Below are 115343 nucleotides of genomic sequence, written 5' to 3' on the forward strand. Positions count from 1 at the left end.
GTGATATTCTCAATATTCTGGGTATATATACTATGTCAGTGCCAATACCGTATATCATTTTGCGCTAAAACGATTTATTGCTTCTTCAACTTGTATTTCCTCTACCTCGCCAGTTGCTCTATTTTTTACTTCAACTATATTTGAAGTTACTGCTTTCTTTCCAATAATTATTTGCCACGGCAAGCCTATCAGATCCATTCTGGCAAATTTCACTCCTACACTTTCGTCCGTATCATCATAAAGCACTTCATCGCTTTTCAAAGCTTTGTATATTTTATCTGCAGCCTCCGTTACTTTTGTTTGTAAATTGATCAAACCAACCTTAAAAGGAGCTACTGCCTCTGGCCAGATAATTCCTTTATCATCATGGAAAGCTTCTATTATTGCGCCAACAAGCCTTGAAACTCCAATACCATACGAACCCATATGCATGTTAACATTTTTTCCATCTTGAGAAGTAACACTTGCCTTCATAGGCTTTGAATATTTGTCGCCAAAATAAAAAATATGCCCTATTTCAATACCTTTACTAACATTTAACTGTTCTTGCGGTATAGGACAAATTTTAGGATCATGCATATCGTCTGCAACTGCATATATGCTCTTCAGGCTTTCAATATCTTCGCTTTCTAGTAATTCAAAAAGTTTATTGTCATAATATAGAGTGCTCTCACCGGTGTTTGCCAATATATGAAATTCATGACTTAAATTTCCTCCAATTGGTCCTGTATCTGCCCTCACTCCAATTGGAGTAAGCCCCATTCGTTTGAAGATTTTTATGTAAGTTTTATACATCAAATTATATGAATTCAGTGCACCTTCGTAATCTACATCAAAACTGTATGCATCCTTCATCAGAAATTCCCTGCCTCTCATAACGCCATAACGAGGTCTTACTTCGTCACGAAACTTCCACTGAATTTGATATAAACAAAGTGGTAAATCTTTGTAACTTTTTACCGTATTTCTAATCAAATCAGTTACCACCTCCTCATGTGTTGGACCAAAAAGCATATCGCTTTCATGCCTATCTTTAATACGTAGCATTTCTTTGCCGTAATCATCGTAACGTCCTGACTCTCGCCAAAGACTTGCTGGCTGCACACAAGGCATTAACACTTCAATCGCACCAATTTCATCTCTGATAATATTTTCAATATTTTTAAGTACCAAAAGACCAAGCGGCAGCCAAGAATAAATTCCAGATGCTGTCTGCTTGATTAAGCCCGCACGTAACAAATATTGATGAGAAATAATTTCAGCACCAGCAGGGGTTTCTTTTAAAGTTGGCAGGTAATATTGAGATAAACGCATTTGATAAATCTGATTGTACTAAGTAATCTTAGTACAATCAGACCTGTAGGTAAACTTATTTAAAGTGTGTTGTGCCTACTTTGAGCTCATAGCCTTTGTTTTCTGCATAAAACTTTGAAATCAGCCACTTCACACTTTTGCAGCAAATATTTCCCTGCGCTCGTTCAAAGGAAGAGTAGATGGGTCTTGCACCTCATTACTCACTTGGTCTGCACCACTTCCTTTTGTTGTAGAAGGAGAAGCACCTTTCTCCTTTTTCTCCTGTCTCATCTCTTGTCTTGTCTTATCAAGGTTGATGCAAGGTATAGAATGTGGTTGTGTTTCCCAATCTTCATCATCAGGTACATTACCACTATTGCTCAATAAATTATTACTAGGGCTATTTAGTAATGAATTTGTACTGAACATTATATTCTGGAATACTCTTGATTCGTTTAGCCCTTGTACGGGGTTCTTTAGCTCTTTATTGGACGTGTTATTTGGTTCTATAAGTGATCCTTCCAAACTATAAAGAGAATCATCTCGTTTCTCTAAGGAATCTAGCTGTTCATATTGACAATACATTTCCTTTCTTCGTCCTAGAACTGTTCTTTTCAAATTATCATTCATATAATCTCCTTGTTGCATACTCTCGCTATTGCTTGGCTCTTTGTCAGTTTTTTGACTTTCAACTTTCCTTATTGGACCTGTAGTAGTATCACTATTGCTATGTTCAAGCTTTTTTGCCTCCTGTGAATCACTATTTTGTGATTGATTTTGATTTAGCGGTTGTACGCCGTTCTCTTGCTTCCCAGGAGTACTTTCCTCCTCTTGTTTTTGAGGTATTTTCAAATCATCCTTAGGAAGATAATTTTTCTCTTCATCTGGAACTTTTTTCAAAGTACGAGTTTGTCTAATCGCTGCAAGTAGATCGCTTCGAGCATCCACTGAGGTATTAGATTGTTTTTGCTGCACATTTTTTTGGTTAGCATCACTAGGGCTACTTTTTCTTGTTACCCTTGGTGCTGTAGACAGATCTTTTGATTTCACAGGTGGCAGAGGAGGTGGTGGCGGTGTACTGGGTGTTCCAGACATTTTTGGAGATGATATAGTAGTATTGCTGTGTTCCAAGCTTTCTGTTTCTTTCTGCAATTCACTATATTGTGATTGTTTTCTACCAGGATCAACTCCTTTCTCGCTGTTTATTGCAGAAATGTGTGAATTGATAAGATATACAGCTGAGCTCAACATAACCAATGCAGAAACAGAAGCAATAACTGCAAAAAGCACTGGTACTGCAACACCACTTGATACAGCCGAAATCATAAAATACGTGCATACTCCAGCTACAGCACCTGATGTAAATAATAACAAAATAGCAATTGAATATTTTAAGCCAGTTGCCTTTTTTTGTTCTGCTACAGATGACTTTTGATTTTCACTATCAGACTGTACACCATTATGTTGTCCAGTCATAGGTTTTTTCGGCACAACCTGTTTAGTATTGCTTCTGTCATTTTTAGTTTTGTCACTCGCATTATCTTCTTCTTTTGACTGAGCGCTATTTCTGGTTTCTGGATTCTTAACATGAATACTATTCTTGCTTCCTTTATCTGCAGTTTTGTCACTCGCATTATTTGCTTCCTTTAATTTTGAATTATTTTTCAACTCTTCGAGAAAATTTGGATTAGAAACCTCAGATAGACCTCTTTTTAATTGAGTGCCACTGCTGCTTTTTTCTGCAGTAACACTAGGAGATTTTCCATCTTTATCGTTATGCTTATCAGTGTTCTTCCAACCCGGAGGTGGGGGTGGTGGCGGAGCTGATGATGGTGTGTTATTATTATTAGTAAGCATTTTTCTTCCTCATTATTAATATAATATTAATGATAATTAAATTATTAGTACTTGTCAATAATTTATGAGTAAGTTAATATTAAGATAATAAAATAAAAAGGAAAGAGAGAGGAGCAGTCTTCTAAGAAGAAATAGAAGCTATCTTAAACCTCAAGTCATCACTTTGTTATCACAGCACATCATCGATGTTTTGGTATAGAGTAATCAGAATCATAAAAATAGCTTAGTGTTAGATATTTTTATGATAACCTCTCTTAAACAATTGATATTTTACAGTGTTTTTGGTAAAATAATAGCTTAAGGCTTAGAATAAAAGTTTATGAGTGAAGCACAAGGTCCAAATATTGCAGAATGGCAGGCACAGCAGCAACACCAGGAAGCCGCTAGTGAGAAAAGTGGTTTCGGTCTTGGTCATAGTGACTCTGTTGCAACAATTGTGGATGGAATGAAGTGGATGTTCAACTTTCATGAAGGAGCAATTGCTGCTTATAATAATGTGTTTGAAGGTTTGGTCAGTGGTAGCAGTCTAGTAACGTTATTTGGGAAATCAGGTAATATGTTTGGCATAAAATTTCTTGAAAGTCTTGCTGAATATTTTTCAGGTGGAGGTGGAGAAGATATGCCATCAGAAGGAATGGGTATGGACTACGGTGATGAGGGGCATCATCCGGATGATTATCCCCACTCTAACAATGAAATAGCTCAAAGTGCCGATGGTTTGCATGATATGCATGATGCAGGTGATCATCATGGCCAATCTTTTTCACCTGGTCCTTCACCATCTGTTGGTGATGATCATGAGCTTGGTTACTAAATAACTAAGAAGATTTTATTGTAATTAGTGAAAAAAGTTTCAGTTTTAGGATCAACAGGAAGCATTGGAAAAAAGACTGTAGATTTGCTCTTAAAGAGAAAGGAAGAATATCAGGTGGAAGCACTAAGTGCCAATTCTAACTTTGCTCTGCTAGCACAACAGGCAAATCTACTTAATGCAAAATATGCTGCCATTTCTGATGAAAGGTTCTACAAAGATTTAAAAGAAGATCTACTTGGTACAAACGTCAAAGTAGAAGTTGGTGCTCCAGGTCTAGCAAATGTTGCTTCTCTACCTGTTGATCTCTCAGTTATTGTAATAGTTGGCATCGCAGGCCTTGAGCCAGTTATAAAGGTTATAGAAAGTGGTACTAAAGTTATTGCCCTAGCAAATAAAGAAAGCATTGTTTGTGGTGGCAAGTTACTGCTTGAAAAAGCTAAAGAAAGGAGCGTACAAATAATTCCCATCGACTCTGAACACAACGCAATTTTTCAAGTTTTGCAAAATGATGATAAATGTGTAGAAAAGATTATACTCACTGCCTCTGGTGGACCATTTTTAAATTATAGCCTTGAACAATTAAAAAATATTACAGTAAATCAGGCACTAAGTCACCCTACTTGGAAAATGGGAAAGAAAATCTCAGTTGATAGTGCAACAATGATGAATAAAGCACTAGAAATAATAGAAGCACATCATTTGTTTAAAATTAGCCCAAATAGAATTGAAGCAGTAGTGCATCCTGAATCGATAGTACATGGAGTTGTAGTTTACCAGGATGGGTTTAGCTTTGCTGTGCTTGCAGAAACTGATATGGAAATTCCCATTGCATATGCTTTGTCTTGGCCAGAAAGATCAACTTTGAACTACAAGTTAGACTTAACAAAACAAAAAAAATTGACCTTTCAAGAACCAGACCACAAATGTTTTTCTTCACTAAAGCTAAGCATGGAAGTGTTAAATTCTTCTTCTCCACATACAAATAGTATTGTTTTGAACGCTGCAAATGAGATAGCTGTTAACGAATTTTTGAAGTCACGAATCGGCTTTTTAGAAGTAGTAGAGGTAGTAAAATCAACAATAGAAAACTTTGACAAGTACTCTGATATTAACTCACTATCCGACATAATAAGTGTCGATTTTGAAAGCCGTATTCTTGCCAATGAAATCATAAAAAGTAAAGGTATCTGTTCAGCAGAGTGATAAAATAAGGTAGACGAGAAAAGACAACTAAATGGTCAAGTAGCCCCATTTCATACTCCTGTCATTCTAGTAGCTGACACTGGGATGGCTTTGTTGCACCACTCAAGGAAAGAACAGGCAGTTACTGATGGAATTTGTTATAAAATAGATATTTAGCCGACAAAGGAAAAATACGCCAATAAGAATGAAAGTCAGTAACTGCAATGAATATAACAAATTTCTTCAAGAAAGGGGAAATGTTTTTCATTATATCAACGATGCCATTGAAAATTGGTACGAAAATAGTCCAAAAGTAGCAGGTGGCAACAATGTCTACAGCGACAAAGTAGTGATTCTAATTCACATAATAACCTATCTATTCAGGATTGGTCTTAGGCAAACAGTGGGATTTATAGAGAAATATCTTGAGCAAATAGGGAAAATTTTGCAAATTATCAGCTATTCGCAGGCTTCAAGAAGGTTTAAAAAGCTTAATATCAAAATCAACGACTGCAGAGTTGATAAGAACGATATGGAAGATATTGAAATTGCTATAGATAGTACAGGTATCAGCATCTACAATAATATTCCAGGCCATAGTAAGGCAAATGGTACAGATAGAAAGTATCGCCGCTATGAGCAAACAAGAAAGCTACATGTAATGCTAGAGATAGGTAGTAAAAAAGTTATAGCTGCAAAATACAGTAGTGGAGTTTATTCCGACCACTATGGAGCCTGTGATCTTATTGAAAGAGTGGATACCAAGTATAACATAAGCACGATATATGCAGATAGGGCATATAATCGAAAGAAGTTATACAAACTGTGCGATGAGCTTGACATAAAGACAAGGATTCCTCCGCAAAATAATGCAGTAGAGCATCCAAAGTTGGATTATATGAATGAGAGAAATTCTACAATCAAGCTCATAAAGTCATATGATGAAGATGGTATGAAGAGGTGGAAAAAAGAGATAAATTATTGGAAGAGATCTTATATAGAAAGTTTTTTCTCGCGACTGAAGCAAATATTTGGATTTAGTTTTAGGAATAAATCTGAGATTAATCGTGAGAAGGAACTGCTACTCAAGTGTTATTTGCTTAACAAATTTACTGAAATAGGCATGGCTAAGTTTGATATAGCTTCATGAATTTATTATACATTACCCACTATCCGAAGAGCTGTGCAACAAAGCCATTCCAGCGTCAAGTGCTGGAATGACACCTTACCTGAACAGATAAATCACTAGCACGTTCGTTCACAATAACTTGAGAGAAGCTTACATCATTAATAACTGTATTTGCTCTATACAGAAAACCACATCCTATTGCAAAAAAAAGCAACGAAGTTGCAGCAAGTGGAACTGGGTTGTCAACTACGAAACATAGACCAACAGCAAATACTCCAGATAACAAAAAAGCACAAGCATAATTAGTTTGTTTCCTTTTTTGAGCGACTGCTTCTATCTTTAGGAATTCTGGTTCTATTGCTTTCTTGACATGTCCTGCAATACAATTTCTTGGACTTTTGTTTTCATAGTTTTTAATATTAGGTTTGATATTTGGATGTGTAAGTAATATTTCTATCATGTTTACATTTCCCAACTTGCAAGCAATGTGTAGAGCTGTATTTTTTTCCTTCTTGCCGGTCTTAATTTCCTCCTCTGCACGAGCATAATTTTGAGGTATAAATCCTTCATTAACAGGTTGTGAATTGTCAAGGTATATGCAGCGAAGATATGGACTCCTATCTACTACTTCTCTCTCCTCAAATTCGTAAACTGGATAACCATCATGTTCCTTTGGTCTTCTCTCCATAACAGCTTGCTTGCTTTTAATATTTAAATCGATTTTTTTATGTTCTACAAGCAACTTAGCCATAAGCTCTAAATATTGATGTTCATCGTTATTACTAGTAACAAAAGCTGAAATAATGCACATCAAAGGTGTCATCCCATCCTCAAAAGCGTTAACATTCGCTCCTTCTTTCAATGCTTGTTGAAAATGATTCCAAGCTTCCTCAGGTGTTATTCTTTCACCACTAGCATTTTGAAATTCAATAGCTTTAAACAACTTTTTTGTTGCTTCACTTGTACTAAACATTTTAACCCCCTATCACAACAAACTTGATAAAATTATACATAGAAAAAATTAAAATATCAACTATTAAGCTAATGATCCAGAATATACTCCTTCGTTAAAGGAGACTGAGCATTTTCAAAGATTTCTTGAGTACTTCCGAATTCAACAATCTTGCCATTGCAAAAGAAAACTATGCTGTCAGATAATTTTTTAGCTTGCTTCATCGAATGAGTTACCATAATTATGGTGAACCTCAATTTTAACTCTTGTATAAGGTTTTCGATTGCGTTGGTTGCCATTGGATCAAGGGCAGAGCATGGTTCATCCATTAATAAAATAGTTGGCTTTACTGCAATTGCACGAGCAATGCATAATCTTTGTTGCTGGCCACCAGATAAATTTAGTGCACTATCTTGCAATCTATCTTTCAACTCTTCCCATAAACCAACCTTAGTTAAACTACTCTCTACTATTTCATCTAATTTTTGCTTATTTTTCACCATTCCATGCAACTTAGACCCATAAGCAACATTATCATATATTGACTTTGGAAAAGGATTGGGTTTTTGAAATACCATACCAACTTTTGCTCTGAGCAATACAACATCCATATCACGTGAATATATATTACCCAGCCCATCGATTACCAGTTCACCAGTCGCTCTACATCCAGGTACGTAATCATTCATACGATTGAAACAACGCAAAAATGTCGATTTACCGCACCCAGAAGGTCCGATAAAAGTTGTGACTTTCTTTTTGCAAATATTCAAATTTATATCGAATAAAACTTGTTTAGAGCCATACCAAAGATTTAAATTTTTAACGAAAGCGTATTTATCGTTCATACTAAATCCTGCATTGAATAAAGTCCTGGAGTTTTATTCTCGCACAACCATATTGCTGCCTGAACCGCCCCTCTAGCAAACGTTGTACGATCAATTGCCTTGTGATTTAATTCTACTCGTTCATCGGAATTGACAAACATGACACTGTGATCTCCTATTACTCCACCTCCACGAGATACTGCAAAGCCTATTCCTCCTTTCCCTATTATATTTGAATTATTATGTGAATATTGATTGAGCTCAAAATCCACTTTTGCAGCGTTAGCAACTGCTTTACCAAACTCTATAGCTGTTCCAGATGGTGAATCCTTTTTTAAATTGTGATGCATTTCCCAAATTTCAACGTCATACTCATTACCTAAAAGCTTGGCAGCTTCTTTTACCAATTTCAGCAACACATTAACTCCAACACTCATATTTGCTGACCATAATATTGGAACTTTAGCAGCATATTCTTTAAAATTTAGACCTTCTATTCCAGTTGTGCCACTAACTAGCGGTTTTTTAAATTTCACGGCCGCCTTAAGGCATTCTAGCATACATTCTTTAGTTGTAAAATCTATTACAACATCGGACGATTCAAATACCTCACTAATAGAACTTGTAATTTTGATTCCTAAATTGCAATTATTGCCTACAATAGGCCCAATATCTAAGCCTATATACTCACTGCCCAAGCGAGCAACAGCACCTGCTATTTCCACTTTGGTATTCGTAATTAATTCATTGAGTATTTTCTTACCCATTCTGCCTAAGCAGCCTATTACTCCAACTTTGATTTTCATAAAGCTTTTTCCACTATGTTAGGCTTTTTTTGAAGCTTTGTCATCTTTATAAGCTTAGCATATTTAGCCTTACACTGATAAAACTATAGCTATACATCGATGAATCTATTGAAAATTGATACGAAAAATTGTAATTAGTCAATTTTCTCCTATGGAGAAAACTTATAAAGAAAAAAAGAGCACCAAAGGAGGTGCTCTTTTTAACAGTTTGCTATAGTGAATGTGCATTAAGAGATTGACTAGTATCAGTAGCATGTTGTTTTACTTTTGGATCATTAATTTTTGAACTTAATAAAAGCTTTTTCATTTTTTCTGGTTTATTATCACCATAAACTTCTTTGCCATCTAGAGTCCCAACTGAATTTATAGATAGACATATCTTGCCATTTTCTATCATCATTTCCGAGTCGTAACGACCTGTAATATATAAATTTCTACCATCATGTGAATCGAAACGAAACTCACCATCAATTACATTACCATGTCCATCTTTATTGTTTGGAAGTGTTACACCTTGCGGTATAACCAACCCTATTTTACCGTCGCTCAATTCTACAAAAGATAACGCCACTATCCTTTCCTTAGGGTCACTTACTAGGTTTGCCTTATTACTAGACCACAAGTTTTTAATGCTGTTCCAGACTGATGCAATTCTTCCTGCAATCGACTGAAAAAAGTTTTTTATTTTTTTTAACATATTTTACTCCTTGAATTAATAATAATTTAATTATTGCATAAAAAATATAACATATCAACTATTTTATAAAATAGTATAAAATATTAGTACTTATTCGCAATTTTCAACAATTTAATAGCACTGGTGTTTACAACTTCCCCGCCAACACGCTTAGTGACAAAAAATCTAACATAAGGTTTGTTTGTATAAGGGTCTCTAAGTATTCTCATTCCTCTGTTATCTACGATCTTATAAGCTTGTTTGAAATCCGCTACTGCAATCATTGTAGGTGGCATATCAGCAGATTGATATACTGGTATTCCCATCAAAGTATCTGGAGTTTCAAGCGATAAACTCGGCTGCCAGAGATACTGACCTGTTTCAGATTTTAGTAGCCTCACGTCCTTTAACGTACTCCTGTTCATTAAAAATGATGCATTTTTAGAGTAATGTTCATTTAGAGAGTAGTACAATATCATTATGGCGTCGCTGTCTAGCTTATCAGCTTTGATTTGCTCTATTTTATCTTCGTAAGCTAAAATTCCTTTAGGCTGAAAAGTGCCATCACCTTTAATAAAGGCTTCATTCTCTTTCTTACTGAAAGTTTCGGCAACCTTTTCTACAAGCCAACTTTCAACATTGACAAATGCATCATCGAGCAATTTTTGTGATATTTGCGGCTGAGCATAGAGCTCATAAGTTGTGATGGAAATCTTTTGAATTTTAGGTGTACTTGTGTCTTGTGTAAAATCATACTTAGATTTATAGCCACCATCTTCGTCCTCTACGACTTCACCACTCCAACCTGCACCAGCACGGTCACAATCTTCTATAATATAATCCAATGTTTCAGTAGAGATTCTTTGACTAGAACATATTTGCCGCATTGGAGATGAATCAGCTATACGCTTGTTTATCCGTTTTACAATGTGAGGAGTAACTAAATACCCTCCAATATCATTGTCATCTCCACTTAGGGTTTTGTGTGATAACCTACTTTCCATTCCTTTGCGAATATAATCAGAAAAATATTTATCACCTGTATTAAAATCTGTGCTAATCTCTGGGCGTTGAGCTGAAGTTTCAATAAAATCTAAGCGCTCTTTGCAATTATCAATATTACTATTTATCTTGCATAGCTGCTCAGGTCCTTTGCTTTCGATTTCTTTTAGTTTGCGATCATTTATTAATTTAAATTGCTCCCATGATGAAGCGAGTTCATTAACACGGTGAGCGATATCGGTAAGTGACATAATAGCCTCCTTTAAAAATAAAATTAGAATAGTATTGTAGTTTGAAGGTAATCTTTATCAGTAATCTCAGTACCTTTTTGTTGTCATGCAAACTGCATTCAGAAAAAAGACCGGTGAATGGCAGCTTAGTATAACTCAAACGCTTGTTTACAATATGGATCCCAGTGCTGGGATGGCGCCCTCATGGTAAACAACGTTCATACAACTGTATACGTATAATGCTCGTGCCTGCCATTCACCGGTCTTTTTTCTGGATGCCAGCAGGCTTTGTTGCACCACTCAAGGAAAGAACAGGCAGTTACTGATGGAATTTGTTATAAAATAGATATTTAGCCGACAAAGGAAAAATATGCCAATAAGAATGAAAGTCAGTAACTGCAATGAATATAACAAATTTCTTCAAGAAAGGGGAAATGTTTTTCATTATATCAACGATGCCATTGAAAATTGGTACGAAAATAGTCCAAAAGTAGCAGGTGGCAACAATGTCTACAGCGACAAAGTAGTGATTCTAATTCACATAATAACCTATCTATTCAGGATTGGTCTTAGGCAAACAGTGGGATTTATAGAGAAATATCTTGAGCAAATAGGGAAAATTTTGCAAATTATCAGCTATTCGCAGGCTTCAAGAAGGTTTAAAAAGCTTAATATCAAAATCAACGACTGCAGAGTTGATAAGAACGATATGGAAGATATTGAAATTGCTATAGATAGTACAGGTATCAGCATCTACAATAATATTCCAGGCCATAGTAAGGCAAATGGTACAGATAGAAAGTATCGCCGCTATGAGCAAACAAGAAAGCTACATGTAATGCTAGAGATAGGTAGTAAAAAAGTTATAGCTGCAAAATACAGTAGTGGAGTTTATTCCGACCACTATGGAGCCTGTGATCTTATTGAAAGAGTGGATACCAAGTATAACATAAGCACGATATATGCAGATAGGGCATATAATCGAAAGAAGTTATACAAACTGTGCGATGAGCTTGACATAAAGACAAGGATTCCTCCGCAAAATAATGCAGTAGAGCATCCAAAGTTGGATTATATGAATGAGAGAAATTCTACAATCAAGCTCATAAAGTCATATGATGAAGATGGTATGAAGAGGTGGAAAAAAGAGATAAATTATTGGAAGAGATCTTATATAGAAAGTTTTTTCTCGCGACTGAAGCAAATATTTGGATTTAGTTTTAGGAATAAATCTGAGATTAATCGTGAGAAGGAACTGCTACTCAAGTGTTATTTGCTTAACAAATTTACTGAAATAGGCATGGCTAAGTTTGATATAGCTTCATGAATTTATTATACATTACCCACTATCCGAAGAGCTGTGCAACAAAGCCATTCCAGCATTGGCTTCATGGTAGATACAAATAAACGTAAGCTACTTGGTAACGAGAGAAAAATGATACTGATTACTTGTTGAAGTAAAAAAAGCAGTGTAGTATTACACCACCCTAAATATTATACTTAATTGTCAGTACTATACAGCATCCATTTTTTTGTGTCAAGCATTTTTTTTCGCTGCGTATCTGTTCAGAAGAATGTGCAAATAAAGTACGTAGCTGTACAAATTTGCCAAAACAATAAATGGTATCCTGTGCTGGGATCCATTTTTCTATCATCACCAGAAACGTTGATTACTTTTATACCTGTAAATTTAACTGGATCCCAGTGGGCTTTGTTGCACAGCTCTTCGGATAGTGGGTAATGTATAATAAATTCATGAAGCTATATCAAACTTAGCCATGCCTATTTCAGTAAATTTGTTAAGCAAATAACACTTGAGTAGCAGTTCCTTCTCACGATTAATCTCAGATTTATTCCTAAAACTAAATCCAAATATTTGCTTCAGTCGCGAGAAAAAACTTTCTATATAAGATCTCTTCCAATAATTTATCTCTTTTTTCCACCTCTTCATACCATCTTCATCATATGACTTTATGAGCTTGATTGTAGAATTTCTCTCATTCATATAATCCAACTTTGGATGCTCTACTGCATTATTTTGCGGAGGAATCCTTGTCTTTATGTCAAGCTCATCGCACAGTTTGTATAACTTCTTTCGATTATATGCCCTATCTGCATATATCGTGCTTATGTTATACTTGGTATCCACTCTTTCAATAAGATCACAGGCTCCATAGTGGTCGGAATAAACTCCACTACTGTATTTTGCAGCTATAACTTTTTTACTACCTATCTCTAGCATTACATGTAGCTTTCTTGTTTGCTCATAGCGGCGATACTTTCTATCTGTACCATTTGCCTTACTATGGCCTGGAATATTATTGTAGATGCTGATACCTGTACTATCTATAGCAATTTCAATATCTTCCATATCGTTCTTATCAACTCTGCAGTCGTTGATTTTGATATTAAGCTTTTTAAACCTTCTTGAAGCCTGCGAATAGCTGATAATTTGCAAAATTTTCCCTATTTGCTCAAGATATTTCTCTATAAATCCCACTGTTTGCCTAAGACCAATCCTGAATAGATAGGTTATTATGTGAATTAGAATCACTACTTTGTCGCTGTAGACATTGTTGCCACCTGCTACTTTTGGACTATTTTCGTACCAATTTTCAATGGCATCGTTGATATAATGAAAAACATTTCCCCTTTCTTGAAGAAATTTGTTATATTCATTGCAGTTACTGACTTTCATTCTTATTGGCGTATTTTTCCTTTGTCGGCTAAATATCTATTTTATAACAAATTCCATCAGTAACTGCCTGTTCTTTCCTTGAGTGGTGCAACAAAGCCCGCTGGAATCCAGAAAAAAAAGAAAAATGGTCAAGCACTAGGATGACACCCATTTAGTTATCTTTTCTCGTCTACCTTGTTTTGCCACCCTGCTGAACGGATACATACCGTTTGTTGCTTTTATTCTATGGTACCTTATCTACCTTGCCGCTCTCCTGCTTCAATCAGTAAGGGATTTCAATATTAATTCTGCACTACTTGCGGGATTGCCGCTTTTTGTAATTGGTCTGCCAATTACGATATAATCAGCTCCTGAATTTATTGCTTCTTTTGGTGTTGCTGTCCTTTTTTGATCATCATGACCTCGATTCATACGGATTCCTGGAGTAATAATTTTAAAGTCTTTACCACATCCTTGGCGCACTTCTTGAGCTTCTAGTGCAGAGCAAACTATTCCATGCAGTCCAATCTTTTTTGCAAGCTTTGCCAGCAAAATTACCTGTGATTTTGTTTCTCTTGCCACTCCGAGTTCACTAAGATCTTCATTGCCCATACTAGTTAGTACTGTTACTCCAATTAGCTTTATTTTCTTTCCTTGCACTATACTTAGTGCTTCTTTAAGCATTTTTGTTCCACCACTGATATGCAATGTTAGCATTTCAACATCTAGAGCTTTTATTGCTTCAACTGTTCTAGCTACAGTGTTTGGAATATCATACAATTTTAGATCTAAAAAAATTGGTACATTGCATTTTGCAACTTCTCTCACTCCAGAAGGACCATGTGCAGCAAAAAATTCTAACCCAAGTTTTACCATGCCAACCTTATCACGCAGAGCATTAGCTAAAGATATAGCTTCATTCAAATCTTGTGTATCCAGTGCGCATATTATTGGGTTCATTATCTTGTATAATTTTTTTTATAATAAGAGTAATTGTTGCATTTTACAATCCATATTCAGGGATTGGTCCACTTGCAATGCTTTGTACAGACACTGAACACGATAATCTGGTCGGAGTGGGTGAACGACTGGCATATCCAAGATCTTCCTGTAAAGAATCAGACGTTTCCTCCGATGTTTTGGAACCTTTCATTGGCTTGAATTGCACAAGCTGCCCTAATATAAATTTTATTTTCTGAGTCTCCCCTAATATTATTTTTTTGCTATAACCTTTAATTGTTTCATTTTCTCTTATCGATTCTTCTATCTTATCTATCACATATTGAAGTTGTTTTATTTGACTGTCTCGCTCTAAAAGTGAATTTCTTAAATTTTTCACTTCGTTATTACAATCTTGTCTTATTCTGTCTAACTCAAAAGATTGATTTTTAATTAAACCGTCTGCTTTATCTAGCTCTTCAAATTTCCTTTTTAACTCTTGAGATAAGTTTTTATTTTTCTGATCAATTTCTTTAAATTTACATTGTAATTCATCTAATTTCACACAAAGTTCTTCTTTTCTTTTATGTAATTCTTCTTTTTTCATATATAGTATATGTTTCTCTTTACGTAATTTATCTATTTCCTTAGATAACTCCTCTTTTTCTTTGAATAATTTCTCTACTTCCTTATATAATTCCTCATATTTATCATTGTCTATTTTTCTTTTCAATTCGATTATAAGTTTTTTCCTCTCAGTTAGATTAGCTTCTTTTTCCTGTAACTGTTTACACAAATATGAGATTTTATGGAGTAGTTCTTTTTCTTGTGCAGCAAGCTCATCTTTCTCCTTCGTTACTTTTTCTAATTCGTCTGTTATTCCAATTATATGGATCATTTTTGCTTCTAATTTCTCCTCCAAAGATTTTTTTTCTTTAAGAAAAGATTTCCTCTCAGCTTCTATTTTTTGACCAAATTTTCTTCCTTCCTCGTATAAATTGTGCTTTTCTTGAGTCAACTCACGCTCTTTGTGAGCAAATTCCTTTCCCACTTTCCTAGTGTCAATAATTATTTTATACAAAATCATAAAAGCCAAAACAGATAATACAGCTAAAGCGAGAATTAAAGAACTAGGTACATTAATAAGCGCTAAAGATGTAAGTAATGTAAGAGTAGCCAGAGAACTAGCTATAAAATAAAATGTATTATATTTATTAAGTAAATTGCTCATCACCCATATACAAAACTTCAGCAGTCTTGTATATATTGATTAAAATTATCTTACCTGTAGAGGAGAACACTTATCACAATTGTACCAGTGATAAACTTTAGTTGATATGCTAACTAAACTCAAAATACAAGGTGGCATCAGACGGGAGTAGAACATCTAGGAGTAGAACATCTACTAGAATATCCAAAATCTTCTGAATATGAAGCTTCATCCAGCTCTTTATTTGGTAGTGCTGATAAATCTCCATTACTTATATCTGAAGGAGCAGGGCTATCATTAGTTTGTACAGATATTTCTTCAATTACTCCTTTTATTTCTTGATCACTGACTCCAACATTCTTGATTAATTCCTCCAATCTATTCAAAATCTCTAATACAGTTTCCTGCGATATAATCACTTTATCTCCTTCTCTTACATTCTCTTTGAACAAATATATCATGTTTTTTGCCAAATCTTGTGCTAAGCTCACACGATTCTGATGAACTAATGAAGATTGATCATTCAAATCTGAAATTTCTTCTTTTATAGAATGCTTCTCAAATAGTAACTCTTTGTACTTTTCATGTTGAATTTGACTTTCTTCCTCCAGATTGATGCTATAATTTTCCAACTCTTCACTGTTTTTTCTTTCTTTATTAAGAATTTTTTCTAACTCTTTAATCCTACTGAAATATTTAGTTTCTTTCTCTTCCGATTGCTTACTTAGTTCTTCTAAATCTACAGTTAGTTTAATCACTTCTTGAGTTTTTTCATTTAACTTTTCTTGTAATCGTCTTTTTTCTTCTTCTAAATCCGATGATTTAAGTATTAAATCATAAGTTTCAGAACTTTCTTTTTGCAACTGCGCTTCTAACTCTGCTATTTTTTTCTCTTTCTTTTCTAAACATGTCATCAATTCTGTTACTTTTTTAGATTCTAATTCATGTGATTGACTTTCTAATCTCTGGATTTGATTATATTTATCATCTAATTCTTTTTTAGTATCATTCAATTCTTGTTCTAACCTTCTATTTTTATTCACTAATTCATCCAGTTTAAGATATGATCGCTTTCTTTGATCAGTTAGTTTTTCTATTTTGACAACTAGAACTTTAGCATATTCTTCCAAGCGTTGCTTTTCTTGCACTAATTCAGCTTTTTCTTTACTTAACTTTTGTATCTCTCTTTGTGCTTTCCTTAACTTCTATTCTAACTCTTCCTTCTCTACTCTTCTCTTTTCAAATTCACTCTCTACCGAATCACTTAGCTGCTTGAGTTTTTGTGTTACTTCAGCCAAAACTTCATCTTTTTCCCTTACCTTTCCATTTAATTCCTCTACCTCTCTCATTTTTTGCTGTAATTGTTCTAATATAGTTTGATTATTTCCAGTTAATCTTGTATTTTCTTTTTCCAATTTATTAATTCTTTCGTTTAAGCTTTCATCTACAACTTGTGCAATTTTGTCTTGCATTTTAGTACTACCTATTTGAGCTTCTTTGATGCCACGCTCAATTTCTTGAGTTGTTTGAATGTTAATATTTCTATTACTATTTTCTATCACAATCTCAGATGATTTATGATTGCCTTTCTCCTTATTTCTAAATTTTATTTGATACAAGAATAAGTTACCTATTTTTACATTTTTATTTGCTTTCAATTGATCATCAGTAACACGATTACGCTCGATAAGTTCTATACCATTAGCATCAATATTAATTATAATAGTGCACTTTTTTCCGTCCTCATCACACCAATTCAGAGTCATTTCGTATGCACTATCAGTTACAACATAGTGCCTTATTCCTTCTTCAGAAACAAAACCGTGCATTCCATTTTTTCCATTGCTATGCAGAGTTGAAAACCCTGAAATTCCATTATCTTGACAGAAATTACTATTCAAAAACTCACTGACTTTGAATTTGTTTTTATTAGCTCCCAATTTAACTTCTGCACAACTACCATATATTGACACTGTTTCAACACCACTTTCAATATACCCATTCAATACTTTTTTAGCCTTATCTTGAAGCTCTAGTCTCGCCTCCTTTACATTATTGAAATCTTGGATAACGGCTTTATACACTTCATCTTCATTAAAATTGGCATTGTATTTTATTAAAAAAGATAATATGTGAAGACTAGCTACAGCAGTGTGAATTGATTTATTCTTTTCTTTTATCTTACCGAGCAAAAACAAAAACCTTTGAATGAAGTCATGATAATCATCTTTTTGCTCTTCAATTTTATTATTATATGAATTACCAATCATTATTACCTCACAACTAAATAATTAGTATAGTAATACGAATGCTAAGTTACATCAATCAATAAACTTACAGTAAATTTTCCATTCTCAGTTATAAGCTCTGCTTCTGTACCCTCAACCCATTCTATCACTTCAGCATTGCAAACTGACTGCAAATCATGCTGAGCAGAATAATTTAACTCATCCTCTTTTACACTCGCTTTTATCATCAACTTTTGTATAAGATGCTTAACTGATACGTTATTATCTGCTTTTATTTTTCTCACAAGGTTTAATATCTGCACGAAATTATCTCCCATTTCCTCAGAATACTTATCATAGGTAAGTTCTTCCTTGTTAGGCCAATTACTTTTATTGTGAACGGAGTTATAACTATGCAACTGATGATATATTTCCTCTGTAATGTATGGCAAAAATGGTGCAAATAACCGCAAAATAATATTGAGTACATATGCCAAACTCTGTTTCGCACTCATGTTTGCCTCGCTGTCCAATGCATCTCCATATGCACGTTTTTTAACTAACTCTAAGTAATTATCACAAAAATCTTTCCAAAAAAATTCTTCTATTGCGCTCAAAGCTTCGCAGTATTCAAACTGTAATAGGTTGTTCGTCGTTTTTTCTATCATTTTATATAATTTTGACAATATCCACTTATCCATCGTCTCACTGATGGAATTTATGCTCAATGCTTGATGTTTTTCCATAAACATGGAAACAAATTTGCTAGCATTCCAAAGTTTCGTAACAAGTCGTTTGCCAATTTTGAAGATATTTTCAGAGTAGACTGTGTCAACTCCAAGTCTTGAGTTTGCTGCCCAATAGCGTACTACGTCAGCTCCATAGGTTTCAAGCATTACATGAGGAGTGATGATATTACCTTTTGATTTACTCATCTTTTTTTTATCATCAGCCAAACACCAACCACTAATCATGATATTTTTCCACGGCAGTGAATCTGCATGATAATGTGCCTTCAAAATCGTATAAAAAGCCCAAGTTCTTATTATCTCATGGCTTTGGCTGCGCAGATCTGCAGGAAATATCTTATCATACCGATGGCTTGGTAAACCGAGCTCACTGTTTACTGCCAGTGCACTTAATTGAGGAGTGATCGCACTTGTTGCCCAAGTATCCATCACATCTTGATCTGGAGTAACTTCTTCTTTAATATACCCTTTCGGCAAATCTTTGAGTGGATCTACAGGTAAATCCTTTACTTCAGCTAGAATGATTTTGCCTTCTTCTCCCTTACGTTTTGAATACCAAACTGGAAATGGTACACCAAAATAACGCTGTCTTGAGATGCACCAATCCCAACTTAGCCCTTCTATCCACACCTCTATACGTTTACGCATAGATTCTGGATGCCAATTACATTTACTCACTTTATCTAATACTTGAGTTTTTTGCTCTAAAGTCTTGACAAACCATTGATAAGTAGGTAATATTTCAAGCGGCGCACCAGATCTTTCAGCACATTTAACAGAATGAGAAATGCTAGTGCTTTCTATTAAAAGGCCCTTTTCAGTTAGGATTTCAATAATTCTCTTTCTTGCTTCTTTAACTCTTAGGCCATTTACTTCATCGTAGATTCCAGCGTCACGCGCTGGAGCGTGTGTCTCCTCTAATGGCTGGATTCCAGTGTCAAGCACTGGAATGTCACTCCCCTTTGTCATCCCAGTGCCTTGACACTGGGATCTATTATTACCATACACTGAATCTAGACTTATCCTACCATCCTGATCGATAATAATTTTCATCGGCAGACCATGCTTTTGCTGCCAATATATGTCGAGCTCATCACCAAACGTACAGCACATAACAAGCCCAGTACCTTTATCTATTTTAACTTTATCATCAGCTATTATTGGAACTTTTGCTCCTGTTATTGGCACTACGGCTATTTTTCCAATCAGCTGAGTGTAGCGTGCATCTTCTGGATGGCAAAAAACTGCAACACATGCTGGAAGCAACTCAGGCCGTGTAGTTGCAATCTTAATCTGCTCATTTTCTTCAGTGGAAAAAACTATCGTGTTCAAAAATGACTCAAAGACTTTATCCTCTATTTCTGCTTGTGCAATTGCAGTTTTATCGACTGGGTCCCAAAGAATAGGTTGCATTTTTTTGTATGCATACTCTTTATTATATAGATCAATGAATGACATTTGAGAAAGTGCCACAGCTTCTTTACTAATTGTGTGATACTCTAAATTCCAGTCATAACTAATACCGACTGATTTAAACAATTCCTTGAATTCCTGCTTTGACTTCTCAATAACTTCATGGCACATCTCTATAAATTCTTCTCTGCCAACTTCTTTTGCACGGGTTTTATAGGTCTGCTCAACTAACCTTTCAGTGGGAAGCCCATTATCATCAAACCCAATTGGATAAAATACATCTTTCCCCAGCATACGTTGAAACCTTGCAATAAAGTCCGTATGGCAATAGCTAAATATATGACCAATATGCAACTTTCCAGATATCGTTGGTGGAGGCGTATCTATAGTGAAAGTATTATCCTTTTCACCATTCCATTTATAAACTTTACTCCCTTCCCATAATATGTTGTATTTGTCTTCAATTTCCCTAAAGCTATACTTTTCTTCTAACATAAATATTTCTCAGTTTTAAGCTTTAAGTTATCACAATTGAGCAAATACAGCAATTTTAATGTCTGCCATTTAATTTAGCCTTGTTATGATACAAATTTTTCTTGATCTTATAATTTTTAATGTATTACATAATAAATTTTTAGTATTGAGGTTTATTATGCTTAACTTTCATAACTTAAAAGAGCTTATAGATATTCTAAGTAATCCATACTATGTGCCTCACCCAGCAAAAGTAGACTTAGTAGAATTGCTTGAAGACGTGCTGGAATTAAAAGATAAAAAAAGCCCAGAAGAGGCAATAACTACATTGAAAGATAAAATAAGAAATGAACTCAAAAGTGAAATGTCGAATGAACTGAAACAAAAAATAAATACTCAAATCCAGCAGTTACAGCAAGAAAAGAAAATATTAGAAACCAAAAATGAAGCAAATAAACAACTAAAAGAAAAAGCAACATATATCGCTACTGCTAGTACTGGTCTTGCTGTTGGGTTAGTAGTGTATATTACACTTGAACATACAAATAAATTGGACATGTGGTTAATCGTTGTTATAGCAACAGTATCTGCATTCTTAGCTGGTGATTTAATAATGAAACCTAGCTCTCAAGTAAATGGAACACAAGAACCACAAGGAGTAGCAAATAAGAATTCAGTGTAGCTTGATATAGTTTTTTTCATTTCACTGCCTTTCCAAATTTGAAGCAGGTTGTTTGAGCCATAGTACAAAGTAAATATAGTAATTTTACACTAAAATTTTTAGTTTTGTTTCTGTGGGTTAGTTGGTACGAGCCTTGCCTTTAAGAAGATGTAAAATCACAATTATTACGAATAACATTCCACCAATAACTGATATAGCTCCACCCGTAATAAAACAAGCACGTGCCAACATTGATGAAATACTTGGCAGATCTGCAACTTTTCTTAAGGCACCATATCCACCAAGCCAAACAAGTCCAGTAATGTGGAGAAAATGTCCCAAGCTATATGCATAAATCTGTAATCTTACTATGGAGCTTTTTATTTCTTTACAGCCCAATTTTGGTAACAGCCAGTAGACAAAATTCATAAAAGCTATAGTAATACCAACTACAGAACCATGATAATGCGCAGGAATAGTGACATTTCCTTCAATAGTTAGCACTCCAAGCACACCTCCATAAATGAACAATACAAACGAGTGAAGAAGATAATTGCCCTTATCATTGAGCAGAGTTTTTATGTTGCAATACACTAATATTGTTAAAAAGCACGGCAGAACTGCTCCAGCAATTCTCATATGCCAGGTAAAAAACTGTATCAATTCAGCACTATCCGCCGAATAAATAAAGTATATAAACGGCGCACCTACGGTCAAAACTGTGTTTATAAATAGTGGTAAAATGGTAATTTTATTTAGACTAATATAGCGAGCATTCAGTATGATCAAATAAACTAAAAACATTGCTTGAGCAAAGGCAAACTGCAGTAAATGTCCGCCTCCCCAAAAGAGATATTCATAAAATAAATTCTTGTCTGAGTGATATAGACCTGGAGGCATATTTTTATGTGCTAAAACAACACAAAGAAATGATGACACAAGTATAATGACCAGGCCAATTTGTCCGATTGAAAGATATGAGTCTTGTTTATTTGATATGTAGGCTAGAGCTGTATTTATCAATATGCTGGTAATGAAAAGACTGAGTCCAAGTAAAAATAATTTGTTTTGTAATACAGGTATATAGTTACTTTTGATAACTTCAGTATTTGGAACAAATGCAGATATAAACATTAGCAGCATGGAAAGGATTGAGAGAATCCATGAGAAGTTAAACCAATGATTGGTGTTTTTTAAGTTTATGATGAAGAGCAGAGATATTATAGAGCACATCCATACCAAAATTGACAAATTTACGTGTATCACCAGTGCATTATCAAAGATATATTGTGCAGAAGGAATGAGAGAAGAAATAAAAGGCAATCGTAGAAAAATAACAATTATTGACAGCAGTCCAGAACAAGCAAGAGCAAGTACTGCCAAGAATATCCATTGCCTGCAAAGTGAAGCGTTATTTTGTATGTTGAGCATTTATTTTTAGGTACTATAGCATAAGATAGTATACATTTTTCAAATTGATATGAGTAGTTCAAATGAATGACATCACAACAATATCTTTCATCCTGAAAATGCTGCCTGTTTCATATTGGAGTAGTATTACTGACAGCATTAGTTTGAGCTATAGATATTTCTTTTAGTCCATACTTGATAAAAGTTATTACAGTAAGAGAATCTTTACATAATGGTATGACATTACGTTAATGCTTTTGATCCACAATTAAGAACATTTTCGTTGTGATTTACGTTTCTAGTATGTATATTAATGAATCTTGTTTTCACTAAATAATGAAAATAATAATTGTCATGATAATGTTATTGTATAGTAACTATACAATGGCAAGCGAACGAATAAGTTTAGTAGATAAAAAATTATCTCAAGGATATGTAGCTCCAATACTTACAGAAAATAGCGTTATTTTACCAGACAAGCACGGTACCTTATATTCCTTTGATATCGATAACCCAAGAGTTATAAATTGGAAATTATACCTCTCAAGTAGGAAAAAAATTGGTAATATGAGTTTATCGAGCTACAAAGAAAATGTTTTCTTTGTAGTGGATAACATTCTACACACAATAGATGCGAAAACAGGGGAGATTCAATGGGAAAAAGAATTAAGAGCTCCGGCAAGAGGGAAAGCAATAGTAATAAACAATAAGTTGGTAGCATTGACTATTGATAACTATCTAAATGTATTTGATATAAAAGATGGCAGCCCCATTTGGGCTTATCAAAATGGTATAAATGAGGTTCGAGGTTTATATTCCATCTCACCAGCAGTCTCTAATGATAAAATAATGGCACCATTTTCAAATGGAGAGTTAATAGCTTTTAATGAAGAAGGTAAAAAACTATGGAGCCAAAAATTAGCTACAAATCTTTTAGACACACAGCTTACAGATGTAACTACTACACCTAGAGTACACGATAATATCTTAATAGCTACGAGCAACTCTTATATTTATAGCATTGACGTAAACTCAGGAAATATTTTATGGTCAAGGCCACTACAAGTAAAAAGTATATCAAACATTGAGTCATATTATAGCCCTCTTATTCCTGCAGAGAAACAAAAAGAAGGCGGAAGAATTTTCATGGTGACTAAAGATAATAAGGTAATTGGCATCGACATACAAAGTGGAAAAACAGTTTGGACATCTGATTTTATAGAGAATGTGCAATTGTTTGTTCCAATTATGTATGCCCATACGCTTTGGGTAACAAGTAATAAAGGTTCAATATTTGTTTTTCCTGGATCTGAAAGTACAGGAAGGGTAATTAAAATACCTGGTAATGTGTTTCATGCTCCAGTATTTACCCATGGTAAGATGTATATAACGACTGAAGGAAATGGTGTTTATTCTTTAGAAAATAGGTTTGTTTTTTATGACTGATTATGATTTGATTATTATAGGTGGTGGTCCAGGTGGTTACAAATGCGCTATTGCTGCTGCAAAACTTGGACTCAAAGTTGCTTGTATAGACAAAAATAGCATTTTTGGTGGCACGTGTTTGCGAGTTGGGTGTATACCATCAAAAGCATTACTCCATTCCTCTTATCAGTATGCTAGCGCGAAAAATAATCTATCAAAACTTGGCATAAAAGTTAAGGATGTAAGTCTCGATTTGAAAGAAATGCTAGGCTATAAAGACGCTAGAGTTCAGGAACTTGGAAAAGGCATAGAATATCTGTTTAACCTTTACAAAATTACTAACATCAATGGACTTGGAAAAATTACTTCTTTTGATCAAGGCAATCTTGAAGTTTCAGTTGAAGGTAAGGTACTGAAGGCAAAAAATATAGTAATTGCAACTGGTTCTGATGTTAGTTCTCTACCAGGAATTGATATTGATGAGAAAAATATCATTTCATCAACTGGTGCATTGTCTTTAACTGAAGTACCAAAAAAACTTGTTGTAATTGGAGCTGGGGCAATAGGACTTGAAATGTCTTCTGTGTGGAATAGGCTGGGCTCTGAAGTTACTGTAGTAGAGTTTTTTGATAGAATCGCTGCAGCAATGGATGGCGAACTAAGTAAGTCTTTACTTTCTAGTCTACAAAAGCAGGGAATAAAATTTTTACTCAGCACCAAAGTTGAAGAGATAAAACAAAGTAATAACTCTTTGAGTGTGAAAGTTTGCTCTGTAAAAGATAATCAAACAAACTCTATAGAGGCGGATAAGGTATTGGTGGCAGCAGGACGCAAACCATGCTCTGAGGGTCTTGAAAAAATAGAAAAAGACAGTCGTGGCTTTATTAAAGTCAACAATAGTTATGAAACCAACGTAAAAGGAATATTTGCTATTGGTGATGTGATTGGTGGAGCAATGCTTGCTCACAAAGCTGAGGAAGAAGGGGTGGCAGTTGCAGAGATACTAGCAAGGCAATTGCCTCACGTTGATTATGAAATCATACCGTCAGTCATTTACACCCACCCTGCAGTTTCTTCAATCGGTAAAACTGAAGAAGAACTAAAAAGTGCTGGTCGAAAGTATAAAGTTGGTAAATGTCAATTTGCTGCAAACGGTAGAGCAAAAGTCACTGACGATGCTGAGGGATTCGTGAAAGTTCTGACTTGTAGCAAAGCAGATACAATACTCGGTGTACATATCATAGGAGCATACGCTGATACGCTAATCAATGAAGCAGCGGTTGCAATGGCATATGGTGCAGCAGCAGAGGATATATACAGAATTTGTCACTCTCATCCTGATATAAATGAAGCCTTTAGGGATGCGTGCATCGATGCTTTCTTTAAAAAGTAACTGTGGACCTCGGTTCAATCATTGAAAAATGGTATGATTGGCTAAAGTACAACAGGTCTTACTCACCAAACACTTTGGAGTCATACATGAGGGACCTCAAAGATCTTATAAGTTTCCTAAATACTCACATTGGTGAAGAAGTAAATGTTGGCTCTTTAGAAAAATTAAGCATACCTGAACTGAGAAGTTGGTTTACCTCTCGTTATGCAAGAGGTGTAAATGCGAGATCTAACACTCGCGCATTGTCAGTAATCAGAAATTTTTTCAAATATATAAAAAACAATTATGAAATAAATAATGAAGCGGTATTTTCTTTATCAAGGCCAATTCAGAGAAGAACTCTACCTAAAGCACTTTCAATATCTAACATAGAAACTCTATTGAAAGAAATGAAATTGCCTGATCTAGGCGAGCCTTGGGTGGTAAAAAGAGAAATTGCAATTGTCGTTCTGCTATATGGTACGGGCTTAAGAATCACTGAAGCACTGAATCTTAAGGTTAGTGATATTAGCAATGAAAGTTTAATAGTAACAGGTAAGGGAGATAAACAAAGGCAGGTATTTATTCTTCCAGTAGTAAAAAAGTGTATACAAAAATATATAAAAGCTTGTCCCCACTTTGACGAAGCGGGACATCTTTTTGTCGGGGTAAGAGGAAAAAAATTGGGAAGAACTTATGTTGCTAATCGTTTGCAAAAAATAAGAAGATTTTTAAACTTACCAGAAATTTTATCTCCACATGCATTTCGCCATAGTTTTGCTACTCATTTGCTTCAGGAAGATATTGACATAAGATCAATACAACAGCTGCTTGGCCACTCAAGCCTTGAAACTACTCAAGTTTACACTCACCTAAATTATCAAGATGTCTTCAATATGTATAAAAACTTTCAGAAGAGTTTGAATAAAAAATCGAAATCTTAACTTCGTCTTAAATCGATAATATTGCCGAACTGAGTGCTTGCAACATCATTCAGTACTATACTTGCTTTATATAAGCAATAGTGACCAGCAGAGAAGAAAGCAAAAACGTTTTGCAAAAGGTTATGAATGAAAGAGAATAGACAGCAGAATTTAAATTAGAAGCTATGTAAAGAAACAAGTCAAGCAAATAGCAAAAGAGCTAGGCTCTGTGTACAAAATGTTAGCAGGTCAAATTAATTGAGGACGGGGATTTGCGACTAAAGTTCATGCACTTGTTGACGTACTGGGAAACCCATTCAAATTTATTTTGACCTCAGGCTAGAGGAACAAAATTACTCAGTTGACTAAAAATGTCTCTAGCTACACTATATGGCTTCTTTAAAATTTTGTTTACAGAGCCTAGAAAGAAAGCTGAGGAAAAGTAGAGGTTACCTTTACATATGAACTACATCTCAACCTGATATTGTCGTTCCTAATATGTTGGATTTCTTGCATAACTCGAATTCAAAAGTTGATGTCATTCCAGCGCGTGACACTGGAATGGCTTTGTTGCACAGCTCTTCGGATAGTGGGTAATGTATAATAAATTCATGAAGCTATATCAAACTTAGCCATGCCTATTTCAGTAAATTTGTTAAGCAAATAACACTTGAGTAGCAGTTCCTTCTCACGATTAATCTCAGATTTATTCCTAAAACTAAATCCAAATATTTGCTTCAGTCGCGAGAAAAAACTTTCTATATAAGATCTCTTCCAATAATTTATCTCTTTTTTCCACCTCTTCATACCATCTTCATCATATGACTTTATGAGCTTGATTGTAGAATTTCTCTCATTCATATAATCCAACTTTGGATGCTCTACTGCATTATTTTGCGGAGGAATCCTTGTCTTTATGTCAAGCTCATCGCACAGTTTGTATAACTTCTTTCGATTATATGCCCTATCTGCATATATCGTGCTTATGTTATACTTGGTATCCACTCTTTCAATAAGATCACAGGCTCCATAGTGGTCGGAATAAACTCCACTACTGTATTTTGCAGCTATAACTTTTTTACTACCTATCTCTAGCATTACATGTAGCTTTCTTGTTTGCTCATAGCGGCGATACTTTCTATCTGTACCATTTGCCTTACTATGGCCTGGAATATTATTGTAGATGCTGATACCTGTACTATCTATAGCAATTTCAATATCTTCCATATCGTTCTTATCAACTCTGCAGTCGTTGATTTTGATATTAAGCTTTTTAAACCTTCTTGAAGCCTGCGAATAGCTGATAATTTGCAAAATTTTCCCTATTTGCTCAAGATATTTCTCTATAAATCCCACTGTTTGCCTAAGACCAATCCTGAATAGATAGGTTATTATGTGAATTAGAATCACTACTTTGTCGCTGTAGACATTGTTGCCACCTGCTACTTTTGGACTATTTTCGTACCAATTTTCAATGGCATCGTTGATATAATGAAAAACATTTCCCCTTTCTTGAAGAAATTTGTTATATTCATTGCAGTTACTGACTTTCATTCTTATTGGCATATTTTTCCTTTGTCGGCTAAATATCTATTTTATAACAAATTCCATCAGTAACTGCCTGTTCTTTCCTTGAGTGGTGCAACAAAGCCCACTGGAATCCAGATATTGGGTTCCAGCTGGGATGACACCTGTTTATGCAAGAAATCTATTGAAAATTGAGTTAAACTAAAAATTCAGTTTGACACACTTTTGTTAAACATTTTTGGGACGTTAAAATAAACAGATAAATAATTTTCTCTTAAGCTACTTCAACACTTTCATCATGGGTTAAAAGCAACTCCACAAGCTCTTGATTATCAGTTACATAATCCAATGCTGTCTTTCCCTCATTATTTTTAGCGTTAACGTCAGCACCTTGTTCTACAAAATATCTTACCACATCAACTTTTTCCCTGATAGCAGCCCAATGCAATGGAGTATCACCATATCCGTTTTTGATATTAATATCAATTCCTTTATCAATCAGGTACTTTATTGCATCTAGTTTTGCAAACCTGATAGCCTCATGTAACATAGTTTTGCCATTGCTGTACTTAGCACTAACATCAATACCCATACCTTTTTCTTTTATAAGGTATTCTGCTATATCAAAACTTTCACTTTCAACAGCCCAGTACAACACAGTCCAGCCATAATTATCTTTAATACCAACACTAGCACCCTTATTTACAAGATATTTTACCATGTCTAACTCTCCACTCTTAGCAGCCCAGTACAATGGCGTTTGGTAAAAACAGTCCCTAGCGTCAATATTAGCACCTTCATTGATCAGGTGTTTTGCTATGTCCAATTCCCCATTCCCAGCAGCTAAATGCAATGGAGCAATATCACAACCATTTTTAGCATTAACGATACCACTAAGCTTATTTTGATGTTTTCTCTTTATATATGCTAATAAGTTTTTAATAGCTTTATAATCACCATTTTCAACAAGCAAATGTAAATTAGTATCTTTGTAAAAATCATCAATCAACTTACCATGTTTACTCGCATATCCCCAAATAAATGCAACATGAATTTTATTATCTTTTGCTACATCACCAATGTTCACCAAATTTAGAGCTTTCCTAAGAACTTCTTCCTCTCTACCTTTCTCTTGCAATTTTAATCTTGTTACTTTCTGTACTGGACTATGGATATTTACTATCCCTTCCCTTAACTTAATCATTGAATATCGATTAAGTAGTTCAACAGCATTCCACAGCTTTTCTTTATCATCCGCTATTGACTTTGAAAAAATTTCTTTTATACGAATATCATCAGGAGCAAGATAGGCCATTATTTCAAAAATGTTTAATGCTTCAAAGCCATATTCCTTGCATATATATGTCATCGTGACATTCCAAGTTGTCAAAACTGTTTTAGTATAACGATCTTCATTTTCATAAATTCCTTTCTTAAGCAATTCTCCTGCATTTTGTTGATACTCTTTTAAGTAATCACTTATTTTAAACCTCTTATCACCTCTTAATCTCGATTCCTCATTTCGATCTTGGATATATACAACTGCTTGTCCTAAAGCTAATGGAAAATATTGTAATTCTCTTGTTCGCTCTTCTATTTCCCTATCCTGTAAATTATTCTCTATGTTCAAAGCTTTTCTAACAAATTCTAAAGCTTCTACTTCACCAAACTTATCTAATTGTATTACTTTTATATCACTTTCTCCTCTCACATTCCACTTACAGTCACGAGAAGTAATTAAAATGTAAGGTTTTTTATGTCTAGGGTGTAAAGATGAAGGTAAAAATCTTTTAATGTTTTCATATCCCTCAGCATTATCAAAAATGAATAGGCTTTTTCCTTTCCTTCTTGCAAAGAAAGCATATATTTCTCTAACAATATTTTCTATCGTCTTGTCCCTTTCGTACCTATCTTTGGTAGAAATGCCTAATCTATCATCCTTAACTAACCCCAAGAAAGAATTTTTCATAGTTTCAACGCTTTCAGCATTTATCCAGATAACGTTAGCATAATAATCCTTTCCATATGTGTAAGCATATTGCCTAGCGAATTCACTCTTACCTATCCCCCCAAGACCACTAATAGTAGCAACCTGAGATATAATTGCTGGCCTGACCGTACTCCTTTGTAGTGCATCATGTAAGGCTTTTAATTCACTATTTCTTCCAGTAAAAAATGCAACTGGCTCTATTATTTTAAACCAAATAGGCTCCTCTACCCGCTTGTTATCCTGTGTCGTTACAGCCACATATATTTTATGTAGTGTTTTACTATCCTTGTGTTGTTGTTCTATTACTTTATCAATTCTTTCATTATTTTCTTTTACTCCTTGTTCTATCTTACCTAAAGTACTAGCCCATAGCTCCACTTCTCGAAAAAGCTCTTCTCCTATGATTGTTGTCAACTATAAATTTCATATTTTGTAAAATCTTTGAAAACCCAGTTGTTTTTAAGAGTATAGAAAATGGTTGTTAGAAACTTCCTAGCAGTTGCAGTAATAGCCTTAGCAGCACCACGCTTTTTTTTCACATGTTCATAAAAGCTTCTCAAATAAGGGCTATAACGTATAGCAATCCAAGTACACTGTACTAAAGAAGTACGACCTATTTTCGGTCCACGTTTGGTAATCTTTCCAATTGTACATTGTTGATTAGATTGAGAAACTCGTGGTACAATTCCAAAATAAGCTGTCAGTTTTTCTGGATTACTAAAATTATTAATATCACCAATTGTTGCAACAAAGACAGCTGCAGAAATTGCACCAATGCCTTTAATACTGATGAGATTATTAAATCCAGGGAGCTGTTTGGCAAAAGCTATCATTTCCTTTTCAAGTTTTTTGAGACTTTCTCGAATAACTTCCAGGTTACTGCTAATTACTTCAATCTCAACCTTTTCCAAGTAACTCCAATCACGTTTACCTAGAGAGCGTTCAAATCCCGTTTTGGTTGTCAGTACTTCCTTTTTAATCTTTATTCCGTGGTAATTGAAAAGTCCATGCATTTTATTGATTAAAGATACCCGTGATTTTACTAACTGATCTCTTGTTTTAAGAAGAGAAGCTAACTGTTGGCATTGTTTGCTCTTGCATTTTGCTTCAGGCAACATATCTTTGCTGAGAAAAAAAGCAATAGCTCTTGCATCATGTTTATCTGTTTTATTTACAGAACGACGAATAACTTCAAATTGCAAGGGAGCAACCACAACAACACGCTTAACGCAGGGTGACACTTCATCATAAAAGAAACAGCTATTCCCTGTTGCTTCAAAAGCTACTTCATCTGTTTCTCGAAGATCTTTAATAAATTTATCTAAATCCTGTAAGCGAAATGTTTTAATATGCTCTGGTTTTTCCTGTTCTAAATAACAAACAGTAAAACTATTAGTATGTAAATCAACACCTATATAACGCATAAATTTTCCCTCTTATTGAATACTCCAATATATCAGAGTAGAATATTACCGGTTGGTCCATTCTCCTATACGCGGTTACTAAATTTTATAGGCCGCATGATGGTTTTCGGTGGCAGGGGCGATTAATCTCCCTCACGAGGTCTTTTTCCTGTATACTGCAAAAAGCAGAAAGGGCCTCACAAAAACTTTCAACCTGCCACCTATCCACTCTGAGAAGTTATTATACCTTCTCATGCTTCCAACCAAGCAATAACAATTCATATCATCTCCCTCTTTGTGCGAAAAAGGACGCGCTTTTATATCTTTTACCCAGTCTGATATTTTTTTTAGAAGATTATTACAAAAGATTTGATTGTCACCAATATAGTCGAACTTTTTGTTCAACCTACTACTCAACTTACCTAGCAATAATTTTCTTAGCTGAGCTTCATGGGGTAAGTTAACGACGAACACCAGTTCATTTAAAAAGTCCTCTATCTCTTTATTGCTGACTTCCTTGCCTATCTCACGCTTTATAAAATCCATATTTTGTTTCAAGTATTGAGCAACACTACCATCTGAATCACTAATTCTATATTTTGCACTATCACCTATATCCAGAAACTCATCTTTTGTGTCTATTCTTACAAATGAAAGTTCTTTTCCTTTATTTTCTCCACTTAACATTGCTCTTAGATTTCTTACTTCGTGTTGTATTGAATATGGTGAATCAAGATCCATATTCGTAGCAAAAAGAAAATGCTTTGTTCCACCACTAAACTTTGCATTATTTTTGATCTTTAAATAAGCAATAAAGTATTTCAACAAATTAAACTCACCACTCTTTGTTAATAAGCTACCTACACTGATTTTTTCAGTTCCATCTTGTTTGTGTTTGACTTGCACAAACCTATGTATTGTTGTTTTATTTTGCTTACATTGGAGAACAACATCATCAAAGCCTGCAGCTGACTTCAATTCTGTAACTAGGCGGAAAGGACATTTTTTATCCATCACACGCATGAGAAATAATATGAGCCACAACTCTTGATAGTCAATACCATGGCGAGAGCATTTTGACCCCCAAACAGGATGATCTTCAAGCATCCTCAACCTCACATAATTTTAAAAATAGTACCAACAAATGGTAAAAAAGTTATATGTTATGATATACAGATATCGTAGCGTAAATCTGAGAATATCTACGAGATGTGCTGTTATGTAAATAAAAAAATGTGACTAATTACTTAATTTTTCATTTAAAATTGAATTCACGACATCAGGGCTGGCTTTTCCCTTGGTGAGTTTCATAATTTCGCCAACAAAGAATCCGTATAATCTTGTTTTACCGCTTTTGTATTCTTGAACTTTATCTTGGTTGCTATTGATGATTGTGTCGATAACTTCTGCTATTTGACCTCTATCGGTTATTTGTTTTAGGTCCTGCTCTTCTATGATGAGAGATGCCGGTTTGCCAGTTTCAAACATAATATCAAAAACTTGCTTGCCGAGCTTAGCAGAGATCGTTCCATCAACGATAAAGTCAAGGAGCTCGGATAAAGCATCTGCTTTAATTGGAGAGCTAACAATATCAATATTTGTTTTATTTAAACGACCGAAAAGCTCGACGGTTAACCAGGTAACTGCAATCTTTGAATCATGCTTTTTTGCTAATTTTTCAAAATAATCGGCAATTTCTTTATCAGAAGTGATAACGTCTGCATCATATTCATTGATACCTAATTCCTCTATGTATCGAAGTTTTTTTTGATCTGGCAACTCGGGTAAAGATGATTTAATAGAATCAATTTTGTCTTGGCTTATTTCAACAGGTAGCAAATCAGGTTCAGGGAAATATCTATAGTCACTTGAATCTTCTTTGCTTCTCATCACTTTTGTTTTTCCTAAAGTGACATCAAACAATAAGGTATCTTGACTTATTTCTCCTCCGCTTTCCAAAATTTTGATCTGCCTTTGTGCTTCATAATCTATAGCTTGTACAATATAACGTATTGAATTTAAGTTTTTTATTTCACAACGAGTGCCAAATGTGCTACTACCCTTTGGGCGAACAGAAACATTTGCATCACAGCGAAGTGACCCCTTTTCCATATCACCATCACATGAACCGATGTAACGCAAAATCTGCCTCAATTTTTTCATGAATTCTGCAGCTTCTGCAGATGAACGAAGATCTGGCTCTGAAACAATTTCCATTAAAGCAACACCTGCACGATTTAAATCTATGTAAGTTTTGCTTTCTTCATGAATACTCTTTCCTGCATCTTGCTCTAAGTGAATTCTTGCGATTCTTATTTCTTTTTCATTATTATTGATAAAAACTTTGCCATTTTTAACTATTGGCTCAAAGAACTGGGTTATTTGATAACCTTGTGGTAAATCGGGATAAAAATAATTTTTCCGGTCAAAGTAAGAGCATTTATTAATTTCTGCAGAAATTGCAAGTCCGGTGCATATTGCTTGCTCTATGCAGCTATAATTTAATACTGGTAGTGTACCTGGCATTGCTGCATCAACTAGAGAAACTTGAGTATTGTGCTCAGTGCCAAATTCCGTTAGTGAACTAGAAAATAGCTTTGTCTTAGAAGAAACCTGAGCGTGTACCTCAAGTCCAATTACTGTCTCCCAGTTTTCTTTTGTCATGTATTTTATTCAATTAATAACTTTATATTCTGCAAACTAGCACAAAAAGTCAAATAAAACTCATTTAACCTATGATCCAAGAGCGGTGTATATCAATAATATAAGAGTTACTACAGTTTCTATTGACTAGGCTGTTATATAATAAAGTTAAGTGCTGCCAAAAAATATCTATAGTAGGCCAAAACATAATTTTGATGGCAACTGATTAGCTAACAAATTTATAAACATCAGTATATAGTTTATCAATGCCTGGCTCTTTACTATTTTTAGCAAAATCTTCTGACTTTTTTACTAAATCTCGTATTTCCTTATCAATAGCTTTGCATTCTTCATCAGAAGCGATTTTATTGTCTGTTATATACTGCTTTAAGGTGCTTATAGGATCATGATTTTGCTTCATATCTTCAACTTCTTCTTTTGAGCGATAAGTAGCAGGATCTGACATTGAATGTCCACGATATCGATATGTCTTCATTTCAAGCAAGATAGGTCCTTTTCCCCCACGTACGTGCTCAGCTATTTCACTTGTTAACTCATAGACAGAGAAAAAATCCATTCCATCAACTTGTTTTCCAGGAATACCAAAACTCTCTCCTCTTTTATATAGTTCAGTTACTAAAGTTGATCTTTGTACAGAAGTTCCCATTGCGTATTCGTTATTTTCTATGATATAAACCACAGGTAACTTCCACAAAGATGCCATATTAAATGATTCATATACTTGTCCTTGATTTGCAGCACCGTCACCAAAATATGTGAATACAACGTTATCTTTTTTCTTGTATTTATTAGCAAATGCTATTCCTGTGCCAATTGGGACTTGTGCACCTACTATTCCATGTCCACCAAAGAAATTTTTTTCAACATCAAATATGTGCATGGAGCCACCTTTGCCTTTTGAACACCCTGTTTCTTTGCCGGTTAGTTCTGCCATCACAACATTCGGATCAGAATTACATGCAAGCATTAAGCCATGGTCTCTATAGCTTGTGATAAAAGCATCACCAGGTTTTGATGCAGCTTGAGTCCCAACTGCAATTGCTTCTTGCCCTATTGATAAGTGACAGAATCCGCCTATTAATCCCATTCCGTATAATTGTCCTGCTTTTTCCTCAAATCTGCGTATGAGAAGCATTTTTCTGTAGAATCCAATCACCTGTTCTTTAGTGAAATTTTCTGCTTTCATATTGACTTTCTTTTATTAAATTGAGATCATACCAGAAATTTTTAACATTTTATAATACTATCTATATGGGCTACTATCACTGGCTTGAAGCTTTTCACGTTATCTCTGTAATTATGTGGGTGGCAGGTATGCTCTATTTGCCAAGGCTTTATGTTTATCATGCATCTGTAAAACCAGGGTCAGAAAATGACAGCTTACTTCAAATAATGGAGAAGAGACTCCTTAGATATATCATAAACCCTGCAATGCTTTTCTCCCTTAGTTTTGGAATTATGCTAATGATTATTAGGGAAGCATATCGCGAAGGGTGGTTTCATGTAAAAGCGCTAGCATTATTCTTAATGTTTGCTATTCATGTCCTACTTGCAAAGCATAGGAAAAATTTTGCAGTGGGCTTGAATAAGAAAACTCACGTTTATTTTCGTGTTTTAAACGAAGCAGTAACAGTGTTAATAATAATTATAGTTATTATGGTTATTGTAAAACCTTTTTGATTTTCTAGCCTAATGATGAACCATTGAATGGAGTATAAGAATTGTTACTAAATAGTTTATTCTGATGTTCCGTAGTCTAAGTAAAGTACTTAAGGTATAGATTCTTTGTTTTTGTGTGTTATCCTGGTTAACAAGAATTCGCAGTAGTATTATAATGAGTAAGTTAAAAAAGCTTAGTGCTGGACTTTCTTTGACAGGCCTAATTGGTAGTGATGATATAGATATGCAAAGGGCAGGAAATAGAAAGAAGAAATATCAATTTTTGGATAAGACGTTCGCATGGATTGATGCGATGATAAATTTTATTTTTAAACGTGAGAGTAATAACGTAAATGAAGTCCTAAAAGTCACATGGGGACCACTATTTTTTGGTTTAGTGGTGATATTCATCTTTTTTGGAATAGGTGGTATTTGGTCAGCTATAGCTCCAATTGACGGAGCAGTGCATGCAAGTGGAGAAGTTATTGTCTCTTCAAATAGAAAAATAGTGCAACACTTGGGTGGGGGAATAATAAGCAAAATTTTAGTAAAAGAAGGTCAAGCAGTTAAAAAAGATGAGCCTTTAGTTTTATTAAGTGATGTTAACGAAAAGGCAAATTTGAGTATAATTAAAGAAAAACTCTTATCACTTTTGGCAACTGAAGCAAGACTTATTGCAATCAGGGGAGACTTAGATACGCTAGAATTTTCTGATGAGGTTAAAAGATTATCTAACGATGAACTTGTAAATAAAGCGATAAAGAATCAGGTAAAGTTGTTCAACTCTCAGAGAAAGAGTATATTAGGAAAAACTGACATACTGCAACAACGTATAAAGCAGTTAAATGATGAATTAGCAGGGCTAAATTTTCAACTAAATGCAGCCCATAAGCAATATGACTTGATAACTGAGGAGTTAGAAACAAAAAGACAATTACTTGATAGTGGCCATATAAGCAAACCACACATTTTAGCTTTAGAAAAACAGTTTGCTGAAATTGAGGGTAGAGTTGGACATTACCGTTCTGCAATATCTCAAGTACAGCAAAAGATTGGAGAAAATGAGTTAGAGATTATAAATGTGAAGAATGATGCTCAAGAAAGAGCAAATGCTGAGCTTAAGGAAGTTAATACATCTATTGCAGACTTAAAAGAGAGGCTGATGGTTGCTGAAGATTCGTTAGCACGTACAATAATTAAATCACCTCAAGATGGTATAGTTACAGATATAAGATACCACACTGAAGGTGGTGTTATACAATCTGGAGTCCCAATCCTGAGTATAGTACCATCAGATGATGATCTAATAATAGATGCTAAAGTTCTAACCAGAAACATAGAAGAGATACTGTCAGCAAAAAAGAAAGATAGCAATATAGTCTCTATCGACGGACTAGAAGGGCTGAAAGTTAAAGTAAGGCTGAGCGCTTATAGTGCACGTCGCTTAAGTTTAATTAACGGTATAGTAAACCATATTTCCCCTGATGCTCTTGATGATCCAAGGATGGGGCGTTATTATTCAGTGCGAGTGGTGATACCAAAATCAGAACTTGCTCAATTTAAAAACGTATACCTATATCCTGGTATGCCAGTAGAAGTATATATAGTTACTCAATCTCGCACTCTTTTATCGTTCTTGTTTACACCTATAATTGCAACATTCGATAGATCTTTCATAGAGAGATAATTTATTTGGCTTTTCTAGAAAATTTGTTTACAGAGTTTGATATGCAAAAAAATTTACACACAAGTAGTGTATTATTTTATAATTATTTTCTATAATATGTAAATCTTTGATTTAAGATGCAAATGCTAACGTAAACATTAAAGGTTAATTAGTAAACTCAGCTGTATAATAGAATTAAAGGAATTAGTAAGATTTTTACCTCAATGAATTATAAATAGGCAAACTTACTTAAAGTTTAATAGTGTCTGTTACTGCTTTTAGGTGTGAGGCTAGAGGGTTATTAGCAATAACAGACACTATTAAACTTATTATAGAACTTCCTTAAAGTAAATACTTAACTTAAAATATTATAATATTTTAAGTTAAAATAGATTCATGTAAATGCTTTTTCCTCAAGTTAGTATCGTATTATTATATTTATTAAATGCTAAAAAAACATTAATCATCATTTACTTTTGATTCAATATTTAGCAAAACACTTGTGTAAATTCTATAATCTCTGTTTGCATAGTAAGTGTATATATATTATTATACAGTTAGTTTTACAGCAAAAAATATGGTGAAGTTATTTGCATTATTGATAATGTTTTACTCAAATATATCAATTGCTTCTGCTCCTACTTCTTGGCAATTTGGATTTCCTGCGCCTGCAACTGAGATAATGGAGGTTGTAGTTAAGTTACATTCGTTTGTGATGAGTGTAATGATTGCAATTATGCTTTTTGTATGGGCCCTGCTTGCTTATGTAGTATTTCGCTTTCGTAAGGGCAAAGTGAAAAATGTCAGTAAAATAACTCATAATATCTTTGTAGAAATTATCTGGTTTGTTATACCAACGATTATTGTTGGGGTATTGGCTTTTAAAAATGCTGAATTAATTAAACTACAGGAGAAAGTGCCAAAAGCTGACATAACACTAAAAGTTATTGGTCATCAATGGTATTGGAGTTACAAGTACCCAGAATATCAAGGTATTTCATTTGACAGCTATATAAAAGGAAAAGAAGACTTTACCGAAAGAGATTTAAAACTATTCTCTGTTGATAATAACGTTATTTTACCTATCAATACTAATATTCGTTTACAAGTGACAGCAGGAGATGTAATACATAGCTGGGGAATACCGGCTTTTGGTATAAAAATTGATGCAATACCAGGTAGGCTGAATGAAGCATGGTTTAACGTTACAAAGCCCGGTATTTATTATGGGCAATGTTATGAACTATGTGGTCAAGGTCATGGATTTATGCCAATTGTTGTTGAAGCAGTGAGTAAAGAAGATTTTAATAAGTGGATTGAAGATAAAAAATTAGTAAGTTAAGTTTGGAGTATAGATATGAGTGATGTACCAAAAGGTATAAGACGTTGGCTGTTTTCTACTAATCACAAAGATATAGGGACACTATACATTATTTTTTCCATATTAGCTGGAATTATTGGTGGATTATTATCGGTAATTATTCGTACTCAGCTAATGCACATTAATATACTTAACAATAATTACCAGCTATATAACGTAATGATTACAGGGCATGCGGTAATAATGGTGTTTTTTATGATAATGCCAGCCTTAATGGGAGGATTTGGTAATTGGTTCGTACCTCTCATGATTGGTGCACCAGATATGGCATTTCCTCGTATGAATAATTTAAGTTTTTGGTTGTTAGTTTCATCTTTTATTTTGCTTATCCTCTCGGTATTTGCTGGCGAAGGTCCTGGAACAGGATGGACTTTATACCCACCTTTGTCGCAAATTATGTCCCACCCAAGTGCAGGAGTTGATCTTGCTATACTTGCACTTCATGTTGCTGGTATGTCATCAATTGTTGGGGCGATCAACTTTATAGTCACTATATTCAATATGCGTGCAAAAGGTATGTCACTCACTAAAATGCCACTATTTGTTTGGTCTGTTTTACTAACGTCATTTATGTTAATTGTTGCCTTACCGGTACTTGCTGGTGCTATAACTATGCTGCTAACTGATCGCAATATTGGTACTTCCTTTTTTGATCCTGCTGGTGGCGGTGATCCTGTGTTATTTCAACACCTGTTTTGGTTTTTTGGTCATCCAGAAGTTTACATAATTATTTTTCCTGCATTTGGCATCATAAGTCAAGTTGTATCAACTTTTTCCCATAGGCCAGTATTTGGCTATAAAGGGATGGTTTATGTTATGATAGGTATAGCAGCATTTGGCTTTATGGTTTGGGCTCATCATATGTTTACTGTTGGGCTTAGCGAAGATGCTGCTGTGTTTTTTAGCACTACAACAATTTTTATTGGTGTTATAACTGGTGTAAAAGTCTTTAGCTGGATTGCAACTATGTGGGGTGGGGCAATTGAATTTAAAACCCCTATGCTATTTGCGCTAGGTTTTATTTTTATGTTTGTTGGTGGGGGTATAACCGGAATAATTCTTTCTCACGGTGGAATAGATAAACTTTTACACGATACCTATTATGTCGTTGCTCACTTTCACTATGTCATGTCGCTTGCTGCATTATTTGGAGCCTTCGCTGGTTTTTATTATTGGATAGGCAAAATGTCAGGTAAGCAATATAACGAGTGTTTAGGAAAGGTACACTTTTGGCTCACTTTTATTAGCACCAATGTTACTTTCTTACCTCAGCATTTCCTGGGATTAGCCGGCATGCCAAGGCGTATACCTGATTATCCCGACGCGTTTATCCCTTGGAATTATATATCCTCAGTTGGCTCATATATGTCCTTTGTTTCAGTTATGTTTTTTGTGTTTATAGTTATACATCTCTTCAAATGGGGCAAGAAAGCTGGAGATAATCCTTGGGAAGGTGACACTTTAGAATGGACGGTATCTTCACCACCGCCTTTTCATACTTTTGAAAAACCACCAGTGATAAAATAGAATGTACACAAGTGTTTTGCTAAATGTTGAATCAACAATACTGGATTTTTGGCATTTGCTAAAGCCAAGGATAATGTACCTTGTAGTGTTTACTGCAATTGCTGGAATAGTTGCTGCACCAGGTAGCATTCATCCTTTCCTTGCACTAATATCTCTTATGTGCATTGCTCTTGGTTCAGGATCTGCAGGTGCAATAAATATGTGGTATGACAGAGATATAGACTTGCTTATGGAGAGAACAAAAAACCGCCCTATACCTTCAGGTAGAGTTTCTGCAGAAAGCGCGCTTGAATTTGGCATAACTCTTGGAATATTGTCAGTATTTATCATGGCAATAGCAGTGAACTATGTTTCTGCTGCTTTGCTTGCAATTAGCATATTATTTTATGTTTTTGTGTATACAATTTGGCTCAAAAGGCGTACTCCGCAGAATATTGTTATTGGTGGTGCAGCAGGTGCTTTTCCTCCAATGATTGGCTGGGCGGTTGTAACTGACTCTGTAAGCTGGGAAAGTTGTATTCTATTTTTAATAATTTTTATGTGGACTCCACCACATTTTTGGGCTCTATCCTTAAATAGATCTGAAGATTATACAAAAGCATCGATTCCAATGTTCAATATCGTTTATGGTCCAGAAAAAACGAGGAAATATATATTAATCTATAGCGTGTTACTCGTATTAACTAGCTTACTCCCAGCACTATTTTTGAAAAAGGCTCTATTTTACCTCAGTATGGCAATTATTGAAGGGTGTGTTTTTATTTGGTTTGCTGCATCCGTTATAAGGCTTAAGAGTCATAGCTCGCAGAAAAAAATGTTTTCTTATTCGATTTCTTATCTATTTTCTCTGTTTGCCAGCGTTATTTACTGCTCTATTGATTTGTTTTAACCATGAAAGAACATAAAAACTATCTTTTACTTTCTCTTCTAATAATGCTCGTTGTAGCACTTTTTTTTATTTCCATAATAAAATTTAAAGGTGCGGCTTAAATTGCCTCTATATCTATAAAAATTGTGATTTTATAGAAGCAACGATATACTTTATTAATTCACTACAGTTAAAGATGAAGAAAAAGGAAGTGACAATATACACAGATGGAGCATGCTCTGGTAACCCAGGGACAGGAGGGTGGGCAGCAATCATATTATTTCAAAATCATAGAAAGAACATCTGTGGTAGAGAAGAAAATACTACAAATAATAAAATGGAGTTAACAGCAGTGATCAATGGACTGAAGGTATTAAAATTTCCTTGTAATATCAGTTTGTATACGGATAGCCTCTATATTAAATACGGTATAACAGAATGGATAAATAAGTGGAAAATGAACGGCTGGAAGACAAGTAATAAGAAGTCAGTAAAAAATATAGAATTATGGAAAGAATTAGATAATGCTGCTTTGCAACACGAAATTAATTGGAATTGGGTGAAAGCGCATAATGGTGACAAATACAATGAGGAAGCTGATATTCTAGCAAGAAAAGCAATAATCAATGCTTAAAAAAATTACTATATCATTTTCTATAATTTTATTATTTATATCCTGCTTCTTTATCTTTTTTAAAGGTGAGGGACCTCTAGAAATCAATATTAGTTATATTAATTTTTATATAAAGAAAAAAATATTAAAGATATTTACCAATTCGGATGTCAGCATGGAGAGTACTTCGGTTATTTGGCATCAAGATGGCAAGCTAGTCATTACAGATTTAAAAATAACAAATCCTGATTTTACAATAGAAGTTCCTGAGCTTTTCGTACACTTTAAGTTAAGTTCCAAAAAGTTCTCTCAGGTTTTAGCTGATAATGTACACATATATATCAAGAGGGAGGAGAGCAAAGAGATAACATCTGTAATGACAGAGAAGATGAGTAGTACAAAAAATCTGCTAAAGACAATAAGAAAATTTTTTTTCTACTTCAATGCAGACTCAAGGATTAAAATTACTAACATTGCTATCAATAAAAGCATGGAAGGTGAATTTTTTATTGATAAAGTATATGTAGGGAAGGGGGAAGATTTCAATGTTTTGGATATTCGTGTCCATACAAAAGAAGGTAAAGGGTTTCTAGATGATTTATCCATTACGATAAAAAACCGTAATAATTTACTAAATTTCTATGGAACATTCTATAACCTAAAGTTGGGGCTATTTAACGAATTTTCCACACTAGTTAAAAGTTACAATTTGGACAAAGAAATAGGATTCAAAGGAAACTTTTCAATTAGAATTAATGGAAAGGATGAAGTTGTGGACGGAAACATATACGTGTTAAATACAGAGAGTCACTCAGGTAAAAACTTAGCCTTGACTAATGTAAATGTAAATTTGACATATAGTGATGAAATCATTAGCATAAAAAACTTTCATTTTAAGTTAAATGATACTTACCTTTCTTTGATTGGTAAAATGAACTTTGGCACAAATCATGCTTTGCTTAGAGTTAATATTAGTAAACTTGTTGCAAAAGATTTATGTACTTATGTACCAGATGGTCTAGTGAACAATGAATTTAGAAAGTGGTATTGTAATAATATTGATGGGAATATTATAAATACAATTATAAGTTTTAACGGTAAAATCGATAGTTTAATAAATGATGATCTGTCAGGTATTGTAATTGTTGCTGATATAGAAAATGGCAGCGTTCAATTTGATGAGGATTTTGAACGAGTAGAGAACTTGAACGGTGAGTTAACCCTCAAGGATAACAATCTCAAAATTATTGTAAATAGCGCTAAGTTCCAGAATTTCAATATTGATGGTGGCGAAATTGAGATGCAATCTCTTAATAAAGAGGATTCTGTTCTCACAATTAATGGTCAGGCTGTAAGTGATGCTTATGGGTTATATGAACCTATAAAATTTAAGCTGGATGATATGATGAAGATTACAAGGGACAGTATAGGTGGAATAGCAAAATCTGTATTCAGTTTTCACATTTTTAATTTAAATGCTGATGATAAAAAAGTAGATTTTTTAGCCAAATTTCATTCTGAAATTGATAATTTTGTCGCGTATAATGGCAGTCTTGGTAAATATGAGATTAAGCTTGATTTCGGCGGAGATTTTATTGATTTAAATGGCAGTGGTATGGTAAATAATACACAGCTGCTATTTGACCTCAAAAGTAGCAATAAAAATGAAAATTTTGCCTGGAGTTTGACTGGAGATTTGCCTGCTCAAATACTTAATTTCGGTGATGGCTATATCAATGCAAATATAGAGTCAGTAATGTATCAAGACAAAACAGGGTATGTTAATGGTAATATAGATTTATCAGAGCTCGAGTTGCGTTCAAGCTACTTAGGGTGGAAAAACCATTGTGAAGATCACAATGAAGTTTTATTTTCTACAAGGCTAAAAGGAGTAGGTAAGTTACTAATAGATAAACTAGATGTTGTAGGAAATGATCTAGACATAAAATTTAGCGGAAGAGTAGAAAATGGAAATCTATATTTAAATTCTAGCAACTTTAAATTACCTGATAATAATTTTAGTATAGAAATTGAATCAGGTAAGGAGAAAAATGCCATAACTATTCACGGTGAGAAAATCAACTTAAGTGATGTGTTAGGTTTACTTGGCAAAGATAGTAATCGATTAAATAACAAAATAGAAGTTACTATGAATGTTGATAATATAATTATGAAAGAAGGAATTATCATAAAAGATGCTAAGCTAAATGTAACTTGTGCTAAAGGTGATTGTAGTGGAAGTCAATTCACAGGACAGTTTTTAGAAGATAACAGTAATATACTAGTAGAACATAGTGAAATAGGGCTTGAAATATATTCGGATAATTCAGGTATGCTTTTGCGTTCTTTAGGTATTGGTAAATCAGTTAAAAATGGCAAATTATCTCTTTATCTATCTTCTAAGAGAGAAAATGGAGAACATTATGGTATGTTATCTATCAGCAATTTCTATATCAAAGATGCTCCACTGCTTACCACTTTATTATCAATGTCTTCACTGCCTGGTATTGTAAATGCTATAAAGAACGAAGGTGTACATTTTTATAAGTGTAATGCACCTTTTTCATATAAAGATGGCACTGTTGAAATTGAAGAATCTTGGCTTGAAGGAGCGGAACTAGGCATTAGCACTAGTGGTACGCTCGATATTAAGGGTTATAAATTCCAGGTTGAAGGACAAGTAATACCGGCATACTCAATTAACAAATCTTTGTTGAAAATCCCTATAATCGGAAAACTTCTGACTGGTGGAAAGAGTAGGGGGATTATTTCAATAGACTACAAAGCAAATGGTGATGATAAAAACAACAACGTATCTGTTAATCCTATCTCTTCGCTAACCCCAAGCTTACTTAAGAGGTTATTAGGAGTATTTGATCGTATTATGACAAAAAGTAATAAAAGCATTTTAAAAGGTAGTTTGAAGAAGAAATTTAGCTCAATATGACCAGAAGAAAAGTTGTTTATTGATGTTTAGTTAGATGGTAAACGTTAGATACAACAAACAGAGGAAGTTAGATAAAATAATTAAGGGAACAAGAATATAAAGGTTTAACTTGAAGTAACCGGATAAAATCTGAGTCACACTTCCAAGTGCTGGTACCCACGAAAGCAATGCAACTGCACAAATCAGTAGGTGCCTTACAATTTTTGGTGTTTTGTCTTCATTCTCTAATTTGTGATGTGATCTTCTGATAAAAATTGTTATTCTACCTAAATACCAGTTAGCTATTCCACCAAGACTGGATCCTAATACTCCAAAAAGTAATATAAGTAGTTGATCGTAGTTTGACCTAAAGCATAACATAGTGTAAAGTACAAAACCTTGATGTATGGGTAAGATAAGCGATGATACTAGGCTATCTATAAACAATAGGAGATAATTTTCCATACCAAGTTGTTGTACCATCTTCGTTGTCAGAAATTGTAACCCCCATTTGTTTCAATTGCTCTCTTATTTTGTCTGCAGTATCATAATCTTTATTTTGTTTTGCTACTTTTCTTAAGTCTATCAACCTTTCTATTTCTTGATGACTCACACCACTTGCAAACCACTCTTGATAACTTGACTCAAGAATACCAATGAACCTTGCGCTTTTAACAAACTTCTTAGTTAATTTGAGCTTCTCATATTCATTACTTGTCTTATTGATTTCTGTAGCCATTTCATGCAATATGGCTACAGCTTCAGGAATGTTTAAATCGTTTTTCAAAGCCTCTATAAAATCTTTAGAGACTTCTGTATCACTTTCCTCAATACATGTACTACGTAATAACCGATAAAACTTGTTTAAAGTTTCTTGCGACTCAGAGATAACATTTTCTGTCCAATCAAGTGGTTTTCTGTAGTGAGTTTTAAGCAGCGCATAACGTATTACTTCACCCTTTATTCCACTATCTAACAAATCCCTTACTTTGACTATATTAAATAAGGATTTGCTCATTTTCTCTTCATTTACCGTAAGAAACCCGTTGTGTACCCAATATTTTGCAAACGTTGACTCAGCAAATGCAGATTTACTCTGTGCAATTTCATTCTCATGATGAGGAAATTGCAAGTCTATACCCCCACCGTGAATGTCAAAATCTTTGCCAAGGTAAGCATATGACATTGCTGAACATTCTATATGCCACCCTGGTCTTCCCTCTCCCCATGGACTATTCCAGTGACTTGAAAGTTTATAGTCAGTTTCGTTTGCAGGTTTCCAAAGTACGAAGTCTCCTGGGTGTTTTTTATTTTCACCAACTTCAACTCTACTACCGTAGTTTAATTCATCAATTTTTTTTCCTGATAAAACGCCGTATTCAGGGTAAGATTCTACACTAAAATATACATGTTTATTGGATTCATAAGCATGACCAGCTTGCAGCAAAGACTCAATTAACTTGATAATGTTATCTATGTTTTCCGTTGCTTTTGGTTCATATGTTGGTTCTGCACAATTTATGCTTTCCATGTCTTCATGAAAAGTTTTAGTGTAATATTTGCTAATGCTTTCTATATTACTATTTTTCTCATTTGCTGCATTGATTATCTTGTCATCGATGTCGGTTATATTACGCACATAAGTAACTTTTCCATAACAAAATTTAAGCAGTCGAAATAATACATCGTAAACAACAATAGAACGTGCATTACCTATATGTGCTGTATCATATACTGTTGGCCCACAAACGTACATTTTTATATGATCTTTATCGATCGGTGTAAAGGGCTCTTTTTTTTTTGTTAAAGTGTTGTAAAGCTTAACCATATACAAAGCTTTTTAGAAAAGAAAATGCTCCAAATATAAGCTGTGGTCCTTTAACTATTACGACAAGAGTAAGTAATAACCCACACAATGATACTAATACTCCCATTATAGAGAGAAATCCATCTTTGCTCATGATACCCAGTGAAATGAGAGTTGTACCAATTGCAGGAATGAAGTTAGTTAAAGGAAGTGGGATTGCTATCGATAATGCACAAAGCAGCATTATAAATGCTAAAATATTTTCACCAGGACCACGAAAAATGAAAGACATTCTTGGTTTCATGAACTTTTCTATTTTTTTTAATGTAGGTGAAGTTTTCTCTACCACGAGAGCTAGTGTTGAACGTTGAAAAGATTTCCTTTCTAGCCAATTAGGCATCCAAGGAGAATCAAACCCAAATAGAAGCTGCAGTGAAAATAAGATTAAAGGTATAGAAAGAATGGTTGTATAGCCAGGTGGAACAGGTATAGGTACTGATAGCGGTAAAGAGAAGATGATTATTAAAATACCAAAACCACGCTCATGTAAAGCTGTTTTAATATCAAATAATGTTACTTTATCATTATCGTTATTATTAGTATCTGCAACCTCTTTTAGAATATCAGAGGCCAATTTTTTATCTTCAGTCAATTTCACACTTTTTTCCACAGTTACCCTTTAATAACAATATAACTTCTAACTAACATAGTTATTGCTATATTTCAATATCGATTATTCATTTCATGCTGTACTTCATTCTTTTATTAAAGTGTTGTAAAGCTTTTAAGTTATAAGGCTTTTAAGAAGAGAAAGTGTTCCGGCTATAAGTTTTGGTCCTTTAACTATTACAATAAGGGTAACCAATAACGCACAGAATGAAACTAACACTCCTAACGTAGATAAAAATCCATCTTTACCCATAATGCCGAGTGAAATAAGAGTTATACCAATTGCAGGAAGGAAGTGAGTAAAAGGTAATGGAAGAGCTATTATTATTGCACAAAGCAACATCATAAAAGCTAGAATCTTTTCACCCGGACCAAGAAAAATAAAAGACATTCTTGGTTTCATGAACTTTTCTATTTTTTTTAATATAGGTGAAGTTTTCTCTACCACGAGAGCTAGTGTTGAACGTTGAAAAGATTTCCTTTCTAGCCAATTAGGCATCCAAGGAGAATCAAACCCAAATAGAAGCTGCAGTGAAAATAAGATTAAAGGTATAGAAAGAATGGTTGTATAGCCAGGTGGAACAGGTATAGGTACTGATAGCGGTAAAGAGAAGATGATTATTAAAATACCAAAACCGCGCTCATGTAAAGCTGTTTTGATGTCGAACAATGTTACTTTATCACTATCGTTGTTATTGGTATCTGCAACCTCTTTTAGAATATCAGAGGCCAATTTTTTATCTTCAGTCAATTTCTCACTTTCTTCCACGATTAACCTTTAATAACATTCTAACTAACATAATTATTACTGTACTTCAATCATACCTCTTCAATTCTTTAGCCTTGTTTAAACAAATGACACGCACTTTAGTGCGTGTCACGAAACATAAGGAAGCTAACGATCTGGTTCATTAGATGATAGTTTCTCTGAATCCTTAAGTTCTTGTTTAAGGTTTTTAATGCCTTTGCCTAAATCACCCATAACTTGTGGTAACCTACCTGCACCAAACAGAACTAAGATTATTATTAAGACTAGAAACAGCTGCCATGGACCTAAACTCATTTGTACCTCCGTTGAAAATATTAACTTTTAGGTATTAAAACTTGACTGAAGCCAAGTGATACATAAATTATATCACTTTTATTAAATTATAAATCAAGAGTTTTTAATTATCTTATAATAGTTTTAGCCTAACATTAAGTTTAGTTTAGCTGTAGAGTAAAAGGAAGCTCACTAAAAAATTTTGCTAACGTATCATCTTTAGGTCTGTGGTATATGTAGCTAGGAACTCCTGATTGAATAATTTTACCATTTTTCATCACGTAAATAAAATCTGCAACTTTCAACGCTTCTTGCGGATCATGAGTTACCATGAGTACAGGAATATTTTTGCTTCTAAAAAGTGACAATATATGGTGCCTTATTCGATATTTGAGCAGTATATCTAAATTAGAAAATGGTTCATCGAGCAAAACAACATCAGGATTTTGCGCCATTACTCTTGCTATTGCAACTAATTGTTGCTGTCCTCCTGATAAAGCATGAGGGTACATGTTTTCATATTTTTCTATATTAAATAGCTTTAAGATTTCCAATGCAGTAAGGTATTTTTCTTTCTTAGAAGTACTGCAAATAGCAAAAGTTATATTTTCTATTACTGTTTTATGAGGAAATAATGCAGAATGCTGAAAAATCAATCCGATATTTCTACGCTCTATAGCAATTGACACTTTGTTACTTGCAACTAATTTATCATTTATAACAATGGTTCCAGATTTTGGATTTTCTATTCCTGCGATTAATTTTAGAATTGTTGACTTGCCACAGCCAGAATGACCTAGTAAACAGGCAACACTTCCTTTCTTCACTTGAATGTTGATGTTGCTTAAAGCAAAGCCATCTTGATTACTATAAAAGTAACTAATATTGTTAACTAGCATTAATCTTTCAATTGGAATCGTATTATTAAATATAACAGTATTACATTCAAGAAATACAGAAATATTTTTTATTATTGTGAATTAATTGTACAGGGTGCCTAGAAAAATGCGAGACTTTTTGCTATAATTTTGCATAAATAGCAGAAGACATGGGACTATAGCTCAGTAGGATAGAGCGTTGGATTCCTAATCCGAAGGCCGTGCGTTCGAATCGCACTAGTCCCACTTAATCTTAATAAAGTAGAAGAAACTAACACAGGTTTACAACACCGTTCTAGGAGTTAGAGTCCCAGTTTCTCAACTTACAGCGTTTGCATGCTTGGGTTTATATGCTCAACCTTATTTTCTTCCATTGCTCTATAACTTGGCAGTGTAGAATTTTTTACATGTAATCCAGTTACTATTACAACTAAAATAGCTAGGACACTGCAAACTAATGCACCAGCTAAAGATGGAACCATCACAGCAGCAGCAACAAACAATCCTGCAATAACAACTCCAACAACATCACTCCTTAATGAGGCGTAAAAACTCTCCTTACTTTTTTTGTATTTAGTTTCTTTTTCATGTGGTGGAGAAAATTGAGCCTCTACAAAGCCGTTAGCTTTCTTATCATTATTTGGTGTGACAGTTGGGTCAGCCCTTGTTGATACAGGCGTTTCATTTTTGTTATTATTACCGTTAGTACTAACTGGAGGCGCTGTTGCTACAGATCTATTACCAATATTTCCATTACTGCTGCAAGGTTTTGCTCTATTTTCTTTTACATTGGGTGTTTCTGGTGTAATAAAGTTTAAAAGTACCTGAGTAATTTCTTCTTGTGTATTATTTTGTGTATTATTCACAGCACACTCTAAAGCTGCTTGTCTGCTTTCAGCATTTACATAACCTAAAAATGCTTTAACTTCTTGAACATTACCTTGGATAATAGCAAGACGCAGAGCGTTAAATTTTTCTTCTTCATTAAATTTACCACTATCCAAGAGTATCTTTATAACATCAGCTTGTTTATTTATTGCAGCTGTACCCAACACAGTTTTGGAAGCAGTATCTTTAAAATCGATTCCGATGTTTAAATTTGTGAGTAACTCAACAATCTTTAGGAATATAATGCGATCGTCGATAATACCAGGTCCTTCTGAACGGACAGCATAATAAAGCAAAGTCCAACCATCTTGGTTTGTTATTTTTATATCTATTTTCTCTTTTTCAAGCTCATTACAAAACTCCTCAGCAGTTATATTAGGGTTGCTAGCTACAATTTTCTTTATCTTGTTGTATGAAGTAGAAAATTGATCATCTTCATTTTTGTTGCTAAGTTCTGCTCTACTCTCCTCCACATCAGGTATGTTTTGCTCCTCTTCTTCCTTCTCATTTACCGCTTCAGCTATTTGTTCTTGCTCAGGAAGCTTGAATCCGTTTTTAAGGAAAAATTCTTTAATACGTAGGTTGTCATTTTCATCTGCAAGTTTTAGAAGTAAATCTCCTAATGAATGGCCTCCTTCACATTTATCTTGAAAATTAATTTCTTTCCAACTTCCTTCCTTTGTTAGATCTTCAAGACTAGCAATCCCTTTATTATCAAATTTTAAAATTGCAGCTATTTTGCGATAAAACTTCTTAACATCACCATCACTATATGCCATAATTAAACCCACTACTATAATGCTTATGTTATACTAACTTTCCCACAATCAGTCAAGGAATCTTGCAGTCTCAAATGGCATGATATATATTGATTTATAATTCTCGAGTAAATGATGGAAGATTTAGCCTATAAGTTAGTGAAAGTGACCGAAGCTGCAGCACTTGCTGCATATAAATTGGCAGGCCTTGGTAATGAAAAAAAGGCCGATCAGGTTGCAGTTGATGCAATGCGTACGGTGCTAAACTCAATGGAAATAAATGGTACAATTGTGATTGGGGAAGGGGAGAGGGACGAAGCACCGATGCTATATATCGGAGAAAAAGTTGGCACAGGAAGTGGCCCTGAGATTGACATCGCTGTTGATCCACTTGAGGGCACTACGATTTGCGCTCATTATAAACAAGGGGCAATGTCTGTTCTTGCTGCAACAAAAAAAGGTAATTTTTTACATGCACCTGATGTTTATATGGAAAAGATAGCAGTGGGAAAAAATCTCCCAGAGGGTGTAGTCTCACTAAAAAATAGGATTGAGAAGAATCTGGACAATTTAGCCAAGGCAAAAGGATGTAAAGCAAGTGATCTTATAGTAACTGTACTTAAACGTGAAAGACATGATGAATTAATAGCAAAAATTAGGAAGCTAGGAGCAAAAGTGAAATTAATAGATGATGGTGATGTTGCAGCCATAGTTTCGCTAATAAATGGCAATCACGATATGTATATCGGTACAGGAGGAGCTCCAGAAGGAGTGCTTGCAGCAGCAGCGCTAAGCTCAATCGGTGGGCAGATAGAAGGAAGATTAATATTTGACACGGATCAATTAAAAGAAAGAGCAAAAAATTTGAATATCACTGACCCAGAAAAAATCTACACCGTGAAAGACATGGCAAGAAGTGAATCAGTGTTCATTGCAACTGGAGTAACAAATGGAGAGTTTGTGGATGGAGTAAAGTGTGGCCAAGATATTTGTCTGACTAATTCATTAATAATATTGCCTGGTAAAGTAATAAAAATACAAACAAAATCAATATCTTAAACATTTGTTATATACTAATTATATAATTTTGTAGAAGCTACCTGTAGCTGTCTTGTAAAAAAATGAGTTTACATATTAATTTTAGCTTTACAACATTTGGCATTAAGTTATAATTAAGCTTATTTCCGTATAAGAGGTGTGAAATGATTGGTATCATTTTTAAATTTTTTAATATTTTCAGTAGTAAAAACTCACCGCCTGAAAAAAATAATAATTCTTCTTTAAAAAGCAAAGAAAGTTTAGCTATTCAAAGAGATTCTCAATGTGTTTTACCTGATAATCAAAGTGGAAAGAATACAACTAAACCATTTCTTCAAACAAATCTTCAATTTAGTGAGGATGATGTAAAAAGCGTGCTCCAAGACTTCGAAAAATTGGATTTTAAGAACAGTAATGAGTGTTTTAACGAAATAGCAGAAGATTATGAAAGGAGGAAAAAAAGTGACCTTTTTAACTACGTAATATTGAATAAGCGAAAATATATAACAGATATATTAGATCAGAGGCTTGCCCACAAAGATCAAGAAAATTTTAGGAAGAAATTTAGTGAATATCTTCTTAAAATAAATGAGAAAATGAATTATGGGAAAGAATTTCAAAATAAACTTCAATTTTTTGAAGATAGGGTAGAAGAAGTATTATCAGATTTTAGAAAATTGAATTTTGGCCTTAAGGATAATTTGTGTAAAGATGATAAGGATAACGTAAATTATAATAAAGGCTGGCCTGCAGATCCATTTGACAAAATAGCGAATTATTATCGATGGAATAAGAACATTTTCCTTTTTAATTATGTAGTATTAAGTAAGCAAAAAGAAATAATAAGTATATTGAATGAAAAGTCTATTCCTGAAGACAAGCGAAAGAATTTTAAAAAGAGGTTGGGTAGATATCTTCTTCGAGTCGAAGAAGGGATGAGTAACGGACAGGAATTTCTCAAAACTGATAGTGCAGTTGCCTTTTTTGATGGATGTTATGTGCCATGCGCATATGCAAAACGTTCTCTTAATCATTATGATCATCTTAGTATTAATATTTCTAAGCCTGGGTGTAGCTTAGAAATCAGCCGTCTTTTCACTGACAAAATTGAAGGGATGGAAAGAAATAAAATGAGGTAAAGATAGTAGAAATATACAGTAACGATAAAAGAATAGCAACGGTTGAGAAGAATGATAATGGAAAAAGAAATTACCGCTTTGCAAAAGATGCAACATGCGATATGAAAATTAGTTGGAGTGCAGAAAATGAGAAAGGTAATTCTGTTAACTGCTTTATTAGTTTAAATGTAAATCCTAGTGAAATTGAGATTGGTCAGGCAACTATTAATGGTAAAGATGTTGAACTAGACGAAATTTTGAAATTAGCTGAGCAAAGCGAAGATGTGCTTATAGAAGGTAAAGCTTTACATGAATTTTTAGAAGAATGTCTGGAGAACGTATTATGTGAGGAAGAGAAGAATATACAACCACAGGGAAAAGAAGTTGTTACAATACCTAGCTCCATTCTCCATGATGTGGAACTAGATGAGGTCAGCGAAGAGAAAGATATAATAAACAGAGGCCGTATTCCCTGGTTTTTTGGTAGTTAGATGTATACTACACATTAAACCTAAAGTGCATTATATCACCATCTTGCACTATATAGTCTCTGCCTTCGAAGCGAACTTTCCCTGCATCTTTGCAAGCTAATTCGCTTCCATATTTTATATAGTCTGCAAAGCTTATGGTTTCTGCTTTTATAAATCCCTTTTCAAAATCAGTGTGAATTACACCTGCTGCTTTGTCAGCTGTTGATCCTATCTTTATTGGCCATGCACGTGCTTCTTTGGGGCCCACAGTAAAAAAAGTTATCATACTTAGCACTTCATACATAATACGTGCTACTCCATCAAGTCCTGATTCTTGTAAGCCAAATTCTGATAAAAAATTCTGTTTTTCCTCTTCACTATCAAGATTTGCAATATCTGCTTCAAGTTTCGCTGAAATACAATAAAATTTGCTTTTGTTTTCCTCTGCCATTTTTTCCACCCTTTTAGATAGTTCATTACCAGTTATGATATTCGTATCTTCAACATTGCATACATACATAACAGGCTTTGTTGTTAGCAATTGAAGCAACTTCATCTCATCTTCATCGATATTCTCCAAGCTTCTTGCCGGTTTACCTAATTTTAAAGTAGCTAATACCTCTTGCATTAATTCAAGTTGTCTCTTTAGCTCTTTATCACCTTGCTTTGCTTTCTTTTCCAATTGAGGAAGCCTTTTTTCTATGCTATCAATATCAGCTAGAATTAACTCCATTTCCACTATTTCAGCATCTGATATTGGATCTATTTTACTGTTTACATGGCTGATATCGTCATCCGTAAAGCACCTGAGCAGATGAACAATGGCATCAACTTCTCTGATATGACTCAAAAATTTATTTCCTAGTCCTTCACCCTTGCTCGCACCCTTAACCAAGCCGGCAATATCGACAACTTCCAGTTGATTGTAGATTATTTTCCCCGAGTGAGCAATCGAGGCAATTTGTTTCAAACGCTGATCTCGTATTGGCACTTTGCCAACATTTGGCTCGATTGTGCAAAAAGGATAATTTGCAGCTTCAGCTGCACTTGACTCTGTAAGTGCATTAAATAAAGTTGATTTTCCTATATTTGGTAACCCAACTATACCACAGTTAAAGCTCATATTTGCTATTTAAAGCCTTAATTATTGCATAATTAAAAAATTTTTGCTATACCTAATTAGTTACTTATTAATAAGTTAGTTAATATAATAACATATAGCTTGAATTAAGGTAGAAATTATGGTTGGGCTTAGAAAACGGAAATTACCAAATGGTTTTGACAGTATTGAAAATGTTAAAGGACGCAAGACTTCAGAGAGTAATGTAGAAAAAGAACCTTCTAATAACCAAGTAGTTAAATATGATACTGCAGGTGATGGCAATTGCTTTTTTCATGCAGTGTTTGGTGATAACAGTTCTGGTACATATAAAGCTGAAAGAGCGCAAGATATGAGAATGGAATGGCACAAATTTTTAAGTCGATTTACGTCTTTAGATGATCCAAGTATGCCAGCTCCTTTAAAGGATCAGCTAGAAAAGGTTTTTAATATGTTTTTTAATAAGCCAGGGGATTTAACTGGCAAGTCTGATAAAATAAAGGGTCTGGTTAAGCAAACAAATAGGAAAATTGAAAATGCTGAAGGTAATGTGAAGAGGTTAGTAAGTAGAGCTGTTAGCAAATTTAATATATCGCATAATCAAGCTGTGCTTAATCTAAGTGAATATGCAGAGGCTCTTGATAGCATTGGTGAGAGTGACTATAATGCCGAATATAACAGTGATTTTATTACACGCTCATTTCTTGACAAACCTGAACTCTATCAATCCTATCTAGAAGCAATAGAAAGTAAAAGTTATTTTCCTTTTATTGAAGAAATTCAATTATTAGCTTCTTTAGCCAACATTGAAATTAATGTCCATTGTAAAGTTAGCGGCAGAGAGAAACAACAAAAGTTTGAACCAAATCCTGAAATGATAAACAATGATCAACTAAATCAGATGTTTAATCGTGAGAGTTATAAATTAAATGACGAGTTATGGGGTAGTAAAGAGAGAGAAACAATATATCTTGAAGGAAATCATTACTCTAGGGCTAAAATTGTAACTCAAGAGTTAATAAAACAGCAGCAGGAGCAAGAAGACTTTCTATTAGCAAAACAACTTCAGATAGATGAAATTTTGGAATATTGTGATCTTTCAAAGGATATCTCTGAGAAAGTAGAGATTGAGAGGGAGTTTGATGAGTTATTGGCAAAAAATGCTGATGGAAAAATTGGTGATGTTATAGGGCAGTGCATTAATGATGTACAGCAACGTATAAAATGCCTTGAGGAGCCAGTCTTATCAAGAAGGTGCAGTGTGGAAGAAGCACGTGTAGAAAAAACATTTTATCAACAACAAGTACCACAACCTGTAAGATAAGTCTTCATAGTCTATATACTTCTATAGGGGGGCATTCTATAATAAAAGCCATGCTCATTTTTAACCACTGCTTAATAAGAATAAAGTCTTAGCAAAACAAACACAAGAACAATAGGATTTCTTGCTTGCAAAGCAACTCCAAGATCGGGAGGAAAAAGACTTTTTCCTTGCAAGGCAACTTCAAGAGCAACCCTCACGCACAATCCCTTAACCCAAATGGAGGAAGTAAAAATAGAAGATCAGCAGCAACAAATACTTATAAAATAATAACTCTATGGTTAATGTGCGAGATTTAATTAAAAAATGTTGTCATTCGAGTAGCTGACACTGGGCTCCAATGTCAATTACTCGGATAACAAAAAAACACAGGCTTCACATGCATCTGCAGTACTGTATTAGTCTACTATCTTCATTCCCACAACATTATACCCTGAATCAACATGTAAAATTTCTCCAGTTGTACCACTACTCAGGTCGCTTAATAAGTATAGTGCTGCCTTGCCAACATCTTCTATTGTAACATTGCGTCTAAGTGGAGAATTAATTCTATTCCATTCCGATATGGAGTGAAAGTCACTTATTCCAGAAGATGCCAAAGTTCTGATTGGACCAGCAGAAATTGCATTTACTCTGATGTTCTTTGGCCCAAGATCACATGCTATATATTTTACACTTGCTTCAAGTGCTGCTTTACATAAACCCATCACATTATAATTTGGCATAACTTTTTCAGCACCATAGTAAGATAAAGTAAGTAAACTACCACCATTTAACATCATTTTTTCGGCGCTTTTTGCTAAAGCAGTAAAAGAATAGCACGATATATGCATTGCATTGAGAAAGTTGTTTAGTGAAGTATCGACGTATTTACCATTGAGCTCATTTTTATCAGAATATGCTATTGCATGTACCAAAAAATCAATAGCACCCCACTTTTCCTCTATTTCTTTAAAAGCACTATGTATGATTTCCTCATTTGAAACATCACAATGTAGTGTTAGCTCCACATTTAATTCATTCGCTATTGGTAATAATTTCTCTTTTATTACTTCATTTTGATAAGTGATTGCAAGCTCAGCTCCGTGCTCTGAGAGAGTCTTTGCTATACCATATGCTATTGACCTCTTATTTATTATTCCGGTTATTAACCCTTTTTTACCCTGCAATATCATAGAAATTATTTGCCTTTTTTATAATTTGAAATATTAACTAGGCAAAGTCAATTATGTTTTAACTGTAGCTAACGTATAAAAATTACTTCCGCATATTTCCAACCTCATTATAATTACAATTAGAGATATTTTAAGAGCTCAAAATCTATCTTTAGTCTGCAGACTTTTTAATCAAATTTATTAAAAAATATATTCTTCAGTGTATATCTGTCGTATATGCACTGCATTTTTTTCTAACTTTTTTTACACAGGAGGATTTTATGTCCAGAATTCCAGATACTTGACCTTTACTTTAAAACCAACTGGCGCCTATGGTTTTTATAAAAAGATTACAGGAAATAAAAATACTCTAGAGAACATGAAATAAGGATACTGAAATATAAGCTGCCTATATTTGCAAGCAGCTCATAAAGTCTTCTTATTTACTTACTCCTTGAGCAGAAGAAAGTTGTTTTGATATAGTCACACTTTCCATACTTGTTGAAGGATTCTGTGAAACTTTTACTATTTCAGAACCTTCTTTACGTAAGTAGGATAGTGCATCATACAAGGACTTCGCTTCGTATTGTTTTCCTACTTTTACTTCTTTATGTGCAGCTATTTGCTCCCAAGTGATATCATTGCTTTCAATAAGCTTGATAGAACCGTCATCACTAATATTAATTTTCATTTTACATTCTTTTTCTTCATCGTACCAATTCAAAGTCATGTTATATGAGCCATTAGCTACTTCATAAATTCTTACTCCATGCTCATCAACTCGTCCACGCATTCCTCTTTTTTCATCTCCAGGTAGCAACAATGTAACCGCCGTTATCCTATTGCTTTCAAAAAAATCATTAGTTAAAATATTACTAATGTTTATTTTTCCTTTATTATCATTCAGCACAGTTCTTGCAGTCAACATAGTTCTAATTGGACTTCTCACTCTAAGCTGTACAGATTCTACATCACTGTTTTCTATGTGTTGAGCAATTTCTTGCTTAGTTTCATCAATAATCTTGCCTTTTAGATATTTACCGTGATTTTCATTTTCTGAATTATAAGGAGAGCTATCAGCAAGAATTCGCCTTTTTGACTCTTCATCATCACAATCTAAATATTCAATTTTGCGGTCATGCTTGGTACCTAAAAATGGATGATCATCTGCTCTCACCCTATTATTCGGAGGAAAATTGAAAGTCCTATTCGGTTTATCACTCGATACTGATTCAGATATACCTTGAACAGCTTCAAAACTTTTTTTAAAAGAATTAGTTAACATTATATACCCCCTTATTCTATAAATAGTCTTATCTTAGAATGTTTTTAACATATGTCAATTCAACCACTATGGATTAAAATCCAAAGATTGAGAGAGAGCATAGAATGCTAACTTTCGACTTGAAAGTCACCAAATTTATCTTCTTTTTTAGAGTGATTTTCAATATAATTTTTTATCATTTCGTCAGTTACATTTCCGCTAGTCCTGACAAAGTAGCCTACTGCCCACAACCCAATATCTCTTTTTTAGCTCTGGAAAGTTTTGCTGGATTTTTCTGGAACTTTTTCCTTTTATTAACTGCACTAACTTACTAATACTTAAGTATGGGGGTACAGAAACGTATACGTGTACATGACTTGACGCAACTCTACCTCTGATAATTTCTACTTGATTATTTGCACATACTTCTTGTACAACTTCTTTAGCTTTCTGTCCAATATCTCCAACTAGTACTGGATATCGATATTTTGTTATCCACACTATGTGATATATATACAGAGTGACTGCTTTTTCTATAATATTCCACATTCTTTCAGATTTTTCACCTTAAAATTATATTCTTAAAAGGATGGACTTCAAGTCCAGGGTTTTTCTCCCAAATTTGGGACAATAAAAATTTGATATATTTGACATAAAAGCGTTTTAAATAATAAGAGCAAAATGGACAAATCTATTTCGTGAGTAACCAAAAACCGTTTTGTATTCATTCAGATAAGGAAAAATAGCAGATAGTGTCATGCAAGTAGCTGACACCCTTTTGGTGGACCACACACACAACTTTACAAACATTGCAATATGGCACATAGTAAATGATGTTATTCTATAACGCAAGACCTATACTCACCCAACCTAATGCATTACTTGCAATTTGGATCCCAGTGGGCTTTGTTGCACCACTCAAGGAAAGAACAGGCAGTTACTGATGGAATTTGTTATAAAATAGATATTTAGCCGACAAAGGAAAAATATGCCAATAAGAATGAAAGTCAGTAACTGCAATGAATATAACAAATTTCTTCAAGAAAGGGGAAATGTTTTTCATTATATCAACGATGCCATTGAAAATTGGTACGAAAATAGTCCAAAAGTAGCAGGTGGCAACAATGTCTACAGCGACAAAGTAGTGATTCTAATTCACATAATAACCTATCTATTCAGGATTGGTCTTAGGCAAACAGTGGGATTTATAGAGAAATATCTTGAGCAAATAGGGAAAATTTTGCAAATTATCAGCTATTCGCAGGCTTCAAGAAGGTTTAAAAAGCTTAATATCAAAATCAACGACTGCAGAGTTGATAAGAACGATATGGAAGATATTGAAATTGCTATAGATAGTACAGGTATCAGCATCTACAATAATATTCCAGGCCATAGTAAGGCAAATGGTACAGATAGAAAGTATCGCCGCTATGAGCAAACAAGAAAGCTACATGTAATGCTAGAGATAGGTAGTAAAAAAGTTATAGCTGCAAAATACAGTAGTGGAGTTTATTCCGACCACTATGGAGCCTGTGATCTTATTGAAAGAGTGGATACCAAGTATAACATAAGCACGATATATGCAGATAGGGCATATAATCGAAAGAAGTTATACAAACTGTGCGATGAGCTTGACATAAAGACAAGGATTCCTCCGCAAAATAATGCAGTAGAGCATCCAAAGTTGGATTATATGAATGAGAGAAATTCTACAATCAAGCTCATAAAGTCATATGATGAAGATGGTATGAAGAGGTGGAAAAAAGAGATAAATTATTGGAAGAGATCTTATATAGAAAGTTTTTTCTCGCGACTGAAGCAAATATTTGGATTTAGTTTTAGGAATAAATCTGAGATTAATCGTGAGAAGGAACTGCTACTCAAGTGTTATTTGCTTAACAAATTTACTGAAATAGGCATGGCTAAGTTTGATATAGCTTCATGAATTTATTATACATTACCCACTATCCGAAGAGCTGTGCAACAAGGAGAGTAGACCGGCGGAGCTTCCCCACCAGTCTCTCGCAGAACTGCACGGAAACCTCTCGGCTTATACAGCTCCCATTATTTAGCCTTTTGATCCTAACCCAAGTGTCCAATGATAGAAAATACTTGGAGACCTCTTTCTCACTTTTCCTAGAAATTGCTTTGCTAGTCTTCCGTGATCACGAAGTTTCTTATATTTTGTCCTGACCCATCTTATGAGGTATCTCTCTATATTTCTAAGAGATGGATACATCTCTGATTTATAAAACCTGCCATAGTACTGAAACCAGCCTCTGACTATTGGATCTATCTTCTTCGATATTTCCTCTAGTGTGGTCCATGTAATCCGATGTATTCTCCATGACTTTATGGTTTTCTTGATCTTCTTCTTGGCTTTGTTACTAATTGCAGGTAGAAATGAGATGAAATAATTCCTCATCTTATTCTTTGCTACTCTAGGTCTAAAAGTATAACCTAGAAAATCAAAGCTTTGTTTAGGAAATTGTTCTTTTCTATCATCATCCTTACTGTACACAATCTGTGTCTTTTCAGGATGTAACTTCAATTTACACTTAGCCAATCTTTCTTCAATCATTACTTTCATAAATCCTGCCTGTCTTTTAGTTCTGCAGTGCACTATCGCATCATCTACATATCTTTCAAATGGTACTGTTGGATAATTTTGTTTCATCCACATATCAAACGCATGGTGCATAAATATGCTTGAAATGATTGGGCTTATTGAACCTCCTTGCGGAACTCCTTTATCCCTTGTTACCCTACTGCCATCTGCTTGCTGAATGGGGGCTTTCATCCACCTCTCAACATACAGTATGACCCATTTGCAGTCTGTGTGTTTCTTGATAGCCTGCAGTGCTAAATCGTGGTCCAGATTGTCGAAAAATCCAGATATATCAAGATCTACCGTCCAATCATTTTTCCAACATCTCTTCTGTGCTGTGTATACCGCATCCAGCGCAGACTTATTTGGTCTATAACCATATGAATCTTCGTGAAATTTCGGTTCTACTAACGGCTCAAGATACATTGTAGCTGCTGTTTGCGCTATTCTGTCGAATACTGAAGGCACACATAAAATTCTTTGCCCTCCTGTATCTTTTGGTATCGCAACAGCTTTTACCGGCTCTGGAAAATAACTTCCGGATGACATCCGATTCCATAATTTGTATAGATTATCCTTTAGATTTTCTTCAAACTTTGTTATCGAGACCTCATCTACACCTGCTGCACCTTTATTTTTCGATACTTGTTTATAAGCTCTCCAAATAAGTTGCTTCGGTATATCAAAAGACTTTGTTTTATTCATTAACTCCTCCCTTTCGGTTGATAAATAATTAAAACTAAATAACTTAGCCCCTTCACTCCATTTCCATTACAGAAACTTCTTCGCTACTACGAGCTAATCCGCCCCTGTTTTTCGCATCGGTACTCTCATCCTCAGAGATCAGCTCTTTGGACTTCTCCCTTTTCATCGAAACGACAGGTTCCCGTAGTTCCATGCAATAGCCTAAAATAGATTCACGCCACTTTTATGCCGGACGCCACCTACCCAGTAAACAAGCTCCCAGTAGATTCATCCCAGGTTAACGACTACCCCCTGGTTTTGACGTCGTCTCTACGCTTTCGACACTTCATCAGTGGTTCACTTGCGTTCGTCTCTCTATTTCATACATGACACATAATTGTGCCTTTTCCATAACGCTCACTACCTTAGCTCTTTACCAAAGCAGCTTATGGCTGTTTGAAGCCTGCTCTTGCAAACCGGCTCCGAGGGGCCCTCCCTCATCTACTGCACAGCTTCAACACTTTCCGTGTTTCTACGGCGCACAGCCATCCCAGTGTCAGCTACTTGGATAACACCAAATGGGCTACTCGCATTTTTTAGGCCTAAATCACAATGCTCGTACAGTAAGCACTGACCATTTTTCGTATAAGTTACCTTTATAAACAAATGTTTGTACAGCTGTAACACCCACCTTAAAAACTTCAGAAAAACTTACTTGTCTTTTTTTAATCTGTTTAAATTTCCAAAACCAATCTATTTGGATCTTCTATGTAATTTTTGATTTTAACAAGGAAAGTAACTGCTCCTTTGCCATCAACTATTCTGTGGTCGTAAGAGAGGGAAATGTACATCATAGGTCTGATTTCAATTGAGCTACTCACAGCAACTGGCCTATTTTGTATTGAGTGCATGCCAAGTATTCCAGATTGCGGAGGGTTTATTATCGGAGTAGAAAGAAGTGAACCATATACACCACCGTTTGAGATAGTAAATGTTGCACCTTCCATTTCCGATACTTGCAGCTTACCTTCTCGTGCTTTTTTGCCAAGAGCAACTAAAGTTAGTTCAATTTCAGCAAATGACATTTGATCAGCATCACGAATAACTGGTACAACAAGACCTTTATCAGTGCCAACAGCAACACCTATGTCATAGTAATTTTTATATACAATTTCATCACCTGAAATCTCAGCGTTAATCTCACGAATTTCTTTTAGTGCTTGCACTGCTGCCTTTATAAAAAACGACATGAAACCCAGTTTTATTCCATATTTCTTTTCAAAAGTTTCTTTATACTTTGCCCTCAGATCCATGACGTTTTTCATGTCAATTTCATTGAACGTGGTCAGTATTGCAGCAGTATTTTGCGATGCTTTCAAACGAGCAGCTATTACTTGCCTTATTTTGCTCATTTTCACTCGCTCTTCTCTTCTCTCTCCACTTACTACACTTTTTGGCGATTCATATTGTTTTACCGAAGGTTGTTCAGCTTTACTCATATGGTCTATCACATCCGCTTTAGTTATTCTACCTCCCATGCCAGTTCCTTTTACATTTTCTGCACTAATTGCATTTTCTTCCATAATTTTACGAGCTGAAGGGGCATCTTTTTTATCAGGGCCTTCGCCTTTATCTTCTTTTTTCACTTCTTCTTCTACTTCTCCTGCAGCAAGTTTTGCCAGTAATTGATCAGGGCTAATTATATCATCTTCTTTCACAAAAAATTCAGTTATTTGTCCTGAAGCTTCTGCAGTTAGTTCTAGCGCCGTTTTATCAGTTTCAATTTCAAAGATCAAGTCATCTACTTTTACTGCTTCGCCGATATTTTTCTTTATTTTTACTATACCTTCCGTAACTGATTCACCACCAAGAGTTTTTGGCGCTCTGATTTCTATAATTTTGCTCATAAAATAACTTCTATATAAAACTTTCTATAAATTTATACATGAAAAGAAACATAAATAAACTAATAAATTCATTAGGCCTTATGCTTGATTCTTTCCTCCTAATACATGCAAAATTAAAATACTAAGTAAATTGAAATAAGATTATGGATTTTGATAAGGCAGGCAATGCAGAAGACTTATATAACGAAAAACTTCAACTGATATGTAAGACTTATAACAGAGAATTACTATCAAATCAAAGAGTTGTTGATGGCATCAATTCAATGGATTACAGTAAGCTTAAAATCTTATGCAAGTATCATAATAAGTTTAGTCACAAAGGTATTGAAGAATTACTATTAGATGAGAGCATTGTTAATCACATCAACGATTATGATGATGAAATGTTTAGGTCCATGCTAAATAATGCACCTGCGGAGCACAATATTCTAGAAATACTAAAAGGTGGAAAGATTTGCAATATCAACAATGAATTCGAAAGTAGTGATAGTGAGGAGAATGGAGAAGATTATGGATATTATGATTACGAGGAAGATGAAAAAAATGATCCGAATAACTTCGCTAAAGAAGCACTAGGAAATAAAGGAATTAATGAAAAACATGTTGATGATGTTCAGTTTTGCAACGATGCAGATGTGGGAATACCACCAAAAAATCAAAATGATATTAGGAATATCCGTCTTATTCAATGGATGATAGTTGAGAGTGATGGTAAGCTTAGTGAGCAAAATGTTACAGAATTACTAAAAGATCAGAGTTCTATTGATCGAATTAACTCTATTGGTGATAAAAAGCTTCAACTTATACTCAAGAGTAATAAGTTTAGTGGTGAAAATATTATGGAGTTATTAGGAAATCAAAAAGTTGTTGAATACCTCTGTTTTATTGATTATGAAAAATTTGAACTCATTCATAATAGCGATAAGTTTAATAGTAGCAATTATACTAGTAGCAGTTACAAGATTATAAGGTTGCTAGAAAATCAACAAGTTGTTGAGCACATCAATTTTATTGATTATGAAAAACTTAAATTCATACTTTGTAATGATAAGTTTCTCTTTAGCGATATTGTAAGACTACTAAAAAATCAGGAGGTTGTTGAGAATATCATTTCTTTTAACATTAAAAAATTTCGACTCATATTTTATCGTGATAATCTTAACTACGTAGATACAATAGAATTACTAGGAAATCAGAAAGTTGTTAATGGAATCGGTTTTACTCCTTTTGAAGAGTTAAAATCCATGTGTAGTCATTCTAGTCTTAGCGATATTATAAAACTACTAGAAGATAAAAATGGGCCTAGTAATGTCTTAAGTGGGACACGGAAAGAAAAAATGCAAGTCAGTTACATATCATGACATAGCTTAAAAAGTGTTTATATCCAAGGTTTTGCTTTATAAATTTAAGAGGGTGTTAAATAAACCATACGCATCAAATTAAGAAAACACGCTCAATTTAGACCATTTTTGCCATATTTCTTAGTAAAATCACTGGCAGCTGACACCGAGGTTGAGAAAATTTTTGTAATATAGACTATCAATGATTTTTCAGTAATAATATAGTTTTAGGTGGATATAGTGAACGTTTCATACAGAGATATAGACATTAAGCTAATTAGAACAGGTTGAATTCAAATGTTGAATCTAGAATCTCTGCCAAAACATCTAGCAATTATTATGGATGGTAATGGTAGGTGGGCAAACAATCAAGGAAGGGTAAAAATTGATGGCTATAGAAAAGGCAGTGAGGTTGCATTTGATATTGCTAAGCATTGCACAGTCCTGGCCATACCTTACTTAACTTTGTATGCATTTTCCATGGAAAATTGGCTCAGATCTGAAAACGAAACAGACTACCTATTTAATTTATTTTACTACACTTTAACTAATGAAGATAAAATGAAATTCATTTACAATTGTAACATTAAGTTAAATTTTATTGGCAATTTAAGTCTATTGCCCAGTAAAATATTCGATCAAATCAAAAAAGCAGAAGAAGTGACACATAAGAACGATGGTCTATTACTCACTGTTGCAGTTAGTTATGGAGCAAAGCAGGAAATTATACATGCTATCAACAACGTCATAAAAGGAAATATTGATTGCGTATTGGAAGAGGAATTTGAAAAATTTCTGTATACTAAAGATTTGCCAAAATTGGATTTATTAATTCGCACTGGTGGCGAAAAAAGGTTAAGCAATTTTTTATTATGGCAAGCAGCTTATGCTGAATTGTATTTTTGTGATACTTTGTGGCCCGATTTTTCTTGTCAAGATTTGACCAAAGCACTAGAAGATTATACGAAAAGAGAAAAAAAATATGGTAGATAATAACTTTATGGTTAGAATATTGTCCTCAATAGTAATATTACTCATATTTTCTTTTGCTACATATTTCAGTGATTTATCATTTTATCTACTAATTTTTTCAATTGCAGTTTTATCTTCTTTTGAATGGTATAATCTAACTCAGGGCAATAGAATCTTATACATTTTCGCATTACTATTAATCGCACTACCAAATGCCTCGCTAATATGCCTATATAATCTACCACAGGGAAAATATGCATTAGTATGGCTTATCTTAACTATTTGGAGCATCGATATTGCTGCCTATTTTTTCGGCAAAAATTTTGGTAAAACTAGAATTTGTCCAATCATTAGCCCTGGGAAAACTTGGTTAGGACTTTTTGGTGCAGTCTTAGCTGGAATAGTGTGTACAATTTTTGGCTCAATATTTTTGAGTTTATTTCCAATTTTTTATTCTCCAATAATTGGTTTGATAGTTGCTATTCTAGCCCAACTTGGAGATTTCACTGAGTCACTCATCAAAAGAGTTTACAATGTTAAAGATAGTGGAGGTATTATACCAGGCCATGGAGGAGTACTCGACCGTATGGATAGTTTCATTTTTACTGCCCCTCTCATTGCTATTTACATAAGCTAAAAAAATGAAGTACTATTAACCTTTGGTTCTTTCCTTCTTGCTTATTACTTTCACCTCAACAGATTGAAATTCTTCGGCACTCACTATTTCATCCATTGACTTATTACAATAAGGACAATACATTTCTCCTTCTTTGTGTAAGTATACTATTGGATGACCAGAACCATCATCATTTTCATCACCACGGCAGCAAACTATTACATTATTATCCCTCACTTTTAACATGTCTCTCCTTTAGCTTACAATATTTTACACATCTAACATACTCGTTTGGAAATAAAAAAGACAACAAATACTTATTCTCCATTTTCTACCCTATTTAGATTAATCAATTCACTTTGGACACTTTTTGACACAAAGTTGCTAACATCTCCTCCTAATCTCGCTATTTCCTTTACAAAACTTGATGAGATAAATTGAGTATCCTCAGATGCAGGAAGAAATATAGTTTCGATTTCAGGAAAGAGCTTATAATTTACCCAACTCATTTGAAACTCGTAATCAAAATCCGATACTGCTCTCAGTCCTCTAATAATAACAGAAGCATTTTGCTCTTTGGCAAACTTCACTAGCAACCCATTAAAGGATATAATATCTGCATCAATTCCTGCTCCTTTCACTTCATTTTTAGCCATGCTTGTGCGCAGTCTTATGTCAAAATTAGTATGTTTATTAACATTCTCTGCAACACCAATTATCAACTTATCGACTAGCTTACATGCTCTTTTTATTATGTCAAGGTGCCCAAAAGTTATGGGGTCAAATGTACCAGGATAAATTCCTATTTTGTTACTAATGTTCATTCTTTGTTTCTATACTTCAAAAACTTTTGATGGACATGATAACGTTTTTTATCTAAAAATGAAAGTACGTAGTTGGCCTGATAGCTCAGTTGGTAGAGCAAAGGACTGAAAATCCTTGTGTCGCTGGTTCGATTCCTGCTCAGGCCACATTCTTTTTCTTAATGTTCTATAATATATTATAATATTAATATAATTATTTAGGAAATAATGTATAAATGTTACAATAGAATATTTAATATACTATTAATTACATTTCTACTATTAAGTAATATCGCTTATAGTGAAAAAGTAAACAAAGAATTACCTGCTTTGACAGTGGAAAATGCAGTAAATTATAATATAATTGTTGGTTTATTGCAAACAGATGAATCTCAAAATATCTATGAGATATTCAATAATTTTGGGGTTAAAACTATATTCATTGACTACGACAAAATAATTAATCTAAAAGAAATCCAAGAAGAGTTCGCAAAACAAGATGAAATATTGGCAAAAAAGCTGATACTAGATCGAATAAAAGTTGAAGTTGCAAAATTTATCAAAGAGCAAAAGATAAACAGAATATTTATTTCAGATAACTTTCATTCAGCTCTTAACCCTTACCGCCAGCTTGTGAATGAAGCAATTGTAAAAATAGTAGATGACAATCCTACAATTCATTTGCTTGCCATATGCGGTGGTTTACAAGACATTATGCATGCAAAAGAAATTGAAATAACAAATGTTGTTAATGATGAGAAGAATCATTTAAAATCAGCATCCTATCCACAAAAAGAGAATATACCTCTTCAGCAGATAAAAATTGTTCCAGGTAGTAGTTTGGAAAAAGTGGTAGCTAGATTTTTACTACCTAATCAAAATGGCTGGTTTTCAACTTATTTTCCGAATGCTCATTCAGGTACAGTAAGTAATACTACAGAGAATAGAAGAAGGCTAGAGCTACTTGGATATAAAATTGCAGCGTTTGCCAATGACGGATTAATAGAAGCTATCGAAGATAAGCATAGTAATATTTACTTTCAAAGTCATCTAGAAGCCCTTGTTGTCAAATCAGATAAAAACTCTCGTTTGTCAAGCCAAAAGGTACGTCAGGTTTCAACACTAGTTGCTATAGCGATTATAAATGATTTTCTTCATCGCGTTTAATGCTAAAATAAGGAGAATCATTTAATGTAATGCCAGTACTCTTTCTTCTTGTCATCCCAGTGCTTGACACTGGGATGGCTTTGTTGCACAGCTCTTCGGATAGTGGGTAATGTATAATAAATTCATGAAGCTATATCAAACTTAGCCATGCCTATTTCAGTAAATTTGTTAAGCAAATAACACTTGAGTAGCAGTTCCTTCTCACGATTAATCTCAGATTTATTCCTAAAACTAAATCCAAATATTTGCTTCAGTCGCGAGAAAAAACTTTCTATATAAGATCTCTTCCAATAATTTATCTCTTTTTTCCACCTCTTCATACCATCTTCATCATATGACTTTATGAGCTTGATTGTAGAATTTCTCTCATTCATATAATCCAACTTTGGATGCTCTACTGCATTATTTTGCGGAGGAATCCTTGTCTTTATGTCAAGCTCATCGCACAGTTTGTATAACTTCTTTCGATTATATGCCCTATCTGCATATATCGTGCTTATGTTATACTTGGTATCCACTCTTTCAATAAGATCACAGGCTCCATAGTGGTCGGAATAAACTCCACTACTGTATTTTGCAGCTATAACTTTTTTACTACCTATCTCTAGCATTACATGTAGCTTTCTTGTTTGCTCATAGCGGCGATACTTTCTATCTGTACCATTTGCCTTACTATGGCCTGGAATATTATTGTAGATGCTGATACCTGTACTATCTATAGCAATTTCAATATCTTCCATATCGTTCTTATCAACTCTGCAGTCGTTGATTTTGATATTAAGCTTTTTAAACCTTCTTGAAGCCTGCGAATAGCTGATAATTTGCAAAATTTTCCCTATTTGCTCAAGATATTTCTCTATAAATCCCACTGTTTGCCTAAGACCAATCCTGAATAGATAGGTTATTATGTGAATTAGAATCACTACTTTGTCGCTGTAGACATTGTTGCCACCTGCTACTTTTGGACTATTTTCGTACCAATTTTCAATGGCATCGTTGATATAATGAAAAACATTTCCCCTTTCTTGAAGAAATTTGTTATATTCATTGCAGTTACTGACTTTCATTCTTATTGGCATATTTTTCCTTTGTCGGCTAAATATCTATTTTATAACAAATTCCATCAGTAACTGCCTGTTCTTTCCTTGAGTGGTGCAACAAAGCCTGCTGGAATCCAGTTTTTCGTTTCATCAAATTTAGCATAACTCAAGTTTGCTTATAAATTTTTCTGGATGCCAGTGTCTGGGCACTGGCATGACATTATGGAATTTGAGCTCCAGTGTCAACTACTCTAATGATACCTGATTATGATGAAAGAAATCTAATGATTTATATAAACCCCATAGCATGTCGAACGAAGCTTTTTTTAAGAAAATCTGAATTTTCAACTACCATTAAACCAAGATTTCTCAGAACTTGAGCGCAAAGTATTCTGTTGGAAAATATTCTATTTAGTCCATCAGTTGCAAGTGCCATAGTAAAATTATCAAAGTATCTGTCATATGAAATTTTCTTCAATAGATAATTACTGCCAACATCAATGCCAGAGGATTTTGCAGCAGTTATTTGTCTAATAACACTCTCTACATCTCTCATTCCAAGGTTAAGTCCTTGACCTGCAACCGGGTGGATTGAATGTGCTGCATCGCCAATCAGCAAAATTCTGCTTTTATGCAGCTTTCTTGCAAAAGAAAAACTCAAAGGATAGAATCTTCTTTCACCCTCTAATTCAATTTCTCCCAAATAAGAACCAAATCTTTTTTTGAGTTCTATGACAAATTCCTCTTCGGATAAGCTCATCAGCATTTTTGAAATTTCGCATTTTTCTGTCCAAACTATTGAAGAAGTATAGCCACCTTTCATTGGCAAAATTGCAAATGGACCACCAGGAAAAAACCGCTCTACAGCTAAGTTTTGGTGATGTAATTCATGTTTTACATTAAATACCATGCTATTTTGTTTATAATCAAATTTTATCGTTGGTATAGAAAACAACTCTGGCAACCTAGAGTTTTTACCTTCAGCACAGATAAATAGTGATGATATCAATTTTTGATCATTATCAAGAGTAACTTCCATGTATCCTTCGTCACAAGAGATTGTTTTATAGGAACGTGGAGAATATATATTGAGTTTATGCAAAAAATTTTTATTGATTGCATTCCATATAATAGCGCTCTTGATTACATAGCCCATTGGCTCTTCACCAACCATTTTATGGTCATAATGCACAGTAAATGGACTATCTCCATCTAATATGCATATATCAAGTATTGGTTCAGTTTCGCCTTCTAAGAGCCGCCAAATCCCTAATTTTTCTAGTATTTTTTTTGATCCTTGAGAAATGGCAAATGCTCGATTATCATCAACTGCACGTGGTAAACTATTTTTCTCAATTACGGCTACAGATACAGAGTCATTACTCAGGCCAATAGCAGTAATAAGACCAATTAGCCCACTACCTGAAATGATTACATCGTAATTCATTTTATTAACCTAAAATTATATTATACCCATTTTGAAAATAGTTTAAACGAACTTTGTAGACACTGAACTTCTCATTACTATCTTAGTTATAACCAAAATAGTAATAAAATATTAATTATTTTACACTAAATTAGGTCTAATTTTATTAAAGGAGCTAGATTATGACTACAGATTGCAAAAAAGAATTACTAAATTGCATTAGCAAGTACAGAGAAGAACTTGCAGAAAATAAAGCAGCAATTAGACAAACTTTAACTAGCGATAAAATTAATATAAGCGATTACTTTTATAAGGGTGATAAAATCTGTAACAAAGAGCTGTTTAACATAGGAAGTGAGTGTCAAGATAAAAAATATGGTAGTCGACAAGAATATACGTATGATGAGTGGAAGGAAAAAATTGAAAAACCTCATGCTAAAGATTTGCTAAAGATGTTACAAAATGAAATCAAAGGTAAAATATTAAAAAGTTTTGAAGATTATGAAAAATATCATAAAAATTCTACTGAAGCTATAAAAAGAGAATTAGACATAGATTCAAAATTAAAGGCAATACTCAAAGAAAAGCAACAACCAGAAACTGATGAAACTCGAGCATATTATGACGTTATACGAGGTTTATATGAAAATGGAGACATGCGCTCTCAACTAAAGTGCAATGATCTTGATTGTTTTAATAGAACAATAGAAGATAATCTATCTCAAAAACAATCCGAGCTAGCTGCTATAAAGGATGACTTTTTGGATAATACGCAAAATATTTTTCAACATATTCAAGTTGAAGATAGTATTTTTTAGAGAAATAAGATTATGCTATTTTTTTAATGAAATTTCTTAAGTGGTAGATTATTTTTTACAGCTACATCTGAGGTAGCTGTCACTACCTGAAATGTAACAAATAAAATACCAATCTTAAATATTGCTATATTTCACGATAGTTTCTCAATTTAACGCACATGCTTTTGGAACATTCTCATTTGTCAAATAGTTTCTGTCATGCTACACAATCTGTAATGCAGGTTTTAACTTACTTTTACGCAATATTGATCATTCTTGAAAAGCAATCTAACATTTTCTATTCCTTGATTACGAAGCTTTGATGCAGCTGATTTAGCTACCTGAGCGTTTACAAAAAATGCTACATATCCCTTACTTTCTGCATTGTTTTGTTTTGGGTGACGTTTCTGCATTTCTTTTTCATATTGCCTTTTGTAATGAGGAGTATTTTGTATCAATTGTTCTGACCTCTTTCTTAAGTACTCGACTTTTACCTTCGCAAGCCCAGACTTATGAAGTCCTAAAACTTGTGCTGCTTTTTCTGACAAGTCTATTATTCTACCTTCAACAAATGGCCCTCTATCATTAACTCTTATAACAAGCTTTCTTCCATTTTCTAAATTAGTAACACGAACAAAGCAGGGTAGGGGCAAGGTCTTATGTGCTGCAGAAATCAAGTGACGATTAAACACTTCACCGTTAGCTGTAATTGTGCCATGATCTTCTATTCCATACCACGATGCTATTCCTACTTCCTCATAACAGCTACAGTATTTTGGGTGGTAGGTGATACCATTTATTGTATAGCTATTGCCAATTTTATAATGACCTGCGGTGTGATTACACCTATTGCTAAAACTACAACTACTCATCAAAACGAATATTAGACATAGAAAGGCTAGTTTTTTTATCATTGTACTTAGTGAAATGGTTCGATACCATGAGGATTTTAAATTATACTATAATAAATTTAGTAATAAGTAAACGTCTACTGCCAAATATGCACAGCACTAAAAAAGAAGTAATACATATAATCGGTATAGGTGGAATTGGAATGAGCGCAATTGCTGAAATTCTTCATAATTCCAGTTATAAAGTTCAAGGCAGTGATACGCGATCAAACGACAATATAGATAGGTTACAAAAATTAGGTATAGAGGTCTATATTGGTCACGATGCAAGTAGTATTAGACAAGCTCAAATAGTTGTACATTCTTCCGCAATAAAACCTGATAATGTGGAGCTAGTTGCAGCAAGAAATAACAATAAAACCGTTTTGCATAGGTCAGACATGCTGGTTAAAATTATGAAAGGTAAATATGTGATAGCAGTTTCAGGTTCAAGTGGCAAGACGACGACGACAGCTATGATTGCTTCCATTTTTGATCATTCTGGTGCTGACGCCACTGTAATTGTTGGAGGAATATTAAATTCCTATCAGAGTAATGCAAAACTTGGCAAAAGTGACATTTTCTTAATTGAGGCTGATGAGTCTGATGGAACTATGTTAAAAATTCCTGCAGATATTGCTGTTGTAACAAGTATTAATGACGACCATATAGACCATTACGGTACATTTAACGACATCAAAAATGCGTTTTCTAGATTTGTAAACAACGCGAATTTTGCTATTTTGCCTGATTCTTCAGACATCAATCATGATGCGAGTAATTCTATAAAGTTTTGGTTTGGAAATGGTAAAATTAGAGCTAGCAACATCAAACAACACAATAATAGCATAGAATTTGACGTGCTGATTAGTATAAACGAAAGTAATCGTATTCCATTGTCCACTACTCGAGTAGTTGAGAGTGGTGGAATAAAAGCAGCTCTTGATTCGTCACTTCAATGCTTGAAACTGGATTCTCGTTTCAATGTTAAACAAGATACTATAGAATTTAAGAGGACAATCCCTAGAAAATCTCTACATTCAAAAAAAGTAAATCGTACTAATGCTATTTGAACAAGCTAGCGTAAAAGTAAGCTAAATTTTTTAAGGTACAAAAATAGCAAGAAACAGTTGTTTGAAAAAAATTGGAATTTGATTGGATTGCTGAAAATTGGCTCTCAAACTTTAGACGCATGAGCAAGATAATACTCTTTAACTAATATAGATTAGGTGATTTGGAAGAGATACATCTAGAGCAGCCAGCAAAGTTACAATACATATTACCGCAATAACTAGAAATGAGAAGGATCTATATGGTGATTATAGATTTTTCCAGACCTTGAAAACAATAAATAGACAGTAAATTAGAACTACTGCAAAAAAAACAAGAATAGCTACACTGGTTGCTTGACCATCGTAAACGTAGCTTGTTAAGCCGATAAAAATAGCCATGATAGAAGCTCTAATAAATGAAATTGCAGAAGAAGTTGTGCCTTTCATTTCAGGGAAAATATTTAATGATGCATTGAAAATGACTGCTTGACAAATTCCACAGCCAATACAAAAAATAACCATAGACAGCGTTACTAAGTAGTAAGCACTGGGCATGATTATACTGAATATTAAAAGTGATAGGGATCCAATAGCAATTACGCCTGTACCGGAAATTACACACCAAATTGCTCCAAGTTTCTTTAAGATCTTACTGGAAAACAGGCTAATTAGTGAGAAAGACCCAACCATTGCACCTTGATGTAGCGCATAAATAGTGCTGGATAAACCAAAAGTTTCCATATACAAAAAAGGGCCACAAGTAATGAATGACATATAAGCCGCAGAAAAAAGGCTCTGTGCCAAAGACAACACCATAAATTTTGAACTTGATAATAATTTTTTATAGTCTTTCATCATTTTTTTAGACTAAAAATATCACGGTCCTTTTTTGTTTCTGGTAACAGAAAAAGCAGCAAAACCCAAGAGATGAAACAAAGTATTGCAACACTTGCATAGTTACCACGCCACCCAACAATTTTGTTGATGAAACTGCCTAATACTGGTGCAATTGCTATGAGAACTGTGATAATAGAATTCATGATTCCAATAAATTTTACTGCTTCGTTGCCTTTATAGCTGTCTGCAATAATTGCAAACACAACTACAGATGTGCTAACACCAATGCCTTGAATAAAGCGAGAGATTAAAAGCCAAGAAACTGACAGCGCAAAAACACAGCCAACAGCACCGATGAGTAGCAAAGTGTTGCCTATGATCATCATCCTTCTTCTGCCATAGCATTCAGACAATGGACCAAAAAATAACCCTCCTATGCAAACGCCTAAAAAATTATAAGCAATAGTTAATTGAATTGTGCCTTCCGGTACGTTAAAATAGCGTACTATATCAGGAAAACTAGGTACAGAAATATCAATTTCAATGAACTTAGCAATTAGAGATAGAATTAATAAAAACGGTAGTAACACTTAAAATCTTTAATTAATGAATAAAAATATCACATTTAAAGCGTTGAAAGAAGAACATTTTTCACTATTATTAAAATGGGTAGAAATGCCCCATATAAGAAGTGGTGGGATACGGATATAAATTGGACACCAGAGTTAATTGAGAAAAAATATAGCAACTACGTTAAAGGATTCAAACGTTTGAAATTTAAGACACAAATTATTGAAAAACCAATGCACGCATTCATTATTAATTGTGATGGAGTTGATATTGGTTATATTCAATATTACAACAAACATGATTTCCCACCTAAACAGATCTATAACACTTTAGAACTTCCAGAAAGTTGTGCTGCTATAGACTGGTATATCGGAGAGCTGAACTATGTAGGTAAAGGAGTTGGTTCACAAGCTTTGAATATATTTTTAAACAAATTTGTCTTTAAAGTTTATGAGAATGCCTTTGTCGACCCAGGTATAGCAAATGTTTGTGCAATCCGTGTTTACGAAAAAGTTGGCTTTAAAAAAATTATGGAAAGTAATAGTGCGATTTTAATGATTAAGGCAAGAATTCCTGAGAACCATTCAAGATGAGTGTTTTTTCAACAATCTACCTAAATTACTAAAAGTGGCTTATAAAAATATACAAGGAGCTTTATACAAACTTAACATAATTTAGTCATAAAAATATCATTATTAAGTCCTATATAAGAACAAATTTTGGCACTCAGTGAATCTTTTTTAACTAACTATGAACTTGATTAATTGGAAAATAAATTTTACTTGCTTTTACAATACCTTAAAATCTAATATCACTTTATCAGCAAAGATATCACAATAGGCTAGTATGTTCTTCACTCTTTTCCTCAAAATATTACCTATTTACATTACAATACTTATTGGTTACTTAGCAGGAAGATATCTTAAAATTGATAGAAATACTATATCTCAAATACTCTTTTATATAGCTAATCCAATAGTGATTTTATACGGAGTATCTCATACAGAAGTTAATTTAAAAGTAATTTCTCTGCCGATTTTGATATGGTTTATAGGTAGTACTATGTCCTTATCAGTGTATTATCTTTCTTCTTTTTTATTTAAGGACAACACGAGAAACATATTAGCGTTTAGCTCGGGCAGCACAAGCATGGGTTATTTTGGTCTACCGATTGCCATGGCTTTATTTGATGAAGATTCAGTGTCTGTGTATGTTGTCTGTTACATAGGAATGGCACTATTTGAAAATAGCTTGGGATTTTATATAGCTGCAAATGGTATCTATACTGCAAAAGAATGCATATTAAAGTTACTCAAACTTCCTTCATTATATGCGATGATTCTAGGCTTCTTTTTAAGTATATATGATATACAAATACCCACTTTTTTGACGGATGTTATGATAAATATCAGAAGTACATTTATCACATTAGGAATGGTGCTGCTTGGAATAAGTATTGCACAAATTACAAATTTTAAAGTAGATTGGAAGCTTGCTTTGACCACTATTGTAGCAAAGTACATATTCTGGCCGTTATTTGTTTTGGGAATTGTCTTACTAGACAAGCATGTTACAGGTATATATGATGAAAGCATCTATAAAGCACTGATGTTACTGGCTATTATTCCAATTTCTGGATCCAGTATAATACTTGCTAATATTTTAAATTACCAACCAGATAAAGCTACTTTATTGCTCCTAATTAGTACTGCAGTGGGACTATTTTATGTTCCACTTATAATATCATTATTTTTTACTAAACTTGTCCCTTTTTAATCAAAAATTTAAGCGCTAGGCCTATTCACAAAACTTGAATTTAGACTAGACTTCTTGGATAATCATAAAAGAAACTAATCCTTTTTTTCCTCTCCTTTCTTATTTTTTTACACAGAATAGGAAGTTATCAATTGATGGAATTTTCGCAATAATGTCAATAGCAGTAAGATTTCCTACACCTTTTAGCAGGTCTATAGTTGAATTTGGATGTTCTATGAGCAGCAACAAATAAATGTAACTTGCCTTTTTCTATATGATGCTATTAACCGAATAGGTATTCGTTTGACATTTCCATATCTTTGTTATCATTAGTAATACTAAAGGGAAAACTAAACTTAATAAGATTTGGAAGCATATTGTTGTTCTATGATTCACGTAATGCTGCTATGCCTTCGTTGCAGACGTTGTCATAAAGTAAATTAAATTCTTTAATATTTGAAAAACTACTACCCCTTAGCGCACTCATTAATATTATTCCACTTTCAACATCAATATCATTAGAAATTAAATCAAGTTTAATAAGATTTGGAAAGTTACCATTCTTTAACAATTTAGTGATTGCTATTGAGCCTTCTGCGCCAATAATGCTAGAAGTTAATTTACACTCAGTAATATTTGGAAGATTAATATTCTCTAATGCTTCATTTAAAACTTCTCCGCACTGAGCATCAATATAACAATTAGATAAAGTCAAGCTTGTAATATTTTGCTTTTTCTGTAAAAAGTTTACTAGCTTTTCCATATATACATATAGATTATTTAACTCTAAGGTGTTACTATTAACATATTGATTAAAGTCAACTTCCATGGTTTCTGTAAGTTATAGAGCTGCTAATTATAGCATAAATTTAAATAATTGTCAACCTTATGAACAACTAACTTTACTTCTTTTTAACCTGATACCTATGCTTTGTTTCAAATTTCCATCAAAAAGTAACATTACCCCCTCCAGTCAACCTTTCTGCTTCATTTCGTGAAATCAATGCCTCAATAAATTCATCTAGTTCACCTTCTTTTATAATCTGTTCTAGTCGATGTGAAGTGAGATTAATTCTATGATCTGTTATTCTTGATTGTGGAAAGTTATAAGTTCTTATACGTTCAGAGCGATCTCCAGAACCAATTTGGCTTTTCCTCATTGTTGACCTTTCCATTTCTTTTTTTTGTCTTTCAATTTCGTATAGCCTTGCTCTCAACACTTTGAGCGCTTTAGCCTTATTTTTGTGCTGCGATTTTTCATCTTGCTGTATTACAACTATCCCTGTTGGCAAGTGGGTGACCCTTACTGCGCTGTCAGTTGTATTCACTGATTGCCCTCCAGGACCACTGGATCTATAAACATCTATGCGTAAATCTTTTTCTTCTATTTCAAAGTCAACCTCTTCTACTTCAGGTAATATTGCAACAGTAGCTGCGGAAGTGTGCAATCTTCCTGAGGATTCAGTTTCTGGCACTCTTTGTACTCTGTGCACCCCTGACTCAAATTTCAGTCTTGCAAAAACTTCTGTTCCATTAATGAGTGCAGAAGCTTCCTTATAGCCACCTATACCTGTATTAGAAATACTTATTGGCTCAAACTTCCAATTTCTTCTTTCTGCATATTTTTGATACATACGAAATAACATCGCTGCAAATAATGCTGCTTCTTCTCCGCCTGTGCCTGCTCTAATTTCTAATATTGCATTTCTTGAGTCATCTTCATCTTTGGGTAATAATGCCAACTTTAGTTTTGCTTTTACTTTCGGTAATACTATCTTTTGCTTCTCAAGAAGTTCTTCTTTTGCTAACTCTTTTATATCACCATCGCTGTTCTCATCTTTCATGATTTCTTCTAAATCTGAAATTTCCTCTTTTAATATATTATATTCATCGATTATCTCGATAATTGGTCTGAGTTCAGAGTATTCCTTTGAAAAACTAACGAATTCTTTTTGACTCAAATTGGTAGGGTTTTCCAGATTTCTCTCTACATCAGAAAACTTTTTTTTTAAGTCTTGTAAATTATTCTCTATATCCATATAGTACAGGTCTAGTTTTCAGCTGTTTAAGTAAGTAATATATACTGAAATAAAAAATTTCTTATATCAAGCAATAACACTATAATTGTCTCGAATATTTCTACCTAAGTATAATGGCAAAACAGATAACATCAATCTGCAGCTTCATATTTGGAGCTTCAGACAAAAAATCATTACCAGATGAGTCGGCTCCAGAGATTGCATTTGCTGGTAGATCAAACGTAGGAAAATCAAGTTTAATCAACTTGCTGATAAACAGCAAAAAAGCTGCAAGAGTTTCTTCTAAACCTGGATGCACTAGACAAATAAATTTTTACTCTATGTACAATGATAAGTTTAGGATTGTCGACCTACCGGGTTATGGCTATTCTTGTGCAAGCAAGGAAGAAGCAGTACAATACTTAAACCTAATTGAGTACTATCTAATTCACAGGAGAAATCTAAAAAGAGTGTTTGTGCTTATAGATAGCAAGGTAGGATTAAAAGAAATAGACAAAGACTTTGTTTATTGGTTAATATGTAATAATATTAACTTTAATATTGTGCTAACAAAAATAGATAAAGTGAATCAGGAAAGTCTAAATGCTATTCTAGAAAATACTCAAAAGTGGGTTAATAATGAACATGTATCAATTCATCAAATAAGCATTCGTGTTAAGCATAAAATCACCAAGGTAAGAGATGAGTTTTTCAAATTTACAAGATAAAAAAATGAAAAGTGATGAATCTTTAAATGGTAAGATGCCATTGAAGGAAAAAACAGAAATATTATTTGAAGTTCTGTCTAACATACCTAAATTTGTAGGCGAAACTTTTATCATCAAATGCAGCAGTGTAATAATCTCAGATGAAACGCTGCTTAGTGCTTTTGCGCATAATGTTGTTCTGTTGAAACAGCTTGGTATAAATCCGGTAGTAGTTCATGACGGAGAATATGAAATTAACTTAGTGTTAAAAATGCTAGATATGAATGATAAGTTTATAAATGGTGTCAGACTTACAGACAAAAGCACTATGAAAATCATTGAAATGGCACTGTGTGGTTCAATTAATAAAAAAATTGTTCAGCATATAAATTCTGCTGGTGGTTCAGCTATTGGACTATGTGGAAAAGATGGCAACCTCATAAAAGCTGAAAAGATAAGCACTACGCTTAGGGAAAATAGATTAAATAATATTGAAAAAATACTAGACATGGGATTTATCGGTAGACCAACTGAAATCAATCCTGATATATTATTCTTTATTGAAGAATCAGATTCTATACCAGTTATTGCACCTATCGGTTATGGAAAAAATGGAGAAACATATCATATTGATACTGATAGCACTGCAAGTGCAATTGCACTTGCAGTTTACGCATCTAAAATGATAATCTTGAGTGATACAGATGAAGAAATAAACAAAGTTGGCAATGGAAGAGTCTTGATTAAAAATTTAAAAGAATCGATTGATTGTGGAAAAATTAAAGGAGAAAAATTTGTTGAAAGGCTTATGTCATATACTAAAATGGTAGAAGAATGTGCAGGGGTTGTTCACATAGTTGACGGTAGAGTACCTAACATTATACTTGATTTATTTACTGAGAATAATTCAGGTATATCAATAATGGATGATTAATAGCTGTACTGCTTATAACCATATGAACATTGAAAATTTGGGAATAGCTTATGTCAAATTCCTATTCTCTTTTCCAGTTTTTTAGGTTTTTTTTTCTTGCAAGCATAATAGTTTCGTATACATAATGAAACCAAATGGTATTTTTAGCTTGATAACAGAGGAAAATAAAGAGGGCTTGGGTGTAACACTCAAATAATGATTTACCTTATGGATACCGCTAGAAAAGTTGACTAAGGTATACAATTCTCTCTGCGTCAAGTTACTCAAGATATCGAATCTACAAACGCTTTCGATTGAGTGTGTTTGATCAATTTGAGTGCTTTAAATGAAAGGCGAAAATTGAGCATACTACGCCTCTGTACACAGTATCTTTAATGCAAATGCCCATGTGATTCCATAGATAATCTCTGTTTTTTTATTTTATCTGTCCATTTATCATTTTCTATATCTTGTTTGTTGGTTGCTCTTTTTTCTTGCTCAACAATTGCCTTATCTATCTTCTGATGAATTGCATCAATTGCATTTTTTTCTTTGTATACTTCGCTTTTTCCTTCAACAATTAAATTGGTAAAAATATTTACAACAAACTGCACTTGATTATGATTAACCTGACCTTTTATCGAAGAAGGTAAAGAGTTTAATTCCATCAATACTTCTGATGCTGTTTTATCTTGAGTGGAAAGCCCTAAATTATCTGCTACTTCACTTATTAATAACTCTCTGTTTTCTTTATTATCTTCTAATTTAGTATAATCACGCAGTAGATCCATAACTGCAGATACTCTGACTTCAATAATATCATCAACGTCTTCACCTCCTAGAGCAACTCCTGATTCCAATAACTTCTCTCTGAGGTTTTTGCTTAAAAGATTAATAAATTCTTCATTTGCATCTGATCCTATGGTTGATATCGTACCATCTAAATAGTTATTTACTTTGATTTGAGTACCTAAGTCATGCTCTATTTGTATTTTTGTCTCATATTTAAATCCTAGTTCTGCACAGAATTTCTGAAAATATTCTTTAATAATGTCAAACAAGCTCTTGCCATTATCTTTATAGTTTTTTAGCTCTTCAGGAATAGTAAGTGATAACTTACCTTCTTTATATATTATACCATTTTTGCTATCTTGAGATTCAAGTGTGAATTCTAATGAGCTGGATAGGTCACATATTTTCTCTTTCGGATTGTTAAGCGTGGTTATAGGCATTGCCATATCAGACTTCACTTTTATGTGGTTGTGATCAGTGCAGTAAATGTTTAGCGCTTTTTTAGGACTATGTGGAATCAAGCTACAACTACTGAGTGCTGCATGAGATTCATTAAATATACCAGCTTCATACCCTGCTTGATTACAATTGGTGACTAGCTCTTCTAAAATAGCATTACTTGGAACTTCTGCCCCAGCGTACCTGAACATTTCCTTGAAAATTTCCTTTGCTAATGCACGGTAATCTTTTTTGGAGAATAGATGATAAGAGCTTCTCCCTGCGTTATAAAATCTCTCAAATTCCTTTCTATATTCATCAATTTTTTTTTCATCAGCAACTGTAGGGCTATTACAATGATTTTCCCAAACTTCAGATAGTCTATCTTGATCAAGCTCCTTAAGTACTGGTTCCATAAAAGCTTTACCTTCTTCAGAGAGGTTATCAAAATTATCACGGTTAAAAATCTCATTTTTATAATCTTTAGCTCCTTCCTTAAATGCAATAATAAAATTTTTATCTATTTCTTTTTCATTAATAATAAAATTCATTCTTTGAAAATCTAAGAACATTGTTTCACCGGAATTCGCTAATTTATTATCTTGATCTGCTCTTAATTTACTAAAATTGAATTCTTTAGCTGTGGCCTTTAATCTAACTACCGGACTCTTCTTTGCCTCTTTCATAATTAACACCTTACTATAAATATGCTGTAAGTTGTACCATATAATGATGAATAATTTTATAATATATAAAAAAGTCGATAGTCTATTTCTTTATTTTAGGGATATAGGAAAGGCGTAGATTTCTCTTTTCATTTGTAGCATGCTGCATTAATATTTACGTATTAATCTAGAAAATAGTGATGAATAATATTGTAATTGTTGGTCTGCAATGGGGTGACGAAGGCAAGGGTAAAATAGTAGATTATCTTTCTGAGAATGCAGATGTAGTTGTGAGATTTCAGGGAGGAAATAATGCAGGGCACACTATAGTAATAGATGATGAGGTTTATAAATTAAATTTACTGCCCTCTGCTGTTTTGAGAGCGGACAAAATATCTATTATAGGAAACGGTGTTGCTCTTGATTCACATGCTCTAGTCTCAGAAATAGAGTCATTGAAAGTTAAAGGAGTGGACGTAAACTATAACAACTTGATGGTATCCGAGAGCTGTCCATTAATACTTAGCGTACATAAGGACAAGGAAAAGCTATTTGAAGATTTAAACGGAAATCACAAAATTGGTACAACAAACAAAGGGATAGGGCCATGTTATGAAGATAAAGTTGGCAGGAGAGCTATACGCCTTTGTGACTTAGAAAACACAGATGAGCTCAATCAAAGAGTGGATGCTCTCCTGAGTTACCATAATGCTATCAGAAAAGGACTTAACTACCAGGTAGTTAAAAAAGAAGAAATATTAAAGGAAATTCAAGAGATTTCAGAAAAAATTCTTTTATATAAAAAACCTGTGTGGAAGATACTAAATGATTTTATGAAAGAAGGTAAGAAAATAATATTTGAAGGCGCTCAAGGCGCATTTTTAGATATCGACCACGGAACTTACCCTTTTGTTACTTCAAGTAATACCGTAGCATCGCAAGCGATAACAGGCTCAGGATTATCCTACAATGCTCAAATTATTGGTGTAGCAAAAGCGTATACAACAAGAGTGGGTAATGGTCCATTTCCTACTGAACAAAATAACGAGATTGGAGACAGCTTATTTTCTATAGGTAAGGAACTTGGAACAGTAAGCAATAGAAGAAGGCGCTGCGGATGGTTTGACGCAGTTTTAGTGCGCCAGGCCGTACAACTCTCTGGAGTTTCAAGCATTGTATTAACCAAATTAGATATTCTTGATTCTTTTGATACTATTAAAATAGGCACTGGTTATAAGTATGGCGGAAAAATGTATGATTATTTACCCGCATCACATTCAATACAAAAAGAATTAGAGCCAATATATGAAGAATTTCCTGGTTGGAAAGAGAAAACTCAAGGCAAAAGGTCAGTTAAGGAATTACCTGCAAATTTGATGAAATATGTGAGAAAAATAGAAGAATTAATAGGTGTACCAATTCATCTAATTTCAACTAGTCCCAATAGAGAGGATGTTATTAAGCTTAAAAATCTATGAAAACGTCTTGTTAACTTTTATCTAATAAAAAACGATACTTGTGTGACTTCAAGCAATCTATTATGCAAAGTAGCAGCGTAAACGTACAGTGAGCAGTGTGATTTTTCTTAAATACATGTTGATTGTTATAATATAAACATAGTTAAAGGAGGCGTATTATGATTGCAGGTTTGACTAAGGGAGACAAAGCAGTAAGAGCGGAAAAAACAAGTGATCAGCCGAGAGAATTGTCAGTTGCAGAATATGTAGTTAAGTCAATACATGACTTGCAAAAATTGCATAATAGATTATGTTCATCACAGGGCAACAATTGTGTTAATGATAGAGAGAAGTTTGTCCAAGATAGTGATGGGCTTGGTATATTTCAATTTCTCAAAAGCTATATTAATGATGCAGAAAAAAATGAGCCTTTCATTAAGAACCTTACTATAATGAAATTTCTTCGCTCAATTATAGAAGATAGGGAACTGTATAAAAAGTTATGCAGTTTCGATGATTTTCTCGATTGTGAGTTAGAAAATTTGAGAGATAAGATAAGCTTATTAGCGCTTTTGAGAGAAAAGATGGACTTTACTGATATACAAAAAGCTTATGGTAATTGGCGTTTTAGTAATCTAATAGGTGATAATGATTTTAAGCGAATGTATGTGGATGAAGCAGTAAAAGAAAGAGAAAAGCCTGTTAATGAGGACTTTGAGAAAAATATAGGTAAATACATAGAGTTAGTAAAGGAAGGAAAAGAAGTTGCAAGTAGGTATTTTGGAAAATGGAAAGAGGACTTTCAAGTTTACTGTGAAGAAATTGACAATAATAATAAAGTTTTGAATATTAACCTTACTCATTACGACAATAGTGAGCCAACAAAGATTAGTGACGTTTTACAGCAAGAGAAAGATATTAAAGAACTGAATATCTATTGCAATAAAAAACATGAAATACACGCTCATAAAAAAGATAAGAAAAGATATTATGAATTTAAAGAAGGTGCATATTATGAAATGACAAGCACTTGGGCTGCAAAAGATGGATCAGGAATGTGTACCATGATTATGAATGTGAGTAGTGATGGCATAACTGAAGTACTAAAATTTGATGGTGAAGATTTTGTGTCATCGAAGGAGATTCTAGAATTAATAAAGCAAAACGATGAATTATATATTCAAGGTCTCTCCTTATATGATGCTGTAATGGAATCACTAGAAGAGGATAGGGCTACTCCTATTAATTTTTACAATGAATCTATGGTGGCTTATCAAGGTAAGGAACCAGAGGGGAAGTTAGATCATAAAGTTGATGCTGATAATAGCCTTCCTTCTTCTCCTTCTATTAATAGCAATGCATTGGAAGTCAATTTACAGCACACTGAAACTCAACCAGAAGTTGCTTCACAACAAATAACTGATTTACAAAACAGTTTTGGAAAAGAAGAGCGAAAAAACACAGAATTGCAAACTGAACTGGCACAAAAAAATGAAAAGTTAGCAAGTGTGTTAGCAGAGTTACAAGAGAAAGCACAAGAACTTAAAAATGTATGTGAAGCAAAAGGAAAGCTAGAGGGTAAGCTAAAAGATGTTAATACAGAAAAGAAGGAGTTAGAAGACAAATTAAAAGAAGCAGCACACATAATGAAGGAAAAGGAGCAGTATATAAGCAATTTAAAACTTCAAGTGCAAGAGTTGAAAGATGAGCATAAAGCACAACTGGAATCTTATGAACAAGGGATACACAAACTAGCATGGGAAGTTGAAGAGTTAAGAAGCAAACTAGAGTGTGAGAATGAATGGGATGATAAAGTTGTAGAAATAGCTGATGGACTGGGAGAAAAAATTCATGCTGATGAACAAAGAAGCCTAAATAATCAATTTTATACTCCAACAAGAAATATTTTTAATGAGACTAATAATGAGTCTTGTGTTCCACTGGAAGAAAAGATGACGTTACTCGGATCTTCAAGCTCTGATGGCGGATATGGTAGTGATAATGGTTTATCTTCTAACATGAGTTCTATTGAACAAAGAAGCTTCAATCATCAATTTTATACTCTAGCAGGAAACGTTTTTAGTGAGCCTGATAGTGCCTCACAAAAGAAGACAGAGTTATCCAGATCTTCAAGTTTTGATAGTGGACTTGATAGCGATGAGGAAAGTTGTGATAATGATTTATCTTCTAACATAAGTTCTATAAGTTCTGTTGAGAAGGTGGCAGAGAGTAGAAAAGTAGGTAACTTGCTTTCCTCTCGTATTATATAGAGATAAGTTGCAAGAGGAATACTCACAAAAATCTCTTGTATTGATAATAATTTAAAATCTATAGTAGACTGAAAAAGATTATTAAATTATAATACGACAATGATAAAAGAAGACAAATCAAAAACAATTTTTGAAGTGGAAGGGGCAGTAACTGCTTTACTACCTGCAGCAGAATTTAGAGTGAAGCTGGACAATGAACATGAGATTATCTGTCATGTATCAGGAAGAGTGAGAAGAAGTAAAATACGTATTATTATAGGCGATAGAGTGTTAGTTGAGATGAGTATTTATGATAGGAATGCAAGAAAGGGTAGGATAATAAAAAGGCTAAAGTGATAGAACAATCTCTAGATAATCTTATTCTTGCTTCATCATCAGAAAGGCGAGTAGCCTTACTCAAACAAATAAATATTAAGCCAGGTTTGGTTTTGCCAGCAGATATAGATGAATCGCCTTTGAAGAAAGAACTGCCAAAAGATTACTCAATCCGTATGGCAAAAAGTAAAGCCGAGAAAATACAAAGTGCAAATCCAAATTACTTTGTGCTTGGTGTGGATACAGTTGTTGCTTGTGGTAGAAGGATATTGCTCAAAGCTGAAAACGTTGAACAAGCAGAAAAATGCGTTCGCTTGTTATCAGGAAGAAGGCATAGAGTATACACCAGTGTGTGTTTATTAATTCCTGATCAATCTAAACAGCATATTAGGACTGTAGTTACAATAGTGAAATTTAAGCGTCTCAGCGAACAAGAAATTAAATATTATTTAGCATCAGAAGAGTGGAAAAACAGGGCAGGGGGATGCAACATACAAGGCCTTGCGGGAATGTTTGTATTATTTTTACGTGGTTCTTACTCTTCTGTAATAGGGTTACCATTACATGAAACCAATTGCTTGCTAAGTAATTACTTTAACCTATACTAATACCACTGTCCTTTTTTTGTTTTTCTTCAGCAATAAGTTTAGCCCAGATTCTATTTCTATTTGCTAATGCAATTCTATTGCGATCAGGACTATCATTGCATTCTGTTAAAGTATCTTTTCTTTCCTCTTCTACTATTCCAGCTTTCAGTTGTGCTGCATCTTTTTCTAGCAATTTATATAGTTCGCTATTTTTGTCTATAGTCAGATTAGTATTATCATTTTCTTGTTCTGCTACTTTTCTTTCTAATAACTTACGTACAGGGTCATATTTTTTACCTTCTTTTACTTCTTTCAACATACTTTCTGAGAATAAATCTTTAGTAGCCTGGTCTCTCAATCCTTTATTCAATTTTTCCAATGTATCTTTTGGTTCAATGGTTTCTAATTTCCTCTCTAATTGTTCAGGATTTACCTGAAAATTATCGTGGCTAGTGTAAGTTGGAGATGAGTAACCTGAGTCGTTTATTTCTTCCTCCGCTGCATTGTCTTTTAGCAATCCAGCTGCTAATAAATGTTCTTTTGTTTGTTCACTCATTTTCTTTTGATTTACTGGTTTTAGCGGGAATTTCTGAGTTTCTTTATCCAACCTACTGGTAAATTCCGTAAGTAGGGTATAATCTCTTTGTTCAACATTCATTAGGCTCGCTTTTAACTGTCCAGAATTTACTCGAGATTGTTCATGATTAGAGTGAGTTGGAGATGAATAGCCCGAATCGTTTGTTTTTATATCTGTTGAGCTGTATTCTAGCGATTCATTTTCTTGTTCGGTTTCTTTTTGTTCATCGTTTCCTCTTTCTTCGTTTTCCTTAGTGCTAAGATAATCTTTTTCTTGTTTATAATCTGATTGAGGTTTTGAAAGCGTTATATACTCATCTTCGTTATCGCTCCAACCATCTTCGAAGTCAGAAAATTCTTCACCATACTTACTTTCACTACGTAATAACTCATTTTTTGCTTTCCATGCAAGAATCGAAGCTACATCATTTAGTGATTGCTTATTTCCAGTATTGCTTGATTCTTTAGCGTTTTCATACTTAAATGCACCTTTAACTTTTTTGAATGCAACGTCTTGTGCTGCTGCAGTGCTTTCATTAGTTGTAGGATCAAAAATTGCACCTTTTTGCCGATTATTAGATATTTGCTCACTTTCATCTGATCTTCGGCTTCCAGATGCAGTATATCCAAACGTAGTAAATGTAGACTGCCTATCGTTTTGATTTTGGCTTACAGATTTGGTGAAAGCAGTACTGTTTGAATGATCAGAATATGGAGAATTGTAGTTATTTCCACTATTAATCCGTATTGGCTGATACTCACCTTTTTGCTGATTATTAGGTAATGAACTAGTTCTAGTTGGCAGTGACGGTGGAATCTTTTTAGCAGATGCGTTATTAGAATGTGTAGTGCTAGTCGTTGCATGCTTAAACTTAACTTCTTGATCTTGAGTAGCTTGAACGCCAACACCTTTACTAATATCATTTTCTATGAAAGTTTCAGATGATTGTTGATTCTCTTGTTCTTGTCCTTTCTCCTTGAATTGTATTTGATATAGGAATAAGCCACCTATTTTTACATCTGTGTTTGCTTTTAATTGTTCCTCAGTAACACCATTACGTTCAGTGAGATCTACACCATCTTTATCAATCTTGATTTTGATAGTACATTTTTTGCCATTTTTGTCATGCCAATTCAAAGTCATTTCATATGAACCATCGGTTACAACATAATGCCTTATTCTTTTCTCTCCTTCTTCGGCAACAAAACCGTGCATTCCGCTCTTTCCATCACTATGCAGCGTTGAAAATCCCGAAATTCCTTTCTTCTGACAAAAGTCACTATTTAAAAACTCGCTGATTTTAAACTCTTTTTTGTCATCTCCCAGTGTAATACTTGCGTGATCGCCATATATTGAAACTCCTGCGATATCATCAACATACTCTTTTAACCTTGCTTTAACTTCACTTTCAAGCTTTTGTTCGGCTTTCTTTATCTTGTTCTGCTCTGGAAGAATAACTTCATAAGCTTTATTTTTGTCTTCATCTGTCTCCAAATTCCAGACGGAGTGCTTTATTAGAAACTTTACTGCATTAAAACCAACTCTGGAATTATAAATTGGGTCGTCTTCCTTTTTTATTTCATCGAATAAAGTAAAAAATCCTCGAATGAATTCATGATATTGTTGTGTGCTTTGAGTATTCATATTTTCCCTCACTAATAACCCTCTGCCTTTTAGCCTTAGCTAGTACAATTATTACGGGAATTGATTTAGTTTTTATTAAAGAAGTTGTATTGCTAACGTGATGACATGAGCTATTTTATGTTCACATCAAGCAATTTAAGTTGTCATTCCAGTCTGGAATCTAGATTTTTCTAGACTTGATCCTATAGTCAAATTCATAACTACAAACGTTATAATATAAGAGTAATTTTCACCAAAAAGTATGTCATTCTAGTAGCTGACACTGGGATGGCTTTGTTGCACCACTCAAGGAAAGAACAGGCAGTTACTGATGGAATTTGTTATAAAATAGATATTTAGCCGACAAAGGAAAAATATGCCAATAAGAATGAAAGTCAGTAACTGCAATGAATATAACAAATTTCTTCAAGAAAGGGGAAATGTTTTTCATTATATCAACGATGCCATTGAAAATTGGTACGAAAATAGTCCAAAAGTAGCAGGTGGCAACAATGTCTACAGCGACAAAGTAGTGATTCTAATTCACATAATAACCTATCTATTCAGGATTGGTCTTAGGCAAACAGTGGGATTTATAGAGAAATATCTTGAGCAAATAGGGAAAATTTTGCAAATTATCAGCTATTCGCAGGCTTCAAGAAGGTTTAAAAAGCTTAATATCAAAATCAACGACTGCAGAGTTGATAAGAACGATATGGAAGATATTGAAATTGCTATAGATAGTACAGGTATCAGCATCTACAATAATATTCCAGGCCATAGTAAGGCAAATGGTACAGATAGAAAGTATCGCCGCTATGAGCAAACAAGAAAGCTACATGTAATGCTAGAGATAGGTAGTAAAAAAGTTATAGCTGCAAAATACAGTAGTGGAGTTTATTCCGACCACTATGGAGCCTGTGATCTTATTGAAAGAGTGGATACCAAGTATAACATAAGCACGATATATGCAGATAGGGCATATAATCGAAAGAAGTTATACAAACTGTGCGATGAGCTTGACATAAAGACAAGGATTCCTCCGCAAAATAATGCAGTAGAGCATCCAAAGTTGGATTATATGAATGAGAGAAATTCTACAATCAAGCTCATAAAGTCATATGATGAAGATGGTATGAAGAGGTGGAAAAAAGAGATAAATTATTGGAAGAGATCTTATATAGAAAGTTTTTTCTCGCGACTGAAGCAAATATTTGGATTTAGTTTTAGGAATAAATCTGAGATTAATCGTGAGAAGGAACTGCTACTCAAGTGTTATTTGCTTAACAAATTTACTGAAATAGGCATGGCTAAGTTTGATATAGCTTCATGAATTTATTATACATTACCCACTATCCGAAGAGCTGTGCAACAAAGCCCACTGGGATCCAGTCGCACTCAGTTAGTGAGCATAAAAGTATTATGTTAAAACATAAAATTTTTGATGAAGTTCATGAAAGGCTGGATTCCAGACTGGGATGACAACTTAAAATATTGCTTTAGCTCTGTTTTTGCAACTTCAGGTATTTGCTACTCATAGTAAATACTTCTGGATCTTGAGAAGTGAGCTTGAGTATAGCAAGTATGTTTATGAGTAGCAAAGCAGCAATTGAAATATCAGCGATATCCCAGAGTAACTTAACTCCACCGATTGCACCAAATGGAATGATTAAGGTAAAAACTACAGTCCAGATTTTAGTGTATTTATTATCCATAGATACATAGCGTATTGTTTGTTTTGAACAAAAAAACCAAGTAAAGATAGTAGTAAAGGCAAAACAAAACATTATAGCCATAATTAAATAGTCAGTATAGGGCCAATTCATAGCTTTTCTAAAAGCAAAAATGCACATGTTAGTGCTCTCTAAATCAGTAATCCAAGAATCTGTGACAAGCAGTACCATTGCTGTAATGAACACTATGAGTGCAACTATAAAAGGAGATATTATTGTGATTAGACTCTGTTCAATGATAAATTTATTGTTATTTTTTTTAGGAGTAATCGAGGAGTGTACAATTCCTTCGAGGCCAAGTCCTATATCTGTTGCAAAAATACCTCGCAGAGTTCCTACTTGAATAATAGTCAACATTTCTAAAATTAAACCTAAAGATAAGCCAGAGTTAAAGCTACTAGTTGTAAAAAAATTGCTTGTTATTAGTTTTAGAGAAGGAAGAATATTTTCACTAAACTTAAATAATATGATACCGCAAAGTGTGAGGTAACTTACCGTCATTATCGGTATCATAGCCGATATAAAAATTTTAATTTTTTTTAAGCTGAGAGCTGCAACAACAAAAAATATTATGGCCATTACAATGCCGCCAATGACTACAGGTATATCTACCATGCTGAGTGGTATTGATAGAGAATTTACCTGAACAAGGTTACCAACTGTTATTGAAACCATCATCATAATAACTAGAAACACAACTGTAGCTTTTCTAGAATTAAATGCATCAGTCATGTAGGCTACAGGTCCACCTATAAACCGTCCATTTTTTTCTTTTCTGGTTTTTATACTTAGGTAACAAGTAACATATTTTATCACAGAAGTAACAACAATAATTATTGCCATCCATAAAATGGATCCTGGTCCTCCGGTTTTTAGAGCAACAGCAGTGCCTGAAACGTTTCCTACTCCTAAATTTCCTCCTAAGATTGTAAACAGGGCGGCTATAGAAGAAAATTTATTTTCTCCTCTTTTAGCTCCAATAAGTGAAACGGCATACGGTAGTCTAAACACCTGTAACCATTTTAGTTTAACCGATAGGTAAACACCAGCAACTAGTATGAGTAGTATTGTTGGCAGTAAGAAAACAAACTTTACTGTATCCATCTGTAAAAGAGAGATTTTTACTTGAGTATATAGCAAAAGTTGAAAATACCCAACCTATTTTCTATGTATGACTTCGGTTTCATTATTCTAGCACCTCTTAATCTTGTCATACCAATCACAACTGATTGTAATATGGTACAATGTTCATACAATGTCATTCCAGTGCTTAACACTGGAATATTGTGTTTTTACATAAGGTTAGCTGCTTTTATACTTATCAACTTAGTGTCTAATCTGGATGCCAGAGGGCTTTGTTGCATAGCAGGAGAAAAACTAGCGATTACTGACAAAATTCATTATAAAATAGCCATTTAACCGCTTAGTGACTATCGATTCTGAAGAGAAGAACGAAGAAGTTAGTATTGATGATGATGAAAAGTGGTTTAAACACTTTTCTACTGTACTTTCCAATGAAGAAGGACAGGAAAAGTATAGATATGAGGTTAATGGCAGGTATGAATATAAACATGCCAATAAGTACGATAGCAAAAATGTCGTAGGTGCAATTGCTCAGAAAATTGCAAAAGATGTAAAGGAAAGTATAAAAGATAATACTTTAGAATATATAGGAATTAAAGAAAGTAGAAAGAAAGGTAAGATTAAGCCTGCACTCAGAATTATGCTTGGCGATCCTACAAAATCAATAAATGTGGTTGATGTTTTAAATAGTGATATATGCAGAAAATATGGTGTAGATGGAATTACATTATTGCTGCCTAGTAAAAGCAAATGTGAAACAAGGGGAATACGCTGCAGAGTTGATGAGAATGGAACAAGAATTTATGAAGTAGCTAACGGCTCATATTATATGACTTTAAATTGGTATGCTGAAGGAGAAGAGTGTGAAATGAAAATTATCATTAGTGATAATGGTGCTGTAGAGTTTATTGAAAGCAATGGTGTCACTTGGGAGCAATTAGCTGCAAATAAAGAAGTAAAAGTAGGAAGACAATATGAAGCGAAGCCTTTATATGAAGCATTGTCATATTTAAAGCGAGAAGGCTCTGAAGTAATAAAAGGATTTTATCCTTCAACAAGTGTGGAAAGCATACAAATCACTACAGGAGTTAATAAGCAAGCAGCTCTTTCAAAGTTATAATTTTCGTTATTGATTGAAATGAAGCCTTTTGGGGACCAAAAGGCTTCATGATCGAAATTTTTGGAAAGATCTTTATTGGAAAATTCAGGGACAGGAATAACATTTTTAAGCTATCGTATAACTATCACTTGCTCGCTGGGAGCTCTATTTTTCATACCACTCATTTATGAGTTTATTGATATCGGAATCCATAAAATCCTTTAGTGGTTGACTGGTTTTTATCTCGGCATTTTCAGGGATACACCTATCTTTACATATTGCGTACTTTATATGAAAGTTAATATCAACGTATTCCTGATTTGGAATGATATTAGTTTTAAAGGGAAATAACACCATATCTTCATATATGTTACTAACAAATGTAACTTCCCCAACTTTATCTTCATGTTCCTTGGGAGTAGACCAATGAATATCTATATTTGATATGTTACCCTGACAGTCAAAGGAAGTAGGAAGGCCGAAATCTCCAGGGTCTTTGTAATATATATGCCAACCTGGTTTTATTGTAACCTTTATTGCGCCTTCAATGGTAAGGTTTGCTTTATTTACCTTACCAATGAGCAGATCAAATTTTGCAACTTCTTCTTCAGCGCACAATTGAGTGCAAGAAAAAAGTAAAAGTAGGATTGAGTATATACGTATTTTCATAAATACTCTATTTATGAAGAAAATAATTTAAGTTCTATCTATTATAATAAAAATATTATATAAATCATTTATTAATATAATATTATACTAATAGTAATATACTAGCAATTATAACTTTCATATATTATTTTTTTATTTTTAAGCAGTTATAATATTAAAGAGACGTAACAAATATAAATAGTAGTGGCTTTGCATAGAAAATCACAAATTTATTTCCTTTATAAATGTAAGACTTTTTAGAACTAGAAAGATACCTTGGAGCAAGTTGCTCCAAGGCTCTTGTTTACTTAGAATCCACCCATTCCGCCCATTGCTCCTGCACCCATAGGTGATGAAGCATTTTCTTCTTTGTTTGGTAGATCAACTATCATAGATTCAGTAGTAATAAGTGCGCTTGCTACAGACACTGCCGTTTCAAAAGCAATACGAACTACTTTTGCCGGATCAATTACACCAGCTGTTGATGCATTAGCGTAGTTCATAGCCTCAACGTTGTATATAAGCTCTTTATCATTCTGCTTAATCAAATAGTCAATTATAACAGCAGATTCAAGACCAGCATTTTTAACCAATCTTTTGATTGGAGCACTGAGAACTTTTTTGACAATGTTGATACCTATTTGCTCTTCATCGCTTGAAGCTTTTAGCTTATCAAGAGCAGATGCAGCGTAAAGAAGTGCAACTCCTCCACCTGGAACTATCCCTTCTTCAATTGCAGCTCTTGTTGCATGAAGTGCATCTTCTACTCTATCTCTACGTTCTTTTACCTCTACTTCAGTTGCTCCACCAACTTTGAGTACAGCAACGCCGCCTGATAATTTTGCTAAACGCTCTCTTAGCTTTTCTTTGTCATAATCAGAGGTTGAAGTTTCAATCTGAGATTTAATCTGGTTAATTCTAGCATTTACTCTGTTTTGTTTGTCACAGTCGCTGTCTTCACTAACAATTGTGGTATTGTCTTTAGTGATTTTAACATTTTTAGCAGTACCAAGATCTTCAAGAGTCAAATCTTCCATCTTGATTCCAAGCTCATCTTTTATGACATACTTAGCACCTGTTAAAGCTGCTATATCTTCGAGCATCTCCTTTCTCCTATCACCAAAACCTGGAGCTTTTACTGCAGCAACTTTTAGACCACGTAATTTGTTGATCACTAAAGTGCTTAATGCTTCACCTTCAACATCTTCTGCAATGATAAACAAAGGTTTACCAGACTTAAAAATAGCCTCAAGAATAGGAAGTAAAGGTTGAATAATATTAAGTTTTTTTTCTGTAATCAGCAAATATGGATCATCAAGCTCCACGCTCATCTTTTCATTATTTGTAACAAAGTATGGAGAGAGATAACCACGGTCAAACTGCATACCAGTTGTAAGTTCAACTTCTAATTCTTTTGAACCCTTACTCTCTTCAACAGTGATGACGCCTTCTTTTCCAACCTTTTTAACAGCATCAGCAATGCTATTACCAATATCTTTATCACCATTTGCAGAAATTATTGCAACTTGTGCAACTTCATCCATTTTCTCTAAAGAAATTGTGCGAGACATTGATGTAATTTCCTTTAATATCACATCTTTTGCCTTCTGTATTCCATTTTTGATACAAATACGATCATTTCCAGCTGCAATTGACTTTGAAGCTTCCATTATCATATTGCTAGTCAGTATTGAGCATGTTGTGGTACCATCACCAACTTTGTCATTACACTGAGAAGCACTTTGAGCAATGGTGCTTACTATCGCAGAGTGTAATGGTTTTTCAGGCTTTATACCTTTCATTACCTTATAGCCATCCTTTGTGACCTCTGGTCCACCATATGGCTTGCTAATTCCTATTGTATTTCCCCTAGGCCCTGCAGTTGCTCCCACCGTTGAGTCAACCATTGCTGCAACTTCACGAAAGGCTTCTTGCAACTGTTCGCCTGATACTACTATGTTAGCCATTTTTATCACTCCTTAAATTAATAAAAAATTTAGAATATTAAAATACATAATGCACTATATAGCGCATTAGTTTAGTAAAATAGGGATACCTACTTGATAACAGCAAGTAGGTCTGACTCCTTCATCACGACATACTTTTCATTATCATGTTCTACTTCTGTTCCAGCCCACTGCCTGTAGAAAACCTTATCACCAGTTTTTACAGTTAAAGCTATGCGCTCTCCGCTTGAGTTGCGTGAACCACTACCAATTGCTATAACTTCACCTTTAGTAGGCTTCTTTTCAGCACTTGATGGTAGTACAATTCCACCTTGTTTTTCTTCAGTAATAGGCTTTATTAGCACATTATCATCTAATACATTCAAATTTACACTTGACATTTATGTTTCCTCATTAATAGATTAACCTACAATTCTATGTAGTCATCTAAAGGTTACATTTCAAGGGCTGGAGTTAGTAAAAGTGTATAATTTAAGGTTTGAACAGAAGTTTTATGGGTTACATACCGCTAGCAAACCGTAGTGTAATATCTTTATACGGACCAGATACGAGAGATTTTCTTCAGGGTATTATAACAAATGACATTAATAAACTAAGTAGCCAGCAGGCAATTTACTCTTTATTACTCAACCCTCAGGGAAAATATCTGTACGATTTTTTTCTCATTGAATATGGTGGATATATTTTCTTAGAGTGCGAAAATGTGCACTTACAGCAAATTATCGAGAAACTAGATTTACTTAAAACTTATTTGAGAGTGAAAATTAAAGACATTAGTGCACTATATAAGGTTGGAGTTTTGTTTGATGCTAAGTTGGCGAAGTGTAGTAGTAAGTCACAAGTTATTTTTCAAGATCCAAGGCACAAGCTGCTAGGAATGAGGATCATACATGAAGATGAAATAAAAGAACCGGTTGGAGATTTTATTCAGTATGAAAAAGTTAGAATTAAAAACCTTGTCCCAGATGGAGCAAAAGATATGGTGCAAAATTCATCATTTCCGCTGCAATATTTAATCGATAAGATAAATGGTATAAGCTTTAATAAAGGGTGCTATATAGGTCAGGAAGTTGTAAATCGAATGAGCAGACAAGAAAAATTCAGAAGGAAACTTTACCTTGTTGAGGGAAAAAATGCACTTCCAAATATTGGCACTAAAGTAATCAGTGAACATAATGAAGAAGTAGGAGAACTACGCTCTAGTGTCGACAATATTGGACTTGCATTGCTTAATACTGGAAAAAGCCACGCAAATTTATATGTCGGTGGAGTTAGCATTAAGACGTTATAAAATATCTATTCGGGTAAAAGCCCCTTTTTCTTGTTTAAGTTATTCACAGAATTGTTAATAACTAAGTTGATAACCTAGTAGAGTATATAATTTTACATTTCTGAGTACTTTGGAGATTTATAATAAATATGATCTCCAAATACTAATATATATATAATTGAAAGCAAAAGAACTGTGGATAACTCTAAAAAGTTATATTTATTTTAATATTTTTAAAAAAAAAGAAACAACCATTAAGGGAGCTAAGCTAATACAATCATATAAAAGATTACATATTTGGTTATAGTTTTAATATTTTTCTAACAAAAGCCAATAAGGGGGTAGTCTTGGAAAATTTTTCCTAAAAGATAAAATTTTTAAGTGCTTTTGAAGTGATACTTTAGGTATTTTTAAAGTAATACTTTTAAAGTATCAATTGAACATTTTTGAGCATTAATCTGGAGGTTCAACAGGCACTTTTTTATGCTGTTTGAGAAGAGCAAAAATTGCATTTTCTCTTGCTGAAAGCTTGTGTTTCTTATATTTTCCATAATACACATTATGTAATTTTTAATACTAACAAAAACATTTCCCAAATTTTTACACAGCAACCTATCTGGTTCTGTTGCATCTATAAACCATAGAAAAGAAGATCATTAAAGCTGGGATTATAGGAGTTATAGAGCCATTAACATAGCAAAATTCTCAAAAGTAGAAACATTGTCATTAGCTCCGATAATTTGTTTTTTCTGAATCATGCGAATATTTTCTATACCTGTAATAGTAATCTTTGCGGAATGAAAATTTTTAAAACTAAGCATAGGCTTTATTCGCTTCTTGATAAACCTCTCAACAATATTATTTAGATATTTTATTTGAAGAACTGTGATTCTATAATCTTCAGAAATTTCTGCATTCAAATCATCAAGAGCAGCAGTATTACTGCCGCTTTTATCAATGACAATTTTCTCAGGAAGATAGTTACTCCTGAAGGCTTTACGAAAGAATGCAAGTGCTGCAGACTTGTCTCTACTAACACACAAGAGGAAGTCTACAGTATTACCAATAGTGCTCTATATAAATAAACCCATTTACCGTTTAATTTAATGTAGGTCTCTCCAACTACTACCAACCTGCTTCTTTCTTTTCCTTACTGCCTAATCTATCAGTGGTGATAACCCACTTTGTAACGTAGCATGGTCAATTTTTGCTCCCCTTATACTCATAATTTCTTCCAAATCTCGATAGCTCAAAGAGAATCGACATTTCATGTATACAGATAACATCGCTGAAAAGCTAAATCCTTTGAAGGATGGCAATAATTTTTGATTGATACGAAACATCTTTGCTTTATTTTTAGACAATTATATCATTCTTTTTTCTACTTCCCTACAAATGCGACAGAACCGAAGTTACTGCTATTCACTTTTTGTATCGTTTTTAGCAAAAGCTTCCTCCCAAGTGCCTTGAGTTGCTGCACGGCTATACTCTGTTACTCTATTTTCAAAGAAATTTGTATGTTCCACGCCATTTAGTATTTCATCAAGCCACGGAATAGGGTTATCTTTAACATTATATATAGATTTAAGACCTAATTGCGTTAACCTTCTGTTTGCTATGTAACGTATATAATTGCGCACTTCCTCTGCAGATAGCCCTTCAACATCTCCTAAATCAAAAGCAAGACTTATAAATTCATCTTCAAGTTCAACAATAGTGTGACATGCAGAATATAATTCTTCTTTGAACTCGTCATTCCAAATTTCATTATTCTCTTTAATAAACGTATTGAACAAATTGATAATTGAATTGGTGTGCAAGGTTTCGTCACGTGCTGACCAAGCAATTATTTGCCCCATACCTTTCATTTTTCCAAACCGTTGAAAATTGAGCAAAATTGCAAATGATGCAAATAACTGCAATCCTTCAGTGAAGGCACCAAATACTGCTAAAGTTTTAGCAACATGTTTTTTATCTTGCTTTTTACTTTCCTCAAATTCTAACATATATTCATACTTCTTTCTCATAGCATCATATTTTAAGAATGCTTGATATTCACTTTCTGGCATGCCAATCGTATCTAGAAGGTATGAATAGGCTGCAATGTGTATAGTCTCCATATTGGAAAAGCTTGCAAGCATCATACATATTTCTGTTGGCTTAAATATATTTGAATAATGCCTCATATAGCAGTTATTTACTTCAATATCTGCTTGAGTAAAAAACCTAAAAATCTGGGTCAATAAATTTTTCTCTACATTCGAAAGTTTAGTTTTCCAATCTTTCACATCATCAGCAAGCGGAACTTCTTCAGGTATCCAGTGTATCCTTTGTTGCTGCAACCATGCATCATATGCCCAAGGATAATTAAAAGGCTTGTATATTGGATCTGCTTCTAGCAATGACATAAGGTACCTAATTATTTTGAAGTAAATATTATATTAAATGATATTGAGAATCAGTCAATTTAACTTTTTTGAAATTTGACGACAGATAGTTTATCAGTGTATTATGATTTCAAATAATTAATTGACGAAATGCGAGTATTAATATCTTTTATTTTATTATTTACAGTGAGCTGCACTCACACTATTCACAATCACGGAGTTCCTGGCATTAATATTGAACTGTGGAGCAAAATACAAGTAGGTGATGATAGAGAAAAAGTGGTTCATACTTTAGGATCGCCAACACTAGTATCAAAGTTCGACGAAAATGTTTGGTACTATGTCTCATATAAAATTAAACAAGCTAACTTCTTGGGAAAAAGGAAGTACAGTAGTAAGTCTCTGCAAATTTCGTTTAATCAGAATGACGAAGTTACAGATATAAGAGAAATCAACGTTGCAGAAAGGTCTTTAGCTGTTGTTGATTGAAAATTTGCTGATCTATTTTTCATCACAAGTATCAGCACTTTGAGCTATTTCATTGTTAGAGTGGGGATAATCATCCGGATGATGCCCCTCATCACCGTAGTCCATACCCATTCCTTCTGATGGCATATCTTCTCCACCTCCACCTGAAAAATATTCAGCAAGACTTTCAAGAAATTTTATGCCAAACATATTACCTGATTTCCCAAATAACGTTACTAGACTGCTACCACTGACCAAACCTTCAAACACATTATTATAAGCAGCAATTGCTCCTTCATGAAAGTTGAACATCCACTTCATTCCATCCACAATTGTTGCAACAGAGTCACTATGACCAAGACCGAAACCACTTTTCTCACTAGCGGCTTCCTGGTGTTGCTGCTGTGCCTGCCATTCTGCAATATTTGGACCTTGTGCTTCACTCATAAACTTTTATTCTAAGCCTTAAGCTATTATTTTACCAAAAACACTGTAAAATATCAATTGTTTAAGAGAGGTTATCATAAAAATATCTAACACTAAGCTATTTTTATGATTCTGATTACTCTATACCAAAACATCGATGATGTGGTGCGACCTGAAAGTCTTCGGTCATATTGTTTAAAAGGAGAGGAATTCATTCAGAAAGAAACTGAAAGGATTCTAAAACTTATTAAACCAGATGTTTTGCCGTCTGAGTCTACGCATCAGTGCGAATCGGGCAACCGGTTGGTGCCAAGCGATGCGGACAATGAACCTCCTCTTGAAAAAGAAGATGCTCAATCGTGAGAGGGGCATAAACTGCAAGCATCATGTGGTTGGAGGGCTAGGCTAGTGGTATGGTGAACGTAAGTGAAGCTTTATAAGTACCGATACGATGAAAGAGCTAAAGATGCTGATAAGCTCTGACCAAAAGGTAATGTGGATAAGTTACATTTTTTCATTTCTAGATGTACGCAAATAATAACTCCACCGGTATAGAGAAGCCACCTAACCCACTATTGTATGACTGGAGAAACAGGGTAAGCCTGTATTTTCGCCTACATGGCAAGCAAACCGCAAGGAATGCTGATGGAAGTGCAGGTAAAGGAGAATGGAGAAAGCGAATGCCATTTTGTAACGAAATGGATAGAATTTGTAACATTAATTCGCGTGAAAACGAGCAGACTTCCGTTTGGTCCCTCGTGACAAGAAACTTTGTTAACCACTTAAGGTAGGAAAGCAGATGATTACAAGTAAACCTGTAAGTGCATCTACCAAAAGCTTTGAAGCATGGAAGCAGTTGCCATGGAAGAAATGCCAGAAAGTTATTGTGAGGCTACAAAGACGTATTGTTAAGGCTGTCCAAGAAGGAAGATGGGGTAAGGTAAAAACTTTACAACATCTTCTCACACGCTCTTTTAGCGGAAAAGCTTTGGCTGTTAAGAGAGTAACTGAAAACCAAGGAAAAAACACAGCGGGTGTAGATCGTCAACTATGGTCAACTTGCAATGCTAAATTTCAAGGAATAAAGCAGTTAAAGCAAAGAGGATATAAACCTTCTCCGCTAAAACGGATTTATATCAGTAAATCTAATGGCAAAAGAAGACCTCTTGGAATACCCACGATAAAAGATAGAGCCATGCAAGCATTATATCTGTTTGCTCTGGAACCGATAGCTGAAACGATCAGTGATCGTCACTCCTATGGCTTTAGACCTAAAAGATCCTGTGCAGATGCTACAGTAGCTTGTCATTTGTTACTGGCAAGTCGTAATCAACTACAATGGATACTTGAAGGTGATATCAAAGGATGCTTTGACAACATTAATCATGAATGGCTTATGAAGCATATTCCTATGGAGAAAAAAATTCTGCATAGTTGGTTAAAAGCTGGCTTCCTAGAATCAAAAACTCTGTATCCCACAACTGCAGGTACCCCGCAAGGTGGTATAATTTCTCCAATACTAGCCAATTTAGCCTTAAACGGACTTGAAAAGTTATTGGAAAGTCGATTTGGTAAACTCGGCAGTAGAAAAAGAAACAAAATCAGAAGTGGAGTGAATGTAATCAGATACGCAGACGACTGTGCGCCGTAGAAACACGGAAAGTGTTGAAGCTGTGCAGTAGATGAGGGAGGGCCCCTCGGAGCCGGTTTGCAAGAGCAGGCTTCAAACAGCCATAAGCTGCTTTGGTAAAGAGCTAAGGTAGTGAGCGTTATGGAAAAGGCACAATTATGTGTCATGTATGAAATAGAGAGACGAACGCAAGTGAACCACTGATGAAGTGTCGAAAGCGTAGAGACGACGTCAAAACCAGGGGGTAGTCGTTAACCTGGGATGAATCTACTGGGAGCTTGTTTACTGGGTAGGTGGCGTCCGGCATAAAAGTGGCGTGAATCTATTTTAGGCTATTGCATGGAACTACGGGAACCTGTCGTTTCGATGAAAAGGGAGAAGTCCAAAGAGCTGATCTCTGAGGATGAGAGTACCGATGCGAAAAACAGGGGCGGATTAGCTCGTAGTAGCGAAGAAGTTTCTGTAATGGAAATGGAGTGAAGGGGCTAAGTTATTTAGTTTTAATTATTTATCAACCGAAAGGGAGGAGTTAATGAATAAAACAAAGTCTTTTGATATACCGAAGCAACTTATTTGGAGAGCTTATAAACAAGTATCGAAAAATAAAGGTGCAGCAGGTGTAGATGAGGTCTCGATAACAAAGTTTGAAGAAAATCTAAAGGATAATCTATACAAATTATGGAATCGGATGTCATCCGGAAGTTATTTTCCAGAGCCGGTAAAAGCTGTTGCGATACCAAAAGATACAGGAGGGCAAAGAATTTTATGTGTGCCTTCAGTATTCGACAGAATAGCGCAAACAGCAGCTACAATGTATCTTGAGCCGTTAGTAGAACCGAAATTTCACGAAGATTCATATGGTTATAGACCAAATAAGTCTGCGCTGGATGCGGTATACACAGCACAGAAGAGATGTTGGAAAAATGATTGGACGGTAGATCTTGATATATCTGGATTTTTCGACAATCTGGACCACGATTTAGCACTGCAGGCTATCAAGAAACACACAGACTGCAAATGGGTCATACTGTATGTTGAGAGGTGGATGAAAGCCCCCATTCAGCAAGCAGATGGCAGTAGGGTAACAAGGGATAAAGGAGTTCCGCAAGGAGGTTCAATAAGCCCAATCATTTCAAGCATATTTATGCACCATGCGTTTGATATGTGGATGAAACAAAATTATCCAACAGTACCATTTGAAAGATATGTAGATGATGCGATAGTGCACTGCAGAACTAAAAGACAGGCAGGATTTATGAAAGTAATGATTGAAGAAAGATTGGCTAAGTGTAAATTGAAGTTACATCCTGAAAAGACACAGATTGTGTACAGTAAGGATGATGATAGAAAAGAACAATTTCCTAAACAAAGCTTTGATTTTCTAGGTTATACTTTTAGACCTAGAGTAGCAAAGAATAAGATGAGGAATTATTTCATCTCATTTCTACCTGCAATTAGTAACAAAGCCAAGAAGAAGATCAAGAAAACCATAAAGTCATGGAGAATACATCGGATTACATGGACCACACTAGAGGAAATATCGAAGAAGATAGATCCAATAGTCAGAGGCTGGTTTCAGTACTATGGCAGGTTTTATAAATCAGAGATGTATCCATCTCTTAGAAATATAGAGAGATACCTCATAAGATGGGTCAGGACAAAATATAAGAAACTTCGTGATCACGGAAGACTAGCAAAGCAATTTCTAGGAAAAGTGAGAAAGAGGTCTCCAAGTATTTTCTATCATTGGACACTTGGGTTAGGATCAAAAGGCTAAATAATGGGAGCTGTATAAGCCGAGAGGTTTCCGTGCAGTTCTGCGAGAGACTGGTGGGGAAGCTCCGCCGGTCTACTCTCCTTATTATTTCAGGTTTCACACATGAAGTACTGGAAAAGGAAGTTAAGCCTTTAGTATCATCTTTTCTTCATGAGCGAGGTTTAATTCTGTCAGAAGAGAAGACAAAGATTACATCTATCACAACAGGGTTTGACTTTCTTGGTTGTAATGTACGTAGATATAATAAGAAGTTAATTATTAAACCTTCGAAAGAAAGTATTAAAAGACTTCTTAATAAAGCACGTACATTGATAAAAGCAAATATAGCGAACACTCAGGCTATAGTAATTAAGTCACTCAACTCTCTACTGAGAGGATGGGGAAATTACTATCACCATGTGTGTGCTAAAAAAGCGTTTAGAAAGATCGACAATGAAATTTGGCATAGTTTATGGAAATGGGCAAAGAAAAGACATCCTCGTAAAGGATTACGTTGGATAAAGAATCGTTACTTCAAAGTAATGGGTCAACGCCAATGGGTTTTTGCTGCACCCCTATGCAAGAACAAACCAAAAGAGATACGGTATTTAAGACTGCTTAAGCTGATTGATATACCTATCAGACGACATGTTAAAATCAGAGCGGATGCAAATCCCCTTGACTTAAAATGGAAAAAGTATTTTGATGAGAGAGTGAAACGAACAAGAATGTTAGCAAGCTCTTTCTCAAGAGAAGGTTCTCTACTGTTGGTGTCACCATTAAGAATGATGTTTCCTGAGGAATCATGAAGGACAAGCCGGTTCTAGAAAAGAAGAACTTAGATAAGGGGCTCAAGCGTAGTGTTGGGAAACCTGCATGCTGCGTTTCTAAGGGAGGGGGTAGTAGTAATACTGCTTCCTTACCTGACCTGTGGTAAAAAAGTGATGACTTGAGGTTTAAGATAGCTTCTATTTCTTCTTAGAAGACTGCTCCTCTCTCTTTCCTTTTTATTTTATTATCTTAATGTTAACTTACTCAAAAATTATTAACAAGTACTAATAATTTAATTGTTAATAACATTATATTAATAATAAGGAAGAGAAATTCCTACTACTGATTCATCTAATAATAAAATACCTGCATCAGTTCCACCACCACCTCCTTTACCACTCGAAGGTTTAAAGAATTGGACACCTCCACAGGATAATAAAAAACCTTCTAATTTGGCTACATCAGGAATTAGCAGTCGCACTGAACCAAAAAAAGGTCAATCTAAGAGTCCTGTTCAACAATCATCTCTTAATTTTGCAGAAAATCCACTATTTAAGAAAATACAAGAAAAAAATAATGTGGATAGCAAAAATGCAGATGAAGGAAGCAAGAATAGTACTCATGTTAAGAATCCAGAAACCAGAAATAGCGCTCAGTCATAAAGAAGAAGATAATGCGAGTGACAAAACTAAAAATGATAGAAGCAATACTAAACAGGGTGTGCCGAAAAAACCTATGACTGAACAACATAATGGTGTACACTCTGATAGTGAAAATCAAAAGTCATCTGTAGCAGAACAAAAAAAGGCAACTGCCTTAAAATATTCAATTGCTATTTTGTTATTGTGTACATCCGGTCCTGTAGCTGGAGTATGCACGTATTTTATCATTTCAGCAGTATTAAGTAGTGCTGCAGTGCCAGTTTCTTCTGCAGTTATTGCTTTTGTTTCTGCATCGGTTATGTTGAGCTTAGCTGCATATCTTATCTATTCATACCTTTCTGCAATAAACAGCGAGAAAGGAGTTGATCCTGGTAGAAAACAATCACAAGATTTACAGAAAGCAAAAGGACTTGAACATAGCAATACTCCTACACCATCATTTCCAGTAATGTCTGGAATACCCATTGTACCACTACTACCTCCACCACCTCCTCTATTGCCACAAAATGCTGCACCACTACCATCTCCGCCGCCTCCTCCTACAGCTTCCAAGTATACGGAGAAACCTAAGAATGGTGCACCGAAAAAGGCTAATGAATCTAAGCATGATCGTTCTGATCTGCTTGAACAGATAAGAAAAGGTGTTATTTTGAAGCCAGTTCCAAAGGATGGTTTAAAAATACCTCAAAAACAAGAGGAGGAAAGTGTTGCTGAAAAGCAAGAGAGCGACGTACAATCGCGAAACAAAGAAGTACATCAAATAAGGAAAGTTGAAAATCAAAAAACTGACAAAGAGCAAAACAATAGTGAGAGTATTCAACAAGGAAATTATATGAATGAGGGTTTGAAAAGCAAAGTTCTAAAGCAAAGAAATAAAAGTGGTTTTCAAGATGAAGAGCTAGATTCCTTAGACAAACAAGATGATTCTCTTTGTAGTTTGGAAGAATCACTTATAGAACCAAATAACACGTCCAATAAAGAGCTAAAGAAACCCGTACAACCGCTAAACTTACCAATAGTATTAAAGAATATAATGTCCAGTGAAAATCCATTACTAAATAGCCCTAGTAATAATTTATTGAGCAATAGTAGTAATGTATCTGATGATGAAGAGTGGGATACATCCCAAGATTCTATGTCTTTTCAGTGTGATAATATAAAACAAGAGAAAATGAAGAATAGGGATAATTATCCATATTCAGCTTCTTCTTCAACAAAACCAGGTTAGGTAGAAGATTCATCAAATCCTCCTGTAGCCGAGATCATAAAGCAGCTTGATCAAAACAAAAATAAAGTCATTTCTTCCAAAGTAGACAACGGTATAAACACATCAAAACAGCAAGGTACCTTTGTTGATTCTGTTGAACTAAGCAAATTAACTACACAACGACCAATTCAGCCTGGTTTACTAAGGGTTCTTTAAATATCAAACCTCAAAAAAATCGGCGTAGGTTTAGGCAGTGTAATGCCTAAGCTTACACATGCGTTGCACAGAGATTTTAAATCACGTTGTTCTTTTGGAATTTGCAACTGATCGAGTATCATTTTTGCTGACTTTGGAGCAATTGGCTGCAGCAAAATGCCAATCATTCTAATGTATTCAAGTAACTTGTAGATTACTAAATCCATGCGCTCTCTATCGGTTTTACTGAGTGTCCAGGGTGCACTTTTATCTATGTAAGCATTGGCCTTGGAAGAGATATTGATAATCAGGAGTATAATCTGGTTAAATTCATACTTTGATAGATGATCCATTACTTGATCAATTATGGCTTTGCAATTTGGTAAACTCTCATCATCTTTAAGCAAATTGCGGTCGACCACTGGTACAACTCCAAAGCATTGCTTGTGCAGAAATGAAATTGTTCTTTGCACTAAATTGCCTATATTGTTTGCCAGCTCTGAGTTTATGCGGCTGATCATGTTCTTCTTACTGAAATTACCATCTTGACCGAAACTTGCTTCCCGAAGGAGAAAATAGCGTAGTTGATCAACACCAAACTCTTCTGCAAGATCAATTGGATCTATAACGTTACCAAGGGATTTGGATATTTTTTCCCCCTCGTTTAGCCACCAACCATGAACTGCAATTTGCTTTGGCAGTGGTAAATCTGCTGCAAGAAGAATAGCTGGCCAGTATACAGCGTGAAAACGCAATATGTCTTTACCGATCACATGAACGTTGAAGGAGTTTGTCCAAAACTTCTTATATTCCTCATCTTCTATATTAGGAAAGCCTATTGATGTGAGATAGTTAGTGAGCGCATCTATCCAAACATAAATTACGTGCTTGTCATTCTCTGGTACTTTTATTCCCCAATTAAAACTAGTACGAGAAATCGAAAGGTCAGTAAGTCCTGATTTTACAAACGATACCACCTCGTTTTTTCTGCTCTCAGGAAAGATGAAATTCGGCTGATTTTCGTATAACTCTAGTAATTTATTTTGCCAACTTGATAAACGAAAAAAGTAGCTCTCTTCTTTTATCCACTGAACTTCAGCACCTGTTGGCGCTCTGCCATATATCAACTCTGATTCCTGATAAAACGCTTCATCACGAACTGAATACCAACCTGAGTAAGAATCCAGATATATTTGCCCTCTCTCTTCAAGCCTATTCCACAGAGCTATAACTGCTTTTTCATGACGTTCTTCTGTGGTGCGAATAAAATCATCATAATCAAAGTTCATTAGCTCAGCTAATTTTCTGAACGTAACACTTATTTCATCTGTAAATTCTTTTGGCTCTATTCCCTTTGTTTTAGCTGCTTTTTCAATTTTTTGTCCATGTTCATCTGTACCAGTAGTAAATTTGACGTTCTTTCCAGCTAATTTCATAAATCTAGCTGTAACATCACAGATAAGGGAAGTATATGCGTGGCCGATATGTGGCTTGTCGTTTACGTAATATATTGGCGTAGTGATGTAAAAGCTCTCAAATTGCTCCATTTTGTACTAGTTTAAAGCTTTATCGTATCTGCACTAGTAATAAAAATCAATACATATCCTACCAGACAAGCAATCTGAAAATCCATTATACCGCTGCGCGTTGCAGCGGTATTCTCGATTAGTAACTTATGGTTTAGCAGCACAACCTCCAAACTGTTGTGTCGCATTAGGATCACCAAATGCATACCCAGGTGTGCCATCATAAGAAGGAGCACTCGGAGTAGTACTATATTCTTCAAAAGGGTAAGGAGGTGGTGCCTCAAAACCATATCCAGGTCCTCGTTTATGATAATTATCTACCACTTCTTCAGCCTTCTTAATATTTTCTGACTCTTTCTCATGTTTCATATGAAAAGCCACACCACCAGCAAGACACACAAGAGAATTAATACCAAGAATGACTAAACCCCAAATTGGTAAGACTGGGTTAATAGCGCAACCTATCAAAGCTGCTAAAGAAATTGCACCAACTGCAAATTCTATATTTCTGAACATTTTAAGTTTATTATCCAGGTAATCTACCTTTTCTAATTTTCTAGCCGTTTTTTCGCTGCTGTTGTACCACACACACATTAAAGCATGGAAAGCAACACACGCAACTACAGCTACTATCCCTAAAGCTAATAATTTCCTGTTGTCTTCTGCGTCTTTTTTCTTATCTTCTCTGTTTGTCTGGTTACTGCTACCGGAACCAAGGTTATTTATCACTGTAGTACGACCACCAAACAGGTTGCTAAGTAGTAAATAATCCCAAAAATCTAAACCTCTATTATCGTTTATATGTACGTGCGTGACTTGAGGGCCTGTAGTTTGTTGCCTATTGCTTATATCATATTCTGTACTGTTCTGCTCATTAGTTAGATTACTGAGCTTAAATGCCTTATACGCATCTTCAAAAATTTTATCACTCCAGTTCTCAATATTTTGCATACCACGATAACGTAAAAATTCTTGAACACCATTGTCACTGCCAGTTTCTTTTATATAGGCAAGTGCATACCTTTTTAAAACACTATCGCGCATAGATATTCCCCTCAAATTAAGATTAAATTAATAAACAATTATTACTATAAATTATATAGAATAATGTCTTCTTGTCAAGTTAGTCATAAACCAACCAATATTCTATCTACCAATTCTTTTACTGTCGGTATGCAACCATTTTTATAAAATGGGTCTTGCTTAAATTTGTACACATTGTGCCCAGAAAACATGAGTTCATTTTCAACATTGCCGTCATGTACAATGTTTTGCAGTGTCTTTTGTATACAGAAACTCCGTGGATCTGGCTTTCGCCCTGTTGAATGGTCACCATGATCTTTCCAATTGCTAAACAGACAATGGCTCAAACATCCCATGCAATTAATTTGATCTTGTCTTATTTCCGCAAATTTGCCTGGCGTCACAAAAATAACAGTTGTATCTGGAGTTTTCATTACCTCTGTATACCCTGCTTTAATCCATGCATTTGCTAGCTCTTTGTCTTTTGCAGTGAGGTAAATCTTTCTACCTCTGCTACCCATTGCAAATTCATTATTAAACTCTCCACTCACACTTTCTGAAAATTTCATTTGACGTGAATTTCGTTCCTGTAGCTCATATATGAAGCTATTTCTTACTGCAGATGAGTAAAATCCTGTTGGACTAAATTTGTTTAAAAATACATCACCTTCTTCTAAAGTGAGTAATTTCTTTTTCCACTCTGTAGAAATCGGACTTTCTTTTGTTAAAAGTGGACGAGTACCAAATTGAAAAGCTATTGGTCCGATTTGTGAATTTTCAAACCAATGTTCCCAATCCTTTAAATTCCACACTCCCCCCGCCATAACAATTGGCGTTTCAGAAAGACCGACCTCATTCATGAAAGATCTAAGCTCTGCAACTCTTTCAAATGGAGCCTGCGGTAATTCTGGGTCTTCACTATTACTGAGTCCATTGTGACCACCAGCAAGCCACGGATCCTCATATACTACTCCACCAAGTAAAAAAGAAGATATTTTTTGGTAAGCACGTTTCCACAACGCTTTAAAAGCGCGCGCCGATGAGATAATAGGGTAGTAATAAACTTGATATTTAGCTGCAATTTCTCCAAGCCTGTAAGGCATACCAGCACCGCAAGTGATGCCATGAACTAAACCTTTTGCTTTTTCTAATATGCCATGAAGGACTTGTTCTGCTGCTCCCATTTCCCAAAGCACATTCATATGTATTCTTCCACGGCCCTTTGATATTTCATTCGCTATTTTTGCTTGACTAACTCCAGCCTCAATACTATACTTAATTAATTCCTCATGCTTTTCATTTCTTGTTTTACCTCTATAAATCAGCGGCACCAACTCACCATTGTCATCAATAAGTTTAGCATTTGCACCAGAAAACGTACCAACAGCATCTGCTGCAGCAAATGCCCCACTTGATCTTCCATCACTGATTGCAATGCCTTTACCGCCCTCGACGATTGGCCAGACTTTTTTCCCTGAAATCACTATCTTTTTTATCTTATCTTTCAAAATTTCCTCTTAATCTTTCACTCTATTTTACTGAATTACTAAAAAAATAATAGCTTTTCTTTTTTATACCTATGCATTCAGTTTTAAATAGGCATAGGAGATGCTATAAATATAGTTTTATAAGAAATTTGCTATATGATCATAGGTTTAACAGGTGGGATTGCAGTTGGAAAGAGCTTTGTAGCCAATTGCTTTAAAGAATTTGGTGCCGCTTTGTTTGATGCTGACTCTGTCGTACACCAGCTTTATAAAGTGGACAAAAACATAATAAGTTATGCAGAAGAAAAATTTCCTGGGGTAGTAGTAAATGGAAAAATTGATAGAACAGTATTGTCTAAATATTTTTTAGCACATGATGAAAATTGGAAGCAATTCCAGTCTTTAGTACATTCCGCTGTGCAAAATGAATTAGAATTTTTTATTGCTCATGAGAAAGAAAACAACAGAAAACTTCTAGTTCTAGACATTCCACTCCTGCTGGAAACGAGATTCCATTTGTATTGCGATTTTATTGTTTTTATCCATGCAGATAGCGTTGTGCAAGCTCAAAGGATTAGTGAGCGTAATATGGATAAAAAAAAGCTGGATCTAATGTCTAGTATTCAGCTCCCTATTGAAGAAAAAAAGCAAATGAGCGACTTTATCATCGATACCAGCGCAAATGTTCTTTCTCAAGTGAAAGATATAATAAACTCGTTAGACCTCAACACGTGATACGGTTATTCTCCACAAGATTACTCCGAATTTTAGCTGTACTATCAGCAGATTTTACCATTAAAATTTCAAACCTTGAGCCTGCATTCAAAAACGATTCTACTGATCTGCCGAAAAAATCATATCTCCATCCCTTGAACAATTTATCTATCTTCCCAGATATTGATCCAGCTAACTCATCTTTTGACGAAACTAACTTTCTCGATATGTTATTTTCCTTACATTTGCTCTCTAAAATAATCGAGAGTATATCAAAGACAGATTTATCATAATTATCCGACAGAGTATAATTTTGCTGCACAAATTCCTTCTCATTCTCATTGAAAATATCTATAAATTCTAATAAATCTTCCTCTTTTATATTTTTTGTGTTTCTCTTAAGGTCATCTAAAATGTCATCAATATGTTCCACGTTTTTTTCAATTAAACCAGTTATTACGGCATTATTGACTACCTTATTACGATTTATATTGTAACGCTGTGCTAAGGTCTCTTGCCACTCACTAACTGCTTTAACAGTTAACATCAACCTTGGATTTGCTTCATAATTAAATTTAATCCTCTTCCATGCATCTTTTGGATTATGCAAATACTTATTAACATCAACTATTGATTCCATCTCTTCTTGAAACCAGCCTATCCTATTATTTTCTTCAAGTTTATTGCACAATATTTGGTGTAGGTCATATAGGTGTATCACGTCATTTACTGCATAATCTAATTGATCCTCAGATAATGGCCGTTTTAACCAGTCTGAATTTTTAGCTTTAATTTTATCCAGCGCTACCCCCTGATATTGCTCTACTACTTTTGAATAACCAATAAAGTCGTGATAATAATGACAAAACATAGCAGCAACTTGGGTATCAAAAATGGGAGTAGGAACACATTTAAGCACGGTGAGTAAGGATTCTATGTCTTGCCGACAACTATGAAAAACTTTGGTTATTTCTCGATTCAGCATTATTTTCTTAATAAGCGATAAGTCAATTCCCGGTACTAACACATCTACAATAAAACTCTTCTCTCCGTAAGAAATTTGAATTAGTGATAATATAGGATAGTAGGTTAAATTGTTTCTAATAAACTCTGTGTCCACTGCTATAAATTTTGGATCTTTTGCCATCAATTCTTCACATGCATTCTCCAGCTCCGATGTCGTACTAATTAGCATATATTTTTTATTCAGTGGCTATATTTTACCACTTATATTGAATATTTACAATTGATTGAAATTGAGAACGCAACTGTATGATAACTAATTCTTCTGTAAATATACAGTTTTGCCAGACACAACGGTACGTATTACGCGCCCTTTCACTTTGCGTCCATCGAAAGGGGAATTTTTTGATTTACTAGCAAAGTTGTCAACTTTAATTTTCCATTCATGATCCAAATCAACTAAAATTAAGTCCGCTGCAAGGTTTTTCTGTATGCGGCCACGTGGCACATGTATGATATCTGCAGGCTTATATGTCAATTTTGCAAGCACATCAAGTAGACCCATTTGTCCACTGTGATATAGTTCAAGTGAAATGGGCAGCATTGTTTCAAGGCCAACAATACCAAATGCAGCATTTTCAAGTGGCAAATCTTTAGAACTAAGATCATGCGGAGCATGATCGGTTGCAATGCAATCAATCACACCTGTCTTTAAACCTTCAATCATAGCTAAACGATCCTCTTCAGTGCGAAGCGGCGGGTTCATTTTTGCGATTGCTCCGTGTTGTTTTACTATATCTTCAGTTAAAGTAAAGTGATGAGGAGTTACTTCACATGTAACATTTAATCCCAAATCTTTTGCACGTTTAATAGCATCAAGTGAATCTTTTGAAGAGACATGTAAAATATGGTAGTGTACATTTTCTATGTCCTTCATTAGCAGTATATCACGAGTTACCATAACCGATTCCGATGCACTCAAGATTCCCTTTACTCCCAATTCTTCAGAAATCTTACCCTCGTTAATTACGCCACCAGCAGATAGATTCAAATCCTCTGCGTGTTGAGCAATAGGAACACCAAGCATACTTGAATAAAGCAGTGCCTGTCTCATAATCATTGGATTCATAACTGGCATACCATCATCGGTGAACCCAACTGCACCTGCTTCCTTTAAGAGTGCCATTTCAGTTAATTTTTCTTTCGAAGTGGTAATTTTGGCATAAAATTCAACATTCACATGTGAAGTTTCAAGTGCTCTATATTTCAAATATTTAGCCAAGACAACACTATCAATCGCTGGAACAGTATTTGGCTGGCAAACTACAGTTGTAACGCCCCCTGCAGCTGCAGATTTGCTGCCTGTATGTATAGTTTCTTTATGCTCTTGACCTGGTTCACGAAAATGTACGTGAATGTCAATAAGGCCTGGCATTAGAACAAGTCCTTCACAGTCTATTGTTTCATCAACTCCACTTGTTGAAAATAATGATTCGCCAAAATCAACAATTTTACCCCCTTCAGTCAATAATGAACCTTTTATATCAAGTTTAGTTTCCGGGTCAATAATACGAGCATTGGTATACGCAATTTTATAGCCTTCCTTTTGCCCTGTCTGCAATAAATTCCAAATCATATTTTAGTATCAATTATAAAGTATAATCTAAAGTTTTTTTAGTAAAACACAAACAAATTAAAGTGATGATATAATAACTAGCAATAATGAACTTTGGTTATGATGATTTTATTCGCACTACAGAAGAACGTCATGAAAAAGCAGTTATAGCTCTGAAGAATATTTAAATTAATACTCAAGCAGCCATCCTACAACTATCATTTTCGATTTTAACATTATTAAGTGCGGTATTTGCCTTATAAGAACAGTAACATCCTACTGCAAGAAAAGCTAATGCAGCTACAGCAAGCGAAACACACATTGCTAAATGAACCATTGTTAGACTTGTACCAACAGCAAATGCTCCAGATAATACAAAAGAAACAGAAGCATAATTACCTTGCCTTTTACTATAAGTTCTTGCTTTCAAGAATTTTTCATTTAGCTCTTCATCCTGGCTTTCAGATTGTTTCTGTAGATTCTTCTCTAGTACTTTACTTCTATTTTCAGATTCCTGTAGCCTTGTCTTCAGGTCGTTATTTTCATTTTTAAGTTGAGTTACCTGAACTTTGAGCTTTCCAATCTCTTCTTTCTTCCCTTCAAGCTGAGCTTTTGCTTCATTAGATTCCTTGCTAAGTTGCGTAACTTTACTAGTTTCTTCAGCTAGTTTTTGCTTTGATGCTACAAGTTGAACTTCTGTTTGCTCACATTTCCCTTCAAGCTCCCTTGCTTGACTAGCTAAATTACTATTTTCCTGTTCAAATTTAGCTTTTACTTTCCTAAGCTTAGCTGCTTCGCTAGTTTTTTCATTCAAGCCTTTCTGCAACTTGTTAGCTGCGTTTTCAAATTCCTTTGTTTTTGCAGCTAAGCTTTGCTGTGCTTGTTTTAGTTCTTCTTTCAATTGAGAAGCATTGTTCTTTGCAATATCTAGCTCTTCCTCCCTCTCTTTGAGTTGAGCTTGAGTATCCTCCAGCTCTTTTCCTGTAAATTCTGCCTTTCCTTCTAACTTAGTTTTTGCTTCCTTGAGCTCTGTGATCTCTGCTGTGAGAACAGCTATTTTACTAGCCTGACCTTGCTTTATACTGTTCAGCTCTTCCATTTTTTTCTTGAATTCTTTCTCATTTTGTTCTGATTGAACTTTCAAATCTTCCAGTGCCTTCTTTTCTTCTGCAAACTGATTGTTCAGATTACCAACATTCTTTTCTAGCTTAGCGTTTGTTGCTGCAAATTTCTCCAGTTGACTAGTCAGATTACTATTCTTTCTTTCTAATTCAGCATTTGTTTCCTTAAACCCATCTATAGTACTGTTAAGCTTGGTTACTTTTCTAGTTTGTTCATCCAGCTCTGCTTTCTTTCCTACAAGCTGATCTTTTATCCCTTTAAGTTCTTTAGTAAGTTGATCTACTTGACCATCGAGTTTACTAGTCTTCTGTTGTTCTTGTGTTAATTTTCCTTTTTCATCATCTAGCTCTTTAGTTTTTTCAGCCAAGCTTTGTTGTATACCCTTTAACCTTTTCTCTAATTGAGTTTTGTCGTTAGTAAGCTGAGCTACTTCTTGTTCTAGTCGTTTAATTTTCTCTTCTAATTTTGGAGCATATTCAATTGGTATCTCAGAAAGCTTAATGCCTTTATTTTCTTCTCTGACTTCTTCAAAGAATTCCTTATCATCCACATCGCAATATGACAAAACCGCATGATAAAATAAGCCAAAAATGTAAGCTATATGACGATACTTGGATGGATTATTATCTGATTTAAAATTCTCCTGCTGTACTTCCTGAATAAGGTTATAATAGGTGTCAATTTTATGATAGTGTGGCTCTAAATACTCTAGAGTTTTACCCGTTTCTAATTTTAATGGTTTACCGACATGTTTATAGTGCATACCGGCATTACCATGTGGCAAAC

At 34.3% G+C, this 115343-nt stretch carries 101 protein-coding genes, 2 tRNA genes and 5 pseudogenes (2 of these 108 only partly in view); 48 read left to right on the plus strand and 60 right to left on the minus strand.

The features are described 5' to 3' along the window. From OPR29_RS02330 to OPR29_RS02340, 3 genes are all read right to left on the minus strand, one after another. A protein-coding gene (locus OPR29_RS02330; RefSeq protein ID WP_019236308.1) for a holo-[acyl-carrier-protein] synthase crosses the window boundary here: on the minus strand, positions 1 to 58 show its 5' end (the start). Its footprint begins 314 nt before the window's first position; 58 of the gene's 372 nt are visible here — the first part of the coding sequence; it begins with the start codon at positions 56 to 58; the stop codon falls past the left edge of the window. After that, positions 55 to 1314 carry a proline--tRNA ligase gene (proS, locus tag OPR29_RS02335; RefSeq protein ID WP_010401164.1) on the minus strand — a complete coding sequence of 420 codons (1260 nt, stop codon included), beginning with the start codon at positions 1312 to 1314 and terminating at the stop codon, positions 55 to 57. Before proS ends, OPR29_RS02330 begins: the two co-directional genes overlap by 4 nt. 129 nt (positions 1315 to 1443) lie before the next feature. Beyond that, positions 1444 to 3150 (minus strand): WH2 domain-containing protein, encoded by a 1707-nt coding sequence (locus tag OPR29_RS02340; protein WP_265025388.1) that lies wholly within the window; start codon positions 3148 to 3150, stop codon positions 1444 to 1446. Positions 3151 to 3469: 319 nt separating this feature from the next. On the opposite strand from OPR29_RS02340, the gene OPR29_RS02345 reads away from it, so the two are divergent. The 3 genes from OPR29_RS02345 to OPR29_RS02355 all read left to right on the plus strand — a co-directional run bounded on the left by OPR29_RS02345 (position 3470) and on the right by OPR29_RS02355 (position 6296). Then, the gene (locus tag OPR29_RS02345; RefSeq protein WP_010406678.1) at positions 3470 to 3964 is read left to right on the plus strand and encodes a hypothetical protein; all 495 of its coding nucleotides are present in this window, start codon (positions 3470 to 3472) and stop codon (positions 3962 to 3964) included. 27 nt (positions 3965 to 3991) lie between these two features. Next, on the plus strand, positions 3992 to 5167 hold the full coding sequence (gene dxr / locus OPR29_RS02350) for a 1-deoxy-D-xylulose-5-phosphate reductoisomerase (RefSeq protein ID WP_265025389.1): 1176 nt from the start codon (positions 3992 to 3994) through the stop codon (positions 5165 to 5167). Positions 5168 to 5351: 184 nt separating this feature from the next. Beyond that, positions 5352 to 6296, plus strand: coding sequence for an IS5 family transposase (locus OPR29_RS02355; protein ID WP_265025390.1), 945 nt, complete (start codon positions 5352 to 5354; stop codon positions 6294 to 6296). Positions 6297 to 6351: 55 nt separating this feature from the next. Here OPR29_RS02355 and OPR29_RS02360 read toward each other — a convergent pair whose 3' ends face one another. The 5 genes from OPR29_RS02360 to OPR29_RS02380 all read right to left on the minus strand — a co-directional run bounded on the left by OPR29_RS02360 (position 6352) and on the right by OPR29_RS02380 (position 10789). Beyond that, a complete protein-coding gene (locus tag OPR29_RS02360; protein ID WP_265025391.1) occupies positions 6352 to 7248 on the minus strand; it encodes an ankyrin repeat domain-containing protein in 897 nt (298 codons plus the stop codon). Positions 7249 to 7316: 68 nt separating this feature from the next. Beyond that, positions 7317 to 8075: a phosphate ABC transporter ATP-binding protein PstB gene (gene pstB / locus OPR29_RS02365; protein ID WP_265025392.1), complete on the minus strand. Its 759-nt coding sequence runs from the start codon at positions 8073 to 8075 to the stop codon at positions 7317 to 7319. Further along, the gene (dapB, locus tag OPR29_RS02370) at positions 8072 to 8860 is read right to left on the minus strand and encodes a 4-hydroxy-tetrahydrodipicolinate reductase (RefSeq protein WP_265025393.1); all 789 of its coding nucleotides are present in this window, start codon (positions 8858 to 8860) and stop codon (positions 8072 to 8074) included. The genes pstB and dapB overlap by 4 nt, the downstream gene beginning before the upstream one ends. A 211-nt stretch (positions 8861 to 9071) precedes the next feature. Then, entirely contained in the window at positions 9072 to 9557 is a 486-nt protein-coding gene (locus OPR29_RS02375) for a hypothetical protein (protein WP_265025394.1), read from the minus strand. 83 nt (positions 9558 to 9640) lie between these two features. Continuing rightward, positions 9641 to 10789, minus strand: a complete 1149-nt coding sequence (locus tag OPR29_RS02380) for a phage major capsid protein (protein WP_265025395.1) — start codon at positions 10787 to 10789, stop codon at positions 9641 to 9643. Positions 10790 to 11138: 349 nt separating this feature from the next. Here OPR29_RS02380 and OPR29_RS02385 point away from each other — a divergent pair, with 349 nt between their 5' ends. Further along, a complete protein-coding gene (locus OPR29_RS02385) occupies positions 11139 to 12095 on the plus strand; it encodes an IS5 family transposase (RefSeq protein ID WP_213863789.1) in 957 nt (318 codons plus the stop codon). 426 nt (positions 12096 to 12521) lie between these two features. Here the strand turns inward: OPR29_RS02385 and OPR29_RS02390 are convergent, their stop codons facing one another. From OPR29_RS02390 to OPR29_RS02415, 6 genes are all read right to left on the minus strand, one after another. After that, positions 12522 to 13466, minus strand: a complete 945-nt coding sequence (locus tag OPR29_RS02390; RefSeq protein ID WP_265025390.1) for an IS5 family transposase — start codon at positions 13464 to 13466, stop codon at positions 12522 to 12524. Between the two features lie 258 nt (positions 13467 to 13724). Further along, positions 13725 to 14405 carry an orotidine-5'-phosphate decarboxylase gene (gene pyrF, locus OPR29_RS02395; RefSeq protein WP_265025396.1) on the minus strand — a complete coding sequence of 227 codons (681 nt, stop codon included), beginning with the start codon at positions 14403 to 14405 and terminating at the stop codon, positions 13725 to 13727. Positions 14406 to 14448: 43 nt separating this feature from the next. Continuing rightward, complete coding sequence (locus OPR29_RS02400; RefSeq protein ID WP_265025397.1) at positions 14449 to 15615, minus strand: hypothetical protein; 1167 nt, start codon at positions 15613 to 15615, stop codon at positions 14449 to 14451. Between the two features lie 137 nt (positions 15616 to 15752). Further along, the gene (locus OPR29_RS02405; protein ID WP_265025398.1) at positions 15753 to 16742 is read right to left on the minus strand and encodes a coiled-coil domain-containing protein; all 990 of its coding nucleotides are present in this window, start codon (positions 16740 to 16742) and stop codon (positions 15753 to 15755) included. A 57-nt stretch (positions 16743 to 16799) separates the two neighbouring features. Continuing rightward, positions 16800 to 17864, minus strand: coding sequence for a hypothetical protein (locus OPR29_RS02410; RefSeq protein WP_265025399.1), 1065 nt, complete (start codon positions 17862 to 17864; stop codon positions 16800 to 16802). Between the two features lie 41 nt (positions 17865 to 17905). Next, complete coding sequence (locus OPR29_RS02415) at positions 17906 to 20479, minus strand: valine--tRNA ligase (RefSeq protein WP_265025400.1); 2574 nt, start codon at positions 20477 to 20479, stop codon at positions 17906 to 17908. Between the two features lie 157 nt (positions 20480 to 20636). Between OPR29_RS02415 and OPR29_RS02420 the strand changes: the two genes are divergently transcribed. Beyond that, positions 20637 to 21140: a hypothetical protein gene (locus OPR29_RS02420; RefSeq protein WP_007302751.1), complete on the plus strand. Its 504-nt coding sequence runs from the start codon at positions 20637 to 20639 to the stop codon at positions 21138 to 21140. A 117-nt stretch (positions 21141 to 21257) separates the two neighbouring features. On the opposite strand, the gene OPR29_RS02425 is transcribed toward OPR29_RS02420, so the two are convergent. Beyond that, positions 21258 to 22550 (minus strand): cbb3-type cytochrome c oxidase subunit I, encoded by a 1293-nt coding sequence (locus OPR29_RS02425; protein ID WP_007302752.1) that lies wholly within the window; start codon positions 22548 to 22550, stop codon positions 21258 to 21260. A 315-nt stretch (positions 22551 to 22865) separates the two neighbouring features. On the opposite strand from OPR29_RS02425, the gene OPR29_RS02435 reads away from it, so the two are divergent. From OPR29_RS02435 to OPR29_RS02445, 3 genes are read left to right on the plus strand one after another with little or no spacing between them, the layout of a single operon-like run. Continuing rightward, positions 22866 to 23975: an outer membrane protein assembly factor BamB family protein gene (locus OPR29_RS02435; protein WP_265025401.1), complete on the plus strand. Its 1110-nt coding sequence runs from the start codon at positions 22866 to 22868 to the stop codon at positions 23973 to 23975. After that, complete coding sequence (gene lpdA, locus OPR29_RS02440; protein ID WP_265025402.1) at positions 23968 to 25347, plus strand: dihydrolipoyl dehydrogenase; 1380 nt, start codon at positions 23968 to 23970, stop codon at positions 25345 to 25347. The genes OPR29_RS02435 and lpdA overlap by 8 nt, the downstream gene beginning before the upstream one ends. Before the next feature lie 2 nt (positions 25348 to 25349). Then, positions 25350 to 26270, plus strand: a complete 921-nt coding sequence (locus tag OPR29_RS02445) for a tyrosine-type recombinase/integrase (protein WP_010401376.1) — start codon at positions 25350 to 25352, stop codon at positions 26268 to 26270. Positions 26271 to 26858: 588 nt separating this feature from the next. Here OPR29_RS02445 and OPR29_RS02450 read toward each other — a convergent pair. From OPR29_RS02450 to pdhA, 6 genes are all read right to left on the minus strand, one after another. Next, a complete protein-coding gene (locus OPR29_RS02450) occupies positions 26859 to 27815 on the minus strand; it encodes an IS5 family transposase (protein ID WP_213863789.1) in 957 nt (318 codons plus the stop codon). A 235-nt stretch (positions 27816 to 28050) separates the two neighbouring features. After that, positions 28051 to 30180 (minus strand): ankyrin repeat domain-containing protein, encoded by a 2130-nt coding sequence (locus OPR29_RS02455; RefSeq protein WP_265025403.1) that lies wholly within the window; start codon positions 30178 to 30180, stop codon positions 28051 to 28053. Then, the gene (locus tag OPR29_RS02460) at positions 30177 to 31190 is read right to left on the minus strand and encodes an IS110 family RNA-guided transposase (RefSeq protein ID WP_226079700.1); all 1014 of its coding nucleotides are present in this window, start codon (positions 31188 to 31190) and stop codon (positions 30177 to 30179) included. The genes OPR29_RS02455 and OPR29_RS02460 overlap by 4 nt, the downstream gene beginning before the upstream one ends. A 132-nt stretch (positions 31191 to 31322) precedes the next feature. Further along, the gene (locus OPR29_RS02465) at positions 31323 to 32276 is read right to left on the minus strand and encodes a hypothetical protein (RefSeq protein WP_265025404.1); all 954 of its coding nucleotides are present in this window, start codon (positions 32274 to 32276) and stop codon (positions 31323 to 31325) included. Between the two features lie 132 nt (positions 32277 to 32408). Beyond that, positions 32409 to 33833, minus strand: a complete 1425-nt coding sequence (gatB, locus tag OPR29_RS02470) for an Asp-tRNA(Asn)/Glu-tRNA(Gln) amidotransferase subunit GatB (protein WP_265025405.1) — start codon at positions 33831 to 33833, stop codon at positions 32409 to 32411. Positions 33834 to 34038: 205 nt separating this feature from the next. Further along, a complete protein-coding gene (gene pdhA, locus OPR29_RS02475) occupies positions 34039 to 35019 on the minus strand; it encodes a pyruvate dehydrogenase (acetyl-transferring) E1 component subunit alpha (RefSeq protein WP_265025406.1) in 981 nt (326 codons plus the stop codon). Positions 35020 to 35084: 65 nt separating this feature from the next. On the opposite strand from pdhA, the gene hemJ reads away from it, so the two are divergent. The 7 genes from hemJ (at position 35085) to OPR29_RS02510 (ending at position 44494) form a co-directional block, all read left to right on the plus strand. Further along, positions 35085 to 35513, plus strand: coding sequence for a protoporphyrinogen oxidase HemJ (hemJ, locus tag OPR29_RS02480; RefSeq protein ID WP_254229658.1), 429 nt, complete (start codon positions 35085 to 35087; stop codon positions 35511 to 35513). 154 nt (positions 35514 to 35667) lie between these two features. Then, positions 35668 to 37179 carry an HlyD family type I secretion periplasmic adaptor subunit gene (locus OPR29_RS02485; protein WP_007302760.1) on the plus strand — a complete coding sequence of 504 codons (1512 nt, stop codon included), beginning with the start codon at positions 35668 to 35670 and terminating at the stop codon, positions 37177 to 37179. A gap of 556 nt (positions 37180 to 37735) precedes the next feature. After that, entirely contained in the window at positions 37736 to 38500 is a 765-nt protein-coding gene (coxB, locus tag OPR29_RS02490; RefSeq protein WP_265025407.1) for a cytochrome c oxidase subunit II, read from the plus strand. 15 nt (positions 38501 to 38515) lie between these two features. Then, positions 38516 to 40066 (plus strand): cytochrome c oxidase subunit I, encoded by a 1551-nt coding sequence (gene ctaD, locus OPR29_RS02495; RefSeq protein ID WP_265025408.1) that lies wholly within the window; start codon positions 38516 to 38518, stop codon positions 40064 to 40066. 1 nt (position 40067) lies between these two features. After that, positions 40068 to 40955 carry a heme o synthase gene (locus OPR29_RS02500; RefSeq protein ID WP_052264838.1) on the plus strand — a complete coding sequence of 296 codons (888 nt, stop codon included), beginning with the start codon at positions 40068 to 40070 and terminating at the stop codon, positions 40953 to 40955. Positions 40956 to 41130: 175 nt separating this feature from the next. Further along, on the plus strand, positions 41131 to 41568 hold the full coding sequence (gene rnhA, locus OPR29_RS02505; protein ID WP_007302764.1) for a ribonuclease HI: 438 nt from the start codon (positions 41131 to 41133) through the stop codon (positions 41566 to 41568). After that, on the plus strand, positions 41561 to 44494 hold the full coding sequence (locus OPR29_RS02510) for a DUF3971 domain-containing protein (RefSeq protein ID WP_265025409.1): 2934 nt from the start codon (positions 41561 to 41563) through the stop codon (positions 44492 to 44494). The genes rnhA and OPR29_RS02510 overlap by 8 nt, the downstream gene beginning before the upstream one ends. A 30-nt stretch (positions 44495 to 44524) precedes the next feature. Here the strand turns inward: OPR29_RS02510 and OPR29_RS06015 are convergent, their stop codons facing one another. From OPR29_RS06015 to OPR29_RS02535, 6 genes are all read right to left on the minus strand, one after another. Continuing rightward, on the minus strand, positions 44525 to 44938 hold the full coding sequence (locus tag OPR29_RS06015) for a YqaA family protein (RefSeq protein ID WP_012481730.1): 414 nt from the start codon (positions 44936 to 44938) through the stop codon (positions 44525 to 44527). Beyond that, entirely contained in the window at positions 44907 to 46301 is a 1395-nt protein-coding gene (gene cysS / locus OPR29_RS02515) for a cysteine--tRNA ligase (RefSeq protein WP_012481729.1), read from the minus strand. Before cysS ends, OPR29_RS06015 begins: the two co-directional genes overlap by 32 nt. Then, positions 46294 to 46950: an exopolysaccharide biosynthesis protein gene (locus OPR29_RS02520; RefSeq protein WP_007302767.1), complete on the minus strand. Its 657-nt coding sequence runs from the start codon at positions 46948 to 46950 to the stop codon at positions 46294 to 46296. Before OPR29_RS02520 ends, cysS begins: the two co-directional genes overlap by 8 nt. A 114-nt stretch (positions 46951 to 47064) precedes the next feature. Continuing rightward, entirely contained in the window at positions 47065 to 47718 is a 654-nt protein-coding gene (locus OPR29_RS02525; protein ID WP_007302768.1) for an exopolysaccharide biosynthesis protein, read from the minus strand. A 126-nt stretch (positions 47719 to 47844) separates the two neighbouring features. Beyond that, positions 47845 to 48012, minus strand: a complete 168-nt coding sequence (tatA, locus tag OPR29_RS02530) for a twin-arginine translocase TatA (protein ID WP_006013840.1) — start codon at positions 48010 to 48012, stop codon at positions 47845 to 47847. Positions 48013 to 48152: 140 nt separating this feature from the next. Continuing rightward, positions 48153 to 48890, minus strand: a complete 738-nt coding sequence (locus OPR29_RS02535) for an ABC transporter ATP-binding protein (RefSeq protein WP_007302769.1) — start codon at positions 48888 to 48890, stop codon at positions 48153 to 48155. 151 nt (positions 48891 to 49041) lie between these two features. On the opposite strand from OPR29_RS02535, the gene OPR29_RS02540 reads away from it, so the two are divergent. Further along, positions 49042 to 49115 (plus strand) — tRNA-Arg (locus tag OPR29_RS02540). Between the two features lie 77 nt (positions 49116 to 49192). Here the strand turns inward: OPR29_RS02540 and OPR29_RS02545 are convergent. Further along, positions 49193 to 50536 carry an ankyrin repeat domain-containing protein gene (locus tag OPR29_RS02545; protein WP_214303380.1) on the minus strand — a complete coding sequence of 448 codons (1344 nt, stop codon included), beginning with the start codon at positions 50534 to 50536 and terminating at the stop codon, positions 49193 to 49195. A 114-nt stretch (positions 50537 to 50650) separates the two neighbouring features. Here OPR29_RS02545 and glpX point away from each other — a divergent pair, with 114 nt between their 5' ends. The 3 genes from glpX to OPR29_RS02560 all read left to right on the plus strand — a co-directional run bounded on the left by glpX (position 50651) and on the right by OPR29_RS02560 (position 53162). Beyond that, positions 50651 to 51574 (plus strand): class II fructose-bisphosphatase, encoded by a 924-nt coding sequence (gene glpX / locus OPR29_RS02550; RefSeq protein ID WP_265025410.1) that lies wholly within the window; start codon positions 50651 to 50653, stop codon positions 51572 to 51574. 143 nt (positions 51575 to 51717) lie between these two features. Continuing rightward, positions 51718 to 52692, plus strand: a complete 975-nt coding sequence (locus OPR29_RS02555) for a hypothetical protein (protein WP_265025411.1) — start codon at positions 51718 to 51720, stop codon at positions 52690 to 52692. A gap of 101 nt (positions 52693 to 52793) precedes the next feature. Continuing rightward, entirely contained in the window at positions 52794 to 53162 is a 369-nt protein-coding gene (locus OPR29_RS02560; RefSeq protein ID WP_265025412.1) for a hypothetical protein, read from the plus strand. A 7-nt stretch (positions 53163 to 53169) separates the two neighbouring features. On the opposite strand, the gene ychF is transcribed toward OPR29_RS02560, so the two are convergent. Then, entirely contained in the window at positions 53170 to 54264 is a 1095-nt protein-coding gene (gene ychF, locus OPR29_RS02565; RefSeq protein ID WP_265025413.1) for a redox-regulated ATPase YchF, read from the minus strand. Between the two features lie 118 nt (positions 54265 to 54382). Between ychF and OPR29_RS02570 the strand changes: the two genes are divergently transcribed. After that, complete coding sequence (locus tag OPR29_RS02570) at positions 54383 to 55564, plus strand: hypothetical protein (RefSeq protein WP_265025414.1); 1182 nt, start codon at positions 54383 to 54385, stop codon at positions 55562 to 55564. 395 nt (positions 55565 to 55959) lie between these two features. On the opposite strand, the gene OPR29_RS02575 is transcribed toward OPR29_RS02570, so the two are convergent. The 3 genes and pseudogenes from OPR29_RS02575 to tnpA form a co-directional block, all read right to left on the minus strand. After that, a complete protein-coding gene (locus OPR29_RS02575) occupies positions 55960 to 56736 on the minus strand; it encodes an enoyl-ACP reductase FabI (RefSeq protein WP_007302843.1) in 777 nt (258 codons plus the stop codon). Positions 56737 to 57154: 418 nt separating this feature from the next. Continuing rightward, on the minus strand, positions 57155 to 58000 hold the full coding sequence (locus tag OPR29_RS02580; protein ID WP_007302842.1) for a hypothetical protein: 846 nt from the start codon (positions 57998 to 58000) through the stop codon (positions 57155 to 57157). Between the two features lie 107 nt (positions 58001 to 58107). Then, a pseudogene (gene tnpA / locus OPR29_RS02585) lies at positions 58108 to 58526 on the minus strand (IS200/IS605 family transposase). 441 nt (positions 58527 to 58967) lie between these two features. On the opposite strand from tnpA, the gene OPR29_RS02590 reads away from it, so the two are divergent. Beyond that, entirely contained in the window at positions 58968 to 59924 is a 957-nt protein-coding gene (locus OPR29_RS02590) for an IS5 family transposase (RefSeq protein ID WP_213863789.1), read from the plus strand. 123 nt (positions 59925 to 60047) lie between these two features. On the opposite strand, the gene ltrA (OPR29_RS02595) is transcribed toward OPR29_RS02590, so the two are convergent. The 3 genes from ltrA (OPR29_RS02595) to odhB form a co-directional block, all read right to left on the minus strand. Beyond that, the gene (gene ltrA, locus OPR29_RS02595; RefSeq protein WP_265025153.1) at positions 60048 to 61292 is read right to left on the minus strand and encodes a group II intron reverse transcriptase/maturase; all 1245 of its coding nucleotides are present in this window, start codon (positions 61290 to 61292) and stop codon (positions 60048 to 60050) included. Positions 61293 to 61344: 52 nt separating this feature from the next. After that, entirely contained in the window at positions 61345 to 61485 is a 141-nt protein-coding gene (locus tag OPR29_RS02600) for a hypothetical protein (RefSeq protein WP_019078704.1), read from the minus strand. A 520-nt stretch (positions 61486 to 62005) separates the two neighbouring features. Then, positions 62006 to 63178, minus strand: a complete 1173-nt coding sequence (gene odhB / locus OPR29_RS02605; protein ID WP_007302840.1) for a 2-oxoglutarate dehydrogenase complex dihydrolipoyllysine-residue succinyltransferase — start codon at positions 63176 to 63178, stop codon at positions 62006 to 62008. 143 nt (positions 63179 to 63321) lie between these two features. Here odhB and OPR29_RS02610 point away from each other — a divergent pair, with 143 nt between their 5' ends. From OPR29_RS02610 to OPR29_RS02620, 3 genes are all read left to right on the plus strand, one after another. Continuing rightward, positions 63322 to 64539 (plus strand): hypothetical protein, encoded by a 1218-nt coding sequence (locus tag OPR29_RS02610; RefSeq protein WP_265025415.1) that lies wholly within the window; start codon positions 63322 to 63324, stop codon positions 64537 to 64539. A gap of 276 nt (positions 64540 to 64815) precedes the next feature. After that, the gene (gene uppS, locus OPR29_RS02615) at positions 64816 to 65511 is read left to right on the plus strand and encodes a polyprenyl diphosphate synthase (RefSeq protein WP_007302838.1); all 696 of its coding nucleotides are present in this window, start codon (positions 64816 to 64818) and stop codon (positions 65509 to 65511) included. Beyond that, positions 65501 to 66127, plus strand: coding sequence for a phosphatidate cytidylyltransferase (locus tag OPR29_RS02620; RefSeq protein ID WP_007302837.1), 627 nt, complete (start codon positions 65501 to 65503; stop codon positions 66125 to 66127). The genes uppS and OPR29_RS02620 overlap by 11 nt, the downstream gene beginning before the upstream one ends. 15 nt (positions 66128 to 66142) lie before the next feature. Here the strand turns inward: OPR29_RS02620 and OPR29_RS02625 are convergent, their stop codons facing one another. Next, on the minus strand, positions 66143 to 66352 hold the full coding sequence (locus OPR29_RS02625; RefSeq protein WP_007302836.1) for a zinc-finger domain-containing protein: 210 nt from the start codon (positions 66350 to 66352) through the stop codon (positions 66143 to 66145). A gap of 71 nt (positions 66353 to 66423) precedes the next feature. Then, positions 66424 to 66930 carry a pantetheine-phosphate adenylyltransferase gene (gene coaD, locus OPR29_RS02630; protein WP_007302835.1) on the minus strand — a complete coding sequence of 169 codons (507 nt, stop codon included), beginning with the start codon at positions 66928 to 66930 and terminating at the stop codon, positions 66424 to 66426. A 74-nt stretch (positions 66931 to 67004) separates the two neighbouring features. Here coaD and OPR29_RS02635 point away from each other — a divergent pair. Beyond that, positions 67005 to 67077, plus strand: a tRNA-Phe gene (locus OPR29_RS02635). Between the two features lie 60 nt (positions 67078 to 67137). Next, complete coding sequence (locus OPR29_RS02640) at positions 67138 to 68076, plus strand: gamma-glutamyl-gamma-aminobutyrate hydrolase family protein (protein WP_007302834.1); 939 nt, start codon at positions 67138 to 67140, stop codon at positions 68074 to 68076. 122 nt (positions 68077 to 68198) lie between these two features. Here the strand turns inward: OPR29_RS02640 and OPR29_RS02645 are convergent, their stop codons facing one another. Both OPR29_RS02645 and ubiH read right to left on the minus strand, forming a co-directional pair. Then, positions 68199 to 69155 (minus strand): IS5 family transposase, encoded by a 957-nt coding sequence (locus tag OPR29_RS02645; RefSeq protein ID WP_213863789.1) that lies wholly within the window; start codon positions 69153 to 69155, stop codon positions 68199 to 68201. 250 nt (positions 69156 to 69405) lie between these two features. Next, complete coding sequence (gene ubiH / locus OPR29_RS02650; RefSeq protein WP_265025416.1) at positions 69406 to 70563, minus strand: 2-octaprenyl-6-methoxyphenyl hydroxylase; 1158 nt, start codon at positions 70561 to 70563, stop codon at positions 69406 to 69408. Between the two features lie 161 nt (positions 70564 to 70724). On the opposite strand from ubiH, the gene OPR29_RS02655 reads away from it, so the two are divergent. Next, a complete protein-coding gene (locus OPR29_RS02655; protein WP_052264692.1) occupies positions 70725 to 71360 on the plus strand; it encodes a hypothetical protein in 636 nt (211 codons plus the stop codon). 224 nt (positions 71361 to 71584) lie between these two features. Here OPR29_RS02655 and OPR29_RS02660 read toward each other — a convergent pair whose 3' ends face one another. Beyond that, entirely contained in the window at positions 71585 to 72253 is a 669-nt protein-coding gene (locus tag OPR29_RS02660) for a septal ring lytic transglycosylase RlpA family protein (RefSeq protein ID WP_012481726.1), read from the minus strand. A gap of 26 nt (positions 72254 to 72279) precedes the next feature. Here OPR29_RS02660 and OPR29_RS02665 point away from each other — a divergent pair. Then, positions 72280 to 73108, plus strand: a pseudogene (locus OPR29_RS02665) (Mur ligase domain-containing protein); the annotation flags it as partial. Between the two features lie 440 nt (positions 73109 to 73548). Here OPR29_RS02665 and OPR29_RS02670 read toward each other — a convergent pair. Then, positions 73549 to 74139 carry an MFS transporter gene (locus tag OPR29_RS02670; RefSeq protein WP_245801406.1) on the minus strand — a complete coding sequence of 197 codons (591 nt, stop codon included), beginning with the start codon at positions 74137 to 74139 and terminating at the stop codon, positions 73549 to 73551. Continuing rightward, a complete protein-coding gene (locus OPR29_RS02675; RefSeq protein WP_254229636.1) occupies positions 74136 to 74708 on the minus strand; it encodes an MFS transporter in 573 nt (190 codons plus the stop codon). The genes OPR29_RS02670 and OPR29_RS02675 overlap by 4 nt, the downstream gene beginning before the upstream one ends. Before the next feature lie 16 nt (positions 74709 to 74724). Here OPR29_RS02675 and OPR29_RS02680 point away from each other — a divergent pair. Continuing rightward, positions 74725 to 75281 (plus strand): annotated as a pseudogene (locus tag OPR29_RS02680) (GNAT family N-acetyltransferase). Between the two features lie 253 nt (positions 75282 to 75534). Beyond that, positions 75535 to 76464, plus strand: a complete 930-nt coding sequence (locus OPR29_RS02685) for an AEC family transporter (protein ID WP_007302828.1) — start codon at positions 75535 to 75537, stop codon at positions 76462 to 76464. 364 nt (positions 76465 to 76828) lie between these two features. Here OPR29_RS02685 and OPR29_RS02690 read toward each other — a convergent pair whose 3' ends face one another. Both OPR29_RS02690 and prfA read right to left on the minus strand, forming a co-directional pair. Next, positions 76829 to 77206, minus strand: a complete 378-nt coding sequence (locus OPR29_RS02690) for a leucine-rich repeat domain-containing protein (RefSeq protein WP_007302827.1) — start codon at positions 77204 to 77206, stop codon at positions 76829 to 76831. Between the two features lie 184 nt (positions 77207 to 77390). Next, on the minus strand, positions 77391 to 78482 hold the full coding sequence (prfA, locus tag OPR29_RS02695; protein WP_007302826.1) for a peptide chain release factor 1: 1092 nt from the start codon (positions 78480 to 78482) through the stop codon (positions 77391 to 77393). A gap of 113 nt (positions 78483 to 78595) precedes the next feature. On the opposite strand from prfA, the gene yihA reads away from it, so the two are divergent. Both yihA and argB read left to right on the plus strand, forming a co-directional pair. Further along, entirely contained in the window at positions 78596 to 79189 is a 594-nt protein-coding gene (gene yihA, locus OPR29_RS02700; RefSeq protein ID WP_007302825.1) for a ribosome biogenesis GTP-binding protein YihA/YsxC, read from the plus strand. Then, positions 79164 to 80102, plus strand: a complete 939-nt coding sequence (gene argB, locus OPR29_RS02705; protein ID WP_007302824.1) for an acetylglutamate kinase — start codon at positions 79164 to 79166, stop codon at positions 80100 to 80102. The genes yihA and argB overlap by 26 nt, the downstream gene beginning before the upstream one ends. A 371-nt stretch (positions 80103 to 80473) precedes the next feature. Here the strand turns inward: argB and OPR29_RS02710 are convergent, their stop codons facing one another. After that, entirely contained in the window at positions 80474 to 81997 is a 1524-nt protein-coding gene (locus OPR29_RS02710) for a hypothetical protein (RefSeq protein ID WP_265025419.1), read from the minus strand. Between the two features lie 179 nt (positions 81998 to 82176). On the opposite strand from OPR29_RS02710, the gene OPR29_RS02715 reads away from it, so the two are divergent. The 4 genes from OPR29_RS02715 to OPR29_RS02730 all read left to right on the plus strand — a co-directional run bounded on the left by OPR29_RS02715 (position 82177) and on the right by OPR29_RS02730 (position 86626). Beyond that, the gene (locus OPR29_RS02715) at positions 82177 to 83454 is read left to right on the plus strand and encodes an adenylosuccinate synthase (RefSeq protein ID WP_007302822.1); all 1278 of its coding nucleotides are present in this window, start codon (positions 82177 to 82179) and stop codon (positions 83452 to 83454) included. 158 nt (positions 83455 to 83612) lie between these two features. Further along, positions 83613 to 85703: a hypothetical protein gene (locus tag OPR29_RS02720; RefSeq protein WP_265025420.1), complete on the plus strand. Its 2091-nt coding sequence runs from the start codon at positions 83613 to 83615 to the stop codon at positions 85701 to 85703. A gap of 99 nt (positions 85704 to 85802) precedes the next feature. Further along, positions 85803 to 86039 (plus strand): translation initiation factor IF-1, encoded by a 237-nt coding sequence (gene infA / locus OPR29_RS02725; RefSeq protein ID WP_007302820.1) that lies wholly within the window; start codon positions 85803 to 85805, stop codon positions 86037 to 86039. After that, positions 86036 to 86626: a Maf family nucleotide pyrophosphatase gene (locus OPR29_RS02730; RefSeq protein ID WP_007302819.1), complete on the plus strand. Its 591-nt coding sequence runs from the start codon at positions 86036 to 86038 to the stop codon at positions 86624 to 86626. The genes infA and OPR29_RS02730 overlap by 4 nt, the downstream gene beginning before the upstream one ends. Here the strand turns inward: OPR29_RS02730 and OPR29_RS02735 are convergent. Then, positions 86613 to 88826 (minus strand): hypothetical protein, encoded by a 2214-nt coding sequence (locus OPR29_RS02735; protein ID WP_264685466.1) that lies wholly within the window; start codon positions 88824 to 88826, stop codon positions 86613 to 86615. The two genes, OPR29_RS02730 and OPR29_RS02735, sit on opposite strands and share 14 nt — an antisense overlap. 355 nt (positions 88827 to 89181) lie before the next feature. Here OPR29_RS02735 and OPR29_RS02740 point away from each other — a divergent pair, with 355 nt between their 5' ends. Further along, on the plus strand, positions 89182 to 90138 hold the full coding sequence (locus OPR29_RS02740; protein ID WP_213863789.1) for an IS5 family transposase: 957 nt from the start codon (positions 89182 to 89184) through the stop codon (positions 90136 to 90138). Between the two features lie 166 nt (positions 90139 to 90304). Here OPR29_RS02740 and OPR29_RS02745 read toward each other — a convergent pair whose 3' ends face one another. Beyond that, positions 90305 to 91642, minus strand: coding sequence for an alanine/glycine:cation symporter family protein (locus tag OPR29_RS02745; protein ID WP_052264771.1), 1338 nt, complete (start codon positions 91640 to 91642; stop codon positions 90305 to 90307). Between the two features lie 132 nt (positions 91643 to 91774). Here OPR29_RS02745 and OPR29_RS02750 point away from each other — a divergent pair, with 132 nt between their 5' ends. Beyond that, the gene (locus OPR29_RS02750) at positions 91775 to 91957 is read left to right on the plus strand and encodes a hypothetical protein (protein ID WP_265025421.1); all 183 of its coding nucleotides are present in this window, start codon (positions 91775 to 91777) and stop codon (positions 91955 to 91957) included. A gap of 7 nt (positions 91958 to 91964) precedes the next feature. Further along, complete coding sequence (locus OPR29_RS02755) at positions 91965 to 92741, plus strand: hypothetical protein (RefSeq protein ID WP_265025422.1); 777 nt, start codon at positions 91965 to 91967, stop codon at positions 92739 to 92741. A 144-nt stretch (positions 92742 to 92885) separates the two neighbouring features. Here the strand turns inward: OPR29_RS02755 and OPR29_RS02760 are convergent, their stop codons facing one another. The 3 genes from OPR29_RS02760 to OPR29_RS02770 all read right to left on the minus strand — a co-directional run bounded on the left by OPR29_RS02760 (position 92886) and on the right by OPR29_RS02770 (position 95715). After that, the gene (locus OPR29_RS02760; RefSeq protein ID WP_265025423.1) at positions 92886 to 93389 is read right to left on the minus strand and encodes a protein-disulfide reductase DsbD domain-containing protein; all 504 of its coding nucleotides are present in this window, start codon (positions 93387 to 93389) and stop codon (positions 92886 to 92888) included. A gap of 287 nt (positions 93390 to 93676) precedes the next feature. After that, positions 93677 to 95335, minus strand: a complete 1659-nt coding sequence (gene groL, locus OPR29_RS02765; protein ID WP_007302814.1) for a chaperonin GroEL — start codon at positions 95333 to 95335, stop codon at positions 93677 to 93679. A gap of 89 nt (positions 95336 to 95424) precedes the next feature. Continuing rightward, a complete protein-coding gene (locus OPR29_RS02770; RefSeq protein ID WP_007302813.1) occupies positions 95425 to 95715 on the minus strand; it encodes a co-chaperone GroES in 291 nt (96 codons plus the stop codon). Positions 95716 to 95828: 113 nt separating this feature from the next. Here OPR29_RS02770 and ygfZ point away from each other — a divergent pair, with 113 nt between their 5' ends. Next, entirely contained in the window at positions 95829 to 96626 is a 798-nt protein-coding gene (gene ygfZ, locus OPR29_RS02775; RefSeq protein WP_265025424.1) for a CAF17-like 4Fe-4S cluster assembly/insertion protein YgfZ, read from the plus strand. Positions 96627 to 97282: 656 nt separating this feature from the next. Here ygfZ and OPR29_RS02780 read toward each other — a convergent pair. Both OPR29_RS02780 and OPR29_RS02785 read right to left on the minus strand, forming a co-directional pair. Next, positions 97283 to 97948: pseudogene (locus tag OPR29_RS02780) on the minus strand (IS6 family transposase). Between the two features lie 75 nt (positions 97949 to 98023). Then, positions 98024 to 99013, minus strand: coding sequence for a ribonucleotide-diphosphate reductase subunit beta (locus tag OPR29_RS02785; RefSeq protein ID WP_019236348.1), 990 nt, complete (start codon positions 99011 to 99013; stop codon positions 98024 to 98026). Positions 99014 to 99142: 129 nt separating this feature from the next. On the opposite strand from OPR29_RS02785, the gene OPR29_RS02790 reads away from it, so the two are divergent. Continuing rightward, the gene (locus OPR29_RS02790; RefSeq protein WP_007302809.1) at positions 99143 to 99481 is read left to right on the plus strand and encodes an outer membrane protein assembly factor BamE; all 339 of its coding nucleotides are present in this window, start codon (positions 99143 to 99145) and stop codon (positions 99479 to 99481) included. A 30-nt stretch (positions 99482 to 99511) separates the two neighbouring features. On the opposite strand, the pseudogene OPR29_RS02795 reads toward OPR29_RS02790, so the two are convergent. Then, positions 99512 to 99907: pseudogene (locus OPR29_RS02795) on the minus strand (hypothetical protein); the annotation flags it as partial. A gap of 778 nt (positions 99908 to 100685) precedes the next feature. On the opposite strand from OPR29_RS02795, the gene OPR29_RS02800 reads away from it, so the two are divergent. The 5 genes from OPR29_RS02800 to OPR29_RS02820 all read left to right on the plus strand — a co-directional run bounded on the left by OPR29_RS02800 (position 100686) and on the right by OPR29_RS02820 (position 104209). Beyond that, on the plus strand, positions 100686 to 101537 hold the full coding sequence (locus OPR29_RS02800; protein ID WP_264686753.1) for a reverse transcriptase domain-containing protein: 852 nt from the start codon (positions 100686 to 100688) through the stop codon (positions 101535 to 101537). A 318-nt stretch (positions 101538 to 101855) separates the two neighbouring features. Further along, positions 101856 to 101996, plus strand: coding sequence for a hypothetical protein (locus tag OPR29_RS02805; RefSeq protein WP_019078704.1), 141 nt, complete (start codon positions 101856 to 101858; stop codon positions 101994 to 101996). 52 nt (positions 101997 to 102048) lie between these two features. Then, entirely contained in the window at positions 102049 to 103293 is a 1245-nt protein-coding gene (ltrA, locus tag OPR29_RS02810; protein WP_265025153.1) for a group II intron reverse transcriptase/maturase, read from the plus strand. Between the two features lie 53 nt (positions 103294 to 103346). After that, the gene (locus OPR29_RS02815) at positions 103347 to 104081 is read left to right on the plus strand and encodes a group II intron maturase-specific domain-containing protein (protein WP_264686754.1); all 735 of its coding nucleotides are present in this window, start codon (positions 103347 to 103349) and stop codon (positions 104079 to 104081) included. After that, positions 104078 to 104209 (plus strand): hypothetical protein, encoded by a 132-nt coding sequence (locus OPR29_RS02820; protein ID WP_256365558.1) that lies wholly within the window; start codon positions 104078 to 104080, stop codon positions 104207 to 104209. The genes OPR29_RS02815 and OPR29_RS02820 overlap by 4 nt, the downstream gene beginning before the upstream one ends. A gap of 147 nt (positions 104210 to 104356) precedes the next feature. Here OPR29_RS02820 and OPR29_RS02825 read toward each other — a convergent pair whose 3' ends face one another. Further along, complete coding sequence (locus tag OPR29_RS02825; RefSeq protein ID WP_246485284.1) at positions 104357 to 104524, minus strand: hypothetical protein; 168 nt, start codon at positions 104522 to 104524, stop codon at positions 104357 to 104359. A gap of 95 nt (positions 104525 to 104619) precedes the next feature. Between OPR29_RS02825 and OPR29_RS02830 the strand changes: the two genes are divergently transcribed. Next, complete coding sequence (locus OPR29_RS02830) at positions 104620 to 105933, plus strand: WH2 domain-containing protein (RefSeq protein ID WP_265025425.1); 1314 nt, start codon at positions 104620 to 104622, stop codon at positions 105931 to 105933. A 191-nt stretch (positions 105934 to 106124) separates the two neighbouring features. Here OPR29_RS02830 and metG read toward each other — a convergent pair whose 3' ends face one another. From metG to OPR29_RS02845, 3 genes are all read right to left on the minus strand, one after another. Beyond that, positions 106125 to 107654, minus strand: a complete 1530-nt coding sequence (gene metG, locus OPR29_RS02835; protein WP_265025426.1) for a methionine--tRNA ligase — start codon at positions 107652 to 107654, stop codon at positions 106125 to 106127. Between the two features lie 126 nt (positions 107655 to 107780). Beyond that, positions 107781 to 108677 (minus strand): hypothetical protein, encoded by an 897-nt coding sequence (locus OPR29_RS02840; RefSeq protein ID WP_265025427.1) that lies wholly within the window; start codon positions 108675 to 108677, stop codon positions 107781 to 107783. Positions 108678 to 108760: 83 nt separating this feature from the next. After that, positions 108761 to 110164, minus strand: coding sequence for an NAD(P)H-dependent flavin oxidoreductase (locus OPR29_RS02845; RefSeq protein WP_265025428.1), 1404 nt, complete (start codon positions 110162 to 110164; stop codon positions 108761 to 108763). A gap of 135 nt (positions 110165 to 110299) precedes the next feature. Between OPR29_RS02845 and coaE the strand changes: the two genes are divergently transcribed. Then, positions 110300 to 110878 (plus strand): dephospho-CoA kinase, encoded by a 579-nt coding sequence (gene coaE, locus OPR29_RS02850; protein ID WP_007302729.1) that lies wholly within the window; start codon positions 110300 to 110302, stop codon positions 110876 to 110878. On the opposite strand, the gene OPR29_RS02855 is transcribed toward coaE, so the two are convergent. From OPR29_RS02855 to OPR29_RS02865, 3 genes are all read right to left on the minus strand, one after another. Beyond that, the gene (locus OPR29_RS02855; protein ID WP_265025429.1) at positions 110868 to 112052 is read right to left on the minus strand and encodes a ribonuclease D; all 1185 of its coding nucleotides are present in this window, start codon (positions 112050 to 112052) and stop codon (positions 110868 to 110870) included. The two genes, coaE and OPR29_RS02855, sit on opposite strands and share 11 nt — an antisense overlap. Positions 112053 to 112136: 84 nt before the next feature. After that, entirely contained in the window at positions 112137 to 113456 is a 1320-nt protein-coding gene (locus OPR29_RS02860; protein WP_265025430.1) for a dihydroorotase, read from the minus strand. A 175-nt stretch (positions 113457 to 113631) separates the two neighbouring features. Next, positions 113632 to 115343, minus strand: the 3' portion of a protein-coding gene (locus tag OPR29_RS02865; RefSeq protein WP_265025431.1) for a lipase family protein. 1078 nt of this gene lie beyond the right edge of the window; 1712 of the gene's 2790 nt are visible here — the last part of the coding sequence; its start codon lies beyond the right edge, outside the window; the stop codon is at positions 113632 to 113634.

The organism is Wolbachia endosymbiont (group B) of Pammene fasciana, assembly GCF_947251495.1.
Lineage (GTDB): Bacteria > Pseudomonadota > Alphaproteobacteria > Rickettsiales > Anaplasmataceae > Wolbachia.

Coding starts and splice junctions, on each gene's coding strand:
- gatB (WP_265025405.1), bottom strand. CDS start 33,833: ATGACAAAAGAAAACTGGGAGACAGTAATTGGACTTGAGGTACACGCT.
- infA (WP_007302820.1), top strand. CDS start 85,803: ATGATAAAAGAAGACAAATCAAAAACAATTTTTGAAGTGGAAGGGGCA.
- OPR29_RS02760 (WP_265025423.1), bottom strand. CDS start 93,389: ATGAAAATACGTATATACTCAATCCTACTTTTACTTTTTTCTTGCACT.
- groL (WP_007302814.1), bottom strand. CDS start 95,335: ATGGCTAACATAGTAGTATCAGGCGAACAGTTGCAAGAAGCCTTTCGT.
- OPR29_RS02690 (WP_007302827.1), bottom strand. CDS start 77,206: ATGGAAAAGCTAGTAAACTTTTTACAGAAAAAGCAAAATATTACAAGC.
- OPR29_RS02580 (WP_007302842.1), bottom strand. CDS start 58,000: ATGTTAACTAATTCTTTTAAAAAAAGTTTTGAAGCTGTTCAAGGTATA.
- OPR29_RS06015 (WP_012481730.1), bottom strand. CDS start 44,938: ATGGAAAATTATCTCCTATTGTTTATAGATAGCCTAGTATCATCGCTT.
- OPR29_RS02590 (WP_213863789.1), top strand. CDS start 58,968: ATGCCAATAAGAATGAAAGTCAGTAACTGCAATGAATATAACAAATTT.
- metG (WP_265025426.1), bottom strand. CDS start 107,654: ATGGAGCAATTTGAGAGCTTTTACATCACTACGCCAATATATTACGTA.
- argB (WP_007302824.1), top strand. CDS start 79,164: ATGAGTTTTTCAAATTTACAAGATAAAAAAATGAAAAGTGATGAATCT.
- OPR29_RS02790 (WP_007302809.1), top strand. CDS start 99,143: ATGCGAGTATTAATATCTTTTATTTTATTATTTACAGTGAGCTGCACT.
- glpX (WP_265025410.1), top strand. CDS start 50,651: ATGGAAGATTTAGCCTATAAGTTAGTGAAAGTGACCGAAGCTGCAGCA.
- OPR29_RS02340 (WP_265025388.1), bottom strand. CDS start 3,150: ATGCTTACTAATAATAATAACACACCATCATCAGCTCCGCCACCACCC.
- OPR29_RS02380 (WP_265025395.1), bottom strand. CDS start 10,789: ATGTCACTTACCGATATCGCTCACCGTGTTAATGAACTCGCTTCATCA.
- lpdA (WP_265025402.1), top strand. CDS start 23,968: ATGACTGATTATGATTTGATTATTATAGGTGGTGGTCCAGGTGGTTAC.
- OPR29_RS02385 (WP_213863789.1), top strand. CDS start 11,139: ATGCCAATAAGAATGAAAGTCAGTAACTGCAATGAATATAACAAATTT.
- rnhA (WP_007302764.1), top strand. CDS start 41,131: ATGAAGAAAAAGGAAGTGACAATATACACAGATGGAGCATGCTCTGGT.
- OPR29_RS02640 (WP_007302834.1), top strand. CDS start 67,138: ATGTATAAATGTTACAATAGAATATTTAATATACTATTAATTACATTT.
- tatA (WP_006013840.1), bottom strand. CDS start 48,012: ATGAGTTTAGGTCCATGGCAGCTGTTTCTAGTCTTAATAATAATCTTA.
- coxB (WP_265025407.1), top strand. CDS start 37,736: ATGGTGAAGTTATTTGCATTATTGATAATGTTTTACTCAAATATATCA.
- OPR29_RS02360 (WP_265025391.1), bottom strand. CDS start 7,248: ATGTTTAGTACAAGTGAAGCAACAAAAAAGTTGTTTAAAGCTATTGAA.
- OPR29_RS02740 (WP_213863789.1), top strand. CDS start 89,182: ATGCCAATAAGAATGAAAGTCAGTAACTGCAATGAATATAACAAATTT.
- OPR29_RS02670 (WP_245801406.1), bottom strand. CDS start 74,139: ATGATGAAAGACTATAAAAAATTATTATCAAGTTCAAAATTTATGGTG.
- OPR29_RS02770 (WP_007302813.1), bottom strand. CDS start 95,715: ATGTCAAGTGTAAATTTGAATGTATTAGATGATAATGTGCTAATAAAG.
- OPR29_RS02345 (WP_010406678.1), top strand. CDS start 3,470: ATGAGTGAAGCACAAGGTCCAAATATTGCAGAATGGCAGGCACAGCAG.
- OPR29_RS02435 (WP_265025401.1), top strand. CDS start 22,866: ATGAAAATAATAATTGTCATGATAATGTTATTGTATAGTAACTATACA.
- OPR29_RS02620 (WP_007302837.1), top strand. CDS start 65,501: ATGGTAGATAATAACTTTATGGTTAGAATATTGTCCTCAATAGTAATA.
- OPR29_RS02800 (WP_264686753.1), top strand. CDS start 100,686: ATGATTACAAGTAAACCTGTAAGTGCATCTACCAAAAGCTTTGAAGCA.
- OPR29_RS02415 (WP_265025400.1), bottom strand. CDS start 20,479: ATGTTAGAAGAAAAGTATAGCTTTAGGGAAATTGAAGACAAATACAAC.
- OPR29_RS02860 (WP_265025430.1), bottom strand. CDS start 113,456: ATGATTTGGAATTTATTGCAGACAGGGCAAAAGGAAGGCTATAAAATT.
- OPR29_RS02420 (WP_007302751.1), top strand. CDS start 20,637: ATGCTTAACTTTCATAACTTAAAAGAGCTTATAGATATTCTAAGTAAT.
- pstB (WP_265025392.1), bottom strand. CDS start 8,075: ATGAACGATAAATACGCTTTCGTTAAAAATTTAAATCTTTGGTATGGC.
- OPR29_RS02555 (WP_265025411.1), top strand. CDS start 51,718: ATGATTGGTATCATTTTTAAATTTTTTAATATTTTCAGTAGTAAAAAC.
- OPR29_RS02450 (WP_213863789.1), bottom strand. CDS start 27,815: ATGCCAATAAGAATGAAAGTCAGTAACTGCAATGAATATAACAAATTT.
- OPR29_RS02645 (WP_213863789.1), bottom strand. CDS start 69,155: ATGCCAATAAGAATGAAAGTCAGTAACTGCAATGAATATAACAAATTT.
- OPR29_RS02840 (WP_265025427.1), bottom strand. CDS start 108,677: ATGCGCGATAGTGTTTTAAAAAGGTATGCACTTGCCTATATAAAAGAA.
- OPR29_RS02510 (WP_265025409.1), top strand. CDS start 41,561: ATGCTTAAAAAAATTACTATATCATTTTCTATAATTTTATTATTTATA.
- ctaD (WP_265025408.1), top strand. CDS start 38,516: ATGAGTGATGTACCAAAAGGTATAAGACGTTGGCTGTTTTCTACTAAT.
- OPR29_RS02375 (WP_265025394.1), bottom strand. CDS start 9,557: ATGTTAAAAAAAATAAAAAACTTTTTTCAGTCGATTGCAGGAAGAATT.
- OPR29_RS02545 (WP_214303380.1), bottom strand. CDS start 50,536: ATGGCATATAGTGATGGTGATGTTAAGAAGTTTTATCGCAAAATAGCT.
- prfA (WP_007302826.1), bottom strand. CDS start 78,482: ATGGATATAGAGAATAATTTACAAGACTTAAAAAAAAAGTTTTCTGAT.
- OPR29_RS02390 (WP_265025390.1), bottom strand. CDS start 13,466: ATGAAAGTCAGTAACTGCAATGAATATAACAAATTTCTTCAAGAAAGG.
- OPR29_RS02560 (WP_265025412.1), top strand. CDS start 52,794: ATGAAAATTAGTTGGAGTGCAGAAAATGAGAAAGGTAATTCTGTTAAC.
- OPR29_RS02460 (WP_226079700.1), bottom strand. CDS start 31,190: ATGCGTTATATAGGTGTTGATTTACATACTAATAGTTTTACTGTTTGT.
- OPR29_RS02720 (WP_265025420.1), top strand. CDS start 83,613: ATGATTGCAGGTTTGACTAAGGGAGACAAAGCAGTAAGAGCGGAAAAA.
- OPR29_RS02600 (WP_019078704.1), bottom strand. CDS start 61,485: ATGGAACTACGGGAACCTGTCGTTTCGATGAAAAGGGAGAAGTCCAAA.
- yihA (WP_007302825.1), top strand. CDS start 78,596: ATGGCAAAACAGATAACATCAATCTGCAGCTTCATATTTGGAGCTTCA.
- ubiH (WP_265025416.1), bottom strand. CDS start 70,563: ATGAATTACGATGTAATCATTTCAGGTAGTGGGCTAATTGGTCTTATT.
- ygfZ (WP_265025424.1), top strand. CDS start 95,829: ATGGGTTACATACCGCTAGCAAACCGTAGTGTAATATCTTTATACGGA.
- proS (WP_010401164.1), bottom strand. CDS start 1,314: ATGCGTTTATCTCAATATTACCTGCCAACTTTAAAAGAAACCCCTGCT.
- OPR29_RS02715 (WP_007302822.1), top strand. CDS start 82,177: ATGAATAATATTGTAATTGTTGGTCTGCAATGGGGTGACGAAGGCAAG.
- hemJ (WP_254229658.1), top strand. CDS start 35,085: ATGGGCTACTATCACTGGCTTGAAGCTTTTCACGTTATCTCTGTAATT.
- ltrA (WP_265025153.1), top strand. CDS start 102,049: ATGAATAAAACAAAGTCTTTTGATATACCGAAGCAACTTATTTGGAGA.
- coaE (WP_007302729.1), top strand. CDS start 110,300: ATGATCATAGGTTTAACAGGTGGGATTGCAGTTGGAAAGAGCTTTGTA.
- OPR29_RS02830 (WP_265025425.1), top strand. CDS start 104,620: ATGTGGATAGCAAAAATGCAGATGAAGGAAGCAAGAATAGTACTCATG.
- pdhA (WP_265025406.1), bottom strand. CDS start 35,019: ATGAAAGCAGAAAATTTCACTAAAGAACAGGTGATTGGATTCTACAGA.
- OPR29_RS02745 (WP_052264771.1), bottom strand. CDS start 91,642: ATGGATACAGTAAAGTTTGTTTTCTTACTGCCAACAATACTACTCATA.
- OPR29_RS02535 (WP_007302769.1), bottom strand. CDS start 48,890: ATGCTAGTTAACAATATTAGTTACTTTTATAGTAATCAAGATGGCTTT.
- uppS (WP_007302838.1), top strand. CDS start 64,816: ATGTTGAATCTAGAATCTCTGCCAAAACATCTAGCAATTATTATGGAT.
- OPR29_RS02465 (WP_265025404.1), bottom strand. CDS start 32,276: ATGCTTGAAGATCATCCTGTTTGGGGGTCAAAATGCTCTCGCCATGGT.
- OPR29_RS02570 (WP_265025414.1), top strand. CDS start 54,383: ATGGTTGGGCTTAGAAAACGGAAATTACCAAATGGTTTTGACAGTATT.
- OPR29_RS02785 (WP_019236348.1), bottom strand. CDS start 99,013: ATGTCATTGCTAGAAGCAGATCCAATATACAAGCCTTTTAATTATCCT.
- OPR29_RS02610 (WP_265025415.1), top strand. CDS start 63,322: ATGGATTTTGATAAGGCAGGCAATGCAGAAGACTTATATAACGAAAAA.
- ychF (WP_265025413.1), bottom strand. CDS start 54,264: ATGAGCTTTAACTGTGGTATAGTTGGGTTACCAAATATAGGAAAATCA.
- OPR29_RS02410 (WP_265025399.1), bottom strand. CDS start 17,864: ATGATTGGTAATTCATATAATAATAAAATTGAAGAGCAAAAAGATGAT.
- OPR29_RS02625 (WP_007302836.1), bottom strand. CDS start 66,352: ATGTTAAAAGTGAGGGATAATAATGTAATAGTTTGCTGCCGTGGTGAT.
- OPR29_RS02355 (WP_265025390.1), top strand. CDS start 5,352: ATGAAAGTCAGTAACTGCAATGAATATAACAAATTTCTTCAAGAAAGG.
- dapB (WP_265025393.1), bottom strand. CDS start 8,860: ATGAAAATCAAAGTTGGAGTAATAGGCTGCTTAGGCAGAATGGGTAAG.
- ltrA (WP_265025153.1), bottom strand. CDS start 61,292: ATGAATAAAACAAAGTCTTTTGATATACCGAAGCAACTTATTTGGAGA.
- OPR29_RS02575 (WP_007302843.1), bottom strand. CDS start 56,736: ATGATATTGCAGGGTAAAAAAGGGTTAATAACCGGAATAATAAATAAG.
- OPR29_RS02400 (WP_265025397.1), bottom strand. CDS start 15,615: ATGAGCAATTTACTTAATAAATATAATACATTTTATTTTATAGCTAGT.
- OPR29_RS02735 (WP_264685466.1), bottom strand. CDS start 88,826: ATGAATACTCAAAGCACACAACAATATCATGAATTCATTCGAGGATTT.
- odhB (WP_007302840.1), bottom strand. CDS start 63,178: ATGAGCAAAATTATAGAAATCAGAGCGCCAAAAACTCTTGGTGGTGAA.
- OPR29_RS02485 (WP_007302760.1), top strand. CDS start 35,668: ATGAGTAAGTTAAAAAAGCTTAGTGCTGGACTTTCTTTGACAGGCCTA.
- cysS (WP_012481729.1), bottom strand. CDS start 46,301: ATGGTTAAGCTTTACAACACTTTAACAAAAAAAAAAGAGCCCTTTACA.
- OPR29_RS02425 (WP_007302752.1), bottom strand. CDS start 22,550: ATGCTCAACATACAAAATAACGCTTCACTTTGCAGGCAATGGATATTC.
- OPR29_RS02685 (WP_007302828.1), top strand. CDS start 75,535: ATGTTCTTCACTCTTTTCCTCAAAATATTACCTATTTACATTACAATA.
- OPR29_RS02710 (WP_265025419.1), bottom strand. CDS start 81,997: ATGAAAGAGGCAAAGAAGAGTCCGGTAGTTAGATTAAAGGCCACAGCT.
- OPR29_RS02500 (WP_052264838.1), top strand. CDS start 40,068: ATGTACACAAGTGTTTTGCTAAATGTTGAATCAACAATACTGGATTTT.
- OPR29_RS02750 (WP_265025421.1), top strand. CDS start 91,775: ATGGTACAATGTTCATACAATGTCATTCCAGTGCTTAACACTGGAATA.
- OPR29_RS02660 (WP_012481726.1), bottom strand. CDS start 72,253: ATGATAAAAAAACTAGCCTTTCTATGTCTAATATTCGTTTTGATGAGT.
- coaD (WP_007302835.1), bottom strand. CDS start 66,930: ATGAACATTAGTAACAAAATAGGAATTTATCCTGGTACATTTGACCCC.
- OPR29_RS02805 (WP_019078704.1), top strand. CDS start 101,856: ATGGAACTACGGGAACCTGTCGTTTCGATGAAAAGGGAGAAGTCCAAA.
- OPR29_RS02820 (WP_256365558.1), top strand. CDS start 104,078: ATGAAGGACAAGCCGGTTCTAGAAAAGAAGAACTTAGATAAGGGGCTC.
- OPR29_RS02855 (WP_265025429.1), bottom strand. CDS start 112,052: ATGCTAATTAGTACGACATCGGAGCTGGAGAATGCATGTGAAGAATTG.
- pyrF (WP_265025396.1), bottom strand. CDS start 14,405: ATGAACCCAATAATATGCGCACTGGATACACAAGATTTGAATGAAGCT.
- OPR29_RS02655 (WP_052264692.1), top strand. CDS start 70,725: ATGACTACAGATTGCAAAAAAGAATTACTAAATTGCATTAGCAAGTAC.